This is a genomic window from Streptomyces sp. NRRL F-5135 (assembly GCF_000719775.1).
GTDB classification, from domain to species: domain Bacteria; phylum Actinomycetota; class Actinomycetes; order Streptomycetales; family Streptomycetaceae; genus Streptomyces; species Streptomyces hebeiensis.
Genome location: NZ_JOHR01000008.1, coordinates 1 through 112756, shown reverse-complemented (window position 1 = coordinate 112756; position 112756 = coordinate 1). Strand labels below are relative to the sequence as shown.

The 112756-nt window shown below is 70.9% G+C and carries 107 protein-coding genes, 1 tRNA gene and 4 pseudogenes (1 of these 112 cut by a window edge); 57 read left to right on the top strand and 55 right to left on the bottom strand.

Going from position 1 to position 112756, the window contains the following annotated elements:
* The 3 genes in view from IG02_RS0115540 to IG02_RS0115530 are tightly spaced (each overlapping or abutting the next) and all read left to right on the top strand, a layout consistent with a single transcriptional unit that may run on beyond the window.
* On the top strand, window positions 1–465 hold the end of the coding sequence (locus tag IG02_RS0115540; protein WP_030747214.1) for an ATP-grasp domain-containing protein. 504 nt of this gene lie to the left of the window's left edge; the window shows 465 of its 969 coding nt (coding positions 505–969); its start codon lies beyond the left edge, outside the window; it ends in the stop codon at window positions 463–465.
* The gene (locus tag IG02_RS0115535; RefSeq protein ID WP_030747211.1) at window positions 462–1604 is read left to right on the top strand and encodes a DegT/DnrJ/EryC1/StrS family aminotransferase; all 1143 of its coding nucleotides are present in this window, start codon (window positions 462–464) and stop codon (window positions 1602–1604) included. The genes IG02_RS0115540 and IG02_RS0115535 overlap by 4 nt, the downstream gene beginning before the upstream one ends.
* Window positions 1601–2035: a low molecular weight protein-tyrosine-phosphatase gene (locus tag IG02_RS0115530; RefSeq protein WP_030747208.1), complete on the top strand. Its 435-nt coding sequence runs from the start codon at window positions 1601–1603 to the stop codon at window positions 2033–2035. The genes IG02_RS0115535 and IG02_RS0115530 overlap by 4 nt, the downstream gene beginning before the upstream one ends.
* A gap of 16 nt (window positions 2036–2051) precedes the next feature.
* On the opposite strand, the gene IG02_RS0115525 is transcribed toward IG02_RS0115530, so the two are convergent.
* On the bottom strand, window positions 2052–3230 hold the full coding sequence (locus IG02_RS0115525) for a UDP-N-acetylglucosamine--N-acetylmuramyl-(pentapeptide) pyrophosphoryl-undecaprenol N-acetylglucosamine transferase (RefSeq protein WP_030747205.1): 1179 nt from the start codon (window positions 3228–3230) through the stop codon (window positions 2052–2054).
* Between the two features lie 2 nt (window positions 3231–3232).
* On the opposite strand from IG02_RS0115525, the pseudogene IG02_RS42835 reads away from it, so the two are divergent.
* Both IG02_RS42835 and IG02_RS0115520 read left to right on the top strand, forming a co-directional pair.
* A pseudogene (locus IG02_RS42835) lies at window positions 3233–3410 on the top strand (type II toxin-antitoxin system RelE/ParE family toxin); the annotation flags it as partial.
* Window positions 3407–3793, top strand: coding sequence for a helix-turn-helix domain-containing protein (locus IG02_RS0115520; RefSeq protein WP_030747202.1), 387 nt, complete (start codon window positions 3407–3409; stop codon window positions 3791–3793). The pseudogene IG02_RS42835 and the gene IG02_RS0115520, both read left to right, overlap by 4 nt.
* A 158-nt stretch (window positions 3794–3951) precedes the next feature.
* Here the strand turns inward: IG02_RS0115520 and IG02_RS0115515 are convergent, their stop codons facing one another.
* The 3 genes from IG02_RS0115515 to IG02_RS0115505 all read right to left on the bottom strand — a co-directional run bounded on the left by IG02_RS0115515 (window position 3952) and on the right by IG02_RS0115505 (window position 6371).
* Window positions 3952–4431 carry a hypothetical protein gene (locus IG02_RS0115515; RefSeq protein ID WP_030747197.1) on the bottom strand — a complete coding sequence of 160 codons (480 nt, stop codon included), beginning with the start codon at window positions 4429–4431 and terminating at the stop codon, window positions 3952–3954.
* A 132-nt stretch (window positions 4432–4563) separates the two neighbouring features.
* On the bottom strand, window positions 4564–5583 hold the full coding sequence (locus IG02_RS0115510; RefSeq protein ID WP_037803038.1) for an ArsR/SmtB family transcription factor: 1020 nt from the start codon (window positions 5581–5583) through the stop codon (window positions 4564–4566).
* 215 nt (window positions 5584–5798) lie between these two features.
* On the bottom strand, window positions 5799–6371 hold the full coding sequence (locus tag IG02_RS0115505; RefSeq protein ID WP_030747192.1) for a carboxymuconolactone decarboxylase family protein: 573 nt from the start codon (window positions 6369–6371) through the stop codon (window positions 5799–5801).
* Between the two features lie 215 nt (window positions 6372–6586).
* Here IG02_RS0115505 and IG02_RS0115500 point away from each other — a divergent pair, with 215 nt between their 5' ends.
* The 4 genes from IG02_RS0115500 to IG02_RS0115485 all read left to right on the top strand — a co-directional run bounded on the left by IG02_RS0115500 (window position 6587) and on the right by IG02_RS0115485 (window position 10590).
* Window positions 6587–8131 carry a PLP-dependent aminotransferase family protein gene (locus IG02_RS0115500; protein WP_420707756.1) on the top strand — a complete coding sequence of 515 codons (1545 nt, stop codon included), beginning with the start codon at window positions 6587–6589 and terminating at the stop codon, window positions 8129–8131.
* A gap of 252 nt (window positions 8132–8383) precedes the next feature.
* Entirely contained in the window at window positions 8384–8779 is a 396-nt protein-coding gene (locus IG02_RS0115495) for a VOC family protein (RefSeq protein WP_030747187.1), read from the top strand.
* Between the two features lie 305 nt (window positions 8780–9084).
* The gene (locus tag IG02_RS0115490; RefSeq protein WP_051765163.1) at window positions 9085–9327 is read left to right on the top strand and encodes a hypothetical protein; all 243 of its coding nucleotides are present in this window, start codon (window positions 9085–9087) and stop codon (window positions 9325–9327) included.
* Between the two features lie 75 nt (window positions 9328–9402).
* The gene (locus tag IG02_RS0115485; protein ID WP_030747181.1) at window positions 9403–10590 is read left to right on the top strand and encodes a glutathionylspermidine synthase family protein; all 1188 of its coding nucleotides are present in this window, start codon (window positions 9403–9405) and stop codon (window positions 10588–10590) included.
* A gap of 186 nt (window positions 10591–10776) precedes the next feature.
* On the opposite strand, the gene rocD is transcribed toward IG02_RS0115485, so the two are convergent.
* Complete coding sequence (gene rocD, locus IG02_RS0115480; RefSeq protein ID WP_078854509.1) at window positions 10777–12084, bottom strand: ornithine--oxo-acid transaminase; 1308 nt, start codon at window positions 12082–12084, stop codon at window positions 10777–10779.
* A gap of 299 nt (window positions 12085–12383) precedes the next feature.
* Here rocD and trpS point away from each other — a divergent pair, with 299 nt between their 5' ends.
* Window positions 12384–13397: a tryptophan--tRNA ligase gene (gene trpS, locus IG02_RS0115475; RefSeq protein WP_030747175.1), complete on the top strand. Its 1014-nt coding sequence runs from the start codon at window positions 12384–12386 to the stop codon at window positions 13395–13397.
* Window positions 13398–13632: 235 nt separating this feature from the next.
* Window positions 13633–14223, top strand: coding sequence for a 2'-5' RNA ligase family protein (locus IG02_RS0115470; RefSeq protein WP_030747172.1), 591 nt, complete (start codon window positions 13633–13635; stop codon window positions 14221–14223).
* A 60-nt stretch (window positions 14224–14283) separates the two neighbouring features.
* Here the strand turns inward: IG02_RS0115470 and IG02_RS0115465 are convergent, their stop codons facing one another.
* Window positions 14284–15078 carry an SDR family NAD(P)-dependent oxidoreductase gene (locus IG02_RS0115465; RefSeq protein WP_030747169.1) on the bottom strand — a complete coding sequence of 265 codons (795 nt, stop codon included), beginning with the start codon at window positions 15076–15078 and terminating at the stop codon, window positions 14284–14286.
* Window positions 15079–15227: 149 nt separating this feature from the next.
* On the opposite strand from IG02_RS0115465, the gene IG02_RS0115460 reads away from it, so the two are divergent.
* Window positions 15228–16199 (top strand): YihY/virulence factor BrkB family protein, encoded by a 972-nt coding sequence (locus IG02_RS0115460; RefSeq protein WP_030747166.1) that lies wholly within the window; start codon window positions 15228–15230, stop codon window positions 16197–16199.
* 37 nt (window positions 16200–16236) lie between these two features.
* Here the strand turns inward: IG02_RS0115460 and IG02_RS0115455 are convergent, their stop codons facing one another.
* Window positions 16237–17823 carry a D-alanyl-D-alanine carboxypeptidase gene (locus IG02_RS0115455; RefSeq protein ID WP_234314754.1) on the bottom strand — a complete coding sequence of 529 codons (1587 nt, stop codon included), beginning with the start codon at window positions 17821–17823 and terminating at the stop codon, window positions 16237–16239.
* On the opposite strand from IG02_RS0115455, the gene IG02_RS42830 reads away from it, so the two are divergent.
* Together IG02_RS42830 and IG02_RS0115445 are read left to right on the top strand one after the other, a co-directional pair.
* The gene (locus tag IG02_RS42830) at window positions 17762–18007 is read left to right on the top strand and encodes an SCO4848 family membrane protein (RefSeq protein WP_030747162.1); all 246 of its coding nucleotides are present in this window, start codon (window positions 17762–17764) and stop codon (window positions 18005–18007) included. The genes IG02_RS0115455 and IG02_RS42830 overlap by 62 nt on opposite strands.
* A gap of 48 nt (window positions 18008–18055) precedes the next feature.
* On the top strand, window positions 18056–19681 hold the full coding sequence (locus IG02_RS0115445) for a metallophosphoesterase (protein WP_030747159.1): 1626 nt from the start codon (window positions 18056–18058) through the stop codon (window positions 19679–19681).
* Window positions 19682–19792: 111 nt separating this feature from the next.
* Here the strand turns inward: IG02_RS0115445 and IG02_RS0115440 are convergent, their stop codons facing one another.
* Window positions 19793–21268, bottom strand: a complete 1476-nt coding sequence (locus tag IG02_RS0115440) for a PLP-dependent aminotransferase family protein (protein WP_030747155.1) — start codon at window positions 21266–21268, stop codon at window positions 19793–19795.
* Here IG02_RS0115440 and IG02_RS0115435 point away from each other — a divergent pair.
* The gene (locus IG02_RS0115435; RefSeq protein ID WP_078854507.1) at window positions 21267–22163 is read left to right on the top strand and encodes a DMT family transporter; all 897 of its coding nucleotides are present in this window, start codon (window positions 21267–21269) and stop codon (window positions 22161–22163) included. The genes IG02_RS0115440 and IG02_RS0115435 overlap by 2 nt on opposite strands.
* Before the next feature lie 42 nt (window positions 22164–22205).
* On the opposite strand, the gene IG02_RS0115430 is transcribed toward IG02_RS0115435, so the two are convergent.
* On the bottom strand, window positions 22206–22829 hold the full coding sequence (locus tag IG02_RS0115430) for a TetR family transcriptional regulator C-terminal domain-containing protein (RefSeq protein WP_234314753.1): 624 nt from the start codon (window positions 22827–22829) through the stop codon (window positions 22206–22208).
* On the opposite strand from IG02_RS0115430, the gene IG02_RS39340 reads away from it, so the two are divergent.
* The gene (locus tag IG02_RS39340) at window positions 22809–24629 is read left to right on the top strand and encodes a recombinase family protein (protein WP_078854506.1); all 1821 of its coding nucleotides are present in this window, start codon (window positions 22809–22811) and stop codon (window positions 24627–24629) included. The two genes, IG02_RS0115430 and IG02_RS39340, sit on opposite strands and share 21 nt — an antisense overlap.
* Before the next feature lie 124 nt (window positions 24630–24753).
* On the opposite strand, the gene IG02_RS41560 is transcribed toward IG02_RS39340, so the two are convergent.
* The 6 genes from IG02_RS41560 to IG02_RS39335 all read right to left on the bottom strand — a co-directional run bounded on the left by IG02_RS41560 (window position 24754) and on the right by IG02_RS39335 (window position 29359).
* Entirely contained in the window at window positions 24754–25344 is a 591-nt protein-coding gene (locus tag IG02_RS41560) for a hypothetical protein (protein ID WP_158712301.1), read from the bottom strand.
* Window positions 25337–26740: a replication initiator gene (locus tag IG02_RS0115425; protein ID WP_037803097.1), complete on the bottom strand. Its 1404-nt coding sequence runs from the start codon at window positions 26738–26740 to the stop codon at window positions 25337–25339. Before IG02_RS0115425 ends, IG02_RS41560 begins: the two co-directional genes overlap by 8 nt.
* 301 nt (window positions 26741–27041) lie before the next feature.
* Entirely contained in the window at window positions 27042–27233 is a 192-nt protein-coding gene (locus tag IG02_RS0115420) for a hypothetical protein (RefSeq protein ID WP_030747144.1), read from the bottom strand.
* Window positions 27230–28564 (bottom strand): FtsK/SpoIIIE domain-containing protein, encoded by a 1335-nt coding sequence (locus tag IG02_RS0115415; protein ID WP_030747142.1) that lies wholly within the window; start codon window positions 28562–28564, stop codon window positions 27230–27232. The genes IG02_RS0115420 and IG02_RS0115415 overlap by 4 nt, the downstream gene beginning before the upstream one ends.
* A 211-nt stretch (window positions 28565–28775) precedes the next feature.
* Window positions 28776–28979, bottom strand: coding sequence for a hypothetical protein (locus tag IG02_RS0115410; RefSeq protein WP_030747140.1), 204 nt, complete (start codon window positions 28977–28979; stop codon window positions 28776–28778).
* Window positions 28979–29359 (bottom strand): hypothetical protein, encoded by a 381-nt coding sequence (locus IG02_RS39335; protein ID WP_078854505.1) that lies wholly within the window; start codon window positions 29357–29359, stop codon window positions 28979–28981. The genes IG02_RS0115410 and IG02_RS39335 overlap by 1 nt, the downstream gene beginning before the upstream one ends.
* A 188-nt stretch (window positions 29360–29547) precedes the next feature.
* Between IG02_RS39335 and IG02_RS0115400 the strand changes: the two genes are divergently transcribed.
* On the top strand, window positions 29548–30318 hold the full coding sequence (locus IG02_RS0115400; RefSeq protein WP_030747135.1) for a GntR family transcriptional regulator: 771 nt from the start codon (window positions 29548–29550) through the stop codon (window positions 30316–30318).
* 1266 nt (window positions 30319–31584) lie between these two features.
* Here IG02_RS0115400 and IG02_RS0115390 read toward each other — a convergent pair.
* The 4 genes from IG02_RS0115390 to IG02_RS0115375 form a co-directional block, all read right to left on the bottom strand.
* Complete coding sequence (locus IG02_RS0115390; protein WP_158712300.1) at window positions 31585–31929, bottom strand: SH3 domain-containing protein; 345 nt, start codon at window positions 31927–31929, stop codon at window positions 31585–31587.
* A 58-nt stretch (window positions 31930–31987) separates the two neighbouring features.
* Window positions 31988–32359 carry a hypothetical protein gene (locus IG02_RS0115385; protein ID WP_158712299.1) on the bottom strand — a complete coding sequence of 124 codons (372 nt, stop codon included), beginning with the start codon at window positions 32357–32359 and terminating at the stop codon, window positions 31988–31990.
* Between the two features lie 339 nt (window positions 32360–32698).
* Window positions 32699–32932, bottom strand: coding sequence for a DUF397 domain-containing protein (locus tag IG02_RS0115380; RefSeq protein ID WP_030747122.1), 234 nt, complete (start codon window positions 32930–32932; stop codon window positions 32699–32701).
* Complete coding sequence (locus IG02_RS0115375) at window positions 32929–33801, bottom strand: helix-turn-helix domain-containing protein (protein WP_030747120.1); 873 nt, start codon at window positions 33799–33801, stop codon at window positions 32929–32931. The genes IG02_RS0115380 and IG02_RS0115375 overlap by 4 nt, the downstream gene beginning before the upstream one ends.
* Window positions 33802–34732: 931 nt before the next feature.
* Between IG02_RS0115375 and IG02_RS41555 the strand changes: the two genes are divergently transcribed.
* The 3 genes from IG02_RS41555 (at window position 34733) to IG02_RS0115360 (ending at window position 35653) form a co-directional block, all read left to right on the top strand.
* Window positions 34733–34823, top strand: a tRNA-OTHER gene (locus tag IG02_RS41555).
* 40 nt (window positions 34824–34863) lie between these two features.
* Complete coding sequence (locus IG02_RS41550; RefSeq protein ID WP_158712298.1) at window positions 34864–35040, top strand: hypothetical protein; 177 nt, start codon at window positions 34864–34866, stop codon at window positions 35038–35040.
* A gap of 16 nt (window positions 35041–35056) precedes the next feature.
* The gene (locus IG02_RS0115360; protein ID WP_037803033.1) at window positions 35057–35653 is read left to right on the top strand and encodes a hypothetical protein; all 597 of its coding nucleotides are present in this window, start codon (window positions 35057–35059) and stop codon (window positions 35651–35653) included.
* A 576-nt stretch (window positions 35654–36229) separates the two neighbouring features.
* On the opposite strand, the pseudogene IG02_RS43880 reads toward IG02_RS0115360, so the two are convergent.
* The 10 genes and pseudogenes from IG02_RS43880 to IG02_RS0115310 all read right to left on the bottom strand — a co-directional run.
* A pseudogene (locus IG02_RS43880) lies at window positions 36230–36514 on the bottom strand (helix-turn-helix domain-containing protein); the annotation flags it as partial.
* 38 nt (window positions 36515–36552) lie between these two features.
* Window positions 36553–36924, bottom strand: coding sequence for a thiol-disulfide oxidoreductase DCC family protein (locus IG02_RS0115350; protein ID WP_030747116.1), 372 nt, complete (start codon window positions 36922–36924; stop codon window positions 36553–36555).
* 192 nt (window positions 36925–37116) lie between these two features.
* Window positions 37117–37557, bottom strand: coding sequence for a hypothetical protein (locus IG02_RS0115345; RefSeq protein WP_030747114.1), 441 nt, complete (start codon window positions 37555–37557; stop codon window positions 37117–37119).
* Between the two features lie 259 nt (window positions 37558–37816).
* On the bottom strand, window positions 37817–38272 hold the full coding sequence (locus IG02_RS0115340) for a carboxymuconolactone decarboxylase family protein (RefSeq protein WP_030747112.1): 456 nt from the start codon (window positions 38270–38272) through the stop codon (window positions 37817–37819).
* A 189-nt stretch (window positions 38273–38461) separates the two neighbouring features.
* Window positions 38462–39073 carry a hypothetical protein gene (locus tag IG02_RS0115335; RefSeq protein WP_030747110.1) on the bottom strand — a complete coding sequence of 204 codons (612 nt, stop codon included), beginning with the start codon at window positions 39071–39073 and terminating at the stop codon, window positions 38462–38464.
* 186 nt (window positions 39074–39259) lie between these two features.
* The gene (locus IG02_RS0115330; RefSeq protein ID WP_030747107.1) at window positions 39260–40024 is read right to left on the bottom strand and encodes a succinate dehydrogenase iron-sulfur subunit; all 765 of its coding nucleotides are present in this window, start codon (window positions 40022–40024) and stop codon (window positions 39260–39262) included.
* The gene (gene sdhA, locus IG02_RS0115325) at window positions 40024–41778 is read right to left on the bottom strand and encodes a succinate dehydrogenase flavoprotein subunit (protein ID WP_030747098.1); all 1755 of its coding nucleotides are present in this window, start codon (window positions 41776–41778) and stop codon (window positions 40024–40026) included. Before sdhA ends, IG02_RS0115330 begins: the two co-directional genes overlap by 1 nt.
* A 20-nt stretch (window positions 41779–41798) precedes the next feature.
* On the bottom strand, window positions 41799–42314 hold the full coding sequence (locus IG02_RS0115320; protein ID WP_030747095.1) for a succinate dehydrogenase hydrophobic membrane anchor subunit: 516 nt from the start codon (window positions 42312–42314) through the stop codon (window positions 41799–41801).
* 6 nt (window positions 42315–42320) lie between these two features.
* Window positions 42321–42701: a succinate dehydrogenase, cytochrome b556 subunit gene (gene sdhC, locus IG02_RS0115315; protein ID WP_078854503.1), complete on the bottom strand. Its 381-nt coding sequence runs from the start codon at window positions 42699–42701 to the stop codon at window positions 42321–42323.
* Window positions 42702–42938: 237 nt separating this feature from the next.
* On the bottom strand, window positions 42939–43589 hold the full coding sequence (locus tag IG02_RS0115310) for a 2-oxo-4-hydroxy-4-carboxy-5-ureidoimidazoline decarboxylase (protein ID WP_078854536.1): 651 nt from the start codon (window positions 43587–43589) through the stop codon (window positions 42939–42941).
* Between the two features lie 495 nt (window positions 43590–44084).
* Here IG02_RS0115310 and IG02_RS0115305 point away from each other — a divergent pair, with 495 nt between their 5' ends.
* From IG02_RS0115305 to IG02_RS37805, 4 genes are all read left to right on the top strand, one after another.
* Window positions 44085–45689, top strand: a complete 1605-nt coding sequence (locus IG02_RS0115305; RefSeq protein ID WP_030747085.1) for a beta-N-acetylhexosaminidase — start codon at window positions 44085–44087, stop codon at window positions 45687–45689.
* Window positions 45690–46096: 407 nt separating this feature from the next.
* Complete coding sequence (locus IG02_RS0115300) at window positions 46097–46777, top strand: hypothetical protein (protein ID WP_030747082.1); 681 nt, start codon at window positions 46097–46099, stop codon at window positions 46775–46777.
* A 667-nt stretch (window positions 46778–47444) separates the two neighbouring features.
* Window positions 47445–48431: an RNA polymerase sigma factor gene (locus IG02_RS43875; RefSeq protein WP_030747079.1), complete on the top strand. Its 987-nt coding sequence runs from the start codon at window positions 47445–47447 to the stop codon at window positions 48429–48431.
* Window positions 48431–50005, top strand: coding sequence for a hypothetical protein (locus IG02_RS37805; protein ID WP_051765072.1), 1575 nt, complete (start codon window positions 48431–48433; stop codon window positions 50003–50005). The genes IG02_RS43875 and IG02_RS37805 overlap by 1 nt, the downstream gene beginning before the upstream one ends.
* 247 nt (window positions 50006–50252) lie before the next feature.
* Here IG02_RS37805 and IG02_RS0115285 read toward each other — a convergent pair whose 3' ends face one another.
* Window positions 50253–51155 carry a L,D-transpeptidase family protein gene (locus IG02_RS0115285; RefSeq protein WP_030747073.1) on the bottom strand — a complete coding sequence of 301 codons (903 nt, stop codon included), beginning with the start codon at window positions 51153–51155 and terminating at the stop codon, window positions 50253–50255.
* 299 nt (window positions 51156–51454) lie between these two features.
* Here IG02_RS0115285 and IG02_RS0115280 point away from each other — a divergent pair, with 299 nt between their 5' ends.
* Together IG02_RS0115280 and leuE are read left to right on the top strand one after the other, a co-directional pair.
* A complete protein-coding gene (locus IG02_RS0115280; RefSeq protein WP_030747070.1) occupies window positions 51455–53053 on the top strand; it encodes an acyl-CoA mutase large subunit family protein in 1599 nt (532 codons plus the stop codon).
* Between the two features lie 155 nt (window positions 53054–53208).
* Window positions 53209–53931, top strand: a complete 723-nt coding sequence (gene leuE, locus IG02_RS0115275) for a leucine efflux protein LeuE (RefSeq protein WP_030747067.1) — start codon at window positions 53209–53211, stop codon at window positions 53929–53931.
* 7 nt (window positions 53932–53938) lie between these two features.
* Here leuE and IG02_RS0115270 read toward each other — a convergent pair whose 3' ends face one another.
* Window positions 53939–56158: an NACHT domain-containing protein gene (locus IG02_RS0115270; protein ID WP_078854502.1), complete on the bottom strand. Its 2220-nt coding sequence runs from the start codon at window positions 56156–56158 to the stop codon at window positions 53939–53941.
* Window positions 56155–57057, bottom strand: a complete 903-nt coding sequence (locus IG02_RS0115265; RefSeq protein WP_158712297.1) for a DUF6801 domain-containing protein — start codon at window positions 57055–57057, stop codon at window positions 56155–56157. The genes IG02_RS0115270 and IG02_RS0115265 overlap by 4 nt, the downstream gene beginning before the upstream one ends.
* Before the next feature lie 457 nt (window positions 57058–57514).
* Between IG02_RS0115265 and IG02_RS0115260 the strand changes: the two genes are divergently transcribed.
* From IG02_RS0115260 to IG02_RS0115240, 5 genes are all read left to right on the top strand, one after another.
* A complete protein-coding gene (locus IG02_RS0115260) occupies window positions 57515–58417 on the top strand; it encodes an AraC family transcriptional regulator (protein ID WP_324604731.1) in 903 nt (300 codons plus the stop codon).
* A gap of 203 nt (window positions 58418–58620) precedes the next feature.
* Window positions 58621–59151 carry a hypothetical protein gene (locus tag IG02_RS37800; RefSeq protein ID WP_199814026.1) on the top strand — a complete coding sequence of 177 codons (531 nt, stop codon included), beginning with the start codon at window positions 58621–58623 and terminating at the stop codon, window positions 59149–59151.
* 336 nt (window positions 59152–59487) lie between these two features.
* The gene (locus IG02_RS0115250) at window positions 59488–60735 is read left to right on the top strand and encodes a cytochrome P450 (RefSeq protein ID WP_030747052.1); all 1248 of its coding nucleotides are present in this window, start codon (window positions 59488–59490) and stop codon (window positions 60733–60735) included.
* 98 nt (window positions 60736–60833) lie between these two features.
* Window positions 60834–62093 (top strand): cytochrome P450, encoded by a 1260-nt coding sequence (locus IG02_RS0115245; RefSeq protein ID WP_030747049.1) that lies wholly within the window; start codon window positions 60834–60836, stop codon window positions 62091–62093.
* Between the two features lie 198 nt (window positions 62094–62291).
* Window positions 62292–64082 (top strand): hypothetical protein, encoded by a 1791-nt coding sequence (locus IG02_RS0115240; protein ID WP_199814025.1) that lies wholly within the window; start codon window positions 62292–62294, stop codon window positions 64080–64082.
* On the opposite strand, the gene IG02_RS0115235 is transcribed toward IG02_RS0115240, so the two are convergent.
* Together IG02_RS0115235 and IG02_RS0115230 are read right to left on the bottom strand one after the other, a co-directional pair.
* A complete protein-coding gene (locus IG02_RS0115235) occupies window positions 64009–65445 on the bottom strand; it encodes a polysialyltransferase family glycosyltransferase (RefSeq protein ID WP_051765066.1) in 1437 nt (478 codons plus the stop codon). The two genes, IG02_RS0115240 and IG02_RS0115235, sit on opposite strands and share 74 nt — an antisense overlap.
* Window positions 65445–66428 carry a glycosyltransferase family 2 protein gene (locus tag IG02_RS0115230; protein WP_030747041.1) on the bottom strand — a complete coding sequence of 328 codons (984 nt, stop codon included), beginning with the start codon at window positions 66426–66428 and terminating at the stop codon, window positions 65445–65447. The genes IG02_RS0115235 and IG02_RS0115230 overlap by 1 nt, the downstream gene beginning before the upstream one ends.
* A gap of 286 nt (window positions 66429–66714) precedes the next feature.
* Here IG02_RS0115230 and IG02_RS0115225 point away from each other — a divergent pair, with 286 nt between their 5' ends.
* The 4 genes from IG02_RS0115225 (at window position 66715) to IG02_RS0115210 (ending at window position 71651) form a co-directional block, all read left to right on the top strand.
* Window positions 66715–68049: a DUF6716 putative glycosyltransferase gene (locus IG02_RS0115225; protein ID WP_420707751.1), complete on the top strand. Its 1335-nt coding sequence runs from the start codon at window positions 66715–66717 to the stop codon at window positions 68047–68049.
* Between the two features lie 118 nt (window positions 68050–68167).
* A complete protein-coding gene (locus tag IG02_RS0115220; RefSeq protein WP_051765064.1) occupies window positions 68168–69397 on the top strand; it encodes an acylneuraminate cytidylyltransferase in 1230 nt (409 codons plus the stop codon).
* Between the two features lie 171 nt (window positions 69398–69568).
* Window positions 69569–70504 (top strand): N-acetylneuraminate synthase family protein, encoded by a 936-nt coding sequence (locus IG02_RS0115215; protein ID WP_030747031.1) that lies wholly within the window; start codon window positions 69569–69571, stop codon window positions 70502–70504.
* A 4-nt stretch (window positions 70505–70508) separates the two neighbouring features.
* On the top strand, window positions 70509–71651 hold the full coding sequence (locus IG02_RS0115210) for a hypothetical protein (protein WP_030747029.1): 1143 nt from the start codon (window positions 70509–70511) through the stop codon (window positions 71649–71651).
* Between the two features lie 79 nt (window positions 71652–71730).
* On the opposite strand, the gene IG02_RS0115205 is transcribed toward IG02_RS0115210, so the two are convergent.
* Window positions 71731–72933, bottom strand: coding sequence for a DUF418 domain-containing protein (locus tag IG02_RS0115205; protein WP_030747026.1), 1203 nt, complete (start codon window positions 72931–72933; stop codon window positions 71731–71733).
* A gap of 198 nt (window positions 72934–73131) precedes the next feature.
* Here IG02_RS0115205 and IG02_RS0115200 point away from each other — a divergent pair, with 198 nt between their 5' ends.
* The 10 genes from IG02_RS0115200 to IG02_RS0115155 all read left to right on the top strand — a co-directional run bounded on the left by IG02_RS0115200 (window position 73132) and on the right by IG02_RS0115155 (window position 84006).
* The gene (locus tag IG02_RS0115200) at window positions 73132–73431 is read left to right on the top strand and encodes a CopG family transcriptional regulator (RefSeq protein WP_051765063.1); all 300 of its coding nucleotides are present in this window, start codon (window positions 73132–73134) and stop codon (window positions 73429–73431) included.
* Window positions 73428–73865, top strand: a complete 438-nt coding sequence (locus IG02_RS0115195; RefSeq protein ID WP_030747022.1) for a type II toxin-antitoxin system VapC family toxin — start codon at window positions 73428–73430, stop codon at window positions 73863–73865. The genes IG02_RS0115200 and IG02_RS0115195 overlap by 4 nt, the downstream gene beginning before the upstream one ends.
* 236 nt (window positions 73866–74101) lie before the next feature.
* Entirely contained in the window at window positions 74102–75340 is a 1239-nt protein-coding gene (locus IG02_RS0115190) for an amidohydrolase (protein ID WP_030747020.1), read from the top strand.
* Between the two features lie 420 nt (window positions 75341–75760).
* Window positions 75761–76810 carry a BMP family lipoprotein gene (locus tag IG02_RS0115185; RefSeq protein WP_030747018.1) on the top strand — a complete coding sequence of 350 codons (1050 nt, stop codon included), beginning with the start codon at window positions 75761–75763 and terminating at the stop codon, window positions 76808–76810.
* Between the two features lie 540 nt (window positions 76811–77350).
* On the top strand, window positions 77351–79003 hold the full coding sequence (locus IG02_RS0115180) for an ABC transporter ATP-binding protein (protein ID WP_051765062.1): 1653 nt from the start codon (window positions 77351–77353) through the stop codon (window positions 79001–79003).
* Window positions 79000–80190 (top strand): ABC transporter permease, encoded by a 1191-nt coding sequence (locus IG02_RS0115175; RefSeq protein ID WP_234314752.1) that lies wholly within the window; start codon window positions 79000–79002, stop codon window positions 80188–80190. The genes IG02_RS0115180 and IG02_RS0115175 overlap by 4 nt, the downstream gene beginning before the upstream one ends.
* Window positions 80187–81500 carry an ABC transporter permease gene (locus IG02_RS0115170; protein ID WP_030747011.1) on the top strand — a complete coding sequence of 438 codons (1314 nt, stop codon included), beginning with the start codon at window positions 80187–80189 and terminating at the stop codon, window positions 81498–81500. The genes IG02_RS0115175 and IG02_RS0115170 overlap by 4 nt, the downstream gene beginning before the upstream one ends.
* On the top strand, window positions 81497–81901 hold the full coding sequence (locus IG02_RS36390) for a cytidine deaminase (RefSeq protein ID WP_078854501.1): 405 nt from the start codon (window positions 81497–81499) through the stop codon (window positions 81899–81901). The genes IG02_RS0115170 and IG02_RS36390 overlap by 4 nt, the downstream gene beginning before the upstream one ends.
* Window positions 81902–82040: 139 nt before the next feature.
* The gene (locus IG02_RS0115160; RefSeq protein ID WP_030747005.1) at window positions 82041–83318 is read left to right on the top strand and encodes a thymidine phosphorylase; all 1278 of its coding nucleotides are present in this window, start codon (window positions 82041–82043) and stop codon (window positions 83316–83318) included.
* Window positions 83319–83421: 103 nt separating this feature from the next.
* Entirely contained in the window at window positions 83422–84006 is a 585-nt protein-coding gene (locus tag IG02_RS0115155) for a Uma2 family endonuclease (protein ID WP_030747002.1), read from the top strand.
* Here the strand turns inward: IG02_RS0115155 and IG02_RS0115150 are convergent.
* Entirely contained in the window at window positions 84003–84698 is a 696-nt protein-coding gene (locus tag IG02_RS0115150; protein ID WP_199814024.1) for an HAD family hydrolase, read from the bottom strand. The genes IG02_RS0115155 and IG02_RS0115150 overlap by 4 nt on opposite strands.
* Before the next feature lie 90 nt (window positions 84699–84788).
* On the opposite strand from IG02_RS0115150, the gene IG02_RS36385 reads away from it, so the two are divergent.
* The gene (locus tag IG02_RS36385) at window positions 84789–85193 is read left to right on the top strand and encodes an STAS domain-containing protein (RefSeq protein WP_324604730.1); all 405 of its coding nucleotides are present in this window, start codon (window positions 84789–84791) and stop codon (window positions 85191–85193) included.
* Window positions 85194–85219: 26 nt separating this feature from the next.
* Here the strand turns inward: IG02_RS36385 and IG02_RS0115140 are convergent, their stop codons facing one another.
* From IG02_RS0115140 to IG02_RS0115125, 4 genes are all read right to left on the bottom strand, one after another.
* Window positions 85220–86209, bottom strand: coding sequence for a sigma-70 family RNA polymerase sigma factor (locus IG02_RS0115140; RefSeq protein ID WP_030746996.1), 990 nt, complete (start codon window positions 86207–86209; stop codon window positions 85220–85222).
* Between the two features lie 78 nt (window positions 86210–86287).
* Window positions 86288–87019 carry a L,D-transpeptidase family protein gene (locus IG02_RS0115135; protein WP_078854500.1) on the bottom strand — a complete coding sequence of 244 codons (732 nt, stop codon included), beginning with the start codon at window positions 87017–87019 and terminating at the stop codon, window positions 86288–86290.
* Window positions 87020–87212: 193 nt separating this feature from the next.
* Entirely contained in the window at window positions 87213–87422 is a 210-nt protein-coding gene (locus IG02_RS0115130; RefSeq protein ID WP_030746991.1) for a DUF397 domain-containing protein, read from the bottom strand.
* Window positions 87419–88255, bottom strand: coding sequence for a helix-turn-helix domain-containing protein (locus IG02_RS0115125; RefSeq protein ID WP_030746988.1), 837 nt, complete (start codon window positions 88253–88255; stop codon window positions 87419–87421). The genes IG02_RS0115130 and IG02_RS0115125 overlap by 4 nt, the downstream gene beginning before the upstream one ends.
* A gap of 104 nt (window positions 88256–88359) precedes the next feature.
* Here IG02_RS0115125 and IG02_RS0115120 point away from each other — a divergent pair.
* From IG02_RS0115120 to IG02_RS0115110, 3 genes and pseudogenes are all read left to right on the top strand, one after another.
* Window positions 88360–88611 (top strand): annotated as a pseudogene (locus tag IG02_RS0115120) (hypothetical protein); the annotation flags it as partial.
* Window positions 88612–88928: 317 nt separating this feature from the next.
* Complete coding sequence (locus tag IG02_RS41545) at window positions 88929–89222, top strand: hypothetical protein (RefSeq protein ID WP_158712296.1); 294 nt, start codon at window positions 88929–88931, stop codon at window positions 89220–89222.
* A 264-nt stretch (window positions 89223–89486) separates the two neighbouring features.
* The gene (locus tag IG02_RS0115110) at window positions 89487–90560 is read left to right on the top strand and encodes an alkene reductase (RefSeq protein WP_030746982.1); all 1074 of its coding nucleotides are present in this window, start codon (window positions 89487–89489) and stop codon (window positions 90558–90560) included.
* Window positions 90561–90668: 108 nt separating this feature from the next.
* On the opposite strand, the gene IG02_RS0115105 is transcribed toward IG02_RS0115110, so the two are convergent.
* A complete protein-coding gene (locus IG02_RS0115105) occupies window positions 90669–91085 on the bottom strand; it encodes a VOC family protein (RefSeq protein ID WP_030746980.1) in 417 nt (138 codons plus the stop codon).
* Window positions 91086–91148: 63 nt separating this feature from the next.
* Between IG02_RS0115105 and IG02_RS0115100 the strand changes: the two genes are divergently transcribed.
* Window positions 91149–92252 carry a helix-turn-helix transcriptional regulator gene (locus tag IG02_RS0115100; protein WP_078854499.1) on the top strand — a complete coding sequence of 368 codons (1104 nt, stop codon included), beginning with the start codon at window positions 91149–91151 and terminating at the stop codon, window positions 92250–92252.
* 97 nt (window positions 92253–92349) lie between these two features.
* Here IG02_RS0115100 and IG02_RS0115095 read toward each other — a convergent pair whose 3' ends face one another.
* A complete protein-coding gene (locus IG02_RS0115095) occupies window positions 92350–93651 on the bottom strand; it encodes an MFS transporter (protein WP_030746973.1) in 1302 nt (433 codons plus the stop codon).
* A 63-nt stretch (window positions 93652–93714) separates the two neighbouring features.
* On the opposite strand from IG02_RS0115095, the gene IG02_RS0115090 reads away from it, so the two are divergent.
* Window positions 93715–94701, top strand: coding sequence for a LysR family transcriptional regulator (locus tag IG02_RS0115090; RefSeq protein WP_030746969.1), 987 nt, complete (start codon window positions 93715–93717; stop codon window positions 94699–94701).
* A gap of 81 nt (window positions 94702–94782) precedes the next feature.
* Here IG02_RS0115090 and IG02_RS0115085 read toward each other — a convergent pair whose 3' ends face one another.
* Complete coding sequence (locus tag IG02_RS0115085) at window positions 94783–95589, bottom strand: SDR family NAD(P)-dependent oxidoreductase (protein ID WP_030746966.1); 807 nt, start codon at window positions 95587–95589, stop codon at window positions 94783–94785.
* 96 nt (window positions 95590–95685) lie between these two features.
* Here IG02_RS0115085 and IG02_RS0115080 point away from each other — a divergent pair, with 96 nt between their 5' ends.
* Complete coding sequence (locus tag IG02_RS0115080; protein WP_234314751.1) at window positions 95686–96642, top strand: AraC family transcriptional regulator; 957 nt, start codon at window positions 95686–95688, stop codon at window positions 96640–96642.
* Window positions 96643–96814: 172 nt separating this feature from the next.
* Here the strand turns inward: IG02_RS0115080 and IG02_RS0115075 are convergent, their stop codons facing one another.
* The 4 genes from IG02_RS0115075 to IG02_RS0115060 form a co-directional block, all read right to left on the bottom strand.
* The gene (locus IG02_RS0115075) at window positions 96815–97378 is read right to left on the bottom strand and encodes a carboxymuconolactone decarboxylase family protein (RefSeq protein WP_158712295.1); all 564 of its coding nucleotides are present in this window, start codon (window positions 97376–97378) and stop codon (window positions 96815–96817) included.
* 12 nt (window positions 97379–97390) lie between these two features.
* Window positions 97391–98602 carry a metal-dependent hydrolase family protein gene (locus IG02_RS0115070; protein WP_030746957.1) on the bottom strand — a complete coding sequence of 404 codons (1212 nt, stop codon included), beginning with the start codon at window positions 98600–98602 and terminating at the stop codon, window positions 97391–97393.
* 63 nt (window positions 98603–98665) lie between these two features.
* Entirely contained in the window at window positions 98666–100069 is a 1404-nt protein-coding gene (locus tag IG02_RS0115065; RefSeq protein ID WP_030746954.1) for an L-serine ammonia-lyase, read from the bottom strand.
* Between the two features lie 51 nt (window positions 100070–100120).
* Entirely contained in the window at window positions 100121–101176 is a 1056-nt protein-coding gene (locus IG02_RS0115060) for an Lrp/AsnC family transcriptional regulator (protein WP_037803027.1), read from the bottom strand.
* Between the two features lie 331 nt (window positions 101177–101507).
* Between IG02_RS0115060 and IG02_RS0115055 the strand changes: the two genes are divergently transcribed.
* Entirely contained in the window at window positions 101508–102353 is an 846-nt protein-coding gene (locus tag IG02_RS0115055; RefSeq protein WP_037803025.1) for an enoyl-CoA hydratase/isomerase family protein, read from the top strand.
* Window positions 102354–102575: 222 nt separating this feature from the next.
* Here the strand turns inward: IG02_RS0115055 and IG02_RS0115050 are convergent, their stop codons facing one another.
* Window positions 102576–103325 carry an SDR family oxidoreductase gene (locus tag IG02_RS0115050; RefSeq protein WP_030746944.1) on the bottom strand — a complete coding sequence of 250 codons (750 nt, stop codon included), beginning with the start codon at window positions 103323–103325 and terminating at the stop codon, window positions 102576–102578.
* Window positions 103326–103432: 107 nt separating this feature from the next.
* A complete protein-coding gene (locus tag IG02_RS0115045; protein WP_030746941.1) occupies window positions 103433–104185 on the bottom strand; it encodes an SDR family NAD(P)-dependent oxidoreductase in 753 nt (250 codons plus the stop codon).
* Window positions 104186–104303: 118 nt separating this feature from the next.
* Here IG02_RS0115045 and IG02_RS0115040 point away from each other — a divergent pair, with 118 nt between their 5' ends.
* Window positions 104304–104903 carry a TetR/AcrR family transcriptional regulator gene (locus IG02_RS0115040; RefSeq protein ID WP_030746938.1) on the top strand — a complete coding sequence of 200 codons (600 nt, stop codon included), beginning with the start codon at window positions 104304–104306 and terminating at the stop codon, window positions 104901–104903.
* A 242-nt stretch (window positions 104904–105145) separates the two neighbouring features.
* Here the strand turns inward: IG02_RS0115040 and IG02_RS36380 are convergent.
* Window positions 105146–105875: pseudogene (locus tag IG02_RS36380) on the bottom strand (alpha/beta hydrolase).
* Here IG02_RS36380 and IG02_RS42155 point away from each other — a divergent pair.
* From IG02_RS42155 to IG02_RS40620, 3 genes are all read left to right on the top strand, one after another.
* Window positions 105808–106074 carry a hypothetical protein gene (locus IG02_RS42155; protein WP_199814033.1) on the top strand — a complete coding sequence of 89 codons (267 nt, stop codon included), beginning with the start codon at window positions 105808–105810 and terminating at the stop codon, window positions 106072–106074. The pseudogene IG02_RS36380 and the gene IG02_RS42155 sit on opposite strands and share 68 nt — an antisense overlap.
* Before the next feature lie 218 nt (window positions 106075–106292).
* Window positions 106293–107450, top strand: coding sequence for an adenosine deaminase (locus IG02_RS0115025; protein ID WP_030746935.1), 1158 nt, complete (start codon window positions 106293–106295; stop codon window positions 107448–107450).
* Window positions 107451–107601: 151 nt separating this feature from the next.
* Window positions 107602–107976 (top strand): hypothetical protein, encoded by a 375-nt coding sequence (locus IG02_RS40620; protein WP_030746932.1) that lies wholly within the window; start codon window positions 107602–107604, stop codon window positions 107974–107976.
* Between the two features lie 197 nt (window positions 107977–108173).
* Here IG02_RS40620 and IG02_RS0115015 read toward each other — a convergent pair whose 3' ends face one another.
* From IG02_RS0115015 to afsQ1, 5 genes are all read right to left on the bottom strand, one after another.
* A complete protein-coding gene (locus IG02_RS0115015) occupies window positions 108174–108374 on the bottom strand; it encodes a PspC domain-containing protein (RefSeq protein WP_030746929.1) in 201 nt (66 codons plus the stop codon).
* A gap of 179 nt (window positions 108375–108553) precedes the next feature.
* Window positions 108554–109195: a VanZ family protein gene (locus IG02_RS0115010; RefSeq protein WP_030746926.1), complete on the bottom strand. Its 642-nt coding sequence runs from the start codon at window positions 109193–109195 to the stop codon at window positions 108554–108556.
* Between the two features lie 182 nt (window positions 109196–109377).
* Complete coding sequence (locus IG02_RS0115005) at window positions 109378–110037, bottom strand: hypothetical protein (RefSeq protein ID WP_051765053.1); 660 nt, start codon at window positions 110035–110037, stop codon at window positions 109378–109380.
* Between the two features lie 140 nt (window positions 110038–110177).
* On the bottom strand, window positions 110178–111881 hold the full coding sequence (locus IG02_RS0115000; protein ID WP_420707750.1) for an ATP-binding protein: 1704 nt from the start codon (window positions 111879–111881) through the stop codon (window positions 110178–110180).
* Window positions 111878–112555, bottom strand: coding sequence for a two-component system response regulator AfsQ1 (gene afsQ1, locus IG02_RS0114995; RefSeq protein WP_078854534.1), 678 nt, complete (start codon window positions 112553–112555; stop codon window positions 111878–111880). Before afsQ1 ends, IG02_RS0115000 begins: the two co-directional genes overlap by 4 nt.
* Between the last annotated feature and the right edge of the window lie 201 nt (window positions 112556–112756).

Genomic DNA, 112756 nt, shown 5'->3' with positions numbered 1-112756 from the left:
GTACTGTGCGAGCTCGTACCAGAGCCGATCGCGCAGGAGTACATCCACGGGCGGGAGTTCACTGCGGACTGCCTCGTTGACCGTGCCGGCCAGGCGTCCGTGATCCTCCGATACCGGCTCCTGGTCAAGGGCGGGCTCGCCGTTGTCTCCCGCACGTTCACCGACGCCCAGGCCGCCGAGTGCGTCCGAGCGACACTCACCGCGACGGGTGTCACCGGGGCGTGCTGCGTGCAGGGCTTCATCCGTGACGAGCAGGGCCCGGACCGCGTCGTCATCACCGAGACCAATGCCAGGGTCGGCGGAGGATTCCCCGCCTCTGCCGCGGCCGGCGCGGACTACGTCGGGCAGTACCTCCGCGGCCTCTTCCGCCAGGACGTCGACCATGACCAGCTCACTTACAAGCCGGATGTCACCCTCACGAAGTACGTCGAGACGCTGGCCACCAGCGAAGGGACGCCGCGATGAGCCGCACCGCATCCCCATCCCCGGACCTTGCGCGGAACGCCCGCCCGTACCTCTACGGCGGTGAGGAGGCCGCTATCGCCTCCGCGTTACGCTCCGGCCAGTACAACCACGGCCCGATCACGGACGAGTTCGAGCAGCGCATCGCGGCCTTCCTCGGCGTTCCGGACGTCGTCGCGGTCGCCTCCGGCACAGCCGCCCTCCACGTCGGTCTGCTCGCCGCCGGGATCGGCCCCGGGCATGAGGTGATCGTGCCGTCCTTCACGTTCTGCGCGACCGTGCAAGCGATCATCGCGACTGGGGCCCGGCCGCGGTTCGTCGAAGTCAACCATGGCACCGGGTGCGTCGAGGCCGCCCAAATCCTGGCCGCGCTCACGCCGGACACCCGGGCGGTCATGCCGGTTCTCTACGGCGGCCGGGCCGTCGACCTCACCTCGGCCCGGCCAGCGCTCGATGAGCAGGGCGTGACCGTGGTCGAGGACGCCGCCCAGGCGTTCGGCTCACGGCAGGGACAGCGTCGGGTCGGCACGACCGGAGTGGTGACGTGCTTCTCCTTCGGGCCGATCAAGAACCTCACGTGCGGGCTCGGCGGCGCGGTTGTCCCCCGAACACCGCTGGAGGCCGACACCTGCCGACGTCTCCGCGGCCTCGGCATCGTGGAGCCTGCGGCCCGGCGCGCGGAGACAACGACGTACACCGTCGGCGGGTTTGGTATGCGTGCGCAGATGTCGCCGCTGAACGCCGCCGTGGGCCTCGTGCAACTCGACCACTTCACAGAGACAGAGACCCGGCGCCGCGCGCTATGGCGCGGCTACGCCACCGCCCTCGACGGAATCGTCGGCGTCGACCTGGTCGACGCCGACGTAGACCGCACGGTCCCACCGATGTGTGCCGTCCGCGTCCTCGACGGCCGCCGCGACCGAGTGTTCCACGAACTCCGAAACCGCGGCATCGGCGTCGGCGTGCACTACCCGCCCAACCACACCCAACCGGCCTTCGCCGCCTGGCACCGGCCGCTGCCGGTTACCGAGCGCTTGGGCCGGGAGATCATGACGCTCCCGTTCCACCAGCACCTCACGCTGACGGACGCCGAGCACGCCGCCGGCGAACTCCGGCGTGTTCTCGTCGGGGGCGGCCGGTGAGCGCCGCCCGGCCGCGGCGCATCCTCACCGTGTGCCTCGGGAACCACTGCCGCTCACCGCTCGCCGCGCTCGTCCTCGCGGAGCTCGGCGGCCCAGCCGTCGAGGTCCGGTCGGCCGGTGTCCGGGACAAGTGGGTGGGGCATCCCGCGCACGCGCACATGGTGACCGCCGCGGCGGAGGCCGGCTACGACCTCAGCGTGCACCGCGGCGTGCACATCACCCGCGACCTGCTGGGGTGGGCGGACATCGTCCTCGCGATGGATACCGGCAACGTCACCGCGCTCCGCGCGCTCGCCGACGAGAAAGCGGCGCCGAAGCTCGGCCTCTACCTCGCAGACCGGGACGTCCCCGACCCCTGGGGCGGAGAACCGGCCGCGTTCGCCGACGTCGTCCGCCTCATCCAGGACGGTGCCCCGCGGCACCTTCCGTAGACACGGACCCGGCCGGTCAGCCGCCGGACGCGGCGGACAGGAGCACGTCCACGAGCCTGTCCGCCGCGTCCGGACGTCCGTGTGCCCGGGCCGCCTCCGCCATACCCTTGCGCCGCGCCGGGTCGGTGAGGAGCGGCTCAAGGGCGTTCTGCAACCGGTCTGCGGTGACCTCACCGGTGAGCGCGATGGCGGCGCCGGCGTCCTCGAGGTGCTGGGCGTTGTGTGCCTGCTCGTTCCCCGCAGAGGAGGCCAGCGGCACGAATACGGCCGGCTTGCCAAGGGCGGTGAGCTCCGCGAGAGTGCCGGCGCCACTGCGGGAGACCACGACGTCGGCGAGCGCCAGGACGTCGGGTAGCTCCGGGCCGACGAACCCAGTGAGGTAGTACCGCCCTGCAAGGGACGGCGGGAGCGCCGACGCGCTCGCACGCAGGTCCTCGACGTTCGCCGGCCCGCACTGGTGCACTACATTCGCGCGCTCCACCAGCCACGGGAGCGCGTCCCGGATCACGTTGTTGATCTGCTGCGCGCCCTGCGCGCCGCCGGTGACGTACAGCGTCGGGAGCCGCCGGTCGAAGCCGGCCAGCCCGAGGGCAGCGATCGCCTTCTCGGCGTGCCCGGCCAGGATCTCCGGCCGTACCGGGTTCCCGGTGACGACGGCCGCAGGCCGAACGGCCTCTGCGAGGAGTGGGAGCGTCGACTCCGACGACACGGCGATCCGTGCCGCAGCCCCAGCGAGCTTCCGGTTCGCCAGACCGAGCCGCACGGTCTGTTCGTGCAGCACCAGCGGGCGCTTGCACATGCGGGCAGCGAGCCCGGCCGGGACGGCGACGTACCCGCCCGTCGCGAGGACGACATCCGGCCGGAAGTCCCTCACGATCTTGCGGGCCTGGGCGACACCGAGCGGCACACGCGCCATGTCTCGCACGTTCGCGGGGCTGATCATCTTGAGCGGGTTCGCGGACCGCCGGATCTTGCCCGTCACCACCGTCGTGAAGGCGATGCCCTCGGCCGGGGCGACACGGGCCTCCAGCCCGTCAGGCGTGCCGATCCAGAGGACGTCGAGCGCCCGGCCGTCGGCCGCCAGCCGGGCCTGCAACGCCCGGACCGCAGTGAGCGCGGGGTAGGTGTGACCGCCAGTACCTCCCCCCGTGACGATGAGACGGAAGATACTCGGCGGACGGGAGGATTCGTTCACTCCGCGCAGCCTACTGGCTCGCTCCCCAGCGGCGCATCGTGTTGCTGACGGTGATCCGCAAGAGCCAGACAGCGCGAGACCGTTGAGGTTGAGCGTGCCCAGCAGGCACAGAAGGTGTGCGAGACGGAGCATGGCCCAGCTGAGCACACGTACGACCGGATCGAGGAGGAGCGGCTGTGAATCACGCGCAGTGGAAGACCCGTCGGACCAGGCGGCTGCTGGGTGAGACCGTCGAGGAGTCCCCCGCCTACACCGAGGCCGGATACGCGTTCGCGCTCGGGCAGGCGGTCTTCGACCGGCGCGCCGAAATCGGCCTGTCGCAGGCGGAGCTGGCCCGACGCGCCGGGATGACCCAGCCGCAGATCTCGACCATCGAAGGCGGGGACTCCGTACCGACCCTGCCCCTGCTCACCCGCCTGGCCAAGGCGCTCGACGCGTCGCTGACCATCGATCTGGACGGTGACAGCTCGGCGTTCGTCTTCACCGCGCACGGCTCCGAGCGGACGCACGAGGGGGCGGAGCCCCGGTCGTCTCCCTCCGGCGGCCGTTCGCCGGCGGCGTGACCGTCCCTTCGTCAGGCTGCCGCAGGCCGGCGGTACGGCGTGCGTGCGTGCCGTACCGCCGGCCTGCGGCCCCTGCTTCGCCGGAGCGCCCTCGTGGCCGAGGTTCCGGTCGCCCGCCGGAGCGAGCGTCCGTCACCCGCCGTCCCCCGTCCGGCGGGTCAGCAGGGCCGGACGCCGAAGACAGGGGTCCACGACGCCGTGCCGGAGCCCTTGGCGACGTGCGACCAGCGCTCGCTTCCGTCGGAGTTGTAGAACCGGGCCCGGGTGCCGCTGGTCTGGTTGTTGTTGAAGACACCGTCGCCGATGCCCGAGAAGCTGTAGTAGCCGCAGGTGTAGTAGTCGTAGCGGTAGCCGCGGCCGTCCTGGATGCACAGCCAGCCGCTGCCGCAGCTGATGGCGTTGGTGCTGGGCGGCGTGCTGCCCGGCGCCGGGACGGTCAGCGTGCCGCCCGGGATCTTCACCTTGTCGGTGCCGATCTGCCGGGATTCCGGGTGCTCCGCCACGTAGCTGTCGATCCGCTGCTGGAGCGGGGACTTCTGCGCGGGAGCGGCCGCCGCCGTGGTCACCGCGGCCTGCCCGGCCACCAGGGCCACCGCGGCGGCGGCCGCCGCCAGGACTTTGCGTGGTGCGAGATTCATGGTTCCCCCAAGGTCCGCCGGCGGCGGCCTTCCTCGCCTCCGCCGTCTGTGACGCCAGCATCGGCCTGCCGGACGTGACGGGACAACGTTTTCGGTGTCAGGCGAAACAGGCAGGTCAGGCGGACCAGCCGGTCAGGCGGGCCGGAGCGGGGGGCGCGCGGAGGGACGCGGCGGCTCGGAGGGCACGCCTTCGAGCAGGGCCCGGCCCAGCGGGCTGAGGGCGTGGAGGGCGGCCGTGCCGTCCCTGCGGGTGGTGATCAGCCCCGTCTCGCGCAGGACCTTCAGGTGTTCGCTCGCCGACGCGGGAGACGTGCGCACCCGCCGGGCCAGCTCGGTCGTACACCGTCCGTCCGCGGTGGCTTCCAGGACCGCCGCGCGCGTGCGGCCGATCAGCGCGGCCACCTCGCGCCGAGCGCCCTCCGCCGGGGGCACGGCCCAGCGGGGGTCGTGGGTGACGGGATAGACGAGCACCGGCGACAGGTCCGGATCCCGGAGGACGGTGGGGTGCTCCCAGCAGAAGAAGGAGGGGAGGAGCAGCAGCCCCCGTCCGTCCAGGTGGAGGTCACGGTCGAAGGAGCCGTGGTTCAGGCACAGGACGGGAGACCGCCACTGGACCGACGGGTGCAGGGTGGCCAGGAGCTGGTCCACCCCGCCGCGGAGGACGACGGTGGCCCGCTGCGACCGGTCGGCCGCCAGATGCCGTTCGACGGCGGGCCAGTACGGCGCGAGGAGGGCCAGCCGGAACGCGGCGATGGCGTCCGCGAGGTCGCACAGCGGGCGGGCCCGCCCTTCGGCCAGCGCCCGGAGCCAGGGCAGTTCGCGGCGCTCGGGCGGCAGCGCGTCCAGCTCCCGCCGTAACCGCGTGCGCGGTACCCGGCGTACGGCCTCCAGGCCCGCCTCGACGCCCTCGGCCGACTCGGCGGGGGTGAGGAAGTCCGGCGAGTACCCCCGGGCGGGGGTCACGGCGAGCAGCCGGCGCATCGGCGCGTCCAGCCGGGCTCTGGCGGCCCGGCGCCAGACGCCGAACACCAGCGGACCGTCGTGCGTCTGCAGTACGTGGGCGGCCAGCAGCACCTCCCAGAGGGGATCCGGCCGCTCGGCCACGGTGACCCGGCCGAGATCGGCCGGGGAGAATCGGATACGTAAACCCATCTGCGTGTGCCCTCCCCGTGAGGATGCGTGGCACCATCCTGCACGCGTGGCGGGGAGGGAGTTCGGTGTTTCGACGGCGTGTGGCCGGTCTTGTGACGTACGGCCCGCGTCGGGGGTACGGGCCCGCGCCGGGGTCCGAACCCGTGCCGAGCCCCGGCGCGCCGGAGTCCGGACCCGGGCCGACGGACCCGCGCCGTGGGCGGGGCCGGCAGCGGTCAGTTCTTGTACTGGCCCGGGGTGTAGTGGCCCGGGACCTTCCGGGTCGACACGGCGAACCGGTTCCATCCGTTGATCACCGTGATCGCCGCGATCAGGTGCGCCAGCTCGGTCTCCTCGAAGTGCTCCGCCGCCCTCGCGTACACCTCGTCCGGGACGAAGCCGTCCGTCAGGACGGTGATCGCCTCGGCCAGCTCGATCGCCGCGATCTCCTTCGGCGTGTAGAAGTGCCGCGACTCCTCCCACGCGCTGAGCTGGACGATCCGCTCCACCGACTCGCCCGCCGCCAGTGCGTCCTTGGTGTGCATGTCCAGGCAGAACGCGCAGTGGTTGAGCTGCGAGGAACGGATCTTGACCAGTTCGAGCACCGTGGGATCGACACCCTGCCGGGCCGCCGCGTCCAGTCGGACCATCGCCTTGTAGACCTCGGGGGCGAGCTTGGCCAGGTCCATGCGCTGGGTGTGCTCGGGGGCGTATCCATTGGTCGTCCCGGCCGCGTGGGCGGCGTGGGCCGCGTGAGCCGCCTTGGCTTCCGCCGTGCCGGTTCCGGTCGTGTTCGCTGTCGTCGTCATACCGAAGACGCTAGACCGACGGTGGCGCAGCGGTATGGTCCACTTCTGTGACGGATTCCCGGGCCAATCCCCCGGCGGGCGCCCACGGCGGTGCCCGCCCCGCCGAACGTGCGGGAAAAGGCCCCGCGGAACGTGCGGGAAAAGGCGCCACCGGACGGGCCGGAAAAGGCGCCACCGAACGTCCCGCCGAACCCCGGAGCACCTTCGGCGCCGACCTGCACCTCGAACTGCGCTCCGCCCTCGCCCCGGCGGGCGGCGCCCCCGGCACGCGTTCCGGCTCCCCCGCCGGGCATGTCGGACTCCGCGCGGGAATCATGGACGCCCTGCGCGACGCCGTCCGTACGGGCCGCCTCGTGCCCGGCACCCGGCTGCCCTCCTCCCGCTCGCTGGCCGCCGACCTGGGCATCGCCCGTAACACCGTGGCCGACGCGTACGCCGAACTCGTCGCCGAGGGCTGGCTCACCGCCCGGCAGGGTTCCGGCACCCGGGTGGCGCGGCGGTCCGCGCCGCGCCGGCCCGCGCCCGCCGCGCCCCGCACCCGGCCCACCCGCCGCCGGCCCGCGTACAGCCTGCTGCCCGGCTCGCCCGACCTGTCCGGATTTCCCCGGACCCAGTGGCTCGCGGCGGCCCGTCGCGCGCTGACCGCCGCGCCGCACGAGGCCCTCGGCTTCAGCGACGCGTCCGGCCGGATCGAACTGCGTACCGCCCTCGCGGACTACCTGGCCCGTGCCCGCGGGGTGTACGCGGTGCCCGAGCGCATCGTCGTCTGCGGCGGCTTCGTCCACGCCCTGACGCTGCTGGGCGGCGTGCTCAGGGCGCGGCGGCTGCGGGAGGTCGCCGTCGAGTCGTACGGTCTCGGCTTCCACCGGGACCTGCTGCGCGGCGCGGGCCTGCGGACCCGGGTGCTGACGGTGGACGACAGGGGCGCCCGGACCGGGGAACTGGCGGGGCTGACGCGTACGGCCACGACCGCCGAGGGTTCGGTCGCGGGCACCGGTGACGCGGCGTGGGCGGCCGACGGGACGGGCGAGGCGGCCGACGGGGCGGGACCCGGGGCACGGGGGGCCGGGGTGCGCGGCGTCGGCGCGGTCCTGATGACGCCCGCCCACCAGTTCCCCACCGGCGCCGCCCTCCACCCCGACCGCCGGGCGGCGGCCGTCGACTGGGCCCGGCGGACGGGCGGCCTGATCCTGGAGGACGACTACGACGGGGAGTTCCGCTACGACCGGCAGCCGGTGGGGGCCCTGCAAGGACTCGACCCCGACCGGGTGGTCTACCTGGGCACGGCCAGCAAGGCGCTGGCGCCGGGCCTGCGGCTGGCCTGGATGGTGCTGCCGGAGGGGCTGGTGGCGGAGGTCACGGCGGCCAAGGCGGCGACGCACTGGGCCTCCAGCGCCCTGGACCAGCTCACGCTCGCGGAGTTCCTGGTGTCCGGCGCGTACGACCGCCATGTCCGCGCGATGCGGCAGCGCTACCGGCGCCGCCGCGACCAACTGGTCGAGGCGCTGGCCGAGCGGGCGCCGGAGAACGGGGTGACGGGGATCGCGGCCGGGCTGCACGCCGTCGTCGAACTTCCGTCCGGTACCGAGCGCGCCGTGGTGGAGGCGGCGGCCTGGCAGGGCCTGGCGGTGGAGGGGCTGGCCGCCTTCCGGCACCCTGCCGCGCCGCCCGGCCCGGACGCGCTGGTCGTCGGCTACGCGACCCCGCCGGACAGCGCGTGGTCGGGCGCGCTGGACGCGCTGTGCCGGGCGCTGCCGTGACGGTCGCCGGATCCACCGGATGCCCCGGGCGCGGCCGACGGGCCCTGACCGCCCCGCCTGCCCCGCCTGCCCCGTCCGGCCTCGTCTGTCCCGATGGCTTCCGACGGCCTCCGATCGGCCCCGCGTTTCCGCTTCCGTCGTGACGCGCGGCGCCATGCCTCGTACGATCATCAACAGGGCATCGCGTGCCGGTCACCGTCCGGGTGAGGCATGGAGGTGGCCCGTGAGAGTGCCCAGTGGAGGCATTTCACCGTGTCAGTCCAGTTGAACCACACCATCGTCCACTCCAGGAACAACCGGGAGTCCGCCGATTTCCTGGCCCATGTCTTCGGCCTCGAGGCCGGAGAGGAGTGGGGCCCGTTCGTCCCCGTCGAGCTGAGCAACGGGGTCACGCTCGACTTCGCGACCGTCCCCGAGGGCTCGATCGTTCCCCAGCACTACGCGTTCCTCGTCACCGAGGCCGAGTTCGACGGCATCTTCCAGCGGATCCAGGACGCCGAGCTGACGTTCTGGGCCGATCCGTACCAGCAGCGCCCAGGCGAGATCAACCACAACGACGGCGGACGCGGCGTCTACTTCCTCGATCCGGTGGGGCACGCGCTGGAAGCGCTCACCCGCCCGTACGGCAGCGGCGAGGACAAGAGCTGAGCGCACCGCGCGTAGCACGCGGAAGGACCCCCGGCGGGTAACAGCACCGCGCCCAGGGGCGGCTCGTCCGCCCCTGGGCGTTTTCGTGTGACGGTGCGGGCGTCTACTGTGGGCGGGCACGAACGAGAAGCTGTTCGAAAATGTCACGGGGGTGGCGAAGCATGACAGCGCGCCAGATGAGCGAACGGACCGGCGAGCGGATCAGTGATCAGCCGAGCGGGCGGGCGAGCGAGCGAACCCGCGATCAGGCGGACAAACAACCGCGCAAGCGGAAGCTGAGGTCGAGCACGGTCGTGCTCGGCAGCATGGGGGTGCTGGCGGTGACGATCACGTCCTGCGGCTCCGAACCCGACAAGCGCTGCGCCGACCGGACCACCCGGGAGACCCTGCCGAGCTCCGCGTGCCGGAGCGGTGGCAGCGGTGGCAGCGGCGGCGGCTCGTACTACTACGGCGGCAAGAGCAGCAACGGCAAGGTCGAGGGCGGCAGTTTCGACAAGTCGGCCGTCGATCGCGGCGGTTTCGGCTGCTCCGGCTCGGGCGGCGGCTGACGGACCGCCGCACGCACGCACAGGAAACAGCAGGACGCCGCCGATACCGCCGAACGACAACCTGACAACGCGCTGATGAAACGTCACACCATCGAACCCCGCCCCGGCTGGCAGCAGACCGTCGAGGAGCAGGGCGTCATCTATCCGCTGACCCGTTACCCGGACGGCTCGCTGCGGCCGTACTGGGACGAGAGCGCCTACTACTCCTTCACCCTGCCCGAGGTCGAAGCGCTCGAGGACGTCGTGGCGGAGCTGCACGCCCTGTGCCTGGACGCCGCCGCGCACATCGTGGCGCACGACCGGTTCGCCGACCTCGGCATCACCGATCCGCGCCTGGTGGACCTGATAGCCGAGTCCTGGCGCCGCCGCCGCGAACTGCCCTCGATATACGGCCGGTTCGACCTGCGGTACGACGGCGTGGGCCCGGCCACGATGCTGGAGTACAACGCGGACACCCCGACCTCGCTGGTCGAGGCGGCGAGCGCGCAGTGGTTCTGGATGGAGGACCGGTTCCCCGGCGCCGACCAGTGGAACTCCCTCCACGAACGCCTCGTCGCCGCCTGGGAACGGCAGGCTCCGCTGCTCCCGCCGGGGCCCGTGCACTTCGCGCACTCCGACGGGGACGAGCTGGGCGAGGACCTGATGACCGTCGCGTACCTGCGCGAGACCGCCGAACAGGCCGGTCTGGAGACGGCGGCGCTCTCCGTCGAGCAGGTCGGCTGGGACCGGCTGGCCGGCCGCTTCGTCGACGACCGGCTGCGCTTCATCCGCAGCTGCTTCAAGCTCTACCCGTGGGAGTGGCTGGCGACCGACCGGTTCGGCCCGTACGTCCTGGACACGCTGGACAACGGCGGCGGCACGGGCACCACCTGCTGGATCGAGCCCGCCTGGAAGATGCTCCTGTCCAACAAGGCGCTGCTGGCGATCCTCTGGGAGCTGAACCCCGGCCATCCCAACCTGCTCCCCGCCTACCTCGACGGCCCCCGCGAACTGGCCGAGCACACCGGTTACGTCGCCAAACCGCTGCTCGGCCGCGAGGGCGCCGGCGTCACCGTCCACGAGCCGGGAGCGCCCCCGGTCGTACGGGACGACGAGGTCTGCTGCTACCAGCAACTGGCCCCGTTGCCCGACGTCGACGGGAACCGTGTGGTGCTCGGCGCGTGGGTGGTCGACGGCGAGGCGGCGGGGCTCGGCATCCGGGAGTCGGCCGGGCTGATCACGGACGGGTACGCCCGCTTCGTCCCGCATGTGATCCCGGGCTGAATCCTCCGAGGCGGTGGCCCGGCCCGGGCGGGTCGGCCGAAAGCGGCCAACGGCGGCCGAAGACGGCCGGGAGCAGCCGGGGAGCCGGCCCCCGGTCGCCCCGACCGCCGCCGGGGCTCCCGCGGGCGCCCGCCGGTCCCGCCTTCCGATCGCTCCCGGCCCCACCCCGCCGGCGGCGCACCGCACTCACCCCGCGAGCACCGTCCGCAGCTGATCGAGCCCCCAGTCCAGGTCCTCCTTGCCGATCACCAGCGGCGGCGCGATCCGGATCGTGGCGCCGTGCGTGTCCTTCACCAGCACCCCTCGCTCCATCAGCCGCTCCGAGACGTCCCGGCCGCTCCCGTGGGCCGGCGCGATGTCCACCCCGGCCCACAGCCCCCGGCCCCGTACCGCTGTCACGCCTCCGCCGCCCAGCAGCAGCCCCAGCTCCTGGTGGAGGTGGTCGCCCAGCTCCGCCGCGCGCTGCTGGAACTCGCCCGTGCGCAGCATGGCGATCACCTCCAGCGCCACCGCGCAGGCCAGCGGGTTCCCGCCGAACGTCGAACCGTGCTCGCCGGGCCGGAAGACCCCGAGCACCTCCGCCGAGGAGACCACCGCGGACACCGGCACGATTCCGCCACCCAGCGCCTTGCCGAGGACGTACACGTCCGGCACCACGCCCTCGTGCTCGCAGGCGAACGTCCGCCCCGTGCGGCCGAGGCCCGACTGGATCTCGTCCACGACGAAGAGCACGTTCCGCTGCCGGGTCAGCTCCCGCACCCCGGCGAGGTAGCCGGCCGGCGGGACCAGCACCCCGGCCTCGCCCTGGATCGGCTCCAGCAGGACGGCCACGGTGTTCTCGGTCATCGCCGCGTCCAGCGCCGTGAGGTCCCCGTACGGGACGATCTCGAAGCCGGGGGTGTACGGGCCGAAGTCGTGGCGTGCCTCCGCGTCCGTGGAGAAGCTGACGATCGTGGTCGTACGGCCGTGGAAGTTGTTGCCCGCGACCACGATCTTCGCCATGCCGTCCGGCACGCCCTTGACCCGGTACCCCCACTTCCTGGCCGTCTTGACCGCCGTCTCGACCGCCTCGGCGCCCGTGTTCATCGGCAGCACCATCTCCATGCCGCACAACTCGGCCAGCCGCGCGCAGAACTCGGCGAACCGGTCATGGTGGAACGCCCGGGAGGTGAGCGTCACCCGCTCCAGCTGTGCCTTGGCGGCCTCGATCAGCCGCCTGTTGCCATGGCCGAAATTGAGCGCCGAGTATCCGGCGAGCATGTCGAGGAAGCGCCGCCCCTCCACATCGGTCATCCACGCGCCCTTCGCCGAGGCGACGACCACGGGCAGCGGGTGGTAGTTATGGGCGCTGTGGGCCTCCGCCGAGGCGATCGCGCGCGCCGTCAGGGACGCCGAGGGCGCCGAGGGCGCCGAGGCCGCCGTGGGCTTCGGGGACGCCGCGGACGCCGCGGACGAGGTGGGCGAGGCGGGAGAGGCGGGGGTGGTCGGCGACATCGGGAACTCCGATCGTTCGGAACGAGCCGTGACGAGCCCTGACCAGCCGCGACACGTTCGTATCGAACCGTGCTCGGCCGGCGTCGAGCCCTGTGGCACGGCGAGGGCAATACTCGTATCTGCCGTCATTTCCTATCCTCGCGCGCCGCGCGCGCACGGCGCCCCGCCCCCGGCGTAGCCCGACCCCGGTACCTCCGATCGGCCATTCGCCCTCCTTCCTTACTACTTACCGGAGACCGGTCACGCGCGTGTCGGAGATCCGTTCCTGAGCTGTCGGTCGTACCTGAGAGAATGGGTTCATGGCCTCTGACCGACCTCGCGCGCTCTCCGGTATCCAGCCCACCGCCGGCTCGTTCCACCTCGGCAACTACCTGGGGGCGGTGCGCCAGTACGTCGCGTTGCAGGACACGCACGACGCGTTCTACATGGTCGTGGACCTGCACGCGATCACCGTCCCGCAGGAGCCCGCCGAGCTGCGCGCCAACACCCGCCTCGCCGTCGCGCAGCTGCTCGCCGCCGGGCTCGACCCGCAGCGCTGCACGCTCTTCGTCCAGAGCCACGTCCCCGAGCACGCCCAGCTCGCCTGGGTGATGAACTGCCTGACGGGCTTCGGCGAGGCGTCCCGGATGACGCAGTTCAAGGACAAGTCCGCCAAGCAGGGCGCGGACCGCACCACGGTCGGCCTGTTCACCTACCCGATCCTCCAGGTCGCGGACATCCTGCTCTACCAGGCGGACGCGGTCCCGGTCGGTGAGGACCAGCGCCAGCACGTCGAGCTGACGCGCGACCTCGCCGAGCGCTTCAACGGCCGGTTCGGGGAGACCTTCCGGGTCCCCGCCCCGCACATCGTCCGGGAGGTCGCCAAGATCTACGACCTCCAGGAGCCGACGACGAAGATGAGCAAGTCGGCCTCCACGCCCAAGGGCCTGGTCAATCTGCTGGACGAGCCGAAGGCCACGGCGAAGAAGATCAAGAGCGCGGTCACCGACACCGGCACGGAGATCCGGTTCGACCGGGAGGCCAAGCCCGGTGTGAGCAATCTCCTCACCATCCACGCGACCCTCACCGGCACGAGCGTCCCGGAGTTGGAGGCGCGGTACGAGGGCAAGGGCTACGGCGCGCTGAAGACGGACCTCGCGGACGTCGTGGTCGAGTTCGTCACCCCGTTCCGGGCCCGTACGCAGGAGTACCTGGACGATCCCGAGACGCTGGACTCGATCCTGGCCGAGGGCGCGGACAAGGCCCGTACGGTCGCGGCGGAGACCCTCGCCCAGGCATATGAGAAGGTCGGCTTCCTGCCGGCCAAGCACTGACGGCGCGGGCGGGGCGGTCCCGCGTCGAGCGGTACGGCACCGGACGCGTCACCGCCGCCCCGTACACGCCGGAACCGCGGACCGGCCGACCGCGGACCGACGGAACCGTGGACCGGCCGAAACCACGGACCGACCGACCACCCGCCGCCGACCCGTCGCCCCGACAGCCCCCGACGACTTCCCTACGGCCACCCGGCCCGTCCACCCATCCGACACATCACCCGAGGAGCCCGATGTGGGGACCGTAACGCTCGGCGTTTCGATCGCGGTCCCGGAGCCGTACGGCAGCCTGATCCAGGAGTGGCGTACGGGCTTCGGGGATTCCGCCGCGCACGGCATCCCCACCCATGTCACGCTGCTGCCGCCCACCGAGGTCGACGCCTCCGCGCTGCCCGCCGTCGAGGCCCACCTCGCCGAGGTGGCGTCGGCCGGGCGGCCCTTCCCGATGCGGCTCTCCGGCACCGGTACGTTCCGGCCGCTCTCCCCGGTCGTCTACATCCAGGTCGTCGAGGGCGGCTCCGCCTGCGCCTGGCTGCAGGAGCGGGTCAGGGACTCGTCCGGCCCGCTTCAGCGCGAGCTCCTGTTCCCGTACCACCCGCACGTCACGGTGGCGCACGGCATCGCCGAGGAGGCCATGGACCGGGCGTACGAGGAGCTGGCCGACTACGCGGCGGAGTGGAGCTGCACGTCCTTCGCCCTGTACGAGCAGGGCGCGGACGGCGTCTGGCGCAAGTTGCACGAGTACGCGTTCGGGGGCGGCGGGGAGACCACAGGGGTCCCCTGCCAGAGCCTCCCCGCCGACCGGCCCACCTCGTTGCGCCCCTGACGGACGGGCCCGGCTCCGGCGGCGACGGCCGGTCGGCGGCCGCGCCGCCCGCCCCGGGGATCAGACGAGCAGCCGACGGTAGAGCGGGCGCGGCAGATGGCGCAGCGCCGACATCACCAGCCGCAGCGCACCGGGCACCCACACCGTCTCCGAGCGCCGCCGCAGGCCCAGTTCGATCGCCGCGGCCACCGCTTCGGGGGTGGTCTCCGGCACCGGCACCGGCCCGTACGGGCGGCCGGCCACCGTGGCGCGCGGCGAGCGCGACCGCACGGCACCGGGCCTGACGACCATGACGTGGACCCCCGTACCCTCCATGGCGTCCCCGAGCCCCTGGGTGAACGTGTCGAGCCCCGCCTTGCTCGAACCGTAGATGAAGTCCTCGCGGCGGGCCCGCTCGCCGGCCACCGACGAGAGCACCACCAGCGAGCCGTGCCCCTGGGCCTGGAGTGCCGCGGCGGACACCAGCGCGGCCGAGACCGCGCCGGTGTAGTTCGTCTGCGCGACGCGTACGGCCGCGAGCGGATCGGCCTCGTCGTGCGCCTGGTCGCCGGGGATCCCGAAGGCCAGCAGCACCATGTCGACGGGACCGTCCGCGAAGACCTTGCCGAGCGCCGCCGCGTGCGAGGCGGGGTCCAGGGCGTCGAAGGCGACCGTACGGACGTCCGCGCCCAGGGCGCGCAGTCCGTCGGCGGCGCTCTCCAGGGCGGGGGAGGGGCGGCCCGCCAGCCGGACCGTACGCGTACGGCGGACGATCAGCCGGCGCGCGGTCGCCAGCCCGATCTCGGACGTGCCGCCGAGGACGAGGAGGGAGCGCGGAGGGCCGGAGGTGTCCTTCGTCGCGGGTCGCAGTCGCATGGGGTCGCTCCTTGCGGGTGCCGTCGGTACGGGTGATGCCGTGACCGTATCGCCCCATAGATCATTCTTTGCGGCCTTCGATGCGGTGCTCGTATGAATGGGTGGCCGGCGACCGGCTGGAACCGTGTTCCCGGGGTAGGCACCTCAGCATGGACTGGCTGAAAAAACTCCCCGTCATCGGCCCGTTCGTCGTCCGGCTGATGCGGACACACGCCTGGCGCTCGTACGAGAGGCTGGACCGGGTCCACTGGACCCGGCTGGCCGCCGCCATCACGTTCATCAGCTTCATCGCGCTCTTCCCGCTGATCACCGTGGCGGCGGCGATCGGGGCCGCGCTGCTGAGTCCCGATCAGCTGGACCGGCTCCAGAACGCCATCGCCAAGCAGGTGCCGGGGATCTCCGGCCAGCTCGACATCCACGGCCTCGTCGCCAACGCGGGCACGGTCGGGGTGGTGGCGGGCGCGCTGCTGCTCCTCACCGGCATCGGCTGGATCGGCTCGATGCGGGAGTGCCTGCGGGCCGTCTGGGAGACGGAGGAGAAGGACGAGGGCAACCCGGTCCTGCTCAAGGCCAAGGACGGCGCGGTCCTGGTGGGGCTCGGCGCGGCGGGGCTCATCTCGTTCGGAGCGTCGGCCCTCGCCTCCACGGCCGTCGGCCGGACCGCCCGCCTGCTGGGCGTTCCCGAGCACGGGGCGGGCGGCGCGCTGCTCTCGGCGGCGGCTCTCGCGGTGGGCGTACTGGCCGATTTCCTGCTGCTGCTGTACGTCCTGACGCTGCTGCCCCGCGTCCGTCCGCCGCGCCGCCGGCTCGTCGTGGCCGCGCTGGTCGGCGCCATCGGGTTCGAGCTGCTGAAACTGCTGCTCGGCGGCTACATGAGGGGCGTGGCGACGAAGAGCATGTACGGCGCCTTCGGGGTACCCGTGGCGCTGCTGCTGTGGATCAACTTCACCGCGAAGCTGCTGCTCTTCTGCGCGGCGTGGACGGCGACGCGCGGCAAGGGGGAAGAGGAAGCGGGGCAGGCGACGGGGACGGCGGAGGAACCGCCCGGACCCGGACCGAAAGGTACGGGCCCGGCCAGGACCGTCGAACCCGGCGGAGCCACCCGGGCCGGCGGGGCGTGACCGGCGGCGCTACGAGCGGGGACCGTGACCGGCGGCGCTACGAGCGGGGCCGGCGGCGGACCATGTCCGGGAGCGGGTGGCGGCGGTTGACCAGGAACACCGCGCCCGAGAGCACGATCAGCGCGGCGCCCGCGAGGGCGAGGGCGATCCCCATGCCGCCCGAACCGCCGTTGTGCGCGGCGGCGACCTGGCCCCCGGTGGATCCGGCCGAGTCGGCGCCGGCCGCGGTCGGCGCCGACGACGGGTTCGTCTCCGCCGACTTCGGCGGCACCAGCGTGCCCACCGGCTTGACCTTCCCGGCGGCGGCGAAGCCCCAGTCCAGCAGCCGAGCCGACTCCTGGTAGACCGCGTGGGCCTCGCCGGACGACGGGTTCATGACCGTCACCAGCAGCACCCTGCCGTCGCGCTCCGCGACCCCGGTGAAGGTCGCGCCCGCGTGCGTGGTGTTGCCGTTCTTGACCCCCGCGATGCCCCGGTACTGGCTGACGCCGTCGGCACCGGTCAGCAGCCGGTTGGTGTTCTGGATCTCGAACATCTCGCGCTTGCGCGGGACGGCCCCCTCCTGCTCGCTCCCGGCGCCCTGCTGGTCCGCGTCGGCCTGATCGGTTCCGGTCTTCTCGTCCTTCTCGTCCTTCTCGTCCTTCTTGTTCTTCTTCGGCTTCACGTACTCGCCGGGGAACTTCGCGGAAGGCGTCGCGCAGTACTCCCGGAAGTCCTTCTTCTGCAGGCCGGAGCGGGCGATCAGGGTCAGGTCGTACGCGCTGGAGACCTGGCCCTCCGCGTCGTAGCCGTCCGGTGAGACCACGTGCGTGTCGAGAGCCTGGAGTTCGTTCGCGTGGGCCTGCATCTCCTTGACGGTCTTGGGCACGCCGCCGTTCATCGCGGCCAGCGCGTGCACCGCGTCGTTGCCGGAGCGCAGGAAGACGCCCATCCAGAGGTCGTGGACGGAGTACGGGAGGTTCTCCTTGACCCCGACCAGGCTGCTGCCCTCGCCCATGCCCTGGAGGTCGGCGGGGGCCACCTTGTACTCCTTCTCCCTGGGCCACCTGGGCAGCAGGGTGTCCGCGAAGAGCATCTTGAGGGTGGAGGCGGGCGGCAGCCGCCAGTGCGCGTTGTGCGCGGCCAGTACCTCGCCCGACTCGGCGTCCGCGACGATCCAGGCCCGGCCGCTCAGCTGCTTCGGCAGGACCGGGGCCCCGGCCCCGAGGTCCACCTGGGTGCCCGCCGTGCCGAGCCTGGCGCCGCCGACCGTGGACATCGAGGCGGGCGGCCGGGGCTGCTTCGGACCCGGCGTGGGCGTCGCGCTGACCGCGACGGACGGCGTCGCGGTCAGAAGAGGAAGCAATGCGGCGGCGGTGACCGTGAGAGCGGTCTTCTTGAGAGCGGGCACGACCGAGAAGTTACAGGGGGCGGAGACCGGCGCCGACATCGCCCGAACGGACGACGCGGACGAGGCGGCGGCCACCGGCCCCGGTGCCGGTCCGGGGCCGGTCACGGGGTCCGTGCCCGGCCGATGCCGCCCCCGCTGCCGATCCCCTGAAAGAGACGGCGATACTGAACCCATGAAGCTCAGCCGCCCCGTGTCCTGGTTCCTGCTCGTCTTCGGGGTCTGGAGCTGGTTCATCTGGATCACTTTCGTCAAGAACCTGTGGCAGGACGGGAGTGGACTCGCGTTCGACGACGCCGGTGACCCCACCGGGTACTTCTGGGTCCACCTGCTGCTCGCCATCGTGTCCTTCCTTCTCGGGACGGTCATCGGAGTGATCGGGTTCCGAGGTGTGCGCGCCCTGCGGCGGGAACAGCGGTAGCGGCGGCGGACGCGGTGCAGTGGTAGCGACGGGAAGAGGGGCCTGTACGTGGTCGTCGTGGTCATTTTGACGGTGCTGGTGGTCATCGCGCTGCTCGTCGGAGCGCACTGGTACCTGTGGAGACGCCTGGTGCACGACACCACGGCGCCGGGCTCGGCCGCCCGGAGGCTTGGTACGGCGGCGCTCGTCGTGCTGCCGTTACTGGCCGTGGGGGCGCTGACCTCCGGGCGGTCCGGTGCGCCCTTCTGGGTGCAGCAGGTGCTCGCCTGGCCGGGGCACCTGTGGCTGGCGACGCTGCTGTACCTGCTGCTGGCGCTCGCGGTGGGCGAGGTCGTACGCCCGTTCCTGCGCCGTGCGCTGGCCCGCCGCGACGCCCGCGCGGGCGCGGGCACGGGCACGGCCGGGACGCCGGGCCGGCCGGTGTCCGCCGACGCCGGTGCCCGGGCCAGGGCAGCGAGCGGCGGGACGGGCGCCGACGGCGACGACAGCGCGAGCGACGCCCCGTCGGGCACGGTCCCGGCCGGCGCGGCCGCGGCGGGTCCGGCCGCGGCGGGCACCCCGGTCCCCGGCGCCGGAAAGGCCGACGCCCAGGCCGCCGGCATGGCGAGCGTGACGGACACGGCGGGCGCGGCGGCGACGCTCGCGCCCGCCGCGCCGGACGGTGGCACCGGGCCTTCCGCACCGGCCGGCGCCGCCACACTGACCCCCACCGCCGCATCCGCACCGGCCTCCCCATCGGGGTCCGCGCAGACGGGCGGTGTCACGACGGGCTCGGCAACGACGGGCTCGGCAACGACGGGCTCCGCACCCGTACCCGAGCCGGCCGGTGCCTCCGCCGCGGTCGCCCGGCCGTCGCGCCGGCTCTTCGTCTCCCGGGTCGTCGGCGGCGCCGCCGCCGCGGCGGCGCTCGGGACCGTCGGCTACGGCACCTACGGCGTCCTGCGCGGCCCGCGCCTCAAGCGCGTCACCGTACCCCTCGCCAAGCTGCCCCGGGCCGCGCACGGGTTCCGTATCGCCGTCGTCAGCGACATCCACCTCGGCCCGACCCTCGGCCGCGCCCACACCCTGCGCATCGTCGACACCATCAACTCCGCCCGGCCCGACCTGATCGCGGTCGTCGGGGACCTGGTGGACGGCACCGTCCAGGACCTGGGGCCGGCCGCCGAGCCGCTCGCCGGGCTGGAGGCACCGCACGGCGCCTTCTTCGTCACCGGCAACCACGAGTACTTCTCCGGCGCGGACGCCTGGGTCGACCACGTACGCGAACTGGGGATGCGTCCCCTGGAGAACGAGCGCGTCGAGATCGCGGGCTTCGACCTCGCCGGGGTCAACGACGTCGCCGGCGAGAGCGAGGGCGCGGGACCGGACTTCGCGAAGGCGCTCGGCGACCGCGACCGCGGCCGTGCCTCCGTCCTCCTCGCGCACCAGCCCGTCGTGATCGACGACGCCGTGGAGCACGGCGTGGACCTCCAGCTCTCCGGCCACACCCACGGCGGCCAGCTGTGGCCCGGCAGCCTCCTCGCGGGCCTGGCCAACCCCACCGTCGCCGGGCTGGAACGTTACGGCGACACCCAGCTGTACGTGTCCCGGGGCGCCGGTGCCTGGGGCCCGCCCGTACGGGTCGGCGCGCCCTCCGACATCACCATCGTCCAGCTGGCGTCGCGTCAGGCATGACAGGAGCCGGGCCGGACCCCGCGCCCGGCCCGGCGGGCGACGGGCGCGCGGTACCCGTCGGACGGGACGGGCATCCGGCGGCCGTGGGCGCCGGCCAGGCTCTGGGCGCCGTCACCGCTGACGGTCCGCCGGCGGCGCGCCGTTCTCGGCGAGAGCCCGGCGGAGCCGGATCACCCCTTCCGCCAGCTGGGTGGTGCCCGGCGTGCTGATGTAGCTCAGCCGCAGGTGAGGGGCGGGTGCTTCGGCGGTGAAGTAGGGGCCGCCGGCGGTGACCGCCACGCCGTGGCGCAGGGCGGTCGTGGTGACGGCGCGCTCATCGGTGCCGTCGGGCAGCCGCAGCCACAGGTGGCATCCGCCGCGGGGCGGCCGGGGCGGCAGGAGGGCGGGCAGGGCACCGCCCACCGCGGTGAGCAGCGTGGTCCGGCGCTCGTGCAGCGTGCCGGCGAGCGCCCGCAGATGGCGGGCCCAGGCGGGGGAGCCGACCAGTTCGAGGGCGGTCTCCTGGAGCGGGCGGGGGACGAAGAAACTGTCGACGGCCTGGATCGCGCGCAGCCGCCCCTGCACCGGACCGCGGGCGGTCAGGGCCGCGATCCGCAGGCTGGGGGACGCCGCTTTGGTCAGCGAGCGCACATGGACGACGACGCCGTGCGGATCGTCGGCGGCCAGCGGGAGCGGCAGGGGCGGGGAGTCCGCGTGCACCAGGTGGCGGGCGAAGTCGTCCTCGACGACGAAGGCGCCCGCCGCCCGGGCGATGTCGAGCACGGCGGTGCGCCGCCGCGGGGACAGGACGGCGCCGGTCGGGTTGTGGAACAGCGGCTGGCAGACGAACACCCGGGCCCGGGTGGCCTCGAACGCCTCGGCCAGCAGGTCGGTGCGTACCCCGTCGGCGTCGACCGGTACGGGGACGGGCCGCAGCCCGGCGGCGCGGGCCACGGCGAGCGCGCCGGGGTACGTGGGGGACTCGACCAGGACGGGGGAGCCGGGCGAGGCCACGGCCCGCAGGGCGGTGGTGAGCGCGCTCTGGCCGCCGGCGGTGATCAGGACGTCCGAGGCGTCGAGCGAGCCGGCCGGCCCGCCGATGTCGCGGGCGAACCAGCCCCGTAGCTCGGCCAGGCCCTCCGCCGGGGGCCGGGACCAGGTGCCGGGCCTGCGGCCGGCCCGGGCCAGGGCGCCGGCCAGGGCGCGCTCCGGCCGGATCGACGCGTGCAGGTAGCCGCCGTTGAGGTCGATGACCTCGGGCGGCAGGGTGGCGAGGGTGGCCAGCACCCCGGCGGCGTCCACGCCGCGCGGGCCCGTGTCGAGGGCGGCGTGCGGCGGGTCCGCGCTCAGCGCCACCTCCTGCCAGGAGACGTCGCCGAGACCGCCCGCGACGCGCCGGGCGGTGGCCTTGAAGACACCGGTGCCGGGGCGGGAGGCCACGAGCCCTTCGGCGGCGAGGGTGGCGATGGCCCGGGAGACCGTCACCGGGCTGACCTGGTACCGCGTCACCAACTCCCTGCTGGACGGGAGCTTCTCACCGTCCGAGTAGCGGTCCAGCTCCTTTCGCAAGGTCGTGGCCAGACGCGCCACACTGCTACTGTCATTCATGACAGTAGAAGATAGCGCTACTCCCGCCTCCGCGATAGCGGTCCGCAGCGGTACTCCCCTGGCCGCGCTCGGCGTGGTGTGCTTCTCGTTCAGCTTCCCGGCGACCGTATGGGCCCTGGACGGACTCGGCCCGTGGACGGTGACCGGCGTGCGGGGCCTGCTGGCGGGCCTGCTCGCCGCGGCCTGCCTGTACGGGGCCCGGGTCCCGCTGCCCGGCCGGGAGCACTGGCCGGGGCTGCTCACGGTGGCCGGCGGCTGCTCCATCGGCTTTCCGCTGCTGACCGCGCTCGCCCTCCAGACGTCCACCAGCGCGCACTCCGCCGTCGTCATCGGGATCCTGCCGCTGGCCACCGCCGCCGTCTCGTCCGTCCTGACCGGCCGGCGCCCGTCGCGCGCGTTCTGGGCGGCCGCCGGCTTCGGCGCCCTCACCGTGGTCGCCTTCACGCTCCAGCAGAGCCACGGCCTGCCGGCCCTGGGGGACCTGTACCTCTTCGGCGCCCTGCTGGTGTGCGCCGCCGGGTACGCCCAGGGCGGCAGACTCGCCTCCCACATGCCCGGCTGGCAGGTCATCGCCTGGGGAGTGGTCGCCGCTCTCCCGGTGTCCGCCCTGGTCGCGGCGGCGGCCCTGCCCGAGGAGCCGGTGCACGTGACGGGCCGGGCGGTCGTCGGCATGGCCTACCTGGCGGCCGTCTCCTCGTTCGGCGGGTTCGTCGCGTGGTACCGCGGCATGGCCGCCATCGGGGTGCCCAGGGCGAGCCAGATCCAGCTCGCCCAGCCGCTGCTCACCCTCGTGTGGTCGGTCCTGCTGCTGGGGGAGCCGCTCTCCCCCCTCGCCCCCGTCGCGGCCCTGATCGTCCTCGGCTGCATCGCGGTCACCCAGCGCGCGCGAAGCTGACGCCGCTTCGGGCCCGGGGCTCCGGCTCGCACGCCGCGTCCGTCAGTCCCGTGGCGTCGCGGTTCCGGCGGCCGGCGCCTTCCGGGAAGCGGCCACCTCCGCCATGCCCGGCAGGAACTCCGCGAACAGCTCGTGCACCTCGCGTACGAGCGGTCGCAGCACCCGGAAGCGCGCGAACGCCACTCCCCGGGCGGTCAGCCGCGAGCCGCGCTCCGCGAGCCGGCGGGTGCGCTCGCTGCCCTCCGAGCGGTCGAAGACCCAGTACAGGACGAGCCCCATGTGGGCCAGCCACATCAACTCGGGCAGGGCGTCGGCCAGTTCGTCCGGAACCTTCGCCCGGGACCCGGCCAGCACCTCCCGCTGGAGCGCGACGGCCGCATCCCGCGCCCCCGCCGACTCGGGGGAGAAGGGGCTGAGCGGGCTGTCGGGGTCGGCCGCGTTCTTGAAGAACTGCGCGGCGAACTCGTGGTACGGCGCCGCGACGTCGAGCCAGATCGTCAGCACGCCCGCCATGCGCGCCTCCAGATCGGTCTCCCGGTCCAGCACCTCCCGGGCCGCCGCCCGGTGCTCGGTGCCGATCCGGTCGTAGAAGCCCTGGACCAGGTGTTCCTTAGAGCAGCCACCTATGTCTAGTACGGTCGATCTATGGCAGCAAACAAGGTGCAAACAGAGGAAGTTCACTACCCGTCAGAGTGGCGAGACATCATCGTCGACGCTATGAAAGCCGCTCTACCGGCCCCGCGTAAGCCCGGTATGGACTCTGTGCGTGTCGGCATCCTCATCAGGCAGAGCAAGCAGCCCAAGAACTCGGGAAGCGGAGAAAGCCAGGAGCAGCGTTCAGAGGCATCCCCTCGTGCGCAGCTTGACGCCGCGCTGCATCACATTCAGTCGCCTGCACACAGTGCATGGCACGTCAGCCCCGATGACGTCTATGCCGACATCGGTAAGTCAGGCTGGTCTGACGACGTGCAGCGTTTCGCTTACGACGCGCTTATGGCAAAGGTGCGCGCAGGGAAAATCGATGTGGTGATTGTTTTTGCGCTTTCGCGGTTGTCTCGCAAGGGCGCGTTGGATGTACTCACCACCCTTGACGAATTCTCCAAGCATGGGACGCGACTGGTTTCCATAACGGAGCCATGGCTGGACACCGACCCGAGCAATCCCGTTGGCCAAGCAATTCTTGGCCTCACAGCAGCACTCGCCCAGCAGGAGTCAGAACAGAAGTCGGCGTTCATTACCGGTGCACATGCGCAAGCGCGTAAGCGTGGCGGGCATGTTACAGGTCGTGCCCCATATGGATTGATGGTCGTACGCGCCGTAGTCGATGGTGTGGCAGTCAACAAACTAGTGCCCGATCCAGAAAAGATGCCTGTCGTAAGGGCTATGGTGAGGTGGGCGATGGTGTTGAAAATGGATTTGCGTGATATCGCCGTCACGTTGACCGAGATGGCGATACCGACACCCACCGGTGGTAAATATTGGCTTGTGGCGACCGTGCGTTCAATTCTCCGTGATCCCCGCCTTGCTGGCTATTCCGTCGAGGCTTTCACTCGCATACAGAAAGATACTGACGGGAAAAAGCGCCGCCGCCCTATTTCCGGCTCGCAGGCGATTTTGTACGGACCTGATGGAAACCTGCTTTCGCTGCACGAAGGGATTATTACCCGTGCCGAGTGGTGGGAATTGCAGCTCACGCAGGGAAGCAAGGCCAATATTCCTCACAGTCGAAAGGAGAAGGGGGTAAAGGAGCCAGTAGCCCTCTTTACTCGGCTAAAGCTTGTTCGGTGCGGCGTATGTGGTCGCCCCATGCAGACGAACCCTGGCAGCGGGAAAAACCGCTACCCGTTCTACACCTGCAATATAGGTCCGGGCGGGCCGAAGGGAGCGGGGAGGCACAGTATGGGGATCACTGCGAGCCAGATTGACAAGCTGATTCCCGAGATGGCGTTTAGGCGACTCCGGGCCCTTGATATCGAAAAACCGGAAGACGCTAAGGTCTTGGCGCGAGTGGCCGAGCGATTCGCCCGGCAAAACGAGACCGAAGAGTTGCGGCAGCAGAAGAGTGCGGCAGAACAAGAGCTTGAACAGATCCGTGGGGCATTGACCACGCTGGCCGCCGACCGAGAAGCCGGAGATTACAAGGGTCCCACGATGGAGAAGATTTACCGAGACAGTAACCGGCGACTTGTGGCCAGTGAATCCAGGCTCATGAAGACTCTTGAGGAATTGAGCGAAAAGGAGAGCGAAAGCGTGTCCCTTCCTAGCGAGTGGTTCGAAGCTGGGGAAGATCCCATAGGTCCTAACAGCCCCTGGAAAGAGTGGGATCAAGTCACCCGTCGCTCTTTCCTTCTGACGATGGTTGACGAAATACGGGTCGCACCCGTCGGATTCAAGGGGAATCACGTGCCGGTAGAGGATCGAGTGGAAATTGACTGGACTGGTGGAAAGGTAGAAGTATCAGCTTGACCTCGAAACCCGAAATGCCCCGGCGGTTGCGACTGCCGGGGCATGGGTCGACCGAACCGTTTACGGAGACGTATCGCGCTTGGACCTAGCGCTCTACAGTGTCGGGATGCGGCCTGTAGTGTTTTTAATTAACTGAATGGTTTCCCCGAAGCTCAGGTTCAAAGTACAGCAGGGTTCGCCCCCCGTCTGTGTTGATCTTTCTTTTGGTGAGAGTTAGTTCGTATTCCGCGCCCCCTTTTTTGATCTCGCGGGCAAGCTCCAGTATTTTCCAAGAGGTGGAGTTTAGGCGGAAGAATCCCAAGGCGTCCGCCGTGGAGAATTTTAGATATATGATTACGTTTGGTTGTGGCCCCGTGCCATTTTTGGCCTTCTCCCGGATTTCTGTTATCGAGTTTGGGCACCCGCACGGTTTTCCGTATGAGCTCCCGGCTTGCAGCAGTGTGTAGCCGTCGCAATGGTGCACCAATTTCGACTGATGCCATTTTTTCATCTCTATGGAAACGTACTCCCCGATTATGAAAACGTGAATGGTAGACGCTTTTGTGATGATTTCAAAATCTCCATTGGGCAGTTTCCTTACTTCGCCGCCCAACAGGTCTGATGCCGCAGTTGCCACCGCGAACTGGCCAGTGGTGATCCGCCAAGTGCGGAGCGCGTCAGGGCGACCGTTGACCAGCCGGTTGGAATGGAGAAATCCGGCGATTGTGTCAGGCATTGAGGCCGCCAGCCGTGCCTAGAGTGGCCAGTGCTGAGCGAAGTTGGTCGATGTCTTGGGCAACCCCCCTAGCGATTTCTGCTTCTGCGGGTGTGTGGCCGCTTCCGACGTATCGCCATTCGGCCTCAGTGACTGTCTCGGTGTCGGGATCGTGTGCCAGGTCGACCTCTTGGGTGTTGTGGTCGGCACGGGCCGCCCGGAGTGCCGTATAGGTGGTGGAGTAGCGGCGGCTCTTGGTGAGTACGTGGCCCCGGTAGCCGAGGGTGTGGGCCCAGGGCCGTAGCCGTAGGCCGTCGAGTTCGGGTACGTCACCGAGGCGCCAGCAGGTGAGCATGAGCGTGCGTACGTGGTCGGAGACGGCTATCAGGTCGATGTCGGCACGGGAGCGGACCGGGTAGTCGATGCCGCCCGCAGCGTCGCTCACGCTCTTTGAGACGTACTTGGCGACGTACGCGGCTACGGCCTGATCGGTGACCGGGCCGCCGTCGGTGAACCCCTGGCGGATGGGGTGTACGTCGAGTTGCACGCCCCACCGCGCGGTGTGTTCGCCGAGCCCGCCGACGTAGGGCAGTGTGACGTGCACGGAGGCAGCGGCGGAGCGCACGGCGTCAGCGAGTACGTCAGTGGTGGCCCAGGAGGACGGGGATGTGTCGGGGCCGTCGGGGCCGTCGATCCGGATCACGGCATGGAAGTGCACCGCGCCGCGTCGCTGGTACTCGGCAACCTTCGCGTAGGAGAGCCGGAGGTGATCACCAATGCGGCTCTGGGGTGTGCCGGCTACCCCTGCCAGATGCCGCCTGATCTGCCGGGTGGTCCGGTTCCACAGTTCTCCCGCGGTCGCGTGCCACAGGACGTGCGCGGGGTAGTCGTAGCAGTCCGGGCACAGGGGTTGGCCGACTATGGAGGCGTCCGGGGCGTGGACGAGTCCGCAGCCGACGGGCCGACCGTGCTCGCAGACGCCCCTGTCACGGCGAGGCCGACACGGGCCGCCGTCGGCGTTGCGGTGGACAGCGCCGAACGAGGGAGCGGTGAGCGTGACGAACAGCCGGGGGTGGCGCTGTACGGTGTCGGCCACGTTCTTCCCGCCGACCAGGCCAGCGCGGACGAGTTGGAAGGTGTCGCCCGAGTGGAGGCGGGAGCAGGGACCGCATTGTGTCTCTCGGCGGTTGCGGCATCGCACGGCCAGTCGGCCACCGGGCTCGTTCGTGGTGGTGTAGTGGCGGAGTACGGCGCCGGTTGTCGCATCGAGGGTGGTGGTGTGGCCGGACAGATAGATGGGGTGAGCGCATCCGCCGGTAGCGCGGATCTGTTCTAGCCAGCGGTTGAATCCGGGCTCAGCAACAAGGCGGATGAGGTCACGTTCGGTTTCGGAAAGACCGAGGCGCGGTCGCTCCACCCGGGCAAGGAGGGAGCGCCGCGCCTCAGCGGTGCGAGTGTGCACGCGAGGGCGGAGACCTTTCGTGAGGGGCAGTGGCGAGCACTGCCGTCGAGTGATGGGCCGACGTGGTGAACAAGGGGTGTGCTCCTTTGGGGTTGGTTCGGTCGGCAGGTCAGGTCAGTGGTTCGGTCGACGCGGGTCGCGACAGCAGCGACAACGCCTGAGACGTCCGCCCCTGGTACGGAGCCGGACGCGTCCGCAGTACGGGCAGCGGACGTATCGATGAGGCATCGAGATCACCTCGTAGGGTTCGGTCCGGCTACGCGGTGACGCGGGAGAGAACCCAGTTGACGGTTTCGGAGATCATGAAGAACGCACCTGTCTGGCCGGTATAGAAGCCACAGAGGAAGATCAGCAGCGCCGACCACCACGTGACCTCTCGTGAGCGGACCAGGAGAGTGGTTGCCAGGCCGAACACGAGCGCCAGCGCGATTGCGGTTGCTTCGTTCATGAGCCCCCGCCCTCACCCATGGCCCGTGCGAGCGCGGGCAGCTTGGGAGTGAGGTGTGCCTGGCGTTCCGCGTACTGCCGTGCCTGATCGGGGGACAGCAAGCGGGATCGGACCCGCAGCCAGGAGCCGCCGACCGTCGTCACCGCCACGCCTTGCTCGTGTTCACCGATGGCTTGCGCGACGATCACCGCATCCGGGCTCAGGTCCCCGAGCGTCATTTCAGCGGTTGTCTCGTCGTGGACGCGGTGGCAGATCCGGCCGCCGAGTTGTGCCCGCAGCGCGGTAACGCCGGAGCCGAGTTCGGAGCCGAACCTCTGGGCCGCGACGACCACGTGCACGCCGAGCGCCGCGCCAAGCTGTGCCAGCCGCAGGAGGAGCGTCGAACACTCGGCCGCTTCCTTCCTGGATGCGGCGGATCCGTCGGTCAGGTACAGCTCTGAGACCTCATCCACCACCAGGACCACGGGCACCCGCCGCTCATCCTCCGGCAGCTGCCAGACGGAGCGCACCCCCGCCGCGCGACATGCCGCCATCCGGTCCTCAACCTCACTTACGAGGGCCGACAGAACCGTGATTGCCTCAGCACGTGTCGTGGCCAGCGCCGACAGTCGACGCTCGAACACACCCAGTTCCAAGCCGCCTTTGCAGTCCACGCCGACCAACGCGACGTCCTGTGCGCCGAGTTCGGTCACGAGCGCAGCTAGCAGCGTGGACTTACCCGACTGAGTCGCACCCGTGATCAGCCAGTGCGGCACGCTCCGGAAGTCGATCACCCACACGCCGCCGCTGTCACCGGTACGGCCGACCACGGCAGCGAGCAGACGCGGAGCAGGCACCCGCCGCCATGTCGCGGATTCGATCAACGGGTTGGTAGCGGTCGCAGTGATCAGGACCTGTCCGCGCTTGACGGAGATCACCCGCACCTCATGCACGCGCCAGGCATGCGCGAAGGCATCCGCCGACGCGATGAACGCAGCGGGTGTCTGGCCCGGGTGCAGATGCACGCGAACGGTCAGGCCGACCGGAGTCGGACGCGGGACCCCGAGGCGAGGCGGGAGCGGACGCACCGCCGTTCCCCGCACCATCGTGTCCCGGCCGATCACCGTGTACCGAGGCCGACGCGTCACCGCAAGATCGCGGTTCTGAGTGAGCTTGCGCCAGGTCCACCGCATCCGGGCAACCGTGGCCGGGAACCCGACCAGGTACCAGCGCCACGGCGTGTCGCGGGCCTGTCGCTTCCACAACGGCACCCGCGACTGCCACCAGCCTTGCGTCATGAGCGCCAGCAGCAGAACCACAGAGATGATCCAGATCACCAGTTCCCACGGCATCAGGAACCACCTCGCGGACGACGCTTCCGGCGCTCATCCAGCAGCCATTCAGCCCGGCGCGACGCCCACGAACCATGCTTCTGCGCCAGCCTCAGCAACGCATCAATGTCGTCAGCGGACGCGTCATACAGGCCCCGGAGCACCGCCCCGCATCCTGACAACACCTGGAGATCGCGGGAGAGGTCCCGAGCTTGAGCCTTGTACTGATCGCTCACTTCGGCTCGACCCCCTCACGGCTACGGGCCGCGAGGAACGCGGCTATGTGCGCCGCTTCGGTCGTGTCCCGCTCCAGACGCTCAAGAGTGATCGTTCGCGTGCTGGGCGACATGTCATACGTGTCGAGGATGAAGGCCGTTGTCGCAAGACTCGTGATCTTGTCGTAATAGGCGTTCCAGTCCCAGTCAGGCTCGGTCATCACTGGTCACCGCCCGCCGACTTGCCGCGCGACGACGAGCCACCCGACGGCGCAGGAGCCGCCACCGGGCCAGCAGGCACCACGCCGGACGCGCGGAACGAGGTCCCATGCCGGTCGCCTATCTCCCAGGACACCGCCACCAGGTCGTTCACATGCACGCGCATGCCCTCAGTCAGGCCCGCAGGCTCACCCGGAACCGCAACCTCGATCACATCCGCGCGACGGTTCTGACGCTGCCGCACCGAGACGCCGACCACGTACACGTCATTGCCGTCCCGATCCTTGCGGATCTCTCCTGTCTCCGGATTCACGCGCGGCTCCGGAGGGACCACCACCATCAGTGACCCGAGCCGGGCCACATCTACGGGAATCGTCTGCACTGATCTGCACAACCTCTCACTCGACTAACGAACCGCGGATTTGCAATTGCGACTCGTCCTTACGGGTGTTCGATCATGCGTCATGGTCGCGGAGATGTCCAGGACTTATGCTGACGAGTGCAGGGCTGACGTCCCTACCACACGGCACCGACAGCGAGCCGGGCCACCGCCCGCAGAAGGAGATGGACATGTCAGACCACCGCCTCACTCGAACCCGTGGCCTCTATGTGCAGGTAGCCGACCAGTTGACGGACGCGATCGCGAATGGTGAGTACCAGCCGGGTGACGCCCTGCCGTCCGAAGCGCGGCTCATGGAGCGCTACCAGATCTCACGGCCGACCATCCGCAGCGCGATGGCAGAGCTACGGACCAGGGGACTCGTTGAAGTCAGGCAAGGAGTAGGAACCCTCGTGCGCAAGATCACGATGCCGAGCCTGGATATCAGCCGAGCCATCACCCGACGCGGCACGCGTCACGGTCTCGGGTGGGAAGGAGTCGAAGCCGAGTACGCCGCTGTCACGCGAGGACACACCACAGGAGTGGCGGCACGACTGTTGGAGCGCGACGAGGAAGCCGTGTTCGTGGCGGAGCGAGTTCTGACCGATCGGGATACCGGGGTGCGCGCCGCGCACCGCACCGTGATTCCCTTCGACGTTGCCGACTCCTGCCCACCATTGGCCAAGAGCCCAGACGCCTGCCCAACGGCTCTCTACGACGCTCTCACCGACGCCGCAGGTCCACTCAACTGGACCGAGCACGTCACCGCGCGCGCGCCGATGCCCGACGAACGCGCGACGCTTCAACTGGCTGGCAGCGAACCGGTGTTGATTACCTATCGAGTCACCGCCGACGCCGACGGGCATCCGCTCATGCTCGAAGAGTTCTGTATCAGCGCTACACAGGCCACCTTGGCCTACCCGATCACCCCGCAGAAGGCGCCCGCCAAGCGCCGGTCCTGATCGGTCTAACTTCTCTCTACTTACTCAAGAGGCGCGCCGTTCCGGCGCGCCGGACGGTCGGGCGCCCTCGGCCGAGCTGCGGCCTACGGCCGGTCTCGGCCGAGACGCCCGCCGTCCTCGATGCCCGATCGCGCGCCGGAGCCGTAGACGACAGACCGTCACACGGCCAGCGGGGGCATCACCGGCTATCGGTCAGCGGGTGCAGGTGTGCGCGTGCTGACGCTGACGAGCAGCCGCAGGCCCCGGGCCGGGCGCGTACTCGTCAGCCCGGCAACCGGAGCAGGTCACCCACTGATGTCCGCGCGCGTCCTCTTCTACCGAGACCTTCCCGCGTCCCTGAGTCCGCAGCACACGGCCCACAGTCTTACGACGTGCCATGTCGCTTCCCTCCCTCTCTCGTATCCGTTCCATGGTGAACGCCGCCCCACCCCAACGCCAGGGGGCGCGAGGTTAGTCGGACACAGGTAAGTGGGAGGGACATCGCCCCTCCGGGCCGATCCGGCAGTCCGCGCCAGGTCCGCACTCGCGCACTGACACCGCCGCGTCCAGGTGCGCCGCCGTGCCCGCGTCGTGTCGGCACCGTGTGGCGCTCCGCGCCGCGCGGAGGCAAGTCGGGGGCTCCTCCGGACCCCGCCCCCGCCTACACGAAACCCCTGGTGAGGCCGGATTCCCAAGTGAGCCGGCAAAGCCATCCGGAGTCTCAAGCCAACCCCGCCGATGGGCTGAACCGCCAGGCTTCCCGAGGTGTGGGCGCCCCGTTTCTCAGCAGGTCATCTCTGACCGTCCCGCAGGGTCCGGGCGACCTTCCGCACGCTGAGCGGCGTACCGCGCAGACGCACCACTGCCCGACCCTCATCATCGGTACTGGCTACCGCCCGCATCGTGAGGCCAGCCGCCGCCAACACATCGTTGATCTCAGCCGCAGCGCCTCGCGCTTCCCGCCACTCGCTCAGGTAGTCGGCACCGCCGACCCAAAACAGGTCCCCGTCCCATTCCCACTCCCTGTACTCCATTCACCTTCACCCCGTCAGCCGGACGTTCACGGTAGTTCCCCCGCCCCCGATACGAGGTCTGGTCGAACCTAAATGCGATCCGTGACCCAGAGCAAACAGTAAGTAAACCCGATCTTGCGTGTCGCGCCACCCCCGGGACAGAATTCGTCTCGCTGCCCCAGGGCAGCAAGCGGCCCCCGCTCCTGCCTCACTCAGGAACGGGGGCTGCTCTGGCGACCGGTCGACAACCAGGGCGTCGGTACCCGACGGCGCGTCAGTCGTTGCAGGTGCCGGGCAGGCAGATCGGTGTGTTCTCGCCCGGAGTGTGGATCAGGTCATCACGAACCCAACCGGTCACGCCGGAACGCGGGAACGTCACCTTCGCCCACTGCACTCCACCCGGGTACTTGTAGTCGCGCACCGTGCACGACCACCCCTTGTAAGCGACGCCCACCGCTGTCGAGTTGATCGTGGGCTTTGACCGGATGTTGGCCGCCGACGCGGTGATGTAGCACCGGTTGTCGATGCTGGCAGCCGCCTGTGCCGCCGTAGCGGTGGCCGCACCGGTCCCCGCAAGAACGGCCGTCAGCCCCAGAATGGCGACAGCACGAGATGTCATGGACATGTCTTCCTTTGCTTGTTCGTGTCCCCAGCGGGACGCAGAGAAGGGGGGTGAGCTAGTACGTGAGGTAGCTGGTGTGGACGAAGCCGCGCGTTTCCATCGGGAGGCCGCCCCTCGTGTCGACCACGACGACGCCGACCCAGTCACGCTCGAAGTCGGGATGGAACACTTCGCGGAGGTAAACGCGGTCGCCCTTGTAGAGCAGACCCTTGACCCACCCGTGGTATCCGGGCTCGGAACGCAGCCTCAGCCCATCGACAGTGACCGTCCGGTTCATGCCCGAGGTGATCACCGAGGCCGAATCGGACGCGGAGCCACCCCCTATCGGAGCGGGCATGGCGGACGCTTCACCGGCCACTGTCAGCGGAACGAGCGTCGCCGCAACGGCCGCCGCAGCGACGCCCACCCTTCTACGGATCTTGTGCATGCACAGCCTTTCGACTCGAATCACGACGACCGCAGGCCACACGTCAGCCCGTCGGACGTCCTTACGAGTTACGACCATGCATGTTCGCGATAGCAAACGTCAAGTGGGAATCCGCAAACGCCGAAACGGGTAGCGCGCCAAGAGGGCGTGACACCAGCGCGGCTCGGCAGACCTAGGCTCGGCCCCTCACGCTCCGTGTACCTCTTGACGTGAGAGATGTCCGTTTCTTCCCGGCTCTAGAGTGCCGGCTCAGCCACGCAGCCTTACGGGGCGTAGCAGAAGGCCCCGCCCTCCCGTGACGGAGAGGCGGGGCCGAGGTTGCTCGCAGACCGGAGCGGATCAGTTGGCGCTGTCGAACCGGTGGTCCCTGACCGCGCTGACAAAGGCCGCGAAGGCCGACAGCTCGAAGACGAGCGCCGGGCCCTGAGTGTCCTTCGAGTCACGAACGGGCACGACAGTGGGAATGCCGGTAGCGACCTCAACACAGTTCGTGCCGTTGCCGCTGTATGAGGACTTGAACCAATCCGCGTCGGTGAGGTTTTGGACTGCTTGGGTACGTGCGTTGGTGTTCATTCCGTGATCTCTCGGGATAGTTGGTGCATGATTTTCGGAGTGTCCTCGGGTGGCAAAGCCGAACGTGACAACGCCTCGAACTGACGTGAAAACCGGCCGACTTCCCGGCGCTTGTCACTGATCGATGAGGTACCAAACGCGGTATCCACCTGGATCGTTGTCGGCATGGTTTCGCCGAGAATCATGATGCTGAAATTGTGCTCGAACAAGTACCCGCGCATGGATTGAGGGAGTACCTGAACGGTCACGTTGTCGAGCGCGGCCAGCTTGGAAATCTCGTCGTACTGTTCGCGCATCAATTCGGTGTCTCCGACGATGTGGCGAAGGGCTGGTTCGTAAAGAATCGCCCAAAGCCTCAACGGAGACTCGTTGCGCGTCACAGACTCCTTTCTTTTCATCCTCACTCTTACACTCTGGTCCACAAACTCACTCGTCGTCTCATCGATGAGCTTTGCGCTTTCGTGTTGAGTGCGCGCGTACGCCTCAGTCTGCAAGAGTCCCAGAACAAGGGTCGGATGGTACGCGCGGATTTCCTGGGCTGCCGCCTCAATTCCAAGGAATCTCGGCATGCCTGGATTCATGCTCGACACAACCGGCGTCCACCATTCTTGGCTCGACGCTTCCCGTTGAGTTGCTACAAGCTTCTCAACTTCGTCTTCATCGGTGACGCCGTACCGATCAAGAAGCCTACGCAAGTCACCGGCACTCCGAAGGTCTTGGAGCCCGGTTTCAACTCGCTGGAGTTTCGTGTCACTGAACGGAAGCCCGCGCACCGCGTCCAAGAGGCTTATTCCTGCCGCCCTACGCAGCTCCCGCAGCTCGTGACCCAGCGCGATGCGACGTGCCGTCGGCCTGTGAGGTTGTGCCATGGTCCCGCCTTCCTGGCTGAACTGACCGTCTCTCATGGTGATGTGCGCACTGTGCCATGGCAACCGTCCGCCACACCAACCCATGCGTCGGAGTTGGCATGTGCCACTTCCCGCCCGGTGGGTGGTTCAGTGCAAGTTCCCTTGCACATTCTGTTGATGGGCCTCCATGGTGGTCGGACCGCAACGCAAGGTGTGACGCAAGGGAGTTCCGGTGACGAACAGCAGTACAGCTACCCGGGGTTGAGTTGACCGCCCCCGCATCCGCGCCGACGTCGAAGCCCGCTCACCGGGCGCGATGCGGAGTCTGCGCGGCACTGACCAAGCAACGTAAAGAGGCACTTGAAAAGGGCAACATAAAAAGGGCGAGCGAATACGACGACGAGCTTCGTAATTGCCGGTCCTGAAAGTGAATACGTGGGAAAACATGGCCGGAAAAAAGGAACAGCGCGACACGCACCCTCCCGCTCAATACTGCGGAACGTGCATCGGGAAGACCACGGTTTGGTGTCCCTATTGCGCCGGATTCGCGGGGTGCTTCGAATGCGATCACACGGGAGTAGTTCCATGCCCTCAATGCTCAAACGGCGTTCATCCGCTACTGCGGTTCAGGTGAACACGCACCGAGCCCGACAGCGCATTGTGATCCCTTGGTATGTCTGGTGGTCCATCATTCTCACCGCTTGGGTGCTTGCCGCCGCCGGGCTCGTTCTGTCCCTGAAACCCTAAAACTCCCGCCCCCTACCGGTCGTAGCCCGAATTCGGCTCCCCCATAGCTATTCGGAATCCCGGTAGGGGGTGGGGTGCCAATCGAGGAAGATCGATGAACCAGACGCGAGTAGCGCAGGCAATTTTCGCCCTTGGCTGCCTGACCATCACCGGCGGTGTGGTTGCAGCTGTCACGATGTTCATTCTTGCTGTCGTGTAACCGCGCGTCCCTGTAGCTAAGTCAGGCAGAGCCCCGGGTAGGTCGATTCACAATGCGCAACCCCCGGAAGACTCCGGTTCGAGTCCGGACAGGGACACTCCGCCCCCTCATGGGCGGTCAACCAAAGGAAAGGCGCAATGGTAAATCGAGCCGAAGAAATGTCCGATGACGAGTTCTTCGACGTCGTCGGCAATCTCGGGGCGGGGGCGAGTGTGGCCAGTAACCCGGACAACGGCCCCAGCATTCAGGCACTCGGTCAGCAAGTAGCGGAGGACTCGGCCGCCAAACTGGCTGACAAGTACAAGCGGTCATGAAGAGGAGAGAGCAAAGGTGACAGCAACCATTTCTCGCCCAGCGCCCGAAAAGGTGGCGGAGCGAGCGCGCGAAATCCACGCAGCCATAGAAAACGACCCGGAGTTCGAGCGGCTGTGGGACACGTGCGCAAAGTACTCGTCCGACTGGGATGACTTCTACGGGTATCCGATTGTCGTGGACTACGACGCAATCGGAGATGCCCCGGCGCTCTTCAAGGAAACCATTCGGACGATGGCCATCAAGTCGGCCGTCTACGATCTCACGAATGGCGACGAGAAGGCCGCCGAGCTCCCGGTTCCCGTCCCCGTGGACACCATGTCGCACGCATTAATGGCGCAGTTCACGCTGTTGTGCCGGATGCAGCAGCGTCAGGGGATCCAGTTCGTGCACATGACGGACATGGAGGAAGGCGCGGGTGGCGGCACGTGGGACCACGGCGACTACACGCACCAGGTCTACAAGGCGGCGTTCGGCGACCTCAACCCCCGGTTCTGGATCGGGCGCGAAGAGACCGAACGCCGCCGCAAGGTGCTGGATCAGGTGTACGCCGGAATCGGTGTCACTGAGCGCGGGAAGAAGGTTTCCATCCCGCTTGCCACCACCGCCGCTTAGTTGGAACCGATTTCGCCTTCCCCGGTTCCACCGATTCCGGCGGAGGCGCAATTCGGTCCGGTTCAATCCCTAATTTATGGGGATGAACGCAAGCCGGTGTCCCGTCGGACGCGTAGCGGTATCCGTCTTCGGGGTTGAAAGGCGCATCTCTGTTCGGCCGGTCATAGACCACGAATGCCGACCGGGGAAGTCGCTTCGAGGGACAGATGCCACACGCCGGGTGATCAACCTCATCGGCGTTCACGAAAGGCTCAGCCATAGGGCGAGCCTAGCCCTACATGGCAGGCGCAAAAGCCCGTTCCGGCCGTGAGTCACTTGGTAAGGCCGAGCGGCCGGAACGGAAACAGGCCCCGTCCGTGCGTCACTTCCGGCGCATGGGCGGGGCCTGATGGGCCGTCAGGTATGTGACCCTCAGTCCCCGCCTGCCAAGGTCGCAGGCGGGGGGTTTTCGTGCGTGGTGGAGCAGCCCGCTTGGCCCAGTATCAGAGGTCATTTTCCCTGTTCAGGGGCGTCTGAGGCGGGGATCTTGCCCCTGCCGTGACAGGTAGGACATGTGACCAAGGTCATACTAGAACTCAGAATCTCCTCCTTGGACGAGAAGTAGTAGTACGCGTTCCCGACCGAGACCCCGGCCTCCTGGGCGATGGCCCGCATCGTCGTCCGGTCGTAACCGCGCTCCTGGAACAGGCGCAGCGCGGTTTCCAGGATGAGTGTGCGGGTCTGCTCGCTCTTGGGCATCCGGGAGGCCCGGGAGCCCCGGACCCTGCCGGTCTCCCGGGCCTCCCGGGCCGCGGGCGAGTCCGGGGCGGCTGGGCCCCAGGGGGCGGCGGTAGGCGGCCCGTCGGCGCCCGCCGCCGCCACCCGGGGCTCGGAGTTCTCGTCCTTCACGGTCCCTGAGCCTAATCTCCCGGCGTGGGAGCCTCGCACGCTCCGTCGCAGGGCGCCGCCGTCAGCTCCCGGTACTTCGCGGCGGCCAGCATCGTGACCCGCGCGAAGGGCGCACCGGCCGGAGTCGCGAGCCAGTTGGCCTTCGGCCGGTGCCCGGCCAGCGCCCACAGGCACACGATGAAGGCGTTCGTGGACCGGTAGACCTGGCCGCCGTCACCGACGACCGTGATCTCGCCGAGGGTGGCGCCGTGATCGAGGTCCGGGAACCGCCGCCGCGCCTCCTGGGAGGCCGCGGGCACCAGGTCGAGCGGGACGAGCTGGGGCTGGCGGGAGAGCCAGTGCCGCAGGTGGACACAGAGCGAGCACTGGGCGTCGTAGAGCACGGTGAGCCGTCGTACGGACCGCCGGTACGCCGGACGGTGCGGCGAGCGGCGGTTGCCGGAGCCGGAGGGTGCGGGCCGACGGGCGGCCGGCGCGGGGTCGTGTCCGTACCGTACGGCGGGCATCAGGCCCGCCGGGATGCGCGCGGGTCCCGGCCGGGGGCCCGGTACGGGCGTCGGATCGGTCATGGCCGCTCACACCCCGGTCGCCGGGGTGCCGAACGGGCCCGCGCCCTTGTCCGCGGTCGCCGTCCAGCCCTGCGGCGGCACCGGCGGCTGCTGCTCACGCTCCATGATCCCCCGGCGCCGGAACTTGTTGAGGACGTAGACGTTGCCGAGGTGCATCACCCCGAGAACCAGCAGGACGACACCGACCTTCACGGAGATCGCCTCGACCAGCTCGCGGGCGTCCGCGACGCCGTCGGAGTTCTTCAGGTAGAGCGCCACGAAACCGAGGTTCACGAGGTAGAAGCCCACCACCAGCAGGTGGTTGACGGCGTCCGCGAGCTTCTCGTTCCCCTGGAGCACGTCGGACAGGAACACGCGCCCGTTCTTGCTCAGCGTCCGGGCCACCCACACGGTCAGCGTCACGCTGATCAACAGGTAGGCCACGTACGCGACAACAGTGAGGTCCATCCCCACACTCCTTCGAACGCGCCTCTGAACGCACCTTTGAACACGTTCAAAAGCTCATGTCGTTGACTGTAGACCTGTTTTTGAACGTGTTCAAGTAAGGTGCGGGAGAGGCCGGTTGCCGATGACGGCACGCCGGGGGAGGACCGGGAGAGGCCGGGAGAACCGGCAGGGGAAGGCAGGCGGGGCGGGGGCCTGCGGGGGCAGCGCCGCCGGGGGCGGGCGGCGGCGGATCGCCGCGCCACCCGTCCCCGGCGACCGGTCACCAGCCGGCGCCCGCCGGCTGCTTGGTCGCCACGTTGAGCCGGTTGAACAGGTTCGTCGCACCGATCATCAGGAGCAGCGACGCGAGCTGCTTCTCGTCGAAGTGTGCCGCGGCCTCGTTCCAGATCTCGTCCGGCACCGGGTCCGGGCGGTCCGAGAGCCGGGTGGCGGCCTCGGACAGGGCCAGCGCGGCACGTTCCGCCTCGGTGAAGTACGGAGCCTCCCGCCAGGCGGCCACCGCGTGCAGCCGCTCGTCGGTCTCGCCGTTCTTCTTGGCGCCGCGTACGCCGCTGTCCACGCAGTAGCCGCACCCGTTGATCTGGCTGGCCCGCAGGTGGACCAGTTCCAGCGTCGCCTCCGGTACGCCGCCCCGCCGGGCGACATCGAGCAGGGCGAGTACGGGCGGTACGGCGTCGGGAAGGACCTTGGCGGGGTTCTCCATCCGGGCTTCCATCACGGTCTCCTCGGTCAGCGGGCGGTCAGCGGCCGTCGGTGGCCGATGCTCCGTTCATCCCGTCACCGTTGCGACGGAGCCCGGCGAGGAGATGTGACATCCCACGGGCCCGGGACGGCTGAACCCGGCCCCGTACCGCCACACGCCACACGCCGTCACATCACGCTCGGCGTCACACGCTGCTCGGCGTCACATGCTGCTCAGCGAGCGGGCGTGGGAGATCTGCCCCATCACCATCTGGAACGCCCCCGGGTGGGTCGCCGGGACCATCGTCGCGTGGTGCTTGCCGCCGCTGGTGACCGTGACCTGGACGAAGCCGGTCGTGGTCTTCTCCTTCATCAGCAGGAAGAGCAGGCCCAACAGGCAGAACAGGAAGAAGACGACGGCCAGGACGATGGCGTGCGTCGGGATCTTCTCCTCCGTGCGCGACATGTCCGTCGCGTTCCACACGGCGCCCCGCAGCGGGAGCGTGCCCGAGGGCGTGACGATCGAGTCGTTCACGACCGTGATGTCACCGATCGACAGCAGCGGTGCCCCGCCGCCCGCGAGGCCGCCGATCGGCACGGGGACCGGGGCGGCCGACTGCGGGTAGCCGTATCCCGGCGTGCCCGGCTGCGGGTAGCCGTACCCCTGCGTCGCGCCGAACTGGCCGCCGTCGACCACGGTGGGGTTGGGGAAGTCGTACTCCGGCGCCCCGGGCGTGGGAGGGCCGGACGGCGGCGGAGGCACCGGCGAGCCGCCCGGCGGCTGCGGCGGTCCCCACTTGTACTCCCCGTCCGCGTTCGGATTCGGCTCGCTCATGTCTCTCCCCGCTTCCCGGCTGCCCCGCCCGCCGCTTCACCGGCTGAACAGGGCTCGTAACGTATGCGTCGATCCTGGCATACGAAGGGCCCGCTTCTGTACGGGCGTTCACACAATCCACGCCGTACGGAAGCGGGCCCCACGGACAGCGCCGGGTCACGCGGGTGACCCGGCAGGCCCGTGACGTCAGAAGCGGCGCGTGATGAGCGCGCGCTTGACTTCCTGGATCGCCTTCGTGACCTCGATACCGCGCGGGCAGGCGTCCGTGCAGTTGAACGTCGTACGGCAACGCCACACGCCGTCCTTGTCGTTGAGGATCTCCAGCCGCTGCTCCCCGGCCTCGTCGCGCGAGTCGAAGATGAAGCGGTGGGCGTTCACGATTGCGGCCGGGCCGAAGTACTGGCCGTCGTTCCAGAACACCGGGCAGGACGACGTGCACGCGGCGCACAGGATGCACTTGGTGGTGTCGTCGAACCGCTCGCGGTCCTCGGCGCTCTGCAGGCGCTCGCGCGTCGGCTCGTTGCCGCTGGTGACCAGGAAGGGCATCACGTCCCGGTACGCCTGGAAGAACGGCTCCATGTCCACGACCAGGTCCTTGAGGACCGTGAGCCCCTTGATGGGCTCGACCGTGATGGGCTTCTCGGGGTTGATGTCCTTGATCAGGGTCTTGCACGCCAGCCGGTTGCGGCCGTTGATGCGCATGGCGTCCGAGCCGCAGATGCCGTGCGCGCAGGAGCGCCGGAAGGTGAGCGACCCGTCGACGTCCCACTTGATCTTGTGGAGGCCGTCGAGCACGCGCTCCTTGGGGTCGATCTCGATCGGGAAGTCCTGCCACTGGACCTCGTCGGAGACCTCGGGGTTGAAGCGGCGGATCCGGAAGGTGACCGTGATGTACGGGGAGGCGGCGGCAGCGGCCTCCGCCTCGGCCTTGTCCATGGTCGGGGTAGCCATCAGTACTTACGCTCCATCGGCTGGTAGCGGGTCTGGACGACCGGCTTGTAGTCGAGACGGATGGACTCGGTGCCGTCGTCGCCGACCTCGCGGTACGCCATGGTGTGGCGCATGAAGTTCACGTCGTCGCGGTTGGGGAAGTCCTCGCGGTAGTGACCGCCGCGGGACTCCTTGCGGGCCAGTGCGGAGACGGCCATGACCTCGGCCAGGTCGAGCAGGTTGCCCAGCTCGACGGCCTCCAGCAGGTCCGTGTTGAACCGCTTGCCCTTGTCCTGGATGGACACGTTCAGGTAGCGCTCGCGCAGCTCGCCGATCTTCTCGACGGCCGTCTTGATCGTCTGCTCCGTACGGAACACCATCACGTTGGCGTCCATGGTCTCCTGGAGCTCCTGGCGCAGCGTCGCCACGCGCTCCTTGCCCGTGGCCGCGCGCAACCGCTCGACCTGGGCCTCGACCAGCTCGGCCGGGTTCTCGGGGAGCTCGACGAAGTCGTTCTTCGCGGCGTACTCGGCGGCGGCGATGCCGGAGCGGCGGCCGAAGACGTTGATGTCGAGCAGCGAGTTGGTGCCCAGCCGGTTGGCGCCGTGCACGGAGACGCAGGCGACCTCGCCCGCCGCGTACAGGCCCGGGACGACCGTCGTGTTGTCGGCGAGGACCTCGCCCTCCACGTTGGTCGGGATGCCGCCCATCGCGTAGTGCGCGGTCGGCTGGATCGGGATCGGGTCCGTGTACGGCTCGATGCCCAGGTAGGTCCGCGCGAACTCGGTGATGTCGGGCAGCTTGGCGTCCAGCTGCTCCGGCGGCAGGTGGGTGAGGTCCAGGTAGACGTGGTCGCCCTCGGGGCCGCAGCCGCGGCCCTCGCGGATCTCCGTGTAGATGGAGCGGGAGACGACGTCGCGCGAGGCGAGGTCCTTCATGACGGGCGCGTACTTCTCCATGAAGCGCTCGCCGTCCTTGTTGCGCAGGATGCCGCCCTCGCCGCGGGCGCCCTCCGTGAGCAGGATGCCCATGCGCCAGATGCCCGTCGGGTGGAACTGGAAGAACTCCATGTCCTCCAGCGGCAGGCCGCGCCGGTAGCAGGCGGCCTGGCCGTCACCGGTCAGGGTGTGGGCGTTGGAGGTCACCTTGAAGAACTTGCCGGTGCCGCCGGAGGCGTAGATCACGGCCTTCGCCTGGAAGATGTGGATCTCGCCGGTGGCCAGCTCGTAGGCGACCACGCCGGCCGACTTCTTGACGCCGTCGACCTCGGTGATCAGCTGGTCCAGGACGTAGAACTCGTTGAAGAACTCCACGCCCTCCTTGACGCAGTTCTGGTACAGCGTCTGGAGGATCATGTGGCCCGTGCGGTCCGCGGCGTAGCAGGACCGGCGGACCGGCGCCTCGCCGTGGTTGCGGGAGTGGCCGCCGAAGCGGCGCTGGTCGATGGTGCCGTTCGGGGTCCGGTTGAACGGCAGGCCCATCTTCTCCAGGTCGAGGACCGCGTCGATGGCCTCCTTCGCCAGGATCTCGGCGGCGTCCTGGTCGACCAGGTAGTCACCGCCCTTGACCGTGTCGAAGGTGTGCCACTCCCAGTTGTCCTCCTCCACGTTCGCGAGCGCGGCGGCCATGCCGCCCTGCGCGGCGCCCGTGTGGGACCGGGTGGGGTAGAGCTTCGTCAGCACGGCGGTACGGCTGCGCTTGGTCGCCTCGATGGCCGCGCGCATGCCGGCGCCGCCGGCGCCGACGATGACGGTGTCGTACTTGTGGATCTTCATCAGTCTCGTCAGCCCCGGCTTTAGCGGATGTTCGGGTCGAAGGTGAAGATCACCAGCGAGCCGAGAAGGATGGTGAACACCGTGGCGGTGTACAGCAGGCCCTTGAGCCACAGGCGCGTGTTCGGGCGCTCCGCGTAGTCATTGATGATCGTGCGGAGGCCGTTGGCCCCGTGCAGCATCGCCAGCCACAGCATCAGCAGGTCCCAGACCTGCCAGAACGGGGAGGCCCAGCGGCCGGCCACGAAGGCGAAGCCGATCTTGGACACGCCGCCGTCCAGCACCAGCTGGATGAGCAGGTGGCCGATGACGAGGACGACCAGGACGACGCCGGAGAGCCGCATGAACAGCCACGCGGCCATCTCGAAGTTGCCGCGGGTGGACTTGGGCGTCTTGGCGGTCCGCTTGCGGGGCGGCTCGATGACGGGCGCCGGGTTGTCCACGTCGTACGGGCTCACGCCCTCGACGGTGCCGACCGTGGACCCGCCGGACCCGGCGGTCCCTGCGGAGCTGTCGGCGACGGTGTTGTTGGCAGACATGCGGACTCAGCTCCCGAATACGTCGCGTACGGCATGGCCGAGCACGGGGTAGAGGGCGCCCACCATGAGGACGATCCAGACGCCCACGGCGCCCCAGAGCATCTGCTTCTGGTAGCGAGGGCCCTTGGACCAGAAGTCCACCGCGATGACGCGGAGGCCGTTGAGCGCGTGGAAGAGGATGGCGGCCACGAGGCCGTACTCCAGCAGCGCGACGACCGGTGTCTTGTAGGTGGCCACGACGTCGTCATAGGCCTCGGGAGAGACACGGACGAGAGCGGTGTCCAGCACGTGGACGAACAGGAAGAAGAAAATGAGGACGCCGGTGACTCGGTGAGCCACCCAGGACCACATTCCTTCCCGGCCGCGGTACAGCGTTCCAGCCGGCACGGAAATACCCTCCGGGAGCGGGATCTAGGGGAGCCGGCCGCCATCTTCTACTCAACAAAGCACAGTGGTGTCGGTCGCGCCCGGCCGGGTACGGTCCACCGGCCCTGGACATCGTAGCGACGACGTGGCGGCTCCTCACGCCGGGGGGCCTCCGGTGTGATCGAACAGGCAGTCATACGGCCACGGACGGGCTACTCGGGCGGGTGGAATGCCCAGCTCCGCCGTGGCTGGTTTGTTTCAGGCGTTTTTGGCCTGGTTTCTGGCTGGTTTCCGCGTTTTGGTTGGCTTCTTGGCCGCTCTGTGCCCCTGGGGGTGCGAGAGCAGGTGCACGATGCGGGCGCGGGCGACCCGGCGGAGTTCGTCGGCGGCGACGGCCCGTTCGTGGTCGGGGTCGTGGGAGAGCCGTGCGTGGATGCCCGCGAGGACGTGGTCCAGGTACTCCTCGGGGCGGCGGCCGTCGAGGCTGATCACGAAGGCGTGGCCGAAGTTGCTCTCGTACGCGGCGTGCGCGGCGGTCAGGGCCGTGCGGGCGGCGGGCGGGGCGCCGGCCGGCGCGACCGGGGACGGCTCTCCGGCGAGGGCGTCGGAGATCTCGGCGGGCGAGAGGTCGTAGCTGGCCTCGTCGGCGGCGGCGAGCAGGGCGTCCAGGCCGGGGTACGGGCGGTGGTCGGCGACCCGCCGGGCCCAGCGGCGGCTGCCGCAGCAGGTGAGCAGCGCGGCTTCGACGGCGGCGCGCGGGGCCGTGTTGAAGCGGTCCAGGCCGCAGGCGTGCGGGGCGCCGGTGTGCGGGTCGCAGGCGTGCGGATCACAGGGGTCGTTCGAACGTCCGCTCGACGCGGGATCGCTCGGACGGCTGTGCGGACGGCGGGCATGGGGTGCGCGGGACACCGTGGGCTCCTCGAACACGACGGGACGGCGGTGGGCTGCCTCGAGTTGAGACGGCCTGTGGGGCGTGGAGGTTGTGTGTGCGAGAGTCAAAGATCGACAACAGGTGCGATGAAAGATCGGCGGCAGATGCGCGGGGACGGCGGAAGCGGGTGAGAGGGAAGCGGTGGATGCGCCGTAACGCTATCGACGGGCCCGGAAGGCGGGTCCGACGGATGCGCGAATTTCACCCGAACGGTGGGGTTTCGCCACGCGTGGTGGACGCGGGCGTGCGACCTTCACCCTAAGTACGCGTGGCGGCTGCCGCCGGAAGGGGCAGCGGTCGCCGGAAGCGGCGGCGGTCCACGGACAACAGTGGGCGGGCCACGCGGCTCACGGGTCCCGCGGGAGTCCGGGTCCCGCCGGGGTCCGGGATCCGTCGGGATCCCGGGGCCCGCCGGGTCCTGTCGTGCCCCGCGCACGGCCGCGCTCCGCCGCACGGAGGAGGTTGCTCAAGTGATACGTACATCCCGGGGCAGTACCAGGGCCGCCGAGGCGGTCCTCGCGGTGACTGCCGCCCTGGCCCTCACCGCCTGCGGTTCCGGGGGCGGCGACTCGTCCCAGGACAACCGCTCCCCGTCCGCGGCGAAGACGTCGGTCGCGTCACCCTCGCCGACCCGTTCGTACCCGCTCTCGACCGCGCCGCGCACGGTGCCCGCCGTGCAGACCCACGAGGCGGCCCGCGGCCCCGGCTGGCGGCCGGCGGGGAACAGCACCGGGGTCGTCATAGCCGGCGGCGACGCGGGCCGGGGCCTCGCCGACGAGGGCAGACTGATCGCCCAGGAGCTGAAGATCCCCTATCGCGGCACGGCCGCGGCGGGCGCCGGCGACGTGGAGCTTGCCCTGGCGAGCGGGGGCGGCGGCGCCGAGTCGTACACCATGGACGTCAGCGGCGGCCAGGTGCGGATCACCGGGGCGGACGAGGCGGGCGTCTTCTACGGCACCCGCACGCTCAAGCAGGCGATACGGGCGGACGGGGTGATGCCCGAGGGCGTCGTCAAGGACGCCCCCGCGCGCGCCCAGCGCGGACTGATGGTCGACATCGCACGCAAGTTCTACACCCAGGGCTGGCTGGAGGACCGGCTGCGCGAGATGGCCGACCTCAAGCTCAACCAGCTCGGCCTGCACTTCTCCGACGACCAGGGCTTCCGCATCGAGTCCACCAGCCACCCCGAGATCGTCTCCGCCCAGCACCTCACCAAGGCGCAGGTCCGGGAGATCCTGGCGCTGGCGAAGCAACTGCACATCAACGTCGTCCCGGAGATCGACAACCCGGGCCACCTCGGTGCCGTCCTCGCCCCGAACCCCTCGCTCAAGCTGCGGAAGGCGAACGGCGCGATCGCGAAGGGCGCCATCGACATCTCCCAGCCGGCGTCCGCCCGGCTGATCGACGACCTGCTGCGCGAGTACGCGGGGCTGTTCCCGGGGCCGTACTGGCACCTTGGCGCGGACGAGTACCAGGCGCTGATGGCCTCGAACCCCGAGGCGACGTACCCGAACCTCGCGCGGGCGGCGGTCAAGAAGTACGGATCCGGCGCCACGGTGGCGGACCTGACGACCGGCTGGACGAACGACCGGGCCGCGACGATGCGCCCGTACGGCCGGGAGCTGCGCGTCTGGAACGACGGCATCTACAAGGACGGCATCGTGAAGGCCGACCCGAACCTCCAGGTGGCGTACTGGACCGGCAAGGAGATCGGGGCCCGGGAGCCGGTGGCGTATCTGAGCCAGGGGCGCACCGTCGTGAACTACAACGACGAGTACCTCTACTACGTGCTCGGCCAGCCGAACAACTTCACCTACCCCACCGGGCAGCGGATCTACGAGCAGTGGACACCGTTGGTGCTGCGCGGGACGACCCCCGTGCCCGCGAAGTACTCGAAGCAGATCGCCGGCGGGGTCTTCGCGATCTGGGGCGACTTCCCGAACGCGCAGACGCAGGACCAGGTGGCCGCGGGCATCCGGCTGCCGCTGGCCGCGACGTCGCAGAAGCTGTGGGACGCGCGGAAGCCGACGCGGAGCTGGACGTCGTTCAAGGCGCTGGCGGTGAAGGTGGGCGGCTGAACGCGGAGGCGGGGTCTGGGCTGGTGGAGCCCGGACCGGCGGGGTCCGGGCAGGCTCGGGCCGGGGCCGGCGGGGCCCGGGCAGGCGGGGCCGGGGCAGGCGGGGCCCGGGCAGGCGGGGCCGGGGCCGGCGGGGCCCGGGCAGGCGGGCGGCCCGGGCCTCCGCCTACCCGGGCTCCGGGCCGGCGGAACCGGGCGGGCGGTGTGCTGCGGGCGAATTCCGGGTGTACGGCACCTTTCCGGGATCAGCGGGCGATTTTCGGAGTGACGAATTCCGTCCGTGCGGCGCAGTAGGGGGCAGTGCGTGCTCAGCGGGTGCTCAGTGCCGAGGCCACTCCGTCCGGAGGGCCGTCGGCACTTCCGTGCTGACCGCTGCCGCGTTCGTGACAGTGACGGGAGACGTCGTCCATGAGTCTGGTGAAGCTGATCGCACAAGCGGATGAGCGTGGTCTGGCCGCGAGCGGTCTCGCCTGCCTCGACCGTTGTCTGCCGTTGCTCTCCGCCGAGGAGACCGATGTCCTGCGGCCGTTGTGGACGGGCGTGGTGGACGGGGAGCAGGACTGGCGGGCGCGGCTGGTGGAGTCCAGGGAGGCACTGGACGAGCTGAGCGTGGGCGACCCGGTGGACGGCGGTGCGGGGACGGCGGACGCGGGCCCGGCGGCCACGGCGGATCCGGGTTCCGCGGACGTGGGCCTCATGGCCGTCCTCGTACGGACGATGCTCGGATCCGCGCCGTCGGACTGGGCGGCGGAGCCGCTGCGCACCTGGGCCGACACCTGCTCCGTCATGTCCCTGGAGCTCCACCAGCGGCTGGACGCGGTCGGTGACGGCGGGAGCGCGGGCGCGGCGGAGCGGCTGGCGCGCTGCCGGGAGGACACCGTCGTCGTGGCGGACGCGGAGGACGGCGCGGCGGGTACGGACGGGATCGGCCCGCTGGTCGCCGGCGAACTGCGCCGCCAGGTCAAGGTCCTGGAGATCCTGGCCGAGACGGCGGGAGCCCCGGGGGTGCGCCGCGCCATGGACGTGTCCACCGAGGGGCAGCGCGTGCTGCGGGCCGTGGTCTCCCGCCGTGCACGGGCGCGGAGCTGACGCGAGGTACGGCGGAGGCCACCTGGGGCCGGTGCCGGGGTGGCGCGGCCCGGGACGGCGCGGCCCCGGGGCGGCACGACAACCGGGTGGCCGACGCAGGTCGGGAGCTCCTCGGCCCACCGGAACCGGTCTTCGCCCAGGCCGTAAGCCCCTATGGTGCGGGGATGATGCCTCCGCCCAGCGCAGTGTGACGGATACGCCGGGTGCGCGGTGGCGTCGGCGGGCTTGCGCCGGGTCGTGCGTCGAGGTCTCCGGTCTCCGTGGCCGGGTGACATCACGGTCGGCGGCCCGGAATTCCCTCGCGCTGGACCAGGGGGGAATGAGCGACGCGGAGGCGCCGGCGTGGCCAAGGCCGATGACGTCAGGGCGCGTTGGTCATGCGGAAGCCTCATGCCCTGGGTATCGCCGGGTCGGCGCGGGTCGGTGCGGAGAGCGACCGGGGCCGCCACCCCCCACAGGAGAGGCCCCGGTCGCCGTCCGTGGAGCCGCGTGACGGCTCCGTACTTCTCACAGCGTCGCGGCTGCGTTTTCTGTCACACCGCATATCGTCGGTAAGTCGTTGCATGTTGTACAAGTTGTGGACGAGGGGGCGCGAAGGCCGTAGCGTGCACATCCGTGTGGGGTGGCGCGGTGTGGACCGGCCGCGATGTCAGAACGGGTTGTGGGAGTGCTGGGGGACGACGCGGAGCTGACCGCCGCGGTGCTCGCGGCACAGGACGGGGACGAGGACGGCTTCCGTACTGTGTACCGCGCCGTGCACCCGCGGCTGCTCGGCTATCTACGGACGCTCGTCGGCGAGCCGGACGCCGAGGACGTGGCGTCCGAGACCTGGCTGCAGATCGCCCGGGACCTCGACCGGTTCAGCGGGGACGCGGACCGCTTCCGGGGCTGGGCCGCGCGGATAGCCCGAAACCGGGCGCTGGACCACATGAGGATGCGCGGCAGGCGCCCCGCCGTGGGCGCGGACGAGACGGAGCTGACCGGGAAGCCCGCGCCGTCCGACACCGCGGACGAGGCCATCGAGGCGCTCGCCACCGGCCGGACGATGCGGCTGATCGCCCGGCTGCCCCGGGACCAGGCCGAGGCGGTCGTACTGCGGGTGGTGGTCGGGCTGGACGCGAAGAGCGCGGCCAGGACGCTGGGCAAGCGGCCGGGCGCGGTACGGACGGCCGCGCACCGAGGACTGAAGCGGCTGGCGGAGCTGCTCGACGCGGAGAACACGGAGAGCGCGGAGGAAACGGACGGCCCGGACGGCCCGGACGGTCCTGGTGGCCTCGGCGGCGAGGACGGTACGAGCGAGGGGGACGGTACGGGCGACGGGGACGAGGGTGACAAGGACGGTCGGACCGGTCGGACCGGCCGCCCGGGCGGACGCGCCGGCGCGCCGGCCCCACGGGGACGGCGGCCCGGAGGACAGGGGCCGGAAGGCCACGGTCCGGCGGACCCGGAGGGTCCGGATGGCGTTCGTGAACGGGCCGGGGCCCGCCGGCAGCCCGTGCCCCGCGCCGCCGGGCGCGCGGCGGTCGATTACGCGCCGGCCGGAGGCGCGGGCCTCGACGCCGTACCGGCGCCGCGAGGCGCCCTGCCGAGTGCGACGGTGCCGGTGCCGGCGGGTGTGACGCATTCGCGCGCGCGGGCGCAGAAGGACATCTGATGGCCGACGAGCATGACGCGTGGCTCGACGAGGACGCGGCGGAGAGCCTGCTGCGCGGCGAGCCCGTGGCGCCGGCCGGGGACGACCGGACGCGCGGCCGTACGGTACGGCTCGACGCCGCCCTGCGGGAACTCGCCGCCGACGCGGACATCACGTACGCGAACAACCGGGAACTACCGGGCGAGGCGGCGGCCGTCGCCGCGTTCCGGCGGGCACGGAGGACGGCCGGCCGAGCGTACGGCGATGGCGCGTACGCGGCGGCGTCCGAGGCACGGGTGCCCGAGGCGAGGGCGTACGAGGCACGGGCGTACGACGAGACGACGGCGCGCGCGGACAGGAAGCGCTGGGCGCGCACGACACCGGGTCTGCCCGCGGGTGCGGCCGGTGCGATCGGCGCGGTCGGTGCCGTGGGCACGGTCGGGCAGGGCGCCGACACCGAGGGCGTCCGCGGTACGGAGGCCGCGGTGCACGGGGGGCACGCGGGCCAAGCGGTACACGCGGTTCGCGCCGGACGCACCGGGGCCGGGGCCGAGGCCGGGCCCGGGGACGGATGCGCGGACAGGGCGGCGGCCGCCGGGAGCGGCGGGGGCGGCGGAAAGCCGCTCGGCACGCTCCGGCTCGTCCTCGCGCCCGGGACCGGACGGCGCGCACGGACCGGCCGGGAGGCGTCCGTTCGGCCGGCGCCGTCCGACCGGCCGGTGCGCAGGGGGCTCGCGGCGGCGGTGGCCGGCTGCGCGCTGGGCGGTATGGCGGTGATGGCGGGCGCGGGTGCGCTGCCCTCCCTGGTCAGCGGCGAACAGCCGCCGCTGCCCGGGAACTCGGTGTCGACGAAGGCCTCCCCGGGACCGTACGTGTCCGAGTCCTCCGGGCTCGGCGCGGAATCGCCGGCGCCGCCGGACGGCACCCCCGGCCGGTCCGCCGGCCCCTCGCCGGACGCCTCGTCCGCTTCCCCCGCTTCCCCGGACGGGAACGGCGACGACGGGCGTGACGCCCGGGACGGTGCGAACGGGAACGAGGCGATAGGACCGGCCGGACCGCACAGCGACTGGAGCGGTTCGCCGTCCGATCCCACGAGCGGACAGTGGTACAGCCAGACGGTCCGGGCCTGCCGCGCCTACGTCAGCGGTGCCATCGACGCGGAGCGTGAGCGCGCACTGGAGTCGGCGGCCGACGGCCCGGCCGGTGCGGCGCGGTTCTGCGACAAGCTGCTGGACGGCGCCGACGGCCACACCTTGCGGGGCGAGGGCGGCCGGCAGAACGACCCGAGCGGCACGCCCGGCCCGGCCACCCCCGGCACGCCGTCCCTGCCGTACGAACCGGGGCCGGACGAGTCCGGCGGGCCGGGGCCCACGACCTCCCCCACGTCGCCCGGTACCGACAACGGCCAGGGGGACGGGCCCGAGAACGACGGCACGGACAGCGGCAAGGACACGGACAGCGGCAGGGACACGGACAAGAGTCGCTCCGGCGGTGACGACGGCGCGGGCGACGACAGTGCGCGCGACGACGCCGACCGGCACGGGTCCCCGGCCCTGGCCCCGGTCCCGGCCCCGTCCCTGACATCGTCCTCGTAGCCGCACCTGAGCGGCGCTGACCTGCTGTTTTCTCCTGCCGGCCGGCGAGGTGTGACATTTTTTCCGGCCACGGCGCAGTACTGAGTGCCGACTGGTCATCGGCAGCGCACAGAGCCGGAGGTTCCCCCCGTACCTACGGCTCGGCGCATTGGCGCGGGCGGGACACGTTCCCCCGGTCCCGCCCGCGCCCTCTTTTCCTTCTTCCCCTCGTCCTTACTTCTTCTCCTTCTGCCCTCTCTTTCGCCCGCTAGTAGATGACGACCTTGTCGCCGTTGCTGACCTGCGAGAAGAGCGCGGCGATCTTCTGTTTGTCCCGGACGTTCACACAGCCGTGCGAGGCTCCCGTGTAGCCGCGGGCCGCGAAGTCCGCCGAGTAGTGCACGGCCTGGCCGCCGCTGAAGAACATCGCGTACGGCATGGCCGTGTCGTACAGCGTCGAGACGTGGTCCCGGGACTTCCAGTAGACCGAGAAGGTGCCTTCACGGGTCGGGGTGTACTGGGAGCCGAACCGGACGTCCATGGTGGACATCACCGAACCGTCCACCATCCACGACAGCGTGCCGCTGCTCTTGCTGATGCACATCACCCGGCCCGTCATGCACCGGGGATCGGACGAGGCCTTCGGTCCGGCGGCGGGCCGGACGGCCGGTTTCCTGGTCGGGGGGCGCAGTTCGGCACCGGTCGGTTCCTCGGTCATGGCGAGGAGCCTCGCCCAGGTGACGACGTCCGTCCTGCCGGTCCGCGGCAGGCCCCGCTTGTTCTGGAAGGAGCTCACGGCGGCGGCGGTGACCGAGCCGTAGTAGCCGGTGGGGGTGCGGTGGAAGTGGCCGATCTGCCGCAGCCTGGCCTGCAGTTCCCGCACCTGCGCGCTGCTCGCCCCGCTCGCCATCAGCGTCCGGGGCAGTGGGGCACGCGGGGCCACGGGGACCGCCTTCGACGGTGGCACGGCCCGTTGTCGCTGCGAGGGGGTGGCGGCCCGGTAGGTGGGCGCCGACCAGGCGGGGCGCTCGCCGGGCTTCTGGTCGGTCGCCGGGCCCCCCGGGCCCGTCATACCGGGCTGGACCGTACAGCCGGCGCTCAGGGCCACGACGAGGGCGGCCCATAAACCGGCGCGGCGCCCGCGGCCGAATGCCTTGGATGACGTACGCATCGTCGTCCTCCAGTCTCTCCGATCTCGACGTTCTCGAAGGTCTCGAAGGGTCTCGGAGGAGCTCGGTCCGTCCGTGCTCCATGACGTGTTTTCCCTGTGGGCCCCCTCGGGCAATCCATCGCGGGGCCCGTCGTTCGAGCATGGTGGAAAATGTCCGCATGGGCTCGCACCTCTGACGCGCGCTCCGCGCACTCCGCGCACTCCGCATCTCCCGTCGACTGACGCCGTAACGTCGGGTAACCGTCCGTGCCGATACGGTAATGGCAGGTGACGGCGGCGCGGTAGGAGGCGGACGACACATGGTGCAGGGCCCCGGGCGTGTCAGGCTCACCGAGAGCGGGTTGCCCATCGAACCGGTGTACGGACCGGACGCGCTGGCGGCCTGGGATCCCGCCGAACGGCTCGGCGAACCGGGCGCGTACCCCTTCACCCGCGGAATCCACCCCACGATGTACACCGGCCGGCCCTGGACGATGCGGCAGTACGCGGGCTTCGGCACCGCCGCCGAGTCCAACGCCCGCTACCGGCGGCTGATCGCGCACGGCACGACGGGCCTGTCCGTCGCCTTCGACCTGCCGACCCAGATGGGGTACGACAGCGACGCGCCGCTCGCGGGCGGTGAGGTCGGCAGGGTGGGGGTGGCGGTCGACTCGCTCGACGACATGCGGGAGCTGTTCGGCGGGATTCCGCTCGACCGGGTCTCCACGTCGATGACGATCAACGCACCGGCGGCCGTACTGCTGCTGCTGTACCAACTGGTGGCCGAGGAGCGGGGGATCCCGGCCGAACGGCTGTCCGGGACCGTCCAGAACGACGTCCTCAAGGAGTACATCGCGCGCGGCACGTACATCTACCCTCCGGAACCCTCGCTCCGGCTGACCGCGGACATCTTCCGCTACTGCCGTGCGGAGATCCCCCGGTGGAACACCATCTCGGTCTCCGGCTACCACATGGCGGAGGCCGGGGCCTCGCCCGTGCAGGAGATCGCGTTCACGCTCGCCGACGCCATCGCCTACGTACGGGCGGCGGTCGCCGCGGGAATGGACGTGGACGAGTTCGCGCCGCGCCTGTCCTTCTTCTTCGTGGCACGGACGACGCTGCTCGAAGAGGTGGCCAAGTTCCGTGCCGCGCGGCGGATCTGGGCCAGGGTGATGCGGGACGAGTTCGGCGCGCGCCGTCCCAGGTCGCTGATGCTGCGCTTCCACACGCAGACGGCCGGCGTGCAGCTGACCGCGCAGCAGCCGGAGGCCAATCTCGTACGGGTGGCGGTGCAGGCGCTGGCGGCCGTCCTCGGCGGCACCCAGTCGCTGCACACCAACTCCTTCGACGAGGCGATCGCCCTCCCGACCGACAGGGCGGCCCGCCTCGCGCTCCGTACGCAGCAGATCCTGGCGCACGAGACGGACGTCACCGCGACCGTCGACCCGCTCGCCGGCTCGTACGCGGTCGAGACGATGACGGACGAGGTGGAGGCGGCGGCGACCGTGCTGATGACGCGGGTCGAGGAGCTGGGCGGGGCGGTCGGTGCGATCGAACGGGGTTTCCAGAAGGCGGAGATCGAGCGCGCCGCGTACACCGTGGCCCGGGAGACCGAGCGGGGGGACCGGGTGGTCGTCGGCGTCAACCGCTTCGTACTGGACGAGGAGGAACCGTACGAGCCGCTGCGCCTGGACCCCGCGATCGAGACCCGCCAGAAGGCCCGCCTGGCCCGGCTGCGCGCGGAGCGCGACGGCGGGGCGGTGGCGGACGCGCTGGCGGGGCTGAGGGAGGCGGCGCGGGGGACGGGCAATGTGCTGTACCCGATGAAGGCGGCGCTGGCGGCGCGGGCGACGGTGGGGGAGGTGTGTGACGCGCTGAGGGAGGTGTGGGGGACGTACGAGCCGAGAGAGCAATTCTGAAGCGCCCCCGGAGCCCCCGGGACCGGGTCCGGGGCTTCGAGTCCGGAGCCCGGTGCCCGGTGCCCCGAGTTCCCCAATCCCGTGATCGTCCGGTGATCGTCCGGCGGTCGGACACCCGGAAGGTGATGTCGGTCGCATGTGCGACACTCCGCCATATGTTGGGTGTCACTGATCTTCCGACCTACCTGGTCGGTCTGGCGCTGATCGTTCTGTTGCCGGGGCCGAACTCCCTCTACGTGCTCTCGGTCGCCGCCCGCGGGGGAGTCAAGGCGGGGTACCGGGCCGCCGCCGGCGTCTGGTGCGGCGACACGGTCCTGATGGTCTGCTCGGCCGCCGGCGTCGCGTCCCTGCTCAAGGGCAACCCGCTGCTGTTCGGCATCGTGAAGTACGCGGGCGCGGGCTATCTGACCTGGCTGGCGATCGGGATGCTGCGCGCGGCATGGGCACTGTGGCGCGAGCGGCACGACCGCAAGGAGACCGCGCCCATCGCTGAAAGTACCGCCGCGATCACCGCCGGGGCGGCCGCCGAAGCCGCCGGCACCGATGCCCACCGGGCTGCCGAAGGCCGGCCGACCACGGAGCGCCCGTACCGCCGCGCCCTGGTGATAAGCCTGTTCAACCCGAAGGCGATCCTCTTCTTCATTTCCTTCTTCGTGCAGTTCGTCGATCCGGCCTACGCCCACCCGGCTCTCTCCTTCGTCCTGCTGGGCGCCCTCGCCAACGCCGCAAGCGCGCTCTACCTCTCCGCCCTGATATTCGGCGGCACCCGCCTCGCCGCCGCCTTCCGCCGCCGCAAGCGCCTCTCGGCGGGTGCGACGACGGCGGCGGGCGCGCTGTTCCTGGGCTTCGCGGTGAAGCTGACCCTCAGCAGCGCGTGACGCACGCTCAGGGGCGTGTTGTCTGACCGGACGCGGGGTGGTCCGGCGGATCGTGGTGGATGTCGCCGCGGATGAGGAAGTCCTGGAGTTCGCGGTGGCGGAACTGGTAGGCGATTCCGGCGGTGCGCATCAGACCCGCGTCGCAGCACCAGTCGAGAAAACGGCCGAGGCGCCAGGGCAGCGGTTGGCTGGACCACCAGCGGCGGGTGCAGAGCAGGAAAGCGATGTAGCGGACACCCGCGGCGCCGAGACCTGGGCCGGCGCCGGTCCTGAGCAGGGGGCCGAAGGCACGCCAGGGCCTGAACAGCGTGTCGAACGCGCCCCGGTAACCACATCTGAACAGGCGGTTGTAGAGGAGAGCGAGCGCACGCCCGCCGCCGAGACCGAACAGAAGCATGTAGATCAGTACTGCCCCGAGCGAGAGCAGGGGGCTCAGGGCGAACCAGTAGTAGGGGACGAACCCGAGCCCGACCACGAGGCCGGTCGCGAACCCGGTCACGAGGTCGTCGCGCACCATGCGGCGCGGCGACGCGTTCCCGTGGGACCTGCGAACGTCCGGCGTGTCCGAGAGCACACCCGCCAGCCCGACTCCGACCATCGCTCCACCGGCGAGCCCGAGCACCGATCCGTAGACGAGCCCGGTCACCGGTCCCATGACATCCCCGACGTCGACCATGACGACGAGCCCTCCCCAGAAGAGCCCACCCACCAGCCCGTTCACGAGCTGGTGTCTTCCGGCGCGGGTCGCGGCGGTTGCGCGTTCCAGCCGAGACGGCACGGGCCAGGGAGGGAGCGCCAGGAGAAGACCGGCCACCACCATGAGCGTCACGTTCATCGCGTACACGTCCCAGCCGTCGAGCAGGCCGGCGGAGAGGTCGGCGGTGGCCCAGACCGCGACGGTCAGCAGGGCGTGGACGGTGCGGGCGCGGCGGGGGCCGGTGAGCGGCCACAGTTCGTGGAGGACGAGGTCGGTGCCCGACAGACGCCGTCCGGCCACGTCGCGGCCGCTGGTGGTGTTGGCGTGCAGGTAGCGGGCGAGGACGGTCAGCCAGGTGCGTACCTGCCGCTGGGTGTAGGGCGCCGCTGTGCCATCCGTCGGGACAGCGGCGAGGATGAACAGGTTCAGCAGGTGGTCTCCGATCTGCTCGGGGGTCCGCAGGGTGGGCCCCAGGAGCTCCGCGGGATCACGGGCCCCGTCGGCGCCTGGGTCGCGTTCGTCGTAGACGACAAGGGCCATGGTCAGCCGCCACGGTGTGGACAGGCCCTGGGCCAGCGGACCGGCCGGGTCGTTGCGGAGTGTGTTCAGGACGGGTTGCCAGCGCGCCGGGTTGCGGGCGCGGGCGGTGACGAACGCCTCGATGGCGGCCGGGCCGATGGATGCGATCTCGATACGGGCGGCGTCCTCTGCCCACACATTCGCGCCTTCGAGTGCGACGTAGGGGTCGCTGCGGCAGGTGAGGACGAGCCGGCCCTTGACGGTGCCGTGGACGTAGCGGTTCATGGCCTCCAGAGCGTCCGCGGCGCGGGAGCCGTACCCGGGAGTCTCGCCGGCGTCCATCTCGTCGAGCCCGTCGAGCACGGGGATGATCAGCCGGGCGGTGACAAGGGCGGTCGCCTCGGTGGGGTGTAGCCGGTGGGCGCGGATGAGCTGGTCGGTGAGCCAGTCGTCGAGCTCGTTCCGGCTGGGGTCGAAGGTGGACAACGACAGGCGTACGGGAACGGGGCCGCCCGGTGCCCGGTCGGCGAGGAGAAGCAGCATGAGGTGGAGCGCGAGTACGGTTTTGCCGGCTCCGGGTGCGCCGGTGATGACGAGGCGGCCGAGCCGGAGAGCGTGGTAGTAGGTGGCGACGTCTTCCAACGTGCCGTGGGGGGCCGCACCCGCGGCGTGGTGGGCGGGGGAGGGTACGAAGGTGAACTCGACGCTGATGGTGCTTTCGCGGCCGCCGAGGAGTTGCTGATGTGCCTTCTCCTCGCGTTTCCTGACACGGTCGGCGAGGTCGGCGGCCAGTGCGACGGTGTCGATGACCTGCCCGGCCGGGTGCCTCGCCTGATGGAGGCCCGCTGCCGCGAGCAACAGGCCGGCCAGCCCGACCACCAGCCCGCCCGGGTCCACGTCCCCGGTTCCCGCCCGGACCGCCAGGGTGACCGCCGCCCCCACGGCCAGCACCGTCAGCGGCCACCATCCCCACCGCGTGTGACGTGCGGTGGCAGGGTTCGCCCCGGTCACCTGCTGCGGCGTGAGCGGAAGCGGAAGGCGGCGGCCACGGCAATGGCGCCCAGGACAACGGATCCCGCGGCCGCCGGGATCAGACTCCTGGTGCCCTGGCTGCCAGTCGTGGCCATGCTGCCGGAGAGATCGGCCGAGTCTTCCGTGGTCGCGCCGGCCTTTGCCCCTTCGCTCGGGTTCCGCGACCCAGCGGTGCCGGAGGCGGCCGTATCAGTCGCCTCGGACGGGGCCGGCACGGTCCTCGTTCCCGTCCTGGCGATGTCGAACGACGCCAAGACGTTGTTCTGCCCCGCTTTGAGCTTGCACGGCACGTCGAGCTCGACCGTGAGGGCCCCCCTCGCGGTGACGCGCAGGACGAGGTCACCGACGCTGACTTTCGCGCTGCCCGGCCGGTTGAAGGTGAGCCTCGGCGCGGTGCCGGTCGCCTTGACCGAGAACGCTCCGGACGCCGGGACGTTGGTGCTGACCACGTGGAACGGCACTGTGCGGTTGATGACCTCATCCTGCGCCGTCACGCGGACCTTCGCCTTCACGGTGCCCTCGATGGTCCTGATACCGGCGTCGCGCAGCCCTCTCGCGTCAGCCGCGTTCACCGGCACCGCCGCACGGATGACGAATGTCGGGGTGGGCTTGCCGACCGCGGCCGACTTCGGGACGTTCGCGTCGATCCTTACCGTGCCTGACCGCTCGAAGACCCCCGGAACCGAGCACGTGTAACGCAGTTCGAGCGGTGCCGGGTCCGCGGCCGCGGGGCCGGCTCCGAAGACTCCCACGCTCGCTCCCGCGACCCCTGCGGCCACCGTCAGCCCCCAGGTCCTACGGGCCACCGGGCGGCTCAGGATGGCTCGGGATGTCCGGTGGCGCTCACGCAGGTCCTGGGTCGGTTTCTCGCTTGCCATCTTGATCCTCGGTCAAGTACTCGGGCCTCTGGATGAGGCCCACGGGTTCCTCCCCCAGGTGGGTCGGTCGCGTGGCCCGGCCCACCTCGGTCGGTGGGGACCCGCCTCGCCGTGGCGACAGCGGATCCTGTGACCGACCGTAGGACGGGACCGCGCGCCGGAATTGCGCTCGCGCGTAAGGAAGTTGTCGCAGTGCGCAACAGTGAGGTCACGGCACGCAGGTGCCTATTGCATCGCATATGGCGCAAGCCACCCAGACCGTGCCGCCAGCCACTAAACTTCGCGGCACCGCCCGGAGGGCCTCATGCCGTGAGCAGCGGAGCCGACTCTGGACAGGCACGCTGTGAGAAGGCCGCGGTGAAGGGGGGCTTCGATGACCTTGGGAACCTACGTTGTGGATTCGGTGACAACCCAGGACGTGCCATCGCGTGAGCGTGCCGACTTCTGGAGCGAGCGCGTGACGTCGTATCAATGCCGGATGCACTACGGCTACCCGCACACCGACGACTTTCATGCGGGCACGGTCCGCCAGCGCACTGACACCTATCAGCTCGTCACGTGGTGGTCGGACACGATCACGTACACCCGGACCGCCGACCAGGTGCGGCACGACCCGGACGAGGACTACCGCTTACTGTTACCGGTCGCCGGAGAGCTGGTGCTGCGACAGGACGACCAGGAGTTACGGCTGGTGCCGGGTGCCGGGTGTCTGCTCACGTTCGCCGCACCGTTCGAGATCCTGCAGGACGCCTTCACGCGGGCGTTCATCATGTCGATCCCAGCTCAGGAGGTGAACGGGCGATTGAACCGGGCGTCGCCGCTCGCCATGGGCCTGGACCTGACCTCCGGCCTGGGCCGGGTGGTGGGCGCCATACTGACCGGCCTGCATGAGGAGCGCGACATCCTCACCCGCGTCCAGTTCGACGCGGTGGCGGACCGGCTGGTCGAGCTGTTGTGCATGCTCGCCGCGGGCGACGACCGCCCCACCGCACCGGGCCATCTGGCCGACGTGGAGAGGGCGGTCCGCCGGTACGCCCGCGAGCACGCTGCCGACCCCGACCTGACCGGCGCCACCATGGCGCGGGCGCTGGGCTGGTCGCTGCGCCAGGTGCAGCTGGCCCTGCGGCATGCCGGGACGACCCCCCGCGAGCTGATCCGCGAGGAGCGGCTGCGGTTGGTACGGGACCGGCTGCGGGTGCCCGCGTACCGGCATATGACGATCACGGAGCTGGCGTACACGTCGGGGTTCGCCTCCTCGAGCGCGCTCAGCACGGCCTTCCGACAGCGCTTCGGGGTGTGCCCCCGCGAGATGCGGCACGCCGGCCCCGGTCCGTCGGCGATACGCGCCGGAGTTGATTGACAGCGGTCGGCTTTCCGGGCCATGCCGGTGACCTTGGGCACGCGAGTGCGACGTCGGGGCTGTCGTGCCCCGGCGCCGTGGTTCAGTGCGACCCGGCGGCGACCGAGGGCGCCGGGCGAGGGCGTCGAGCGTCTTTTGTGTCCCCGGTTGCGTTAACAGCGCGGATCGACCCGGCTGACCGCGTCGCGACGAAAGGAATGGCCGTGGCACGCACGCTGACCGGTCGGGGCAGGGTGACCGCCTTCCCCTTCCTGTACGGGTGGCCCGACCGTTACGCCCTGCTCGGGTACACCGCCACCGGGTGGTACGGCACCACCGCCGTCGTCGGCCAGATCCCCGTCCCCGGGGTGGTGGATCTCTCGCTGATGGACGTGGCCGCGCGACACGAGCCGGCTCGGCTGTACGGCGGCGGCAGCAGCGACGGCGACAGCGGCGGCGACAGCGGCGAAGAAGACGGCGACGGCGCCGAGAGCAACCCGTTCGCCGAGGCCTGCTGGCTCATCTGCGTGGGGTGGGGCGCCCGGAGCGTGCCCAAGCCCGGAACGCTCGACCTCCCCGATGTCTCCTGGGCGCTGGAGATCGACCGCACCACCGAGCTGGGCAGGATCAGGTACGGGCACGACCGCCTGCACACCGGGAGGCTCACGTTCGACGATCCCCGGGTGACCGCCCGGGTGCTGGACCGGGCCGCCTCCGTCCTTCCGGACGCCCACTCCGACGGACCGCCCGCGTAGCCCGTTCGGGCCGCCCGTGTAGCCCGTACGGGCGATCGCGCCGATCCGCCGACGCCGGCTCCGACGTTCGCTCTCCGGCGTGGGCTCGTGCGTCGTTTCCTTTGCCGCCGTGGGTCGTTGGCCGGGGCATGGGGGCGGGACACGGGGAGCCGGACACTTCCGGACGGGGCGGGGAAGCGCGCCGGTCCGCTGATCCCCGGGACCCCCGGACACTCATTCGCCCCGGGCCGCACCGCGCCCGCCGTGACGCCGTTCCGCCGGGGCGCGGCCCTCCGCCGCGCGCCCCGAATCGTCATGCCCGTCACGCCGGTTACACCCGTCAAGCGAGAACACAGTATGAGCGACCTGCACACCGTCATCCCCGTCCCGGCCGTGCCGCCGGGCACCGCCGGGCCCCCGTGCGCCTATGCCCGGCTGCGGCACGAACAGCCCGTCGCCAAGGCGCTGTTGCCCAACGGCGAGACCGGCTGGCTCCTCAGCCGCTACGAGGACGTACGCGCGGCCTTCGCCGACCCCCGGCTCATCCGGCCCCTGCTGTCGGCGTGGCCGCCCCGAGAGGGCGCCGACGCGCCGCCCCCGTGCCTGCCGACGTTCCTGGAGATGACGGGACGGCACCACGAGCGCGTGCGCCGCGCCGTGCTGCCGCTGTTCGGCCGCCGGCGGCTGGGATTCATGGTGCCCCGTATCCGCGCCATGGCGGAGGAACTGATCGACTCGATGGTGGCGGGGGCCGAGGGGCGCTCGGCGGACCTGGTCGCCGCGTACGTGGAGCCCCTGCCGCTGCGCGTGTTGTGCGAGGCCGTCGGGCTGCCGTACGAGGACCGCGACGTGTACCTGCCCCACACGCTCACCCTGCTGAGCGCCGCCGCGCTGCCGATGGAGGAGGCACTGGCGGCCTTGTACGCGCTGCAGGACTACGCGGCGGCGCTCATCTCCCGCAAGGAACGGGAGGACGGGCCTCACGAGGGAGGCGAGGCGGAGGGACGCGAGGGGGAGGGGGACTACGTACGGCTGCTCCTGGCGGAGAGCGGACGGCCGGGGAGCGAGCTGACCCGGGACGACGTCATCAGTTTCGTCGTCACCATGCTCATGGCCGGCTACAAGACGAACATGCAGCACACCGGCAACGCCCTGCTCACCCTGCTCACCCACCCCGAAGAGATGCGCGGACTGCGCGACGCGCCGGACCGCGTCGGTCCCGCCGTGGACGAACTGCTGCGCCACGTACCGCTCATGAACGCCATCAACATCCTCGTCGCCCAAGAGGACTTCACCCTCCACGGACAGCGCATCCGGGCCGGCGACGCCGTCGTCCCCGTACCGGCGTCCGCCAATCGCGACTCCGAGGCGTTCACCGACCCCGACCGTCTCGACCTGACCCGCGCCCCCAACCCGCACGTCGCGTTCGGCCACGGACCGCACGCCTGCACCGGCGGACACCTGACGCGCCTGCAACTGGCCACCGCGATCCAGGTCCTGCTGGAACGGCTGCCCGCGCTGGAGCTGGCGGAACCGGCGGACTCCCTTCCCTGGGACGAGTCCACTCCGCTGCGCGCTCCGGCGCGGCTGCCGGTGCGCTGGTGACTCCCGTACGGCCGGCCCACACGTCCACATTCGCACTGAGCGACGCAGAAGCAGTGCGAAGCACCTCAGCAACCCTCGGAAAAAGAGATCCGCACACCGTGACCGCACCGCACCCGCACCCGACCGACGACACCTCGGCCGGGGACGCGCCGCTTCCCCACTACCCCTTCAGCACCGACGGCGACCGCCTCGCCCCCGAGCTGACCGAGCTGCGGACCCGCTGTCCCGTGGCCCGGGTCAGCACCAACTCCGGCGGCGAGGCATGGCTGGTCACTGGCTACGAACTGGCGCGGGACGTCCTCCGGGACCGCTCCTTCGCGCGCTCCGTGCTGGCCGAGACCGACAGCCCCCAACAGGACGCGCCCGTCCTGGCCCCCGAACTGCTGGACGCCATGAACCACCTCCAGCGGGCCGGACTCCGCGACGAGGTGCTCCGGGCCCTCGGCCGCAACCAGCCCGAACTGCCCGCCGACTGGGTCGCCGAGGTCACTCGGGAGGGCCTGGACACGATGGTCCGGCAAGGGGCCCCGGGGGACCTGCAACACCATTTCGCGGAGTGGGTCGCCGCCCAGTGCCTCTGCCGGGCGCTCGGCCTGCCCTTCGAGGACCGCGAGTGGCTCGCCGCGCGTGCCGACGTGGACCTGACCATGGTGACGTACTCGGACGAGGAACTCGCCCATAACTGGGAAGAGCTCCGCGCCTACATGGCGGCTTACCTGGCCGCCCGCCGGCCCGGCCGGCCACGCGGTCTGGTGGACCGTCTCGCCGACCTCAACGCCGAACGGCAGGGACTGACGGAACAGGGTCCGACCGGGGAGCCGCTGACGGAACGTCAGTTGTCCAACATCGTCGCCGTTCTCTTCGTCAGCGGCTACGAGGACTTCGCGGGCTTCCTGGGAGTGGCGGCGCTGAACCTCCTGCGCCACCCGGAGGCCGTCGAGTCGCTGCGCGCCCGCCCGGAGACGATGCCGCAGTGCGTGGAAGAGCTGCTGCGGTGCGGGGTCGTCCTGGGCAACGCCATCCCGCGCTTCGTCACCCAGGACACCACGCTCGGTTCCGTCGCGGTCGAGGCCGGTGACCTGATCCTGCTCTCCCTGGACGCGGCCAACTTCGACCCCGCCGCGTTCGCCGACGCCGACACCTTCGACCCCGGCCGCGCTCCCAATCCCCACCTGCGCTTCGGCTACGGCCGCCACCACTGTCCCGGCGCCCACCTGGTCCGCCGGCAGTCCGATACCGCTTTCCGCGTGCTCCTCGACCGCCTGCCCGGTCTTCGCCTCGCCGTCCCGGTGGAGGAGGTGCCCTGGCAGCCCAACCGGATGGCGATCACGCCCGCCCGGCTCCCGGTCACCTGGTGATCCGACCGGTGCACTCCTGACCGGTGAACGTCCGACCGGAATACGCCTGACGGTGTACGGCGGGCTCCTACGCTCCAGGGGCCCTGGGTTCTCCAGGGCCTCCGGGCCCGCCCCGGCCCGCCCCGCCCCGCCCCGCCCGTTCACCCGACTGCCGTACCCCGATGGCCCCCCGGCCGCCCCGGACGCAGCGTGGTGCACATGACACAGACCTCGGCGGGCGCGGGGTCGTCCGGTCCGCAGGGCATACGCTCCCGGCCCGGCCCGCGCCGTGGCCTCGGCCGCCGGACCGGGCCGGGGCCCGCGTTCGGAGTCGGCCCCGGGCGCCTGCCCGGGCCGCTCGGCACGGTCGCCTGTGCGTACACGCTGCTCCAGCTCGTCCTCGTCGTTCCCGGCACCGGGCTCGGCTGGGACGAGACGGTGTACGTCACCCAGGTCAGCCCGGGCGTCGACCCCGCCTTCTTCAGTGCGCCGCGCGCCAGGGGCATCACGTACCTCATCGCGCCGGTGACCCTCCTGACCCCGTCCGTCATTGCCCTGCGGATCTACCTCGCGCTGCTGTCGGGCCTCGGGCTCTTCCTCGCGTTCCGGGCATGGCGGCGGCTGTGTCCCGAGCCCGTACTCGCCCTGGCGAGCGCGCTGTTCGCCGGGCTGTGGATCACGCTGCTCTACGGTCCGCAGGTCATGCCGAACCTGTGGGTCGCCTTCGGCTCGCTCTTCGCGGTCGGCTGTTTCCTGCGCGCCGTACAACTCTCGATGCTCGCGAACACGGCACAGGCCGGACCGTCCGTGCGGTCCGGCCCGCACGGACGGTCCGGCCTGCCCGCCGCCCTCCTCGGGCTCGGCGCCGGGGTGGCCTTCGTCGGGCTCATGCGCCCCGTCGACGCGCTCTGGCTCGCCCTGCCGCTCACCGCCGCCTCGCTGTTCGTCCGCCGCTGGCGGCGCCCGGCCCTGCTGCTCGTCCTCGTGGTGGGCGCCGCGCTGGGCTGGGCGCAGTGGGTGGCCGAGGCGTACGGGCAGTACGGCGGTCCCGTCGCCCGGCTGCGCCGGGCCGGAGAGATCCAGGGGGGCCTCGGCTGGAACCTCGCGGTCGACGACCAGGTGCGCTCGCTCGACGGCCGGTTGCTGTGCCGCCCCTGTGACGTGCCCTGGCGCAGGCCCGTCACCGCCGTGTGGTTCTTCGCCCTGCCGCTGTTCACCCTGGGCGGCATCCTGGTCGCGGCCCGCCTGCGGCGGTTGCCCGTGGTCCTGTTGCCCGCCCTGGTCGGGCTCTCGCTCGGTGTGCAGTACCTGCTGCTGATCGGCTACGCCGCGCCGCGCTTCCTGCTGCCCATGTACGCGCTGCTCGCGCTGCCCGTGGCGCTGTGCATGGCCTGGATCGTGCGGGGCCTCGCACAGCGACGCGGCCGGCGGCTCCTCCAGTGGCACGTACAGCGGCTCGCGGGGACGGCGGGCCCGCGGAGGTCCGTCCGGGAAGCCCTGGCCGTGTCCGCCCTCGCGCTGGCGCTGGTCGCGCATCTGGCGGTCCAGTACGCCGTCCTCGACTCCGCCGTCAGGCGCGGCCGGGTCAGCGCGGCCGAGTTCGGCCGGGCGGCGGCGGAGCTGAACCGGCTGGGCGTGCGCGCGCCGTGCGTCGTGATCGGTGAGGAGGCCGTCCGGGTCGCCCACCGCGCGGGCTGCGCGTCACGGCAGGTCGGCGGGCACGACGGCAGCATCACCCCGGCCGGGATCGCCGCCCTCGCGCGCGAGCGGCCGGTGGCCGTCGTGGTGGAGGGGGACGACCGGCCGCCGGCGTACGCCCGGGGCTGGCGGGCCGTACGGCTGCCCCGGCTCCCGGGCCGGGACGACGTGCGCGCCTACCTGTCCCCGGCCGTCCCGCCGGACGACCGGCCCTCGGCGACCGTCCAGGTCCAGATGATCAGCCTAGCGTCGCCTTCTTCAGCGAGCGCGCGCGCCGGGCGACCCTGCGGACCGTCGCGTTGCGCGGGATGAACGCCAGCTGTGCCGGCACCGCGCCCGGGAGGGCGAGCGCGGTGAGGCGGCGGCGCTTGAAGTAGCGCCAGGTACGGCGGTCCAGGTGGTGCGCCAGGTAGTTCTCCGCCGTGGGCCGCAGCTCCGGGTAGATCTGCGGCTGCATCGCGAAGCCCACCGCCGCCACCAGTTCCGCGATCCGCTCGTCCGGCCGGTGCGCCGTCGCCGCCTCGGGGTCCAGCGGCGGCAGCAGCGCGTCGACGATCGTCACCGGCACGCGGTTGCTGTTCTGGTACGGCGAGAGCCGTTCCAGGAGCAGTTCCGTACCGACCCGGGCCACCGGCAGGTCGTAGAAGGCCGACGCCGTGAGCAGGGCCGTGGAGAAGCAGGCGACGACGAGGGCCGGGTCCAGACGCTGGTAGAGCACCTCGGCGAGGGACGGTTCCGCGTGCACGGTCAGCCGGGCGCCGAGCTGTTCGGCCTCCCCTTCCAGCCGGCGCGACCACTGGTCGGGTGCCGACGGGTGCGGCTTGAACACGACGTTCCGGTGCCCGCGCGCGACGGCGCCCCGGACCATCTCCACATGCAGTTCCTCCTCCTCGGCCGGGGTGAGGATGCCGAGCCGGGAGAGGTACTGGCCGAGCAGCAGGGCGGGCCGCTCGCCGTCCGCGCCCGTACCACCGGTACTGCCCGCCGAGCCCCCGGCCGTACCCGCCGCATCGGCCGCGTCCGCCGCGTCGGCGAGTTCCGCGAGCACCTTGACGAAGACGTCCGTCGGGATGATCTCCGGTGCCACGCCGAACTCGGTCAGCAGCAGTGGCTCCAGGCCCGGCACCAGGTCCAGGTGGAGCAGCCGCTCGACGCGGGAGCCGATCAGCGGGTGCAGCTTGGACCGCGTGGGGCCGTAGCTCATCAGGCCGTCCGCGTAGATGTGGATCGGGCTCTCGCTGAAGATCGTCGCCACGGCCTGGGACGGATTGGCCTGGATGGACTCGCAGGCGATCTCCACCGGCCCGTCGCCCAGGTTCCACGCCTCGCGCACGGCCCGCTGCCACAGGGGGGCGTCCTGCTCGCGCGGGGACCAGCCCGCCGGGTGGAACGGCCGGATGAAGTCGTTCCACGAGCGGACCTCGTCGAAGTCCGGCAGCAGCCGCTCGCACCCGGGCCGGGCGTCGAGCGGCGTGCCCAGTTCGGGCGAGGCCGAGACGTCGCTGACCACCAGGATCCGCCGGTGATCCGCCCGCGAGCCGAACAGGCCGGCCCGGAGCGCCGCGGTCACGGTGGCCGCGGCGTACTGCGTGCACGCGAAGAACAGCTGGATGGAGGAGGAAGCCGGGGAGGACACGGCGGAGGAGGACGCGGAGAAGAGATCGTTCGTCGTCATCAGACCTGGACCTCCGCCGAGCGGGCGGCGGGCCGGCGGCGCACCCGGCGCAGCTGGCCGGCCCGGCGCGTGCCCAGCCCGTCGAGCGTCTGCGCCAGGATGTCCGACGGCATGCGCCTGAGCGCGGCCGAACTCAGGGAGCGGAGTTTCCGTGCCACTGCCGGTTCCATCCTCTCGATGGATTCCAAGTGATGAGCCATGACCGCGCAGTAGGTCCGTACCGCCTTGGGCAGCAGCCGGTCGGCCTCGGGGTCGGCCGCGGTCTCCGCCAGCACCTGGTCGAAGGCCCGGATGAAGTCGAGCTGCCGTACGTCACCGATCTGGGTGAGCGAGGAGACCACGCCGCGCCGGTAGAAGACACCGTGCAGCCCGAGCGCCGCGAACGACTCCGCCTCCCGGTGCAGCCGCCAGATCCAGGGGCGGTCCTCGGCGGTCCGCAGCCCGTCCTTGAAGTGCAGCAGCCCCCGGTCGACCAGGCGCCGGTGGTAGGCGCCGGCCCAGGCGTACGCGTAGTCGACGGACGTGGAGCGGTCCACCGGCAGTATCGCGTCCCGGGGCCGCAGTACCTGCCCGCGCCGGCCGACCGGCACGCGCTGGACCGTGCGCGCGTTGTCCGTGAACTGGACGTGGTCGGTGCGTACGAAGTCGCAGCCCAGCGTCTCGATGGCGGCGAGCAGTTCCGCGAAGTAGCCGGGTGCCACCCAGTCGTCCCCGTCGAGGAAGGTGAGGTACTCCCCGCGTGCCGCGTCCAGGCCGGTGTTGCGCGCGGTGGCCAGGCCGCCGTTCTTCTCGTGTCTGAGCACGACCGCGCCCGGCAGGTCACGCGCCGCGCGTTCCAGGATCTCCGGGGTGCCGTCGGTCGAACAGTCGTCGACCAACAGGAACTCGAAGTCCTTCCGGCTGTTCGCGCGGAGACTTCTCAGGGTTTCTAGGGCGTATGTCTGCACGTTGTAGAACGGCACGACGACGGAGAGCTTGACCACACGGGTGACGCTATGGGGTGGCCAGTCCTTCGCCCTGACGTCCGGGCGCATGACAGGTGAACGAAGAATGGCGGGACGGTGAATCGGCCCGCGAGGCGGTGCCGCCGGCCCTCTCCACACCTCCTCCAGGCCCCTCCAGGCGCCTCCGGGAAGGGGTGCCGGACGCCGAGCCGAGGGCGCCGTGGAGCCGTTTCCCGAGGTGCGACGCCATTCGTAGGCATTCTGTTAACCCTTTATTGCCATTGAGTTGGGCCGCAAAACGAAATGGCTTTCTAGCGTCCTGGACGTGCCATCACGCAACCGTCAAGCGGTCCGGGTCGCCGTGCTCGCCGACTCCGACACCCGGTGGAAATGGGGCGCGCTCACCGCGCGCCGGATCGCCCCGGACGACCGCCCCGTAGAGCTCAGCGGATACCTGCTGCGCGGACGAGCCACCCCCACCGCACGACAGCTCGAGGAGGTCGGCGCGGAGGCCGACACCCTGCGCGAGGTGACCGGTACGGCGTTCCTGCGCACACTGAGCGATCAGGCGGAGAGCGACCGGGCGTACGACCTGGTCGTGCTCGCCCTCGTCGGCGGCGCCGTCCAGGCGATGCTGCACGGGACGGCCGCCCTGCGCCTGGAGCACCGGCCCGTCATCGTCACCGGGTATGTGGGGGTGGTCTACGAGAAGCTCTCCGACGGGCTGCTGCTGAGGCACGGCGCGGACGTCGTCCTCGCCAACTCCCGTTACGACGCGGAGCGTTTCCGCGCGGTGTACGAGGGGGTGGGCGCCGACGCGTCCTCGGTGACCGAGGCCGCGCTGCCGTTCCTCGGCGGCGCGCCGTACGCTCCCGAGGCCGGCCGGGAGACCGTCGTCTTCGCCGCCCAGCCGTCCGTGCCGGTCACCCGCGCGGACCGTACGTACCTGGTGCGCCGCCTGGTCGAGCACGCCCGGCTGCACCCGCACCGCGAGGTGCTGCTGAAGCTGCGCAGCAAAGTCGGCGAACACACCACCCACGTGGAGGAGTTCCCCTACCAGCGGCTGGTCGAGAAGGTCCCCGGCGGACCGCCGCCCAACTTCCGTCTGGTGTACGGGAACATGGGCGAGGTCCTGGACCGCACCGACCTGCTGGTCACCGTCTCCTCGACGGCCGCGCTGGAGTCCCTGCACCGGGGGATCCCGACCGCGATCCTCACCGACTTCGGGATCCGCGAACCGCTGGGCAACCACCACTTCCTCGGCTCCGGCTGCCTGGCCTCGTGGGACGAGCTGGACGGCGGGGGCATGCCGAGCCCGGACCCGGTCTGGGCCGCGCGGCAGGGCGTCGCGCCGGACGGCTCGTACGCCACGGCGTTCGACCAGGCCCGCGAGCGGGTGACGAAGCTGCTCGACGGGCCGGAACCGCCGCCCGTCAGCCCGTACTACACGGCCACCACCGCGCCCGGCTACCTGCCGGGGCTGCTGGCCCGCTACCACCTGGCGGCGGACGGAACACCGCTGACGACCCGGCCGGCGGAGAGCGAGCCGAGCGGGATCCGGCGGGTGGTGCGCGAGGCGGTACGGGGCGCGGCGCGCGGCGCGTACCGGCACGGCGTGCAGCGCGTGGCGCCGGTGATCCGGCGGATGGGGGAGCTGTGAACGCGCCGCTCGCGCACCGAGCGCCGTCGTCCGGGCTCGCGCACCGCGCGCCGTCCGCCGACCGAGCGCCGTCCTCCCGTCCCGCACACCTGTCCGAGCCGCCCATCAAGGAGTTCCGATGACCGTCCTCGCGGTGATCCCCGCACGCGGCGGATCCAAGGGCGTCCCCGCCAAGAACCTCGCCCCCGTCGGCGGCGTCCCGCTCGTCGTCCGGGCCGTACGCGCCTGCCTGGCGGCCCGGCGCGTCACCGATGTCGTCGTCTCGACGGACGACGCGGCGATCGCGGACGCCGCCCGGTCCGCCGGTGCCGAGGTCGTCCTGCGCCCCGCCGCGATCGCGGGCGACACCGCGACCAGCGAGGCCGCCGTGCTGCACGCCATGGACGCGTACGAAGCGATGCGCGGGGTGGAGGCCGAGGTCGTCCTGCTCGTGCAGTGCACCAGCCCGTTCATCACGGCCGAGGACGTGGACGGCGTCGCGGGCGCCGTCACGGACGGCGGCGCGGACTCGGCGCACACCGTCGCCCCCACGCACGGCTTCCTCTGGCGCCGGGAGGACGCCCCGGCGGACACGGCCGACGCGTACGGCGTCAACCACGACAAGTCCAACCGCCCGCGCCGCCAGGACCGCCCCCAGGAGTTCCTGGAGACGGGCGCCGCGTACGCGATGCGCGTCGACGGCTTCCGGGCGGCGGGCCACCGCTTCTTCGGCCGGACCGCGCTCGTACCGACCGACCCGGCGCGGGTCCTGGAGATCGACGACCCGCACGACCTGGCGCGCGCCCGCGCGCTGGCGCCGCTGCTGGAGCCCGCCGTGCTGCCCTCGTACGAGGACGTCGACGCCGTCGTCCTGGACTTCGACGGCACCCAGACGGACGACCGGGTCATGGTCGACTCGGACGGCCGGGAGACGGTCGCCGTGCACCGGGGCGACGGCCTCGGCATCGCCGCGCTGCGCCGCTCCGGGCTGAAGCTGCTCATCCTCTCCACCGAGCAGAACCCCGTCGTCGCCGCCCGCGCCCGCAAGCTCCGGGTGCCGGTGCTGCACGGCATCGACCGCAAGGACCTGGCGCTCAAGCAGTGGTGCGACGAGCACGGGATCGCCCCCGAGCGGGTGCTCTACGCGGGCAACGACGTCAACGACCTCCCCTGCTTCGGCCTCGTCGGCTGGCCCGTGGCCGTCGCGAGCGCCCACGACGCCGTACGCGCCCAGGCGCGTGCCGTCACCGGAGCCCGGGGCGGCGAGGGGGCGATCCGCGAGATCGCCGGCTGGCTGCTGGGCCCCGGGCTCGACCACACCCCCGCGCGCACGGCGGACCACACGCACGACGCGCACCACACCCGATAGCGACAAGGCGCACGGCACGCACCACGCGTACGACACGCACCACGCGCACGGCACGCACCACAGCGCACGACGCGCACCGCACGCACCACATGCACCGCACGCACCACAGCGCACCACCCCACAACCCTCATCACCCCCCAAATCACCACCCTCAACACGTAAGGACGCTCCATGAGCACCGACGCCACCTCTCGCCTGCGTACGCTCGGCACCCGCACCGCGGGCCCCAACCGCCCCGTCTACGTCACGGGCGAGATCGGCATCAACCACAACGGTGAGCTGGAGAACGCTCTGGCCCTCATCGACGTGGCCGCCGACGCCGGCTGCGACGCGGTCAAGTTCCAGAAGCGCACGCCGGAGATCTGCACCCCGCGCGACCAGTGGGACATCGAGCGGGACACCCCCTGGGGCCGGATGACGTACATCGACTACCGGCACCGCGTCGAGTTCGGCGAGGACGAGTACCGCTCCATCGACGAGCACTGCCGCAAGCGCGGCATCGACTGGTTCGCCTCCCCGTGGGACACCGAGGCCGTCGCCTTCCTGGAGAAGTTCGACGTCCCGGCCCACAAGGTGGCCTCCGCCTCCCTCACGGACGACGACCTGCTGCGCGCGCTGCGCGCCACGGGCCGGACGGTCATCCTCTCCACCGGCATGTCGACGCCGAAGCAGATCCGGCACGCGGTCGAGGTCCTCGGCAGCGACAACATCCTGCTCTGCCACGCCACGTCCACCTACCCGGCCAAGGCCGAGGAGCTCAACCTGCGCGTGATCAACACGCTCCAGGCCGAGTACCCGAACGTGCCGATCGGCTACAGCGGCCACGAGACCGGCCTCCAGACCACCCTCGCGGCGGTCGCCCTCGGCGCCACGTTCGTCGAGCGCCACATCACCCTCGACCGCGCCATGTGGGGCTCCGACCAGGCCGCCTCGGTCGAGCCGCAGGGCCTGGCGCGGCTCGTCCGCGACATCCGCACCATCGAGGCGTCCCTCGGTGACGGCGTCAAGAAGGTGTACGAGTCGGAGCTGGGCCCGATGAAGAAGCTGCGCCGGGTCCCGGGCGTCGTCGCCGAGGCCGCCCAGTCCACCGAGCCGGCGGCGGTCTGACGCCATGACCGGTGCCGGCGGGGACCGTTCCCCGCACCCTCGTGCGATCGCTTTCGTGGAGAGTCCGGTCCAGCTGCTCAACGTGCTGGAGTGGACGCGGTCGGCGGCACCCGGTGCCGCCGCGCCGGGTGAGGCCGGCACCGCGGCCGGCGGCCCCGCCGCGGCCGACGGCCGTACGGCGGCCGACGACCTCACCGTCGTCGTGCTGTCGCCCACCGATCCCATGTCGCGCGGTCAGCTCCGGCGGATGGCGGAGCTGGCCCGTGACGAGGGTTTCACCGTGCGCTGGCAGGAGGCGCGCGGTGGTGCGGGGGCGCCCCTGCGGACGGTGCGCGAACTCGCGCCACTGTTGCGCGGGGCCGGCCGGATCGTCATAGGCGACCCGTTCTCCCGCTACGTACAGCTCCTGCTGACCCTGGTCAGCGGCAAGGAGCTGACGGTCGTGGACGACGGCACCGCGACGCTGGAGTTCATCGGGCAGGTGGCCCGCGGCGAGCCGCTGGTGCGCTGGCACCGGCGGGCCGCGGGCCGTGGCCCGAGAGAGCTGGTCCTCGCCCCGGTCACCGCCGCGGCCCGGCGCCGGCTCGTCCCCTCCGAGGCCCGCACGGTCGAGGTGTTCACCTCGATGCCCGTCGAGGAGGTCCCGGCCGGCATCGAGGTGACGGCCAACCGGTTCGCCTGGACGAGGGCCACGTTCGGGCCGCCCCGGATCACGGAGGGCGCGGACCTGGTCGGCACCTCGCTGGTCGAGACGGGCGTGGTCGACGCGGACCGGTACATGGAGGCGGTCGCCACCCTGGCCCGCGCGCACGGCGCGACGCGCTACTTCGCGCACCGCCGCGAGCACGTGGACAAACTGCACCGGCTGCACACGGAGACGGGCCTGGAGATCGTCCGCCCGGACCTCCCGCTGGAAGTGATCGCTCGCCGGGGCCCGATCGGCTCCACGATCGTCAGCTTCCCCTCCACGGTGGTCCACACCCTGCCGCTCGCCCTGGCGGGAACGGGCGTACGGGTCGCGGTCTGCGACATCGCCCCCGAGTGGCTGAAGGACACGGCCTCTCCCCGGGCCCAGGGCTTCCTTTCCGGCGTCACGGGCACGGCCCGCGACGTACACCGGCTGCCCCGGCTGCCGTCACCGGCCTGAACGACGCGAGCGGTCCGGGCGGTCCGGGTGGTGTGATCCGCCCGGCGTCCCGGATCCACCCGGCGCCCCGGGCCCGGTCTCAGCGCCGTAGGGCCCACTTCTGGACCGACTCCAGCGGGCCGGTGCCGAAGCGGCGCAGCCACAGCGTCGCCCCGGCCATGAGCACGGCGCTCACCGCCGCCCACAGGCCCATCACCCACCACGGGTGCCAGGTCTCACCGAGCCGGTGGGCCAGGCCGAGGCCGATTCCGTACGCGACGAACACGCACAGCACGTTCTGCAGGACGTAGCCCGACAGGGCGGTCCTGCCGACGGCCGTCAGGCCGTTCATCACCGGTCCCGGACGGCGCACCCGGTCCACCAGCGCGCCGACCAGGCCGAGGTAGCCGAGCGCGGTCAGCGGTCCGACGACGTAACGGTCCAGGAGGAACAGGTCGGGACCGCCCAGGGCAGCCGCGACGCTGAGGGGGAGCCCGAGGCCCAGGCCCCGGACCAGCAGCCGGGAGCGGATGCGGCGCCCGGTGGCGTCGTCGCCGAACGCGCCCGCCCGGAAGAGCCGTACGCCCAGCAGGAACAGGAAGACGAGCAGGAAGAAGGTCAGCACCGGCTCCACGCGGAAGGCCACCGCGTTGTCGAGCCGGAACGCGACCTGCTCCAGGTAGCCGCCGTGCGCGTACAGGTCGGCCAACTCGTCCGGGACGGTCCCGGCGGTCCCGGCGGTCCCGCCGTCCCCGCCGGTCCGCGCCGGGGCGGCTGCCAGGGCGACCGTCAGCAGCGCGATCAGCGTCAGGTGGAGACTCGCCGCGCACCACATCACCCGACGCTGGGCCGCCACGGACCGGGTCAGCAGCCAGGCCACCACCAGCGCGGTGACCGCGTACCCCATCAGCACGTCCCAGGCGAAGACGAGGAGGAAGTGCGCCGTCCCCTCGGCGAACAGGAACAGGGCCCGCCACCGGTACCGGCCCGGCCAGGGGGCACCGCGCCGGGCGGCCGAGGCGTACTGGATGGCGAGTCCCACGCCGAACAGGACCGTCAGCAGCGACAGGAACTTCCCGTTGGCCAGCAGGCGCATGATGCTTTCGGCCGCTTCCGGGAACGAGGCGAAGGACGCCGGTTCCGTGCCGCCGTTCAGCACCCACCCTTCCGATCCGGGGCTGGTGAAGATCCAGACGTTGGTCATCAACGTGCCCAGGATCGCGACGCCGCGCACCACGTCGAGGAGGGGAAGCCGGCCGGCCCGGCCGGGCGCGGCAGCCGGTGGGGACAGAGTCTCGGTCATACGTTCATCGTCCGGGCGCGTCCGGCCGCGTACGTCATGAGCGCAGACGAGATCCCGCTCCGTCCCCCTACATCGAAGGATGTAGCGGCCCGACGCCCCCGCCCGCCGCCCCGCCCGAGCGCTGCCCCACGTCCGCGCGCTCCAGGCCCGGAGGGCTCGCGCCGACCCGGGTGGTACATGTCCTGTACCATCCCATACATGGTCCTGAAGCGCACCAATGTCTACGCCGACGACCACGACCTCGCCCTGATCAAGGAGGCCGCGGCCCGTCTCGGTGTGCCGGAGGCCGAGATAATCCGTGAGGGCATCCACCGCATCGCTCTCGCGCATCGGGTGTGGGACGAGCCCTTCGTCGCGGACGAGGAGACGTTCGACCTCGGCGGTCCCGTCGCCGGGGAGGACGTCCGTACGGCGGTCACGGAGGGCTACGAGGCGCGGCAGCGGCGGAACAAGGCGCCTGACGGTGGACGCGACGGGCACGGTGGGCACGCGGCGTGATCGTCATCGCCGACACCTCCGGCCTGCTCGCGCTCTTCAACCGTTCCGACCCCGCGCACGACGGTGCCAGAAAGGCCGCGGACACCTGTGGCCTCCTGGTCGCGGCACCCCTCGCGCTGACGGAGGTGCACCAGGTCGCCACCAGCAGAGCCGGGCGTTTCGCCGCCGACGGGATCGTCCGTTCGCTGACGGCCCGCGTACGGCAGATGCGACTGGTTCTCGCCCCGCCCACGCCGGCAATCCTGGACGCCGCGCTGTCCGTGCGGACCCGGTACGCCTCGCTCGATCTCGACCTGGTGGACGCGGTGAACGTGGCCCTGGCCGCCGAGTACGCCACGGATGCCGTCCTGACCCGCGACATCCGCGACTTCCGGGCCGTCAGGCCGCTGGGTGGCAGGCACACGCACTTCCGGATCCTGCCCGACGATCTCTGACCGGTCCGCACGCGCGTGAACGGTCCGCACGGTGCGGTGGTTCACGACGTGGAGCGGTTCACGAGGCCCGGCCGAGCGCGCGGGCGTGCGCCCCGAAAAATTGGGCCTTTATACCCGCTGGAAATGAGCGTCATGCATGTTGCGGGCAGGTTTCTTCGCCTGTGTGGCTGAAATTTTGTTGATCGACAGGCGGTTGATCATTGAAGGGGCCTACCCTTCAACAGGTGAGCCAGTTGATGTCCCGAGAGTCCGAAAACCGCCTTTCCGGCGAAGCCGCCGCCCTGCCCGGTGTGCTGCCCGACGCGCTGCGGGAGGAGCTGATCGCCTTTCGCCGGGACATGCACATGCACCCGGAGCTCGGAAACCAGGAGTTCCGCGTCACCGCCGCCCTCAAGAACCGGCTGGAGAAGGCCGGGCTCCGGCCGCGGGTGCTCGGGACCGGCACCGGGCTCGTCTGTGACATCGGGGAATGGGACCGCGTACGGCCCATGCTGGCTCTCCGCGCCGACATCGACGCGCTGCCCATTCCGGACACCAAGACGGGCGTGCCGTACCGCTCCACCGTGCCCGACCGGGCGCATGCCTGCGGGCACGACGTCCACACCACCGCCGTTCTGGGCGCCGGGCTGGTGCTCGCCGGGCTCGACCGGCAGGGCCTGCTGCCGAACGCCGTCCGGCTCATCTTCCAGCCCGCCGAGGAGGTTCTGCCCGGCGGCGCCCCCGACGCGATCGCCGACGGGGTGCTGGACGGGGTGGGGCGGATCGTCGCCGTGCACTGCGACCCCCGCGTGGACGCGGGCCTGATCGGGCTGCGCCCGGGGCCGATCACCTCCGCCTGCGACCGGCTGGAAATCACCCTCGACGGCCCCGGCGGGCACACCGCGCGCCCGCATCTGACCACCGACATGGTCACCGCCGCCGCGAAGGTCGCCGTCGAGGTGCCCGCGCTGCTGGCCCGCCGCGTCGACGCGCGCTCCGGGCTCGCGGTCACCTGGGGACGGATCGAATCCGGCCATGCCTGCAACGTCATCCCGCAGCACGCCGAACTCTCCGGCACCGTCCGCTGCCTGGACCTGCCCGCCTGGCGCGACGCCCCCGACCTGGTCCATGCCGCGATCGACGAGGTCGCCGCGCTGTACCAGGCGAAGACGCAGATCAACTACGTGCGCGGCGTGCCGCCGGTCGTCAACGACCCGGTGATCACGGAGCTGCTCCGGGCCGCGCAGACCGCCCGACGCGGCTCGTACGCGGTCGAGGACACCGAACAGAGCCTCGGCGGCGAGGACTTCTCCTGGTACCTGGAGCAGGTGCCCGGCGCGATGGCACGCCTCGGCGTCCGCACCCCCGGCAGCGGGGCCCGCTACGACCTGCACCGGGGCGACTTCGACGTGGACGAACGGGCGATCCAGGTGGGCGTGGAGCTGTTCACCGCCACGGCGCTGCTGGACGGCGGAGCCACGACCCCGTCGGCGTAGCTCGGCGACCCCCCTGCGGGCGGTACCCGGCCGGGACGAGCCGCCCGCGGCGGTACGCGGTCGCCTCGACCCGCCACCGCCCCTCGCCGCCACCGGCACCGTCCGCACCGGCGGCCCGGCTCCCGGGGGCCGGGCCGGACCGCCCCGACCGTCCCGGACCGCCCCCGGGCGGCCGTGCCGCCGCCGTCCCGCCGCGCCCGATCGCCCCTCCGCCCCGACGCCACCGTCGCACACACGACACCCTCGGCAACGTTCCGTATAGCCTTCGTCATCAGCGGGAAGGCGCCACGACACCCGCCGTTCGCGACGATCCGATAACAGCTTCCGTAGGGGGCTTTGTCTGACATCTACGCGCGTTACGATCTGCCGCGGTAACCAGCGCCGAGAAGAGGCGCTTAGGCCAGGTCGAAGGAGCCTCCCTTGCGCCGGATCACCAGGATCGCGACCGTGGGCGTCGCGTCAGCGGCACTCGCGCTCACCGCCACCGCGTGTGGCAACAAGTCGTCCTCGGACGCCGCTTCGGACTCCGGTGAGTCCCGCGCCGCCATCGCGTACGACGTCGGCGGCCGGGGCGACCAGTCGTTCAACGACGCCGCCTACGTGGGCCTGGCCAAGGCCGAGAAGGACCTCAAGATCAAGGGCAACGACGCCGAGCCCTCCGACGGGGAGTCCGACGCCGACAAGGTCCAGCGCCTGACCGAGCTCGCGCGCGCCGGCAACAACCCGGTGATAGGCGTCGGCTTCGCCTACGCGCCCGCGATCAAGAAGGTGGCCGAGAAGTTCCCGAAGACCACCTTCGGCATCATCGACGACGCCTCGGTGACCGGCAAGAACATCGCCAACCTGGTGTTCAACGAGGAGCAGGGCTCCTACCTCGCGGGTGTCGCCGCCGCCAAGGTCACCAAGACCAAGACCGTCGGCTTCGTCGGCGGTGTCGAGACCCCGCTGATCAAGAAGTTCCAGGCGGGCTTCGAGCAGGGCGTCAAGGAGACGGACCCCTCGGTCAAGGTCCTCTCGCAGTACCTGACCCAGCCGCCGAACTTCGACGGCTTCTCCAAGCCGGATCTCGGCAAGGCCGCCGCGCAGGGGCAGCTCGACAAGAAGGCCGACGTCGTCTACGCGGCCGCCGGGCTGGCCGGTTCCGGCTCGATCGAGGCCACCTCGAAGGCCGGCAAGTGGGCCATCGGCGTCGACTCCGACCAGTACGCCCAGAAGGGCCTGGCCGCGTACAAGGACCAGATCCTGACCTCGGTCACCAAGGACGTCTCGGACTCCGTCTACAACCTGATCAAGTCGGTCCAGGACGGCAAGCCGCAGACCGGCGAGATCCGCTACGGCCTGGACAAGGACGGCGTCGGCCTGGCCGACTCCAACCCGGCGTACACGAAGCTGACGGATGTCGTCGCCGCCGTGGAAAAGGCCAAGAAGGAGATCGTGGACGGCAAGATCACGGTCAAGACCACCCCGTGACCCCCGCGCCGTGACTCCCCGGGGGCCGGGCACGACCATGTACGGACGGACGCGCGAACGAGCGCGTACGACCTGCGCGGCCCGGTCCACCGAGGGGCGGGGGACGACGGTGAGGGACGGCAGCGAGTACGGGCCGGGTCCGGGGCGAGGGCGACAGCCGGCGCCCCGGACCTCGGCGCGGCCGCCGCGGCCACCGCGACCATCGAAGCCGCCACCCGCGGCCACCGCCGCGGGGCACCGGAGCCCGGGCTCCGGACCCCGGGCTCCGGGCCTTCCAGCCTCCGCCCGTTCCGGCCTCCCGGCCCCCGCCTCCTCGCACACCCGCTCCGCGTCCTGGCCGATCACTCGGCGGGCCGCACACCCTCGCCTTACGATTCGGCTGCGCTACGCGTGTAGACGTACCTCCGGCGCGATAGCTTCACCCCGCCTGCCTCACCTGTCTCACCCGCCCCTCCACTCCTTTTCGGCCAAGGAGAGTCCGTCATCAACGCGTCCAGCACAGCCCCCGCCTCCGCCCCCTCCACGGCGGCTCCCCCCGCGGTGGAGCTGCACGGCATCACCAAACGCTTCCCCGGCGTGGTCGCCAACAGCGACATACACATCACCGTCCACAAGGGCACCGTGCACGCCCTCTGCGGGGAGAACGGCGCCGGCAAGTCCACCCTGATGAAGATCCTCTACGGGATGCAGAAGCCCGACGAGGGAACCATCACCGTCGACGGAGTCCAGGCCGCCTTCGCCGGCCCCGCCGACGCCATCGCGCGCGGCATCGGCATGGTGCACCAGCACTTCATGCTCGCCGACAACTTCACCGTGCTGGAGAACGTCGTCCTCGGCGCGGAGAACCTGTACGGCATCGGCTCCAAGGCCCGCAAGAAGATCGTGGAAATCTCCGAGGCGTACGGTCTCGGCGTCCGCCCCGACGTGCTCGTCGAGGACCTCGGCGTCGCCGACCGGCAGCGCGTGGAGATCCTCAAGGTCCTCTACCGGGGCGCCCGCATCCTCATCCTGGACGAGCCCACCGCCGTCCTGGTCCCGCAGGAGGTCGACGCCCTCTTCGAGAACCTGCGCGAGCTCAAGGCCGAGGGCCTGACGGTCATCTTCATCTCGCACAAGCTGGGGGAGGTGCTGTCGGTCGCGGACGAGATCACCGTCATCCGGCGCGGTACGACCGTGGGCACCGCCGACCCGGCGGCCACCACCTCCAAGCAGCTCGCCGAGCTGATGGTCGGCAGCGAGCTGCCCTCGCCCGAGACCCGCGACTCGACGGTGACGGACCGTCCGATGCTGGACGTCGCCGGGCTGCGGCTGACCGCGACGGACCCGGACGGAGCCATACGCGACGTCCTCGACGACATCACCTTCACCATCCACCAGGGTGAGGTCCTCGGCATCGCCGGCGTCGAGGGAAACGGCCAGACCGAGCTGATCGAGGCCCTGATGGGGCTGCGCGACCCCGACGGCGGCGCGATCACCCTCGACGGCGCCGACATCTCGCACGCGCCCACCCGCAAGCGCCGCGAGCGCGGGATCGGCTACGTACCGGAGGACCGGCACCGGCACGGGCTGCTGCTGGAGGCACCGCTCTGGGAGAACCGCATCCTCGGCCATGTGACCGAGCGGCCCAACAGCCGGGGCGGGCTCCTCAGTCCGCGGGCCGCGCGCGAGGACACGACACGCATCGTGCGCGAGTACGACGTCCGCACGCCCGGGATCGAGGTCACCGCGGCCTCCCTGTCCGGCGGCAACCAGCAGAAGCTGATCGTCGGCCGCGAGATGAGCCACGCCCCCAAGCTGCTGATCGCCGCCCACCCCACGCGCGGGGTGGACGTCGGCGCGCAGGCGCAGATCTGGGACCAGATCCGCGAGGCGCGCCGCGAGGGCCTCGCCGTGCTGCTGGTCTCCGCCGACCTGGACGAGCTGATCGGGCTGTCCGACACCCTGAGGGTGATGTACCGGGGCCGGCTCGTGGCCGACGCCGACCCCGCCACCATCACCCCGGAGGAACTGGGCTCGGCGATGACGGGCGCGGCCACGGGGCACCTGGAGGCACACGGGACGGAAGGGTCCGACGGCGCCGACGATGCCGCCGCCCCGGCCCCCGGGGCTCCCGAGGCCGCAGAGACCACCGAGACCACCGAGGTTCCGGAACCGGCGCCGAAGGCAGCACCCCCGAAGGACGATGCCCGATGAAGAAACTCGACAAGGACCGGCTGATCCTGGGCTTCGCCGGCCCGGTGCTCGCGCTGGTCGTCGCCATCGCCCTCACCACCGTGGTGCTGTACGTCTCCGGCAGTGACCCCGTCGAGCCGTACCGGATCATGTTCGAGTCGGCGACCTACGTCGACATCCAGGTCCTGATCGTCAATCAGGCCGGCACGTACTACCTGGCCGCCCTCGCGGTCGCCATCGGCTTCCGGATGAACCTGTTCAACATCGGGGTCGACGGCCAGTACCGGCTCGCGGCGATGATGGCCGCGCTCGTCGGCGCCAGCGTCGACCTGCCGGGACCCCTCCAGATCGCGCTCATCGTGATCGTCGCGATGCTGGTCGGCGCCTTCTGGTCCGGGATCGCGGGCATCCTGAAGACCACCCGCGGGGTGAGCGAGGTCGTCTCCACGATCATGCTCAACTCGATCGCCACCAGCCTCGTGGCCTGGCTGATCCTGCCCAAGAACTTCGGCGTCCAGCCCGCCGGCTCCAACAACCTGACGACCGGTGACATCCCCGAGTCCGGCTGGTTCCCCGGGCTGTCCATGGGCGCCGAGGCCGGCGAGATCTACGGCTTCACCTTCGTGGCCGCCGCCTGCGGCATCCTCTACTGGTTCGTCCTCGGCCGCACCCGCTTCGGCTTCGACCTGCGCGCCACGGGCGCCAGCGAGAGCGCGGCCCAGGCGTCCGGCGTCGACGCCAAGAAGATGATCCTCACCTCGATGCTGATCTCCGGCGGGGTCGCCGGGCTCGCCGGTATGCCCACGCTGCTCGGCGACACCCACACCTACAGCCTCGACTTCCCCACCGGCATCGGCTTCACCGGCATCACCATCGCGCTCCTCGGCCGCAACAACCCGCTCGGCATCGCCTTCAGCGCGCTGCTGATCGCCTTCCTCGACAAGACGTCGGCCTCCCTCGACCAGTACGGGTACGAGAAGGAGATCGCCACGATCATGCAGGGCCTGATCGTGATCTCCGTCGTGGTCTCCTACGAACTCGTCCGCCGCTACGGGCTGCGCCGCCAGCAGCAGAAGGTCGGCGAGGAACTCGCCGCCGGAGGCGCCCTCGCGACCGCGCACACCGCCGGCCGGTCCGACGCGGACGGCGACGACCGGGGCGACGAGAACAACAACGGCAAGAACCAGAAGGAGGGGGCCGCGCTGTGAGCACGAGTTCGAGCACCAGTAGTACGGGCACGACGAGTACGAGTACGACGCGCGCCGGCGCCGGCTCCGCCCGCGGCTCCGCTCCCAAGAAGGGCGGCCGCCGCCCCCTCACCCTCCCCGTCGTCCTGCTGATCATCGCGGGCGCGCTGGCCCTCGTCTCGCTGGTCCGGCTGATCAGCGGCGCGGACGACATCACCTCGGTCGGCCAGGTCTCCGGCGCCCTCGAACTCGCCATCCCCATCGGCCTCGCCGGACTCGGCGGCCTGTGGGCGGAGCGCGCGGGCGTCGTCAACATCGGCCTCGAAGGCATGATGGTCCTCGGCACCTGGTTCGGGGCCTGGGCCGGCTTCCAATGGGGCCCCTGGGCCGGCGTCGTCCTCGGCATCCTCGGCGGCGCGCTCGGCGGCCTGCTGCACGCCGTCGTCACCGTCACCTTCGGCGTGAACCACATCGTCTCCGGTGTGGCCATCAACATCCTCGCCGTCGGCGCCACCCGCTACCTGTCGAACTTCGCCTTCGACGGCGTCGAGGGCGGCTCCTCCAAGCAGTCCCCGCGCATCGACGCGATCACCGAGATCACCGTCCCCGGCCTGGCCGACTGGATGCAGGACCTCCAGGCCAGACACTGGTTCCTGGTCTCGGACCTCGCGGGCGTCATAGGCGGCCTGGTGACCGACCTGTCGCTGCTGACCGTGGTCGCGCTGCTGCTCGTGCCCGGCACCTGGTGGGTGCTGTGGCGCACGGCGTTCGGCCTGCGGCTGCGCTCGTGCGGCGAGAACCCGGTCGCCGCGGAGTCGCTCGGCGTCAACGTCTACCGGTACAAGTACATCGCCGTGACCGTCTCCGGCGGCCTCGCCGGTCTCGGCGGCGCCTTCCTCGCGATCGTGGCCACCGGTATCTACCAGGAGGGCCAGACCGGCGGCCGCGGCTACATCGGCCTCGCCGCGATGATCTTCGGCAACTGGATGCCGGGCGGACTCGCCCTCGGCGCCGGGCTCTTCGGCTTCACCGACAGCCTCAAGCTGCGCGGCGGCGCCGAGAACGTGCACGCCATGCTGCTGCTCCTCGGCATCCTGCTCGTGCTGGTCGTGGCCTGGCAGCTGTACAAGAAGAAGTACGTCGCGGCCGTGGTCTCGGCGGCCGTCGCGGCGCTGCTGTTCCTCTGGTACGCGCTGACGGACCAGGTGCCCAGCCAGTTCGTGGACGCCGCTCCGTACGTGACGACACTGCTGGTCCTGGCGCTCTCGGCGCAGCGGCTGCGGATGCCGAAGGCGGACGGTCTGCCGTACCGGAAGGGCCAGGGCACATGACGGCCCCGCCGCCCGCTCCGGACCCCGGCTCCGGCTCCGGGAGCGGTGGGGACGGGGTCGACTGGGAGGCCCTGCGGACCGCCGCGCGGGAGGCCATGTCCCGCGCGTACGCCCCGTACTCGCACTTCCCGGTCGGCGCGGCGGCCCTGGTCGACGACGGCCGCACGGTCACCGGCTGCAACGTCGAGAACGCCTCGTACGGCATCGGCCTGTGCGCCGAGTGCGGCCTGGTCTCGGCCCTCCGCCTGAGCGGCGGCGGCCGGCTCACCCACTTCACCTGCGTGGACGGTACGGGCCAGGTGCTGGTGCCGTGCGGCCGCTGCCGGCAGCTGGGGCGCGCCGCTGTCGAAAGGGAGGCTGTGCTCGATATGCGGCTCCGCCGCGTGGGCGGAGGTTTGTGAGGCAGTGTCGATGTGCGGCTCCGCCGCGCAGGCAAACCGAGCACGGTCGACCGTCGACAGGGCCCGCGGCCGGAGGCCGCTGATGGGTACAGCGAGCGCCCCGGAGGCGAACCGAGCCCAAAAAAGAAAGGAACGCGCCATGGACGTCATCTCCGTCATCCGCACCAAGCGTGACCGGGGCGAGCTGAGCCCGGAGCAGATCGACTGGGTGATCGACGCCTACACGCGGGGCGAGGTCGCCGACGAGCAGATGTCGGCGCTCGCGATGGCGATCCTGCTCAACGGCATGAATCGCGCCGAGATCGCCCGCTGGACCGCCGCCATGATCGCCTCCGGCGAGCGCATGGACTTCTCCGCGCTGTCCCGGCCCACGGCCGACAAGCACTCGACGGGCGGCGTCGGCGACAAGATCACGTTGCCGCTGGCCCCGCTGGTGGCGGCGTGCGGCGCGGCCGTCCCGCAGCTCAGCGGGCGCGGCCTCGGCCACACCGGCGGCACCCTGGACAAGCTGGAGGCCATCCCCGGCTGGCGGGCGCTGTTGTCGAACGCCGAGATGCTGGACGTCCTGGACTCCACCGGCGCCGTCATCTGCGCGGCGGGCGACGGGCTGGCCCCGGCGGACCGGAAGCTCTACGCGCTGCGCGATGTCACGGGCACGGTGGAGGCGATTCCGCTGATCGCCTCCTCGATCATGTCCAAGAAGATCGCCGAGGGCACCGGCTCGCTGGTCCTGGACGTCAAGGTCGGCTCCGGCGCTTTCATGAAGACCGTCGAGGACGCCCGTGAGCTGGCCGCCACGATGGTGGGCCTGGGCACCGACCACGGGGTACGGACGGTGGCCCTGCTCACCGACATGTCCACCCCGCTCGGCCGTACGGCGGGCAACGCGCTGGAGGTCCGCGAGTCCGTCGAGGTCCTCGCGGGCGGCGGCCCGGCGGACGTGGTGGAGCTGACCCTGGCCCTGGCGCGCGAGATGCTCGACGCGGCGGGCCTGACGGACGCGGACCCGGCGAAGGCCCTGGCCGACGGCTCGGCGATGGACGTCTGGCGCCGGATGATCAGCGCCCAGGGCGGCGACCCGGACGCGAAGCTCCCGGTGGCCCGCGAACAGCACGTGGTCACGGCTCCCGCGTCCGGTGTCCTGACGCGCCTCGACGCGTACGGGGTCGGCGTCGCGGCCTGGCGCCTCGGCGCGGGCCGCGCCCGCAAGGAGGACCCGGTCCAGGCGGGCGCGGGCGTCGAGCTCCACGCCAAGCCGGGCGACGCGGTCACGGCGGGGCAGCCGCTGCTGACCCTGCACACGGACACGCCGGAGAAGTTCGACTACGCGCTCCAGGCGCTGGCGGACACGTACGACCTCGCCCCGGCGGGAACGGCGTACGAGGCGACGCCGGTGGTGCGGGAACGTATCGCCTGATCAGCGAGGACACCCATTCGGATGAACGGGACCGGTGGCCGTCCACCGGTCCCGTTCTGCGTGCTGAGATCGGTGGCGCTACGCAAACGAAACGGAGACCGCCGTGAGCGCACTCGCCGTCGACCACGAGCCGGGTTTCGGCTGGGACGACCTCGTCCGTATCTGGACGGAGACGGACGCACCCAAGGGCTGCAAGGTGGAGATCATCGAGGGGATCGTCACGGTCTCACCGCCGCCGTCCTGCGACCACAGCCTTGCCGCCTCCCGGGTAAATCGCCGCCTGCTCGCCGTGATTCCGGAGGATTGGCATGTGTTCCAGATGCAGGAGGCGGCCGTTCCAAGTCGTAGCGGGTTGTTCATCCCGGACTTGATGGTGGTGGCGGAGGAAGACAGGCCCGCGCCCGGGGATCTGTTTCCCGCCAGCCGGGCGAAGCTCGTCGTCGAGATCACTTCGTCCGGCAACGCCAACCACGATCGCATCGCCAAGGCGCACGGTTACGCCCAGGCCGGGGTCCCGCTCTACCTGCTGCTCGATCCCTGGCACTCGGGCCGGCCGACGGCGACGCTCTACGGGGACCCCCAGGGCGGCACGTACCGCGTCCTGGAGTCGGTCGAGTACGGCGACAAGCTCACCCTCCCCGCCCCCTTCGACCTGACCCTGGACACCGCCACCTTCCCCGTCAGCTAACAGACGTCAGCCGACGGGAGCCCGGCCGCCAGCAGCCCAGGCAACGCGCGCATGTCCTCGAAGACGACCGTGCCGGGGCCCTCCAGGCGGTGCGCCGCCGTCAGGCCGCCCGCGTAGCCGAACGACCGCATGCCGGCCGCCCGAGCCGCCTGGACGCCGTACGGGCTGTCCTCCACCACCGCGCAGCGCGCCGGGTCCGCCCCGAGCGTGCGGGCCGCGTGGAGGAACAGGTCCGGGGCGGGCTTGCCCCGGGCGACGTCCTCGGCGCTGAAGATCCGGCCCTCGAAGTGGCCGTACAGCCCCGTCGTCCGAAGATTTCGGCGGATGCCCTTGTGCCCGCCGTTCGAGGCGAGGCAGAACGGGAGCCCGAAGCTCTCCAGCACCTCGGCGATGCCGTCGACCGCCGTCAGCTCCGTGGCGAACGCCTCCTCGTAGAGATGCTTGTACGGCAGGTGCCAGCCCGGCTCCAGCGGACGCCCCAGCCGCTCCTCGACGGCGGCCTCGTAGATCTCGGACGACGAGCCGACGAAGCGCTCGATGATCTCCTCTTCCGTGAAATCGCAGCCCAGCGCGGCGAAGACCCGCGCGTCCACCCGTACGGCGATGCGCTCGCTGTCCACGAGTACGCCGTCGCAGTCGAAGATCACCAGTTCGATCGGCTGGTCCTCGGCAGGTGCGGGATCGAAGGTCATGCCCGGCAGCGTACGGGCCGTGCCGAGGGTGTCGCGATGAGTTCCGGGTGTGTGGCCGGTCTCTTCCGTGTGGATGCCACGGAACCGATCTTGCTCGCCCTCGTCGGCACGCTCACCCCGGCCGACGTGCCGAGGCTGTGCGCGGAGCTGAGCCTCAAGCTCCGCGACACACCCCGAGCCCCTGGAGACGCCGGACCACGCGGGGACACCGGCCCACCCGGGGACGTCGGACGACCCCGGGACGACGCGGCCCCCGAGGTGGTCCACGACGTGGTCTGCGACGTCACCCGGCTCGACCGCGCCAACCTCGCCGCCGTCGACGCCCTGGCCCGGCTGCGGCTCGCCGCGCTCCGCCACGGACGCCGACTGCGGCTGGTGGGGGCCGGACGGGAACTGCGGCTGCTGCTGGACCTCGTGGGTCTGGCGGAGGTGGCGGAGGCGCAGCCGTTCGAGCCGTCCGGGGACCCGCCTCGACCGCACCGTCCGCCCCTGTGACGGTCAGCCGCCCGTCCCTGTGACCGTCAGCCGTCCGCCTTCTCCAGCCGAGGTGGCAGGTCGAACAGCGGGAACCAGCGATCCGTGTCCAGGAAGCAGTGCAGCCCGGCGATCCTGCCGTCCTCGATCTCCAGGACCTGGAGCGCCCACGGCACGAACCCGTCGCCCGACTCCGCCGGCTTGTAGTGCGCGAAGGCCGGCGTGCCGTTGGCCACCGTCGGCACCAGACGCGAGCCCCGGCAGCCCGCGCCGATGGTGAGCATGAAGCCGGTGATGTCGTCGTGGCCCTGGAGCCACAGGTCGAACGGCGGCATCGTGAACTTCGCGTCGTCGTGCAGAAGGGTGGTCAGCGCCTTCATGTCGTAGTCCTCGAACGCCGCCACGTACCGCTCCAGCAGGGCCTTCTGCTCCTCGTCCAGCGGGTTCGCCGGATCGGAGGCGGCAGGGGGCGAGTCGGCGAGCGTGGCGCGCGCCCGCTGGAGCGCGCTGTTGACCGAGGCGACCGACGTGTCCAGCAGCTCGGCCACCTCGCTCGCCTTCCACGCCAGCACCTCCCGCAGGATCAGTACGGCGCGCTGCTTGGGCGGCAGGTGCTGGAGCGCGGCGACGAAGGCCAGCCGGATCGTCTCCCGCTCCACCGCCGCCTCGGCCGGGTCCGCCACCGAGGGCAGCACCCGGCCGTCCGGCACCGGCTCGAGCCAGGTGGTCTCCGGGCGGGCGGTGAGCTGGGCCTGAGCCACCGGTGTGGCGGCGGTCAGGTCCATGGGACGCGCCCGGCGATTGCCCGCGTTCAGCATGTCCACGCAGACGTTCGTCGCGATCCGGTAGAGCCAGGATCTGAGCGACGACCGCCCCTCGAACTTCTCGAAGCTCCGCCACGCGCGCACCAGCGTGTCCTGCACGGCGTCCTCGGCCTCGAAGGACGACCCCAGCATCCGGTAGCAGTAACCGGTCAGCTCCGTCCGGTACCGCTCCAGCCGGGAATCCGGTTCCTGTGCCGCAACAAGATCACTCATCGGTCACCCCACTCGCCCCGGAGGTCGCCCCAAAGACCCCCACACCCCGGAAGCTACCGCAGGGCACTGACAAACCGCTCAGGTTCCCGGCTTACGGCCGTAAACGTAGACATCGTCGCCCGTCTTCAGCCGCGACCAGTACGCCGCCGCGTCCTTCGACGTCATGTTCACGCATCCGTGCGAACCGGGCGGGTTCCACATGCTCAGGTTCGCCGAGTGGAAGGCCTGGCCGCCGTCGAAGAACTGGCTGTAGGGCATGGGCACGTCGTAGATCGTGGAGACGTGGTTCTTGTGCTTCCAGTAGATCTTCTTGAGCCCGGTCCTGGTCTCGTAGCCGTCGCGCCCGGTGCGCACCGGCACCGGCCCGTACACCAGCTTCTTGCCGTCCTGGATCCAGCTCAGCTGCCGCGTGAGATCGACGCAGGCGATACGGCCCTTGTTCGTCGGGCACTTCTTCGCCTTGTTGGGCGTCTTGCCCGCTGCCTTCTGCTTGTTCATCAGGTCCATCACGCCCCAGGTGACGGGTCCCGCGTAGCCGATCGTCGGGGTGATGCCGTGCTTGGCCTGGAACGCGCGGGTGGCCTTGCAGTCGGCGGCGGACTGCTTGCCGTCCACCGGCCTGCCCAGGAACTTCTCGACCTTCTTCTGGTACGGGCCGGTACTGGTGGTGCACGAGGCCGCCTGCGCGGGCGCGGCCGTGGCCAGCGATACGGCCAGCGGGACCACGAGGCCGGCGATCCCGGCCGTGGCGATCCCCGCGCGACGAGCGCGCGTCAGTCGTTCGGAATGCTGCCGTCTGCGATGTTCCATGTGCCCGGCCCCCTTCAACCTTCAACTCGACGCGTGCCTTTACGCGTTGACGCGTCCTGAAGGGTTGGACACGCCAGGGGCACGCATGGTTGCGCGAGCACGCACGGAAACGGCCCCGCCGTGCCTCCGACTCGGAGGCGTGACGGGGCCGTTCCTGTGGTGGCGCGTACGGAGCGAGCCGGGTGCGGAAAGGTCAGGCCGCCCCGAACCCCGCGACCTTGACGCCCGCCACGAACGAGGCGAACGCGTCGGCGGGGAAGGCCAGGACCGGACCGCCGGGGTTCTTGGAGTCACGGACGGGGACGATGCCGCGCCCGGCGGCGAGGTTGGCGGCGACCTCCACGCAGTTACCGCCGTTGTTGCTGTAGGAGGAGGTGAACCAGCGGGGAGTATCGGTCGTCACAGGATGCCCTTTCGTACCTGCTCGATCACGGCCACGGATGCCGCTTGGGAGAGCGCTTCTGCCTGTAGTTGATGGTAGGCCGTGAGCACGGGCATCACAGACGTGCTCTCTCGGTCAAGGTGTCCTTGCGTCTGCGACTCTGCATAGCAGAGCACGGACCGATCCGGCAGCGTCAGAAGGTTGACGGGCAGGTCGAACGTACGGCGCTCGCCGATCTCGAACGGTGCGATCTGCAGCACTGTGTTCGGCAGCGTGGCGAACTCGACCAGACGCGCCAACTGAGCGTCCATGACGGCACTTCCACCGACGGGCCGACGGACACAGCTTTCATCCATGGTCACGAACACCATCGGTGACCGGGGTCGGGGCCGCATCAGTGCTGCTTGACGCTCGGCGAGGAACGAGATTCGTTCTTCTGCTTGTTCGGGTGTGATGGTGCCCCGTCGTACGGCGCTATCCGCCAACACGCGGGCGTAATCCGGTGTCTGAAGCAAGCCAGGGATGATGCCGATTTCGTACAGCCTGACCTCCGTAGCTCGGCTCTCGTAGCCGACGTACTCGGAGAACCCTTCCAGCAAGGCGCCATGCCTGATCTCGCGGTACTTGCGCTCGAACATGCCGCCGGTGTCGAGCGCGAGGTCAGCGCTGCGCGCAAAGCGCAAAGTTGGCATCTTGCGACCGGTTTCAACGGATGAAATATGCGTACTGGAATATTCCATCCGCACGGCTAGATCCTCTTGCTTCCACCCCCTCTGTTCCCTGGAGCTGCGCAGTTGTGCTCCGTAGGCTGCCTGAGGGCTCCGCTCCGGGTTGAGTTCCTTTCGGTTGACCAACTTGCCACCTAACTTTCCTGCCGCGCCTGCCACGTTGAACGGTTCCCGACTCTAGGCCACGCTGAACCATCTCGGTAGTCAAGTCGTTACGGAGAGGAGTTGTCGTGTTCGGAGAGAACGTCCCGTCGACTGGGCAGAATCCCCCGCCCGTCCCCGCCCAAGGCGCGCTCATGGTGGACACCAGTCGTGGTGACCGAGTCGGAGAGTTCCGAGGGCTCGCCGGCCCGTACTGGTCCCTGCGTCCCGTCGGCGGCGGGCACGAGTGGGAGGCCGAGCCCCGGTACGTCCGGCCGCCGACCGTCGCCGAACGGCTGCGTATCGAGAACGCGCGGCAGAACGCCCGGAGTCGGGGCGACGCGCACTCGGCCGTCTTCACCGCCGCCCTCGCCTCGATCCTCACGCGCGAACGGAGCGCGGCCATGGGGCGGCGCCACGGATTCGTCGACTGGACCATCACGCCGAACCGCACGGGCGACCCGCCCACCCTTCACACCTTCCGGTGCGCGGCCGAGAGTGACGACGGGAAGCGGTGCGGCGCGGAGTCCCCCACCTCCGAGCTGTTCGAGACCGCGAGAGGCTGGACGTTCTCCCACGTGAGAGACCACCCGCAGCACACGGACTTCACGGAAGTGATCCAGCGCCCGTGGCTGCTGCTGCGCACGGAGGCTTCGTCGTGAGCCCGGTCGCCCGGTACGGCGCACCGCGCGTCGGCCGGCCCAGCACTCCCGCGCCCGCCCGGACAGAGGACGGCAACGACTGGACCTGGGGAGCGTGTTGGGGCTGGTGCGAGCGGCCATGGCTTCGCGTGCTGTGGGTCGGGACCACGACCATTCCCGGCGGTCAGGTCGCGGATCTCTACTACTGCGGCTCCTGTGTCCGGCGCATGCACCGCCGCGTACAGAGCCACGCCCGGTCGCACACACACCTCCGTGTGCTCGACTCCGGGCAGGAGGAGGCCGGGACATGAAGTCCGTCAAGCATGTCGGATGGTGGCTGCTCGCCTCCGGCGCCACGGTGTTGGTGTGCTCGGCCGCGCTGTGCTTCCTGATCATCGGTCTTGCCGTTGACGGCTTCCGGTAGGACGCCGTCAAGCGGCGGCGGGGCGGGCGTCGTGGTGGGCCCGGGCTGTGACTCCCGCCACATGGCTTGCCTCTCACATTGACGTCAGGTTTTAGCGTGCTTGTCGGGCCCGCCGTTCCAGGGCCTCTGACGCGTACGAAGGAGTTCCGGGATGACCACGCTGTTCGACCGCCACCGCCTCGGCGGTCTGGAGCTGCCCAACCGTGTCGTCATGGCCCCGATGACCCGGGTCCGGGCCGCGGCCGGGGGCCTGGCGACCCCGTCCATGGCGGCCTACTACGCCCAGCGGGCCACCGCCGGGCTGATCATCAGCGAGGGGGTGCAGCCCAGCCTGGTCGGGCAGTCCAACCCGGGCACCCCGGGCCTGCACACCGACGAGCAGGTGGCGGCGTGGCGGCCCGTCACCGACGCGGTGCACGCCAACGGCGGGCGCATCTTCGCCCAGATCATGCACGGCGGCCGGGTCTCGCACCCCGACACCACCGGTCTCCAGCCGGTCGGGCCCTCGGCCGTCGCCGCCGTGGGCGACGTGTTCTCCCCGACCGGGCCGCAGCCCGCGCCGGTCCCGCGCGCCCTGGACACCTCCGAGGTGCCCGAGCAGGCCCGTTCGTACGCCGAGGCCGCCCGGCGCGCTGTCGACGCCGGGTTCGACGGCGTCGAACTGCACGGCGCGAACGGCTACTTGATCTCGCAGTTCCTCTCCTCCAACGCCAACCTGCGCACCGACTCCTACGGCGGGCCCATCGCCCACCGCATCCGCTTCGCCGTCGAGGCGGTCGCCGCCACGGTGGACGCGGTGGGCGCGGCCCGCACCGCCATCAGGCTCTCGCCCGGCGGCACCTTCTGGGGCGTCGAGGAGACCGAGGTGCCGGAGCTGTACGCGGCCCTGCTCGCCGAACTCGCCCGCTTCGACCTCGCCTACGTGCACCTGGAGGCGACCGCCGAGGAGGAGGTGCTGGTCGGGCTGCGCCGCGCGTGGCCCGGCAGCCTGATCATGAACCCGGCACTCCCGATGGGCCCGAAGCAGGCCGACCGGACCGCCGCCGACCACTGGCTCGGTCTGGGCGCGGACCTGATCAGCTTCGGCCGCGCCTTCATCGCAAACCCCGACCTGGTGGAACGGCTCCGCACCGGCCTGCCGGTCGCGCCCGTCGACACGGCCACGTACTACCAGGGCGGCGACGCGGGCTATCTCACCTACCCGGCGTACCAGTACACCGCCTGATCGGAGCGGGTGAGCGGGCGGAGAGGCGAGCGGGCGGACAGGCGTCAGAGTTCCTCCTGTCCGCCGACGGGCGGGCCGGCCCGCCGGCCCGCCCCGTGCACGTCGCGGTCAGGCCAGGTTCGTGACGCAGAAGGGGTGACCGGCAGGATCCAGCAGTACCCGCCACCGGTCCGGGTTCGGCTGCTCCTGCGCCTTGACGGCACCCAGCGACACCAGCCGGGCCTCGGCCTCGTCCAGGTCCGCCACCCCCAGCTCCAGGTGCGCCTGCTTTCCCCGCTCCCCCGTGGGGTCCGGCCAGGCCGGCGGGCGGTAGTCGGGCAGCCGGTGGAAGCCCAGCCCCGGGGCCCCCTCCTGGCCGAGCATGATGAAGTCGTCGCCGGCGTACACCGTGGGCAGGGCGAGGGCCTCGCCGTAGAAGCGGGCCAGTTCGGCGGGGTCCGCGCAGTCGAAGGTGACGGCGACGTAGCGGATGGCGGGCGCGGCGGCCGCCGGGGTTCCCGTGGTTTCCGTGGTTTCTGCGTTCATGCGGACGACGTTAGAACCGGACCAGGACAGCTTCGGTCCTGGTCGTGCCGCACACTTCCGGGTGTGATCAGTACCTCCGCCCGGCTGCTGCGCCTGGTCTCCCTGCTGTCCTCACGTCCGTCCTGGACCTGTGACGAACTCGCCGAGCGCATGGGCGTCACCGACCGCACGGTCCGTCGCGACGTCGCCCGGCTGCGCGAACTGGGCTACGGCGTCGAGTCCGACCCGGGGCCGTGGGGCGGCTACCGCATGGGCCGGGGGACGCGGGTGCCCCCGCTGATCCTGGACGACGAGGAGGCGCTGGCGGTGGCCGTCGGGCTGCGCGAGGCAGCGCTGAGCGGGGTGCTCGGCAGCGACCAGGCCGCGCTGTCCGCGCTGCTCAAGCTGCGCCAGGTGCTGCCGGGGCGGGTCGCGGACCGGCTCGGTGATCTGGACGCGGCGTTCGTCACCGCGCCCTGGCCCGGGGTGTGGCAGATACGGCCCGGCGTGCTGCTGAACCTGGCCACCGTGTGCCGTGCGGGCGAGCGCGTCCGGCTCTCGTACCGCGACCGTGAGGGCAGGAGCACGGTACGGGAGGCCGACCCGTACCGGCTCGTGCGCGCACGGCGCCGCTGGTACCTGGTGGCGCGGGACGTGGCCCGGGACGAGTGGCGGACGTTCCGTGCCGACCGGGTGGTGGAGGCGCGGCCGACCGGGGAACCGGTGGACATCTCGGAGCCGCCCGATCCGGCACTGCTCGTCGCCCACGGCATCGCGGCGAGCGCGTACCCGATGTCAGTTACGGTCCGCCTGCCGATGCCGATGGACCGCGCGCTGCGGCTGATACCGGCGACGGTCGGCACCCACCGCCCGGACGGCCCGGACGCGACGATCACCGAGGTGGGCGGCCCGGACGCGGACGGCCTGGCGCGCTACCTGCTGGGCCTGGCCACGCCGCTACGGGTGCTGGCGCCCGACGAGGTACGGGAGGCGCTGCTGCGCCACACGCGCGAGCTGCTGGCCGCCAATGCCTCTTCGACGCCGGACGCCGCGCCGGAGGGCGACGCTCCGCCGACGCCGGACGGACCGCTCCCGACCGAGGTCCCGACCGAGGTCCCGACCGCGACCGGGGTCCCGCCCGCCACCGACGCGCCGCCCACGACCGACGGTGCCCCGCCGCCCGGATGACGTGCCCGTCCGAACCGGGCCGGGCACGAACCGGGCGCCCGCGCCGACCGGGCCCGCCCCGCCGCCGCGTCAGCGCGCCCCCCGGCATCAGCGCGCGTCAGCGCGCGAGCGCTGCCCCGCGGCGTTCGATCCGGGCCGCCCTCGTCCCGTACAGCGTGATCGACACGACCCCGAGCACCGCCAGCAGGCCGAGGCCCACCGTCGCCGCCCAGCCGCCCGCGTGGAAGGCCACCGCGCCGAGCGTGCCGCCCGCGCTGGAGCCCAGGTAGTAGGCCGACTGGTAGAGCGCGGACGCCTGCGCGCGGCCGGTCTTCGCCGTACCGCTCACCGCCGACGAGGCGACCGCGTGGCCCGCGAAGAAGCCGGCCGTGATCAGGACGAGCCCCAGCACCACCGCCACCATCGTGTCCGCCAGGGACAGCAGCAGACCGGCCGCCGTCGTGCTCACCGCCAGGTACAGCGCGCCGCGCCGGCCCACGCGCCCGACCAGCTTGCCGGACGATGAGGACGAGACCGTGCCCACCAGATAGACCAGGAAGACGGAGCCGATGAGGCCCTGCGGGAGGCCGAAGGGCTCCGCCACCAGCCGGTAGCCGATCACGGTGTACACACCGCCGAAGACGGTCATGAACAGCGCGCCGATCGCGTACAGGCGCAGCAGCAGCGGGTCCGACAGATGCCCGCCGACCGTCCGCGCCAGTGCGCGCGGGCTGAGCGAACGGGCGGTGAAGTTGCGTGCCCGGGGGACCAGCAGGCGGAAGGCCACCGCGCAGGCCACGGCCATCAGCCCGACCGCGCCGAGCGCCACGCGCCAGCCCCACAGCTGGGCGGCCCAGCCGGTGACGATACGGCCGCTCATGCCGCCGACGCTGTTGCCCGCGACGAACAGGCCGACCGCCGTGACCAGCGCCTTCGGCCGTACCTCCTCCGCGAGGAACGCCATCGCCGAGGCCGGCAGCCCGGCCAGCGCGGCACCCTGGACGGCGCGCAGCGCGATCAGCGTCTCGATGTTCGGCGCGAACGGCACCAGCAGCCCGACCGCCACCGCGACCGCCAGCGACGCGGTCATCATCGAGCGCCGCCCGAACCGCTCGGACAGCGCGCTCAGCGGCAGTACGCACAGCGCCAGCGCGCCCGTCGCCGCCGACACCGTCCAACTGGCCTGGCCGGCACTCACGCCGAGTCCGGCGGAGATGGCGGGCAGCAGGGCCTGTGTCGAGTACAGGAGCGCGAACGTCGCGACTCCGGCGGCGAAGAGCGCGAAGCTCATCCGGCGGTAACCGGGACGGCCGGGGGCGAGCAGTTCGGGGGCAGCGGTAGCGGGAGCGTCGGTGGACGCGGACGGCGCGGCGGAGGCACCCGGCGTGGTGGCGGGTGCCTCGGTACTGGCGGAAGGCATGTCTCCGAAGCTAGACACGGCATCTTCATGCGTCCAATGCATGGAATGGCGATAATCGTTCCCATGGTGCATGAACGCAGCTCAGGGCCGCGGCTGTCATGGAACGGTTACGAAAACAACATCCAGGCGATCTCCCATCTCGACGCGGAGTCCTGGCCGGCCGTCCTCGCGCCGCGCCTCGCGTACTTCGCGGGCGTGGCGCGGCACGAGCATGTGACCCGCGCCGCGCAGGAGATGGGCGTACCGCAGTCCACGCTGTCCCGGGCGATGGTGCGGCTGGAGGAGGACCTGGGGATCGCGCTGTTCGCCCGCAGGGGCCGTACGGTCACCCTCACCCACGCGGGCCGTACGTTCCTGGCCTCCGTGGAGCGCGCCCTCGCGGAGGTGGAGCGGGCCGCCGAGTCCGTACGGGCCGACGCGGACCCGGCCTCCGGCAAGGTCGCCTTCGGCTTTCTGCACACGATGGGCTCGGAGACCGTACCGGCGCTGATCAGGGCCTTCCGCGCCGGCCATCCGAGGGTGCGCTTCCAGCTCGTGCAGAACTACGGCGAGGCGATGATCGAGCGGCTGCGCGCGGGCGAGCTGGACCTGTGCCTCACCTCGCCGGTGCCGGACGCGCCCGACCTGGTCGCCCGCAGGCTGGACGAGCAGCGGCTGCTGCTGGTCGTCCCCGACGACCACCGGCTCGCGGGCCGCAGGCGGGTCCGGCTCGCCGAGGCCGCCGACGAAACCTTCGTCACGCTCGAACCGGGCTACGGGCTGCGCCGGATCACCGACGACCTCTGCGCCGAGGCGGGCTTCCGGCCGCGCGTCGCCTTCGAGGGGGAGGAGGCGGAGACCCTGCGGGGCCTGGTCGCGGCCGGGCTGGGCGTCGCACTGCTGCCACCACCGGCCGTGCCCCGCCCGGGAGTCGTGGAACTGACGGTCACGGCCCCGCGCGCGGCCCGCGAGATCGGCGTCGCCTGGCTCGCCGGCCACCAGGACACCCCGCCGGTGGCGGCCTTCAAGCGCTTCCTGCTCTCCCGCCGGGGCCAACTGCTCCCGGACTGAGGGAGACGGCGGGGCGTCGACGACTTCCGACCGGGGCCCGGCCCGGACCGCCGTCGCCGGGAAACGGCCTCAGGGCGTGCCCTACCTCATGCGGGTGGCGTAGATTCCGCCGTCGATGTCGAAGGTCGCGCCGTGGACGAACGCCGCTTCGTCGCCGACCAGCCAGCGAACTGCGTAGGCGATGTCGATCGGGCGCACAGGCGCCCCCGCGGGGGTGCCCTTCGTCATCGCCGCGAGCACATCGACGGAGGCTCCGTTGCCAGGCGTGGCCGTCGCTCCCGGCGCGACTGTGTTGACGTGCACGCCGCTCGGTCCGTACTCCGCCGCCCAGGCGCGCGTGAGCTGCTCGATCGCTGCCTTCGTGGCTGGATACAGCGCCATGTACGGCACACCCACTCGTGCCATCCAGGAGCCGATGTTGATGATGGATCCATGGCCGCGCTCGGCCATACGAGGAGCGAGGGTGGCGACGAGCACATGCGGTGCGCGGATGTTCGTCGCCCACAGGGCCTGCATCTCCTCGTCCGTGACGCCCGCCGTGCTGCCGCCGGGGTAGATGCCGGCGTTGTTCACGAGGATGTCGATGCTCCCCCCGAGGGCGGCCTCGGCTCGCGCGGCGAACTCGCGAATCTCCGAAGGCTCCGCGTCGAGAGCCGCGGTCACGACGTGCGCCGTACCGCCCTTCGCGCGAATCGCGTCCGCGACTGCTCCGGCGCGGTCGGGGTTCCGGCCGGACACGACGACCTCGGCGCCGGAAGCGGCGAGGACTTTCGCGATCGCCTCCCCGATGCCGCTGGACGATCCGGTGATCAGAGCCGTCCTCCCGCGCAGCCGCTCATCGGCGGGCAGGGCTTCGAGGAGCTCGTGGAGTGCTTGATTCTGTTGCATGCGTTAATGCTGGGCGATCGAGCCGACCGCGGGCTTGCCGAAATCCACGGCATTATTGCCTGATCCCGTAAGGCCTGACCGCGTAAAATGACTTCGGTGGATGGGAGTGCGAGCACGGCGCCTGCAGTCAGCGCGAGCCTTGGGCGTTCGGCCGGCATCGTCGCCCGGCACGCCGATGACAAGGCGCGCGCAGCGAGGCTCGGCCTGCGGCTGTCGCATGTTCGTGGCACCACGCCCCTCCTCTTCCAGCGCTATGCGCCCTCGCTTGCCGTGGTTCTCGCCGGAAGGAAGCGCTCCGTCATCGGCGCGGACGACGACGTCTGGGGCAGTGACCGCTTCCTGGTGACTCCCGTCGATCTTCCGGTCGTGGCGGGTGTGGTCGAGACCGACACGGCCGACGGTTTCCTGTCGGCGACCTGGGAGTTCGATCCTGTGCTCGTGCGGGAGGTCGCCGTTGCCCTTCCTCACCACTCCCACCCGTCCACCGGATCGCTGGAACGACTCGGCACGTGGACCCCAGGCCTCGCGGACGCGTTCGCCAGGCTCGTCGGGCTGCTCGATGAGCCCGAGACGATCCCGATTCTGGGTCCAGCCATCGCGCGTGAAGTCATTCTCCGACTCCTGCAGACGGAACAGGCGCCCCGCATTCTCGCCGCGACGAACGGGGAGGAGCGATCAGTGGTTGTCCAGGCAGTCGCGTACCTGACCGACAAGATGAGCGAACCATGGACGATGCCCATGCTCGCGGCAGCCCTCCACACCAGCGAATCGACGCTCTTCGGACGATTCAAGCAGGCAACCTCGATGACTCCGATGCAGTACCTCAAGCGGATGCGGCTTGGCGAGGCCCGGCACCGCATGGTGATTCTCGGGGAGTCAGCGGCTCAGGCCGCCCGTACCGTCGGCTATCGCAGCGCGTCGCACTTCTCACGCGACTACCGCGCCGTGTACGGCACGCCGCCCGCCACCGATGCCGCCCGCTCTCGTACCTACCTCCGGCAGATGGCCCCGGCGCTTATGGACAGCGGCGGCGACCAGCGGACAAGTCCCTGACGCAGACGCCGTAGCCGTGGCCGGGGTTCCGCCGGTGCACACGTCCGCCGCTGCCGTCGGACTCGCGACTGGTCTGCCTGGCCGCTGGCAATGGCGCCGGAGTGTGCCGGCCGCACCGGGCCAGGGAAGCGGCGGACACCCGTCTGCCGTCCCGGGTCTCGCTGGCGCGGAGTCAGTCGCCGTCGGGCGGCAGTGGCACGTCGTACGCATTGAGGACCGCCGAGATGGCGGCATACTGCGCGACGAGGAAGACGAGTTCAGCCATACCGGCGTCGCCGAAGGCGCGGACCCCGGCTCGGTAGAGCGCGCCCGGCAAAGGCGCGCCGCTGTGCAGCCGGGCTGCCACATCGTGAGCGACCGTTTCCTCGGCGGTCATGCCTGCCGGGCGCTGCCCCGCGACCAGGCCCTCGATGATGTCCTCCGGCAGACCGACGGCCAGCGCGACCCGGGAGTGTGAGTACAGCTCGTAGGCCGCGGCATACCGCGAGCCCGTGGTGAGAATCGCGACCTCGCGCACCCGTGCGGGCAGGACGGAGGCGCCGGTGCCGGCCGTGAACCACTCCAGCAGCGGGCGGGCGAGCCCGGGGTAGCGGAGCATCACCGGGAACGGGCCGATCAGCGCGCCGTCGGGATCAGTCGAGGTGAACGGCGCGGGCAACCCGGCCATGAGCTGTCGGACGTGACCGTCGAGCGAGCGCTGCTCGGCTGTCAGTTCGCTGGGCTTGATCGAGGGCATGCGCACCACGCGTCACCGTACCCGCGTGCCGTCGAGCCACACCTGACGGACCCGGCCGCGAAGGTCGTCGAGATCGGACAGACTGCCCGCGATGACGACCACATCCGCGAGCTTGCCGGGTGCCAACTTTCCGGCGGTGTCGAATCGGAGGAGTTCGGCCGGGCTCGACGTCGTGGCGCGCCAGGCATCCAGCGCGGACATCGACGAGGAGTTCACCATCAGAGCGAGTTCTCTGAGGTTGCTCGCCGCCGGGCTCCAGTAGGGCGGGCTGTCGGTCCCCATGGCGATCTTCACTCCCGCTTGGACGGCGAGTGCGAAGCTCGCCTGATGGGCTTCGAGGGCCTCACGGGCAAGGTTGGCGTTCTCCTCCGGAATCGGTACGCCGCTGTCAGCGGCGTCAACGATGGCGCGCGTCGCTGACAGCGTGGGAACGAGCCAGGCGCCACGCTCGAGCATGAGGTCGACTGCTTCGTCGTCCAGGTAGTAGCCGTGTTCGATGGAACGGACGCCGGCCCGCAAGGCCGCCTTGATTCCCTCGGTCCCCTGCGCGTGGGCGAATACGTAGGTGTCGGCCGCGGCGGCTTCGGCGACGATCACCGCCAGCTCGTCGGGGCGAAAGTGGGCGTGGCGGGGATTGTCGCCTGGAGACATGACTCCGCCGGTGGTGGCGATCTTGATTGCGTCGGCTCCCGCGCGCAGGACTTCACGGACTCCTCGCCGCACTCCGTCCGGGCCGTCGACGATCGGGTTGGGCCGTCCGGGGTGTGCCGTCATCATCGGGATCGATCGATGACCTCCCGAGGGGAGATGGACATCGCCGTGCCCGCCCGTTTGGGACAGCATCGAGATCGCGATCTGCAGTCGTGGTCCCTCGATGAGTTCTTGTGCGATCGCTTGCTTCACCCCCAGGTCCGCGCCTGCGGCATCCCGGGCAGAGGTGATGCCTTGGTCGAGCAGGAGCGACAGGTTGCGCTGTGCTTCGTAATACTGCAGGGAGAAGGCTTGTTGTTCGGCGCGTGCGAGGTCGAAGTCTCGGGTCATCACGTGCACGTGGCAGTCGAACAGCCCGGGGACGACCGACTTCCCTGAGCAGTCCACAACGTGATCACCGTCCAGATCGGTTCCGACATCGACGACGTGGCGGCCTTCGATGACGAGGTCGCCCATGCCTGCTGAGGTTCCGTCGAAGACGGTCCCGTTCTTGAAGACCGTGCGGATTGCCATTGCTCCTCATTTCCTGATGGTTCGACCGCGCAGGTTGGGTGCGGGGGGGTGCCTGACGCGGCTTCAGCACTCGACGAGGTTGACGGCCAGCCCGCCCAGGGCCGTCTCCTTGTACTTGTGGCTCATGTCCGCGCCGGTCTCCCGCATGGTGGCGATGACCTGGTCCAGCGAGACGTGATGGTTGCCGTCGCCCCAGAGCGCCATGCGCGCGGCGTTGATCGCTTTCACCGCGGCGATCGCGTTGCGTTCGATGCAGGGCACCTGTACGAGGCCGGCGACAGGATCACAGGTCAGGCCGAGATTGTGCTCCAGCGCGATCTCGGCGGCGTTCTCCACCTGGCGCGGTGTACCGCCGAGGATCTCGGCCAGTCCGGCCGCGGCCATCGCCGACGCGGAGCCGACCTCGCCTTGACAACCCACCTCGGCACCGGAGATCGAGGCGTTGGTCTTGCAGAGGCTGCCCACCGCCGTGGCGGTGAGCAGAAACCTCTCGACGATGTCGTTGCGTGAGTCCTCGTCGGCGCCCTTGCCGGCAGCCGTGTAGTGCAACGCGTAGAAGAGTACGGCGGGGATGATGCCGGCCGCACCGTTGGTCGGTGCGGTCACCACGCGACCACCGCCGGCGTTCTCCTCATTCACCGCCAACGCGATGAAGTTGACACGCTCTTGCCAGTACCGCTCACTGTGCTCGGGGTCCTCGCGTTCCAGTCGCGACGCCCATGCCCCGGCTCGCCGACGGACACCGAGGCCGCCGGGGAGCACCCCTGTCCGCGATACCGCCGACGTGACGCATGTTTGCATCGTGTCCCACAGTTCGCGCAACCCCTGGCTGAGGTCGGTGTGCGAGCGCCCCGCGAGTTCGTTGTCGCGTATCACGTCGCAGATGCGGGAACCTGTCCGGTCGCAGACGGCGAGCAGCTCCGCCGCCGTGCGGAACGGGTGTGGAACCGACGTCGATCGCACGCCGGAGGGGTGCTCCTCGTCGCCGTGGCGGACAACGAACCCGCCCCCGACGGAGTAGTACGTATCTGATCGGACAACAACGCCGGCATGGCCGTATGCCGTGAACGTCAACGCGTTCGTGTGGCGCGGACGGACGGTCAACGGTCGCAGCACGAAGTCCTCGATCCGGCAGGGGATTCGTCGCCCCGCGCCCAGGCTCACCGTGCCGGATGCCGTGATGTCCGCCAGCCTTCGCTCAACTTCGCCGGAGTCGATCCTCGCCGATTGCGCACCGTCCAAGCCGAGAAGCACCGCGGTGAACGTGCCGTGCCCGTGTCCGGTCGCGGCGAGCGAGCCGAATATCTCCACGCGCACTGATTCGACACTGTCCGCCGTGCCCGCTCGTCGCAGGTCTTTCGCGAAGGCGGCGGCCGCCTTCATCGGCCCGACGGTGTGCGAACTCGAGGGCCCGATCCCGATGGTGAACAGGTCGAAGACACCGACAGGAGCTGTCGAAGTGGTCATGGAGCAGGACGGTAGTCCGCACACGTAATGGTTCCGGCCTGTTGCAGGATTTCACTCGAAATGCGCTTCTGGCTGAGGCATATTGGTCAGCAGAGGGCTGAATTCGCCAGTGGCGCGCCCACGGGCATCGAGACGGTGTCCTTCCTTCTTGACCGTGCGCAGCACGACGGAACGGTCGGCGATGCTGACGCCGGGAAGTTTCTCCTCCAGGACGGCCTCGAGCCGCTGCACATCAGCCAGCGTCGGCAACCACACGGCGAGGATGAGGTTGTACTGTCCGACAGTTGAGGCCGCGAGGCGGATCTCGCCGATACGCGTGAGCACGGACCCGACGCGCTGCACGAGCGCGGCAGGGACCCGGAGGAAGTACCACGCATGAACCGGCCGGCCCGATTGCGCCTTTGCCATGTCCAGGCGGGTGTCCAGTCGGCCTTGCGCGGTCATGGCGGCAACCGCGTCCCGCACCCGACGCTGGCCCACGCCGACGGTCCTCGCCAGGAAAGCCACTGTCGCCCTGCCATCCGTTCCCAGCAGGCGAAGGAGTTGGTCCTCCAGCTGTGAGTCGACGCGGCTGCTCGGGGATCGCGAGACCTCGACGCTCCGCTCCACCGCGGCGATCTCCCCGGCCGACAGGGAGCGAAGGCGCCACTGACCTCCGTCCACGAACGGCGACGAGAACAAGTGGGCCCGGGTGGCCCGGATCCCGTCAAGTGCCGGTACCCGCATCATCAGGTACTCCGTCAGCGCATCCATGCCGGATGTGGCCACCAGCACGAGCATCTCGCGTCCCCCGGCCGTGAGGTCCACCGTGAACGCTTCCCGGTCCGCCGCGATCTCCTGTGCGAGACCGAGCGTGGCGGCGGGGTGGGCTTCGATCTCCAGTATTGCCGACGGCCCTCTCAGCTCCGGGCCGGGATGGCCGGACACCCATGCGATGCCGGCCTCGACGATGCGTTCCCAGCGCCGGGCGAGGGTGACCGCGTCGACCCCGATAACCGGCGCCAGCGCGGCCCAGCGTGCTCGCGGGTTGATCTGGAGGGCATGGATGAGCCGCCGATCGAGCTCATCGAGGTCGTAGTCCTGCCGACTCTCGTCCAAATGACTCATAAGACGTGACTCTAGGTTACGGGAAAAGGCCGATGCTTCGGCGGGCATGCGGTTGTTCGAGTGCAATGTACGGAAACGTCCTGGCGTGGCTCCGAGCGGTGATTCCAGGCGCCGCGACTCGCGATTCCCTTTGCGTGCCGGCGTGGAGCTCGCGACGCCGGCCGAATCGCGGCAGAAGAGCGCGCCTGCCTGTCGTCAACCTTCAGCGAGGTCGGCTTCTGGGGATTTTTCCTGCGTCACCGGTCATGCCGCTCCTCGCGGAGTAATGATCTCCACGTTGGCGAGAGCGTCGGTATCCCGGCGCTGACGAAGGAGGACGACCTTGACGACCATGTCAGACCCCCGGTGGGAAGGCCACGTTCCACCGACCGCATTCGAGGAGTACTCCGAGAAGTACGCCGCCTTCTTCAAGATGCGCAGGGAGAACGGGATCATCGAGCTCCGGCTCCACACTGACGGCGGTCCGTACATCCACAACTGGCCCGCCCACAACGCGTGGAACCGGGTGTGGCAGGACGTGGGCAACGACCCCGACAACCATGTCCTCATCCTGACCGGCACCGGCGAGACCTGGTTCCGGGGCGACCCGGAGGAGTCGTGGCCGCGGCCCGTCGTGGAGGAGGAGCCCGACTACATTTTCCAGCAGACCATCGATGCGTGGAAGCTGATCGAGAACTTCGTCAACAACCTCGACATCCCGACGATCGCGGCGGTCAACGGTCCCGGGATCCACACCGAGTTCGCGCTCCTGTGCGACATCACTCTGGCCGCGGAAGACGCGGACTTCATGGATCCGCACTTCATGGCGGGCACCGCGCCGGGAGACGGGCTCTCGCTCGCCCTGCAGCACCTCATGGGCACGAAGCGGGCGGCCTACGACATCTACAGTGGTCGCTCCATCCCCGCGCGGAAAGCACTCGACTACGGACTCGTCAGCGACGTACTTCCGCGTGAGGAGCTCCTGCCGAAGGCGTGGGCGATCGCGGGCGACATCATGAAGCGCCCGCGGTTCGCCCGCTGGGCAACCCACAACATCGTGTCCCGCCCCTGGCGCAAGCTCGTTGCCGAAGACTTCGGTTTCCACTTCTCGCAGCAGATGCTCGCCACCGTCGCCGCCAAGCGGCAGATTCCCGACCCCGACCTGGTCGTCGAGGCGCGCTCACGCAAAGTGTGGTGAGAACCTGAGGGACGAGGCAGGTCGTCGGCCGCCGTCACGGACGGCGGCCGACACGTGCCCACTGATCTCATCGGGGTGCTGTCGGGTGGTGAGTCAGTCCCAGGCGAGCGCTGGTGAAACATCTGTTCGATCAGGGCGGGGCGGCGGATCCCTGGATCCGCCGCCCCGCCCTGGCCGCCTTTCGCGACGCGAAGATGATCGGCGTCCGGCAAGGTTTCGGCACTAGTAGGCGAGCTCTCCGATGCCGCCATCGACGCGCAGCACGGTGCCGGCGGTGTAGGCGGACTCGTCCGAGGCGAGATAGACGGCTGCCTTCGCCAGCTCGGTGGCCGTTCCCAGGCGGTGGAGGGGTACGGTCCGGCGGAGTTCCTCGTAGAGGGCGGCTTGGCGCTCGGGGCCAAGCGGCGCGAACGCGTTGGTGACAGTCGGCCCCGGGCTCAGTCCGTTGACGCGGACACCGCGGCCCTTCAGCTCATAGGTCAGCCCCCGGGCATAGGACAGCAGGCCCGCCTTGGCCGCACCGTAGACCGTCGCGTTCTCGTGTCCGATGAAAGCGGAGACCGAACCGACGAGGATGACCGAGGATTGCTGCGAGAAGAGCGGCAGCAGATCTCTGATCAGGAAGAACGGCGACTTGAGGTTAGTGGCGACGAGTCTGTCGAATGCCTCCTCGGTCCATTCCTCGAACGGGAGATGGGTGACGTCGGCGGCGTTGCCCATCAGGATGTCGAGCTTTGGCCATTCCGCTCGCAGCCGCGATGCGAGCGCCGCTTGGCCGGGTACGTCGCCGGCGTCGCTGACGATGGTCAGCAGCGGACCCTCCAGTTGTCGGGCGGCCTCGTCCAGTCTTTCGCGCGAGCGGCCGGTGATCGCGACAGACGCTCCCTCGGCGAGGAACTCGCGGGCTGTTTCGAGGCCGATGCCGCTCGTTCCCCCTGTGATGAGTGCGTGCTTTCCGTCAAGACGGCCCATGGAATTCGTCTCCTTGTGTGGCGCCAACGAGGCGCGCGTGGTTCAAAAACGCTGACGGGCTGTCCCCGTCGGTACGGCGCACTGTTCGGCGGGCAGCCGGTCTCGACTCAGATCGCGGTTCGGCCACCGTCGGCGGCCACGGTCGTCCCGGTCACGTAACTGGCTCGGTCGCCGGCGAGAAAAGCGATCACATGTGCCACTTCGGCCGGATCGGAGGTGCGCTTGAGCGCGGTGGTCAGGCCCATGCCCCCCATGTCCGGGCCCATCGCCGCGACCACCTTCGAGGTGCGCATCGGGCCCGGAGCGACGGCGTTGACCCGCACGTTCGCCGGGGCGAACTCCGCCGCCCAGGTGCGGGTCAACGATTCGATGGCCGCCTTGGTGGCGCCGTAGACGGCCATGCCCGGCATGCCGAGGCCGGCCGCGGTGGAGCTGACGCTGACGATGCTGCCGCCGCCCTTGGCGGCCATCTTCGGTGCGACGAGCGCGGTGAGCAGGAACGCAGCACGTACATTGACCGCGAAGGCGGCGTCATAGCTCGCAATGTCCTGCTCGGTGGTCGGGCTGAACGTCATGACGCTCGCATTGTTGATCAATATGTCCACTGCTCCGGCGTCCTCGACCAGATGACGCACGGCCTCCGCGTCGACCAGATCGGCTGCGACGAAGCGCACCGTCCCGGCGGTGGACCCGCCACCGGCCGCCCGAAGGTCATCCACGGCCTCGGCGCCGCGTTCCGGATCGGTGCCGGTGATGACCACGTCGGCTCCCTGTGCGGCCAGGACCCTGGCCGTCGCATGCCCGAGTCCGCCGACCGCGCCGGATCCGGTGATGAGGGCCGTCCTGCCTGCCAATTCCATTGCTTCACCCTTCGTGCCGACGAGCGTTCCGCCGACTTATGTGCAGCCGTTCAAGAAGTAATGTGGGCGAAGCTACGACTTCTTGAACGGGCTGTCAAGAAGTTGTAGGGTCGGGAACGTGGCACGAACTGGACGCCCTCGCGAGTTCGACAAGGACAAGACGCTGGAGCGCGCGCTTGAACTGTTCTGGTCCCGGGGGTACCGGGCTACGTCGATCCAGGACCTGGTCGACGCGCTGGCTGTCGAGCGCGGCAGCCTGTACGGAACGTTCGGGGACAAGCGCCGTTTCTACCTCGAAGCTGTCAGGCTCTACTGGGACGTGTACGAGCGGCGCCTGACCGTCGCGCTCGACACCGCCCCGCTCCTGCCGGCGCTTCGTGAGATCCTGACCCACCCGACGCGCCTGGACGAACTGGTCTCCGACGTGGGGGTGCCGAACGGCTGCCTCGTCGGCAACACGACCGCCGAACTCGTGCCGTACGACAACGAGGCCACGGAAATCGTCGCCCGCTCATATCGCCGGTTCACCGACATCGTCACCGACGCACTGCGCCGCGCACAGGCCGCCGGGGAAGTCACCGACAGTGCCGGCCCCGAGGCCCAGGCCCAGCTCCTGCTGTACGTCGTCCAAGGTCTCTCGCTCGTGTCGAGGGCAGGTCTCGACAGGGGCGCTGCCCTGGCGGCGGTCGACGCCGCGATCAACGGCTTGCGGGCGTGACCGGGCACGATCAGCCGGCGGCTGCGGGTCATGAAGCGATCCGGTCCCGGAATGCCCGCTCGGCGCGGGCCCGCTGATGCCGCGGCTCCAGCTCGGCCGGCCCAGGCCGGTTTCGCGGACCGTCTCCAGGGCATCGAGGTGCCCGGGGCGGCCGCCGCGACCACTCACACGCGCCGCCATGGACGTCACCGCCCGTCCAACCGGTCCAACCGCTACCCCGGCGAACCTTTCCGGTCAGAGCACTACGGCCGCAAGGATCGGCCGAAACCCGCCGCGAGGGGCATCCTCAGGCCCAGGGGCGGCGGCGCCGCCAGGGCGTCGGCGACCGGGCGGGAGTACGCCCGCGGCAGCAGTGCGCCGATCACGAAGTCCGATGCCAGTGCCAGGACTTCGGCGTGGTGCTGGCGCAGCGCGTGGCCGTCCGAGTGGACCTCGAAGCGGCAGATGTCCCGGTTGACCTTCTTGGCGCGCTCGGCGAGACGGTAGGAGAGGTCCGGGTCGGCCCGCGCGTCGTTCGTGCCGTGCACGATCATGACCTGACGCCCAGTCAACTGACGTACGGGTTCCGGGTCCGCCGCCCGGTCGGCGGCCGGCAGGGACGGGGACATCGCGAGGACCGCGCCGACCGCCGGGTGGCCTGCGGCGCGGAGCGCGGCCCGGCCGCCCGTGCCGTGCCCGACGAGGCAGACCGGGACGTCGCCGTACCGCCGTGCGGCCTCGTCCGCCCCCCCACTCGGCGTCGGCCGCGAGAGGCGCGTCCTCGCCGTTCCGGCCGCGCCCGCCGTAGTGCACCAGGTGCACGACCAGCCCCTCGCGCGCGCCCGCGCGGGCCAGCGAGCGCGCGAGCGGCAGCATCCGGGCGTACGCCACGGGGGAGGGACGCCGGGTGGAGCCGGGGTCACCCGTGGGGAGGACGAGGATCGCGCCCGCGACCGCCGTCCCCGCGTCGAGCCCCGAGACCGCCCGCCCCAGCCACGCCCCGCCGCCGGGCCTGAGCCACGCGACGGGCCAGGTGCCCCGCCAGGAACGGGCTTGCCCCGACGCCGACGCCGTCGCCGATGTCCGGGACGTCCCCGGGGCTGCTTCCGACGGCGGAGCCGCCCCCGCCGGAGCCGCCTCCCGCTCCGAGGGTGCCCCCGTCCCCGAGGCCGCCCCCGCCGCCGGGGCCTGAGCCGCGCGTCCCGCGCGTCCCGCGCGTCCCGTGCGTGTCGTGCGTGTCGTGCGTGTCGTGCCGTTCCCCCGGGCCGCCGATCTGTCCTCCGGGCCGGGAACCGCCTGCTGTCCCATGGCAGAACAGTCTCAGAAGGACAGGTGTACGCCACCCGTCCGCCCGGTCACTGTTACATATCGGCCACGGTGATCTACGCGCGTAGGAGTTAGAGTGCGGAGATGACGAGCCAGCTGACCGGCCAGACGACGAGCCAGGCCGAACGACCGCCCAGCCCCGACCAGATCCGCCGCGCGCCCAAGGTCCTCCTCCACGACCACCTGGACGGCGGGCTCCGCCCCGCCACGATCGCCGACCTCGCCCGTGAGACCGGCTACGACGCGCTGCCCGAGCGGGAGCCCGAGCGGCTCGGGCGCTGGTTCCGCGAGGCCGCCGACTCCGGTTCGCTGGAGCGCTACCTGGAGACGTTCGCGCACACCTGTGCCGTCATGCAGACCAGGGACGCGCTCGTCCGCGTCGCCGCCGAGTGCGCCGAGGACCTCGCCGCCGACGGTGTCGTCTACGCGGAGGTCCGCTACGCGCCCGAGCAGCACCTGGAGCGCGGACTCACTCTCGAAGAAGTGGTGGAGGCGGTCAACGAGGGCTTCCGCGAAGGCGAACGGCGGGCTCAGGCCGCCGGGCACCGCATCCGCGTCGGCGCCCTGCTCACCGCGATGCGGCACGCCGCCCGCGCCCTGGAGATCGCCGAACTCGCCAACGCCTACCGCGACTCGGGCGTCGTGGGCTTCGACATCGCGGGCGCCGAGGCCGGTTACCCGCCCACCCGCCACCTCGACGCCTTCGAGTACCTGAAGCGGGAGAACAACCACTTCACGATCCACGCGGGCGAGGCGTTCGGCCTGCCCTCGATCTGGCAGGCGCTCCAGTGGTGCGGCGCCGACCGGCTGGGCCACGGCGTACGCATCATCGACGACATCGAGGTCGCCGGAGACGGCTCGGTGTCGCTGGGCCGGCTCGCCGCGTACGTGCGGGACAAGCGCATTCCGCTGGAGATGTGTCCCAGTTCCAACCTCCAGACCGGCGCGGCGCCCTCGATCGGCGAGCACCCCATCGGGCTGCTGCGCCGGCTCCACTTCCGTACGACGGTGAACACCGACAACCGTCTGATGAGCGGAACGAGCATGAGCGGGGAATTCGAGCTGCTGGTCGACGCGTTCGGCTACACGCTCGACGACATGCAGTGGTTCACCGTCAATGCGATGAAATCAGCATTCATTCCTTTCGATGAACGACTGGCCATGATCAATGACGTGATCAAGCCCGGATACGCCGAGTTGAAATCCGAATGGCTGTTCAGGCAGACCGCTGTGACCAGCTAGTTCGGTGGGCCGGCGCAGGGGAGGCGCGGGTCGGGGCGCGGTCGGGAACACGAAATCCCGGCCATGCCCGGATGTTTGCGGCGGCGGCCGTCGCTGGCTAACTTGCGGAGCCGCCCGCATTCCTTCCAAGGACCCAAGGACGCAATTCCAGATGAAGAAGTCCGCTGTGCAGACCCTCGGTGTCGCCGCCCTCGGCGCCGCCATCGCCGTCACCGCCGCCGGCACCGCCTCCGCCGCCTCTTCCGCCGGGTCCCGGGCCGGCTCGGCGCTGGACTCCGTCACCACGGCTGTCCCGGCGACCGTGAACGGGGTCGCCAAGCAGCTCCCGGCGCCCGTCCCCGAGGCGGTCGAGACGGGCACGAGCGCGCTCGGTTCGGTCGGCTCGGCCACGCCCGAGATGCTGAAGACGCTCCAGACCCTCCAGGCCAACAACCCCCTCATGAGGCTGCTCGGCGGCCTGCCGGTCGGTCAGCTGGGCCAGCTGACGAAGGGCGTCGGCGTCAACGGCGCCAACCTCGGCGGCTGACGGCCGCCCTCGGCGGCCGGCAGCAGGGCTGGAGCACGACCAGGGCCCCGGACATCTCACGGGGCTCCGCCCGTACGGGTATCCCCGTCCCCGTACGGCAGCGACGGGGCGTGCGTCGGAACCCGGACACGGACTCCGACGCGCGCCCCGTTTCGTGTGTGGGAGCGCGTACGTGTGGTCCGTGCGCGGTCACGCGGTCACCAGGCGGTCGACGGTGTCTTCTCGCCGGGCAGCAGGATCCACAGCGCCAGGTAGAGCAGGAACTGCGGGCCCGGCAGCAGGCACGAGACCACGAAGATCAGCCGTACCGTGTTGGCGGACATGCCGAAGCGTCGTGCCAGCCCCGCGCATACGCCGCCGATCAGGCGTCCGTCGCGAGGGCGTACGAGTGCGGCCATGAGGGCTCCTTGGAGAATGGCCGGCGGTCCGTGAGGACCGGCCGGGAGAGGTGGTCCGGTCGGGCCGGACGGGTGGTGCCACCCGCTCCGGCGGTTCGACGGCCGGCGGCCGAGGTGTTTCGTCACCGTTCCGTTCGATATCTCCATGGTGCTCCCGGACCCGCCTCGGCCGCGTCGCTCTACGGGGCGACGCCGACCCTGGGAATCGTCGGGGTCGCGCCCGGGGACGGGTCCTCCTGGGGGACGGGCCCCGGCCGGTCCTCGTGGCCGACCTCGGACGCGCACCGTACGGCCCGGTCCCGCGCCGCCTGGTCCCGGGCCGTACGTGACCGGGCCGTACGACTCCGCGCGGTACGGGCATGCCGCCCACGACGCAGCCTGGCCCGGCCCGCGGGCACCACCGCCAGGTGGGCCAGGGCCACCCCGGCCGTGTTGAGCAGCAGCGAGTCCACGTCGACCACCCGGCCGGGCACGCCCGTCTGCAGCAGCTCGATGCCCAGCGAGATCAGCGCGCCCGCGGTGACCGTACGGGCCAGGGAGGCCCAGAAGGACGCGGCGAGCCGCCCGCCCGCCATGGGCAGCAGCACACCGAGCGGGGCCAGCAGCACCAGCCCCGAGCCGATCCGCCGGGCGGCCTCCACGGGGCCCAGCGCGAGATCCGCCCTGATCCCGGCGAACGGCGTCAGATTGGCCGCGTTCACCCACAGGACGTCCAGCGGGCGCAGCGTCAGCCACGCCACCAGCAGCAGGTGCGCGAAGAGGAGGGCGAGCCCCGCCGTACGCAAACGGATGGCGGCACCGCCGCCCGGACCTTGAGGCACGCACCCGTAGACGCGGTGTCCGGCGGCATCGGTTCCGCCGCCCCCGGAAGAACGGCGTCATGAGACAGGCGTCACGCCCGGGGCGGTCCGTCGTGACGTGTGCGTGGCGCACGGGACCCCGGTGCAGACGGGCACGCGCGGGCCCGTGACCGGGGCCTACGGCGGCTTCCTGCTCACGGGTGCTACGGGGAGCCGGTCGAATCGGACGGCCCCGAGGGAGTGGCGGCCGGACTCGAGGGGGCGGCCCCCGGTGTGCGGGGCTGTGCCGCCGTGTCCGGGCGGGACTTCGTCCGCTGGTCGCAGGGGTAGCCACGGACCGGATAGTCGCCGGGCCCGCCCAGCACCACATCGGCGTCCGGCGACGTGACCGTCCCGCTCGCCGCGAGGGTGCACACGATCTGCGCGAGCGCGGTCGTCGGCAGGTCCTCCGGCTGGACACTCAGCCGCAGCGCGTCCGACGGATCGCCCTTCCGGGGCCCGGAGACGGTCAGTGGCCCCCGGACGGACGTGGTGAAGCCCGCCGCGCGCTCGGCGGCGGCCGGCCGCGTCTGCAACTCGTCGAGGAGTGCCTGGGCGGCCCGCGGCCCGCTGTCGCGCGTCGCCCCGTCCGGTATCCGCACGGCGCGCTCCACCGGCACCAGTCCGGAGGCGCACAGCAGATACACCTGAGCGGGCACGCCCGCCGGGTCCTGGCTGCCCGGGCCGTCGCCGGAGACCTCGCAGGGCAGCCGCGACGGCGCGGGCCCGGCGTCCACGGGCACCGATGTCGTCCTGATCCCGCAGCCGGTCGCGGTGAGGGCGACGAGCGCGACGACGGCCCCGGCGGTCGCGGCGAGCCGCACGCGGGCGCGCCCGGTGCCGCGTGGCCGTCCGGCCCCGGCCCCCGCTCCGGCCTCAGCCCCGCACCGGGCCCCGGTCCCGGTTCCCGTCCCGGCCGCGATACGGCCGGCGGCCCGCAACGTATGGTTCCCCCCGCTGGCCGTCACGGTGTGTCGCCTTCCTCTCCCGGTTCCCGTTCCGCCCGCTCCTGATCCGGGGCGCGCCCTTCCCGGGGCAGTCGCAGCACGAACATCGCGCCGCCGTCCGGCACGTTTTCGGCCGTGATGTCGCCGCCGTGGATGTGCGCGTTCTCCATCGCGATCGACAGACCGAGGCCGCTGCCCTCCGAGCGCGGCCGGGAAGCGCTCGCCTTGTAGAAGCGGTCGAAGACGTGCGGCAGGACCTCCTCGGGGATGCCGGGGCCGTGGTCCCGCACCTCGATGACCAGCTCGTCGTCCGCCGTGCGCACCGCGACCCGGACGGGCGAACCGCCGTGTTTGAGCGCGTTGCCGATCAGGTTCGCCAGGATCACGTCGAGCCGGCGCGGATCGAGCCGCGCCATGATGCCGCGCTCGGCGTCCAGCTCCACCGCGTCCAGCCAGGCACGCGCGTCGACGCAGGCCGTGACCTGGTCGGCCACGTCGACGTCGTCCAGGACGAGCCGGGCCGTACCCGCGTCGAACCGGGTGACCTCCATCAGGTTCTCGACCAGCACATTGAGCCTGCGGGTCTCGCTCACCACCAGGGTCACGGCCGGCGCGATCATCGGATCGAGGTTGTCGGCCTCCTCCTCCAGCACCTCCGTCACGGCGGTGAGCGCGGTCAGCGGCGTGCGCAGCTCGTGCGACATGTCGGCGACGAAGCGGCGGCTGGACTCCTCCCGCGCGCTCATGTCCGCGACCTTCTTCTGCAAGGACTCGGCGGTGTTGTTGAACGTGCGGGAGAGATCGGCCAGTTCGTCCGTCCCCGTCACCCTGAGCCGGGTGTCCAGCTTGCCCTCGCCCAGCCGGCGCGAGGCGTCGCCGAGCCGCTGGACGGGGCGCAGCACGGTCGTGGCCGCGGCCTGCGCGAGCAGCGCGGACCCCACGAGCGCGAGGGCCGCGGCGATGGCGAGCGACCAGGCGAGCGAGTTGAGGTCGGCGCGCTCCTGGGAGAGCGACTTCGACATGTATCCGATCGGCCCGCCGCCGGTGATCCGGGTGCCGCCGACGAGGTAGGGCGTGCCGTCGCGCTCGGTGCGCTGCCAGAAGAGGTGGTACGGGTGCGGGTTGCCGGACGTGACCTTCTGCTTGTCGTTGACGGCCTTGCGCAGCGCGGCCGGTACGTCGTCCAGCGTGAAGGCGTCCGGGTCGGAGACGCCGACGACGGGCTTGCCCGCGTCCCGCTCGCCGATCAGCAGCACGCTGTAACCGGAGTTGTCGCCCGCGATCTGCTCCGCGGTGGTCTGGAGGTCGCTCTGGCCGGCCCGCACGGGCAGTTGCGCGGCGCGGTTCTGCATCTCCTGGCGGAAGTCGTTGAGGGCCGAGTCCTGCGTACGCGTCAGTACCGCCTCGCGGTTGAGCCAGTACGCGATGCCGGAGGCGGAGACGGCGGCGGTCAGGGCGACGGCCCCGAAGACGGCCACGAGCCGCAGGCGCAGGCTGGTCAGGCGCAGCCCGGCGAGGATGAACCGGCGCGCGCCGCCACGGCCGGCCGTGCGCAGTCCGGCGGCGTGCCGCTCGTCCGCGTGCCGCTCGTCCGTATGCTGCTCGTCCGTGTGCTGTCCGTTCGAGGACCGGTCGTTCGCGGACCGGTCGTTCGAGGGCAGGTCGTCGGTGGAGGCGCCGTGCCGGCCGTCCGCCGCCCCGGGGTGTTCGCTGTGGCTCACGAAGGCGCGTCCAGCCGGTAGCCCACACCCCGTACCGTACGGATCAGGGTCGGCGAGGACGGTACGTCCTCCACCTTCGCCCGCAGCCGCTGCACACACGCGTCCACCAGGCGAGAGTCGCCCAGGTAGTCGTGCTCCCACACCAGCCGCAGCAACTGCTGCCGGGACAGTGCCTGCCCGGGGCGGCGGCTCAGCTCCAGCAGCAGCCGCAGCTCCGTCGGCGTGAGCTGAAGGTCCTCGCCGTTCTTGGTGACCGTCATCGCGGACCGGTCGATCACGAGGCTGCCGTACGTCGCCGAGTCCGTGGACTCCCGCTCGCCGCGCCGCAGCACCGCGCGGATCCGGGCGTCCAGCACCCGTCCCTGCACGGGTTTGACCACGTAGTCGTCGGCACCGGACTCCAGGCCGACCACCACGTCGATGTCGTCGCTGCGCGCGGTCAGCAGGATGATCGGCAGCTGATCGGTGCGCCGGATGCGCCGGCACACCTCGAAGCCGTCGATGCCGGGCAGCATCACGTCCAGCACGATCAGGTCGGGCCGCTGCTCACGGAGCAGTTTCAGGCCGTCCTCTCCCGTCGCCGCGGTGGCCACGCGGTGGCCCTGGCGGGACAACGAGAGTTCGAGGGCCGTGCGGATGGAATCGTCGTCCTCGATCAGCAACAGGAAAGGCACGGAGGCCATTCTGTCCCATAGGGGGACCGGAGTTCGACCGGCCTCTTCTTCGCACCATTTCCTCACGCGACGCTCAGAGGTCGCGCGGATGGGTGGGGCGGGGGAAGGAGCGGGGCGAGGGGCAAGTCCGGCAAGGCGGAGGAGGGAGGCGACGCAGGAGCGGAAGGGGCCTCCCCTGGTCGAGCGAAGCCGAGACCTTGG

What these genes read in the sequence shown, in the direction of transcription:
- IG02_RS0115535 (WP_030747211.1), top strand. Translation starts at nt 462, where the DNA reads ATGAGCCGCACCGCATCCCCATCCCCGGACCTTGCGCGGAACGCCCGC.
- IG02_RS0115515 (WP_030747197.1), bottom strand. Translation starts at nt 4,431, where the DNA reads ATGAATCTCGCACCACGCAAAGTCCTGGCGGCGGCCGCCGCCGCGGTG.
- IG02_RS0115510 (WP_037803038.1), bottom strand. Translation starts at nt 5,583, where the DNA reads ATGGGTTTACGTATCCGATTCTCCCCGGCCGATCTCGGCCGGGTCACC.
- IG02_RS0115505 (WP_030747192.1), bottom strand. Translation starts at nt 6,371, where the DNA reads ATGACGACGACAGCGAACACGACCGGAACCGGCACGGCGGAAGCCAAG.
- IG02_RS0115490 (WP_051765163.1), top strand. Translation starts at nt 9,085, where the DNA reads ATGGGGGTGCTGGCGGTGACGATCACGTCCTGCGGCTCCGAACCCGAC.
- IG02_RS0115485 (WP_030747181.1), top strand. Translation starts at nt 9,403, where the DNA reads ATGAAACGTCACACCATCGAACCCCGCCCCGGCTGGCAGCAGACCGTC.
- rocD (WP_078854509.1), bottom strand. Translation starts at nt 12,084, where the DNA reads ATGTCGCCGACCACCCCCGCCTCTCCCGCCTCGCCCACCTCGTCCGCG.
- trpS (WP_030747175.1), top strand. Translation starts at nt 12,384, where the DNA reads ATGGCCTCTGACCGACCTCGCGCGCTCTCCGGTATCCAGCCCACCGCC.
- IG02_RS0115465 (WP_030747169.1), bottom strand. Translation starts at nt 15,078, where the DNA reads ATGCGACTGCGACCCGCGACGAAGGACACCTCCGGCCCTCCGCGCTCC.
- IG02_RS0115460 (WP_030747166.1), top strand. Translation starts at nt 15,228, where the DNA reads ATGGACTGGCTGAAAAAACTCCCCGTCATCGGCCCGTTCGTCGTCCGG.
- IG02_RS42830 (WP_030747162.1), top strand. Translation starts at nt 17,762, where the DNA reads ATGAAGCTCAGCCGCCCCGTGTCCTGGTTCCTGCTCGTCTTCGGGGTC.
- IG02_RS0115455 (WP_234314754.1), bottom strand. Translation starts at nt 17,823, where the DNA reads ATGAACCAGCTCCAGACCCCGAAGACGAGCAGGAACCAGGACACGGGG.
- IG02_RS0115435 (WP_078854507.1), top strand. Translation starts at nt 21,267, where the DNA reads ATGACAGTAGAAGATAGCGCTACTCCCGCCTCCGCGATAGCGGTCCGC.
- IG02_RS0115440 (WP_030747155.1), bottom strand. Translation starts at nt 21,268, where the DNA reads ATGAATGACAGTAGCAGTGTGGCGCGTCTGGCCACGACCTTGCGAAAG.
- IG02_RS39340 (WP_078854506.1), top strand. Translation starts at nt 22,809, where the DNA reads ATGGCAGCAAACAAGGTGCAAACAGAGGAAGTTCACTACCCGTCAGAG.
- IG02_RS41560 (WP_158712301.1), bottom strand. Translation starts at nt 25,344, where the DNA reads ATGCCTGACACAATCGCCGGATTTCTCCATTCCAACCGGCTGGTCAAC.
- IG02_RS0115420 (WP_030747144.1), bottom strand. Translation starts at nt 27,233, where the DNA reads ATGAACGAAGCAACCGCAATCGCGCTGGCGCTCGTGTTCGGCCTGGCA.
- IG02_RS0115415 (WP_030747142.1), bottom strand. Translation starts at nt 28,564, where the DNA reads ATGCCGTGGGAACTGGTGATCTGGATCATCTCTGTGGTTCTGCTGCTG.
- IG02_RS0115410 (WP_030747140.1), bottom strand. Translation starts at nt 28,979, where the DNA reads ATGACCGAGCCTGACTGGGACTGGAACGCCTATTACGACAAGATCACG.
- IG02_RS0115400 (WP_030747135.1), top strand. Translation starts at nt 29,548, where the DNA reads ATGTCAGACCACCGCCTCACTCGAACCCGTGGCCTCTATGTGCAGGTA.
- IG02_RS0115390 (WP_158712300.1), bottom strand. Translation starts at nt 31,929, where the DNA reads ATGACATCTCGTGCTGTCGCCATTCTGGGGCTGACGGCCGTTCTTGCG.
- IG02_RS0115385 (WP_158712299.1), bottom strand. Translation starts at nt 32,359, where the DNA reads ATGCACAAGATCCGTAGAAGGGTGGGCGTCGCTGCGGCGGCCGTTGCG.
- IG02_RS0115380 (WP_030747122.1), bottom strand. Translation starts at nt 32,932, where the DNA reads ATGAACACCAACGCACGTACCCAAGCAGTCCAAAACCTCACCGACGCG.
- IG02_RS0115375 (WP_030747120.1), bottom strand. Translation starts at nt 33,801, where the DNA reads ATGGCACAACCTCACAGGCCGACGGCACGTCGCATCGCGCTGGGTCAC.
- IG02_RS41550 (WP_158712298.1), top strand. Translation starts at nt 34,864, where the DNA reads ATGGTAAATCGAGCCGAAGAAATGTCCGATGACGAGTTCTTCGACGTC.
- IG02_RS0115345 (WP_030747114.1), bottom strand. Translation starts at nt 37,557, where the DNA reads ATGGACCTCACTGTTGTCGCGTACGTGGCCTACCTGTTGATCAGCGTG.
- IG02_RS0115340 (WP_030747112.1), bottom strand. Translation starts at nt 38,272, where the DNA reads ATGGAAGCCCGGATGGAGAACCCCGCCAAGGTCCTTCCCGACGCCGTA.
- IG02_RS0115335 (WP_030747110.1), bottom strand. Translation starts at nt 39,073, where the DNA reads ATGAGCGAGCCGAATCCGAACGCGGACGGGGAGTACAAGTGGGGACCG.
- IG02_RS0115330 (WP_030747107.1), bottom strand. Translation starts at nt 40,024, where the DNA reads ATGGCTACCCCGACCATGGACAAGGCCGAGGCGGAGGCCGCTGCCGCC.
- sdhA (WP_030747098.1), bottom strand. Translation starts at nt 41,778, where the DNA reads ATGAAGATCCACAAGTACGACACCGTCATCGTCGGCGCCGGCGGCGCC.
- IG02_RS0115320 (WP_030747095.1), bottom strand. Translation starts at nt 42,314, where the DNA reads ATGTCTGCCAACAACACCGTCGCCGACAGCTCCGCAGGGACCGCCGGG.
- IG02_RS0115300 (WP_030747082.1), top strand. Translation starts at nt 46,097, where the DNA reads ATGAGTCTGGTGAAGCTGATCGCACAAGCGGATGAGCGTGGTCTGGCC.
- IG02_RS37805 (WP_051765072.1), top strand. Translation starts at nt 48,431, where the DNA reads ATGGCCGACGAGCATGACGCGTGGCTCGACGAGGACGCGGCGGAGAGC.
- IG02_RS0115285 (WP_030747073.1), bottom strand. Translation starts at nt 51,155, where the DNA reads ATGCGTACGTCATCCAAGGCATTCGGCCGCGGGCGCCGCGCCGGTTTA.
- IG02_RS0115280 (WP_030747070.1), top strand. Translation starts at nt 51,455, where the DNA reads ATGGTGCAGGGCCCCGGGCGTGTCAGGCTCACCGAGAGCGGGTTGCCC.
- leuE (WP_030747067.1), top strand. Translation starts at nt 53,209, where the DNA reads ATGTTGGGTGTCACTGATCTTCCGACCTACCTGGTCGGTCTGGCGCTG.
- IG02_RS0115265 (WP_158712297.1), bottom strand. Translation starts at nt 57,057, where the DNA reads ATGGCAAGCGAGAAACCGACCCAGGACCTGCGTGAGCGCCACCGGACA.
- IG02_RS0115250 (WP_030747052.1), top strand. Translation starts at nt 59,488, where the DNA reads ATGAGCGACCTGCACACCGTCATCCCCGTCCCGGCCGTGCCGCCGGGC.
- IG02_RS0115240 (WP_199814025.1), top strand. Translation starts at nt 62,292, where the DNA reads ATGACACAGACCTCGGCGGGCGCGGGGTCGTCCGGTCCGCAGGGCATA.
- IG02_RS0115235 (WP_051765066.1), bottom strand. Translation starts at nt 65,445, where the DNA reads ATGACGACGAACGATCTCTTCTCCGCGTCCTCCTCCGCCGTGTCCTCC.
- IG02_RS0115220 (WP_051765064.1), top strand. Translation starts at nt 68,168, where the DNA reads ATGACCGTCCTCGCGGTGATCCCCGCACGCGGCGGATCCAAGGGCGTC.
- IG02_RS0115215 (WP_030747031.1), top strand. Translation starts at nt 69,569, where the DNA reads ATGAGCACCGACGCCACCTCTCGCCTGCGTACGCTCGGCACCCGCACC.
- IG02_RS0115210 (WP_030747029.1), top strand. Translation starts at nt 70,509, where the DNA reads ATGACCGGTGCCGGCGGGGACCGTTCCCCGCACCCTCGTGCGATCGCT.
- IG02_RS0115205 (WP_030747026.1), bottom strand. Translation starts at nt 72,933, where the DNA reads ATGACCGAGACTCTGTCCCCACCGGCTGCCGCGCCCGGCCGGGCCGGC.
- IG02_RS0115200 (WP_051765063.1), top strand. Translation starts at nt 73,132, where the DNA reads ATGGTCCTGAAGCGCACCAATGTCTACGCCGACGACCACGACCTCGCC.
- IG02_RS0115190 (WP_030747020.1), top strand. Translation starts at nt 74,102, where the DNA reads ATGTCCCGAGAGTCCGAAAACCGCCTTTCCGGCGAAGCCGCCGCCCTG.
- IG02_RS0115175 (WP_234314752.1), top strand. Translation starts at nt 79,000, where the DNA reads ATGAAGAAACTCGACAAGGACCGGCTGATCCTGGGCTTCGCCGGCCCG.
- IG02_RS36390 (WP_078854501.1), top strand. Translation starts at nt 81,497, where the DNA reads ATGACGGCCCCGCCGCCCGCTCCGGACCCCGGCTCCGGCTCCGGGAGC.
- IG02_RS0115160 (WP_030747005.1), top strand. Translation starts at nt 82,041, where the DNA reads ATGGACGTCATCTCCGTCATCCGCACCAAGCGTGACCGGGGCGAGCTG.
- IG02_RS0115150 (WP_199814024.1), bottom strand. Translation starts at nt 84,698, where the DNA reads ATGACCTTCGATCCCGCACCTGCCGAGGACCAGCCGATCGAACTGGTG.
- IG02_RS0115140 (WP_030746996.1), bottom strand. Translation starts at nt 86,209, where the DNA reads ATGAGTGATCTTGTTGCGGCACAGGAACCGGATTCCCGGCTGGAGCGG.
- IG02_RS0115135 (WP_078854500.1), bottom strand. Translation starts at nt 87,019, where the DNA reads ATGGAACATCGCAGACGGCAGCATTCCGAACGACTGACGCGCGCTCGT.
- IG02_RS0115110 (WP_030746982.1), top strand. Translation starts at nt 89,487, where the DNA reads ATGACCACGCTGTTCGACCGCCACCGCCTCGGCGGTCTGGAGCTGCCC.
- IG02_RS0115105 (WP_030746980.1), bottom strand. Translation starts at nt 91,085, where the DNA reads ATGAACGCAGAAACCACGGAAACCACGGGAACCCCGGCGGCCGCCGCG.
- IG02_RS0115095 (WP_030746973.1), bottom strand. Translation starts at nt 93,651, where the DNA reads ATGCCTTCCGCCAGTACCGAGGCACCCGCCACCACGCCGGGTGCCTCC.
- IG02_RS0115090 (WP_030746969.1), top strand. Translation starts at nt 93,715, where the DNA reads ATGGTGCATGAACGCAGCTCAGGGCCGCGGCTGTCATGGAACGGTTAC.
- IG02_RS0115085 (WP_030746966.1), bottom strand. Translation starts at nt 95,589, where the DNA reads ATGCAACAGAATCAAGCACTCCACGAGCTCCTCGAAGCCCTGCCCGCC.
- IG02_RS0115075 (WP_158712295.1), bottom strand. Translation starts at nt 97,378, where the DNA reads ATGCCCTCGATCAAGCCCAGCGAACTGACAGCCGAGCAGCGCTCGCTC.
- IG02_RS0115070 (WP_030746957.1), bottom strand. Translation starts at nt 98,602, where the DNA reads ATGGCAATCCGCACGGTCTTCAAGAACGGGACCGTCTTCGACGGAACC.
- IG02_RS0115065 (WP_030746954.1), bottom strand. Translation starts at nt 100,069, where the DNA reads ATGACCACTTCGACAGCTCCTGTCGGTGTCTTCGACCTGTTCACCATC.
- IG02_RS0115060 (WP_037803027.1), bottom strand. Translation starts at nt 101,176, where the DNA reads ATGAGTCATTTGGACGAGAGTCGGCAGGACTACGACCTCGATGAGCTC.
- IG02_RS0115055 (WP_037803025.1), top strand. Translation starts at nt 101,508, where the DNA reads ATGTCAGACCCCCGGTGGGAAGGCCACGTTCCACCGACCGCATTCGAG.
- IG02_RS0115050 (WP_030746944.1), bottom strand. Translation starts at nt 103,325, where the DNA reads ATGGGCCGTCTTGACGGAAAGCACGCACTCATCACAGGGGGAACGAGC.
- IG02_RS0115045 (WP_030746941.1), bottom strand. Translation starts at nt 104,185, where the DNA reads ATGGAATTGGCAGGCAGGACGGCCCTCATCACCGGATCCGGCGCGGTC.
- IG02_RS0115025 (WP_030746935.1), top strand. Translation starts at nt 106,293, where the DNA reads ATGACGAGCCAGCTGACCGGCCAGACGACGAGCCAGGCCGAACGACCG.
- IG02_RS40620 (WP_030746932.1), top strand. Translation starts at nt 107,602, where the DNA reads ATGAAGAAGTCCGCTGTGCAGACCCTCGGTGTCGCCGCCCTCGGCGCC.
- IG02_RS0115015 (WP_030746929.1), bottom strand. Translation starts at nt 108,374, where the DNA reads ATGGCCGCACTCGTACGCCCTCGCGACGGACGCCTGATCGGCGGCGTA.